77 protein-coding genes and 4 riboswitches (2 of these 81 running past the window's edge) are annotated in these 115,343 nt (G+C 45.3%); of the genes, 20 read left to right on the top strand and 57 right to left on the bottom strand.

Going from position 1 to position 115,343, the window contains the following annotated elements; translation table 11 throughout:
• Together secA2 and FZD51_RS07030 are read left to right on the top strand one after the other, a co-directional pair.
• On the top strand, positions 1 to 2,339 hold the 3' portion of the coding sequence (gene secA2 / locus FZD51_RS07025; RefSeq protein ID WP_148974092.1) for an accessory Sec system translocase SecA2. The gene continues 16 nt to the left of window position 1, outside the view; the window shows 2,339 of its 2,355 coding nt (coding positions 17-2,355); its start codon lies off the left edge, out of view; its stop codon occupies positions 2,337 to 2,339.
• Positions 2,340 to 2,354: 15 nt separating this feature from the next.
• On the top strand, positions 2,355 to 3,272 hold the full coding sequence (locus FZD51_RS07030) for an accessory Sec system S-layer assembly protein (protein WP_148974093.1): 918 nt from the start codon (positions 2,355 to 2,357) through the stop codon (positions 3,270 to 3,272).
• A 479-nt stretch (positions 3,273 to 3,751) separates the two neighbouring features.
• Here FZD51_RS07030 and FZD51_RS07035 read toward each other — a convergent pair whose 3' ends face one another.
• The 3 genes from FZD51_RS07035 to FZD51_RS07045 form a co-directional block, all read right to left on the bottom strand.
• Complete coding sequence (locus FZD51_RS07035; RefSeq protein WP_148974094.1) at positions 3,752 to 7,264, bottom strand: S8 family serine peptidase; 3,513 nt, start codon at positions 7,262 to 7,264, stop codon at positions 3,752 to 3,754.
• 291 nt (positions 7,265 to 7,555) lie between these two features.
• Complete coding sequence (locus FZD51_RS07040) at positions 7,556 to 8,638, bottom strand: hypothetical protein (RefSeq protein ID WP_148974095.1); 1,083 nt, start codon at positions 8,636 to 8,638, stop codon at positions 7,556 to 7,558.
• 12 nt (positions 8,639 to 8,650) lie between these two features.
• A complete protein-coding gene (locus tag FZD51_RS07045) occupies positions 8,651 to 10,096 on the bottom strand; it encodes an MBOAT family O-acyltransferase (protein ID WP_148974096.1) in 1,446 nt (481 codons plus the stop codon).
• 165 nt (positions 10,097 to 10,261) lie between these two features.
• On the opposite strand from FZD51_RS07045, the gene FZD51_RS26850 reads away from it, so the two are divergent.
• Positions 10,262 to 11,965, top strand: a complete 1,704-nt coding sequence (locus FZD51_RS26850) for an S-layer homology domain-containing protein (protein WP_148974097.1) — start codon at positions 10,262 to 10,264, stop codon at positions 11,963 to 11,965.
• A gap of 108 nt (positions 11,966 to 12,073) precedes the next feature.
• Here FZD51_RS26850 and FZD51_RS07055 read toward each other — a convergent pair whose 3' ends face one another.
• From FZD51_RS07055 to FZD51_RS07065, 4 genes are all read right to left on the bottom strand, one after another.
• Positions 12,074 to 14,080, bottom strand: coding sequence for a phosphodiester glycosidase family protein (locus FZD51_RS07055; RefSeq protein WP_148974098.1), 2,007 nt, complete (start codon positions 14,078 to 14,080; stop codon positions 12,074 to 12,076).
• Between the two features lie 176 nt (positions 14,081 to 14,256).
• Positions 14,257 to 15,525 (bottom strand): S-layer homology domain-containing protein, encoded by a 1,269-nt coding sequence (locus FZD51_RS07060; RefSeq protein ID WP_148974099.1) that lies wholly within the window; start codon positions 15,523 to 15,525, stop codon positions 14,257 to 14,259.
• Positions 15,526 to 15,733: 208 nt separating this feature from the next.
• Entirely contained in the window at positions 15,734 to 15,898 is a 165-nt protein-coding gene (locus tag FZD51_RS26070; protein WP_156917022.1) for a YwzD family small protein, read from the bottom strand.
• A 149-nt stretch (positions 15,899 to 16,047) separates the two neighbouring features.
• On the bottom strand, positions 16,048 to 18,141 hold the full coding sequence (locus FZD51_RS07065; protein ID WP_148974100.1) for an S-layer homology domain-containing protein: 2,094 nt from the start codon (positions 18,139 to 18,141) through the stop codon (positions 16,048 to 16,050).
• Between the two features lie 233 nt (positions 18,142 to 18,374).
• Between FZD51_RS07065 and FZD51_RS07070 the strand changes: the two genes are divergently transcribed.
• Both FZD51_RS07070 and tagU read left to right on the top strand, forming a co-directional pair.
• Positions 18,375 to 19,172, top strand: a complete 798-nt coding sequence (locus FZD51_RS07070; protein WP_148974101.1) for a hypothetical protein — start codon at positions 18,375 to 18,377, stop codon at positions 19,170 to 19,172.
• A gap of 253 nt (positions 19,173 to 19,425) precedes the next feature.
• The gene (gene tagU, locus FZD51_RS07075) at positions 19,426 to 20,352 is read left to right on the top strand and encodes a polyisoprenyl-teichoic acid--peptidoglycan teichoic acid transferase TagU (RefSeq protein WP_148974102.1); all 927 of its coding nucleotides are present in this window, start codon (positions 19,426 to 19,428) and stop codon (positions 20,350 to 20,352) included.
• Positions 20,353 to 20,398: 46 nt separating this feature from the next.
• On the opposite strand, the gene FZD51_RS26545 is transcribed toward tagU, so the two are convergent.
• Positions 20,399 to 20,533, bottom strand: a complete 135-nt coding sequence (locus FZD51_RS26545) for a hypothetical protein (RefSeq protein WP_262380764.1) — start codon at positions 20,531 to 20,533, stop codon at positions 20,399 to 20,401.
• 23 nt (positions 20,534 to 20,556) lie between these two features.
• Positions 20,557 to 20,642: riboswitch (cyclic di-GMP riboswitch) on the bottom strand.
• Between the two features lie 184 nt (positions 20,643 to 20,826).
• Here FZD51_RS26545 and FZD51_RS07080 point away from each other — a divergent pair.
• Positions 20,827 to 20,982, top strand: a complete 156-nt coding sequence (locus tag FZD51_RS07080; RefSeq protein WP_148974103.1) for a LytR family transcriptional regulator — start codon at positions 20,827 to 20,829, stop codon at positions 20,980 to 20,982.
• A 110-nt stretch (positions 20,983 to 21,092) separates the two neighbouring features.
• Here the strand turns inward: FZD51_RS07080 and FZD51_RS07085 are convergent, their stop codons facing one another.
• Positions 21,093 to 22,226 carry a M20 family metallopeptidase gene (locus FZD51_RS07085; RefSeq protein WP_101549256.1) on the bottom strand — a complete coding sequence of 378 codons (1,134 nt, stop codon included), beginning with the start codon at positions 22,224 to 22,226 and terminating at the stop codon, positions 21,093 to 21,095.
• 178 nt (positions 22,227 to 22,404) lie between these two features.
• Here FZD51_RS07085 and FZD51_RS07090 point away from each other — a divergent pair, with 178 nt between their 5' ends.
• Positions 22,405 to 22,869, top strand: coding sequence for a hypothetical protein (locus FZD51_RS07090; protein WP_148974104.1), 465 nt, complete (start codon positions 22,405 to 22,407; stop codon positions 22,867 to 22,869).
• Positions 22,870 to 23,117: 248 nt separating this feature from the next.
• A complete protein-coding gene (locus FZD51_RS07095) occupies positions 23,118 to 23,606 on the top strand; it encodes a sigma-70 family RNA polymerase sigma factor (protein WP_148974105.1) in 489 nt (162 codons plus the stop codon).
• 214 nt (positions 23,607 to 23,820) lie between these two features.
• On the opposite strand, the gene FZD51_RS07100 is transcribed toward FZD51_RS07095, so the two are convergent.
• Positions 23,821 to 24,552, bottom strand: coding sequence for a glycerophosphodiester phosphodiesterase (locus tag FZD51_RS07100; RefSeq protein WP_148974106.1), 732 nt, complete (start codon positions 24,550 to 24,552; stop codon positions 23,821 to 23,823).
• Positions 24,553 to 24,696: 144 nt separating this feature from the next.
• Between FZD51_RS07100 and FZD51_RS07105 the strand changes: the two genes are divergently transcribed.
• The gene (locus FZD51_RS07105; RefSeq protein ID WP_148974107.1) at positions 24,697 to 25,557 is read left to right on the top strand and encodes a glycerophosphodiester phosphodiesterase; all 861 of its coding nucleotides are present in this window, start codon (positions 24,697 to 24,699) and stop codon (positions 25,555 to 25,557) included.
• 517 nt (positions 25,558 to 26,074) lie between these two features.
• Here the strand turns inward: FZD51_RS07105 and mmsB are convergent.
• The 15 genes from mmsB to FZD51_RS07180 form a co-directional block, all read right to left on the bottom strand.
• On the bottom strand, positions 26,075 to 27,196 hold the full coding sequence (mmsB, locus tag FZD51_RS07110; RefSeq protein ID WP_148974266.1) for a multiple monosaccharide ABC transporter permease: 1,122 nt from the start codon (positions 27,194 to 27,196) through the stop codon (positions 26,075 to 26,077).
• Between the two features lie 61 nt (positions 27,197 to 27,257).
• Entirely contained in the window at positions 27,258 to 28,817 is a 1,560-nt protein-coding gene (mmsA, locus tag FZD51_RS07115; RefSeq protein ID WP_148974108.1) for a multiple monosaccharide ABC transporter ATP-binding protein, read from the bottom strand.
• A 66-nt stretch (positions 28,818 to 28,883) separates the two neighbouring features.
• The gene (gene chvE, locus FZD51_RS07120; RefSeq protein WP_148974109.1) at positions 28,884 to 29,957 is read right to left on the bottom strand and encodes a multiple monosaccharide ABC transporter substrate-binding protein; all 1,074 of its coding nucleotides are present in this window, start codon (positions 29,955 to 29,957) and stop codon (positions 28,884 to 28,886) included.
• 427 nt (positions 29,958 to 30,384) lie between these two features.
• Positions 30,385 to 30,588, bottom strand: coding sequence for a hypothetical protein (locus FZD51_RS07125; protein ID WP_148974110.1), 204 nt, complete (start codon positions 30,586 to 30,588; stop codon positions 30,385 to 30,387).
• 281 nt (positions 30,589 to 30,869) lie between these two features.
• A complete protein-coding gene (locus tag FZD51_RS07130; protein ID WP_148974111.1) occupies positions 30,870 to 31,958 on the bottom strand; it encodes a GntR family transcriptional regulator in 1,089 nt (362 codons plus the stop codon).
• Positions 31,959 to 32,117: 159 nt separating this feature from the next.
• On the bottom strand, positions 32,118 to 32,543 hold the full coding sequence (locus FZD51_RS07135) for a hypothetical protein (protein WP_148974112.1): 426 nt from the start codon (positions 32,541 to 32,543) through the stop codon (positions 32,118 to 32,120).
• A 613-nt stretch (positions 32,544 to 33,156) separates the two neighbouring features.
• Complete coding sequence (locus tag FZD51_RS07140) at positions 33,157 to 34,422, bottom strand: exo-beta-N-acetylmuramidase NamZ family protein (protein ID WP_148974113.1); 1,266 nt, start codon at positions 34,420 to 34,422, stop codon at positions 33,157 to 33,159.
• 109 nt (positions 34,423 to 34,531) lie between these two features.
• A complete protein-coding gene (locus FZD51_RS07145; protein WP_148974114.1) occupies positions 34,532 to 36,616 on the bottom strand; it encodes a glycoside hydrolase family 3 protein in 2,085 nt (694 codons plus the stop codon).
• A gap of 13 nt (positions 36,617 to 36,629) precedes the next feature.
• Positions 36,630 to 38,327 carry a serine hydrolase domain-containing protein gene (locus FZD51_RS07150; RefSeq protein WP_148974115.1) on the bottom strand — a complete coding sequence of 566 codons (1,698 nt, stop codon included), beginning with the start codon at positions 38,325 to 38,327 and terminating at the stop codon, positions 36,630 to 36,632.
• A 546-nt stretch (positions 38,328 to 38,873) separates the two neighbouring features.
• A riboswitch (cyclic di-GMP riboswitch) is annotated at positions 38,874 to 38,959 on the bottom strand.
• Between the two features lie 221 nt (positions 38,960 to 39,180).
• On the bottom strand, positions 39,181 to 40,350 hold the full coding sequence (locus tag FZD51_RS07155) for a toxic anion resistance protein (protein ID WP_148974116.1): 1,170 nt from the start codon (positions 40,348 to 40,350) through the stop codon (positions 39,181 to 39,183).
• Complete coding sequence (locus tag FZD51_RS07160; protein WP_148974117.1) at positions 40,347 to 41,003, bottom strand: 5-bromo-4-chloroindolyl phosphate hydrolysis family protein; 657 nt, start codon at positions 41,001 to 41,003, stop codon at positions 40,347 to 40,349. Before FZD51_RS07160 ends, FZD51_RS07155 begins: the two co-directional genes overlap by 4 nt.
• Positions 41,004 to 41,279: 276 nt before the next feature.
• Positions 41,280 to 52,763 carry an S-layer homology domain-containing protein gene (locus tag FZD51_RS07165; RefSeq protein WP_148974118.1) on the bottom strand — a complete coding sequence of 3,828 codons (11,484 nt, stop codon included), beginning with the start codon at positions 52,761 to 52,763 and terminating at the stop codon, positions 41,280 to 41,282.
• 295 nt (positions 52,764 to 53,058) lie between these two features.
• Positions 53,059 to 59,619 carry an S-layer homology domain-containing protein gene (locus FZD51_RS07170; RefSeq protein ID WP_148974119.1) on the bottom strand — a complete coding sequence of 2,187 codons (6,561 nt, stop codon included), beginning with the start codon at positions 59,617 to 59,619 and terminating at the stop codon, positions 53,059 to 53,061.
• Between the two features lie 216 nt (positions 59,620 to 59,835).
• Positions 59,836 to 59,985: a DNA-binding anti-repressor SinI gene (gene sinI, locus FZD51_RS07175; protein ID WP_224949511.1), complete on the bottom strand. Its 150-nt coding sequence runs from the start codon at positions 59,983 to 59,985 to the stop codon at positions 59,836 to 59,838.
• 15 nt (positions 59,986 to 60,000) lie between these two features.
• A riboswitch (cyclic di-GMP riboswitch) is annotated at positions 60,001 to 60,087 on the bottom strand.
• 198 nt (positions 60,088 to 60,285) lie between these two features.
• Positions 60,286 to 60,513 carry a hypothetical protein gene (locus FZD51_RS07180; protein WP_148974120.1) on the bottom strand — a complete coding sequence of 76 codons (228 nt, stop codon included), beginning with the start codon at positions 60,511 to 60,513 and terminating at the stop codon, positions 60,286 to 60,288.
• A gap of 98 nt (positions 60,514 to 60,611) precedes the next feature.
• Positions 60,612 to 60,694, bottom strand: a riboswitch (cyclic di-GMP riboswitch).
• Positions 60,695 to 60,858: 164 nt separating this feature from the next.
• On the opposite strand from FZD51_RS07180, the gene FZD51_RS07185 reads away from it, so the two are divergent.
• Positions 60,859 to 62,367 carry an alpha/beta hydrolase gene (locus tag FZD51_RS07185; RefSeq protein ID WP_148974121.1) on the top strand — a complete coding sequence of 503 codons (1,509 nt, stop codon included), beginning with the start codon at positions 60,859 to 60,861 and terminating at the stop codon, positions 62,365 to 62,367.
• A 77-nt stretch (positions 62,368 to 62,444) separates the two neighbouring features.
• Here FZD51_RS07185 and FZD51_RS07190 read toward each other — a convergent pair whose 3' ends face one another.
• Positions 62,445 to 63,725, bottom strand: a complete 1,281-nt coding sequence (locus FZD51_RS07190) for a methyl-accepting chemotaxis protein (RefSeq protein WP_148974122.1) — start codon at positions 63,723 to 63,725, stop codon at positions 62,445 to 62,447.
• A 369-nt stretch (positions 63,726 to 64,094) separates the two neighbouring features.
• Between FZD51_RS07190 and FZD51_RS07195 the strand changes: the two genes are divergently transcribed.
• Positions 64,095 to 65,330 carry a helix-turn-helix domain-containing protein gene (locus FZD51_RS07195; protein WP_148974123.1) on the top strand — a complete coding sequence of 412 codons (1,236 nt, stop codon included), beginning with the start codon at positions 64,095 to 64,097 and terminating at the stop codon, positions 65,328 to 65,330.
• A gap of 1 nt (position 65,331) precedes the next feature.
• Positions 65,332 to 65,484, top strand: coding sequence for a hypothetical protein (locus FZD51_RS26075; RefSeq protein ID WP_187445656.1), 153 nt, complete (start codon positions 65,332 to 65,334; stop codon positions 65,482 to 65,484).
• 110 nt (positions 65,485 to 65,594) lie between these two features.
• On the opposite strand, the gene FZD51_RS07200 is transcribed toward FZD51_RS26075, so the two are convergent.
• Positions 65,595 to 67,244, bottom strand: a complete 1,650-nt coding sequence (locus FZD51_RS07200) for a M4 family metallopeptidase (RefSeq protein WP_148974124.1) — start codon at positions 67,242 to 67,244, stop codon at positions 65,595 to 65,597.
• 463 nt (positions 67,245 to 67,707) lie between these two features.
• Here FZD51_RS07200 and FZD51_RS07205 point away from each other — a divergent pair, with 463 nt between their 5' ends.
• A complete protein-coding gene (locus FZD51_RS07205; protein ID WP_148974125.1) occupies positions 67,708 to 68,370 on the top strand; it encodes a hypothetical protein in 663 nt (220 codons plus the stop codon).
• Between the two features lie 72 nt (positions 68,371 to 68,442).
• On the opposite strand, the gene FZD51_RS07210 is transcribed toward FZD51_RS07205, so the two are convergent.
• The 11 genes from FZD51_RS07210 to FZD51_RS07260 form a co-directional block, all read right to left on the bottom strand.
• Complete coding sequence (locus FZD51_RS07210) at positions 68,443 to 68,994, bottom strand: 3D domain-containing protein (RefSeq protein ID WP_148974126.1); 552 nt, start codon at positions 68,992 to 68,994, stop codon at positions 68,443 to 68,445.
• Between the two features lie 186 nt (positions 68,995 to 69,180).
• Positions 69,181 to 69,420 (bottom strand): hypothetical protein, encoded by a 240-nt coding sequence (locus tag FZD51_RS07215; RefSeq protein WP_148974127.1) that lies wholly within the window; start codon positions 69,418 to 69,420, stop codon positions 69,181 to 69,183.
• 305 nt (positions 69,421 to 69,725) lie between these two features.
• A complete protein-coding gene (locus FZD51_RS07220; RefSeq protein ID WP_187445657.1) occupies positions 69,726 to 71,402 on the bottom strand; it encodes a DUF4855 domain-containing protein in 1,677 nt (558 codons plus the stop codon).
• 368 nt (positions 71,403 to 71,770) lie between these two features.
• Positions 71,771 to 72,625: an MraY family glycosyltransferase gene (locus tag FZD51_RS07225; protein ID WP_148974129.1), complete on the bottom strand. Its 855-nt coding sequence runs from the start codon at positions 72,623 to 72,625 to the stop codon at positions 71,771 to 71,773.
• 243 nt (positions 72,626 to 72,868) lie between these two features.
• Complete coding sequence (gtfA, locus tag FZD51_RS07230) at positions 72,869 to 74,338, bottom strand: sucrose phosphorylase (protein WP_148974130.1); 1,470 nt, start codon at positions 74,336 to 74,338, stop codon at positions 72,869 to 72,871.
• Positions 74,339 to 74,350: 12 nt separating this feature from the next.
• Positions 74,351 to 75,307, bottom strand: a complete 957-nt coding sequence (locus tag FZD51_RS07235) for a carbohydrate kinase family protein (RefSeq protein WP_148974131.1) — start codon at positions 75,305 to 75,307, stop codon at positions 74,351 to 74,353.
• 196 nt (positions 75,308 to 75,503) lie between these two features.
• The gene (locus FZD51_RS07240) at positions 75,504 to 77,174 is read right to left on the bottom strand and encodes a glycoside hydrolase family 13 protein (protein ID WP_148974132.1); all 1,671 of its coding nucleotides are present in this window, start codon (positions 77,172 to 77,174) and stop codon (positions 75,504 to 75,506) included.
• Positions 77,175 to 77,441: 267 nt separating this feature from the next.
• Complete coding sequence (locus tag FZD51_RS07245; RefSeq protein ID WP_148974133.1) at positions 77,442 to 78,278, bottom strand: carbohydrate ABC transporter permease; 837 nt, start codon at positions 78,276 to 78,278, stop codon at positions 77,442 to 77,444.
• The gene (locus tag FZD51_RS07250) at positions 78,278 to 79,138 is read right to left on the bottom strand and encodes a carbohydrate ABC transporter permease (protein WP_148974134.1); all 861 of its coding nucleotides are present in this window, start codon (positions 79,136 to 79,138) and stop codon (positions 78,278 to 78,280) included. Before FZD51_RS07250 ends, FZD51_RS07245 begins: the two co-directional genes overlap by 1 nt.
• A gap of 84 nt (positions 79,139 to 79,222) precedes the next feature.
• On the bottom strand, positions 79,223 to 80,539 hold the full coding sequence (locus FZD51_RS07255; protein ID WP_148974135.1) for an ABC transporter substrate-binding protein: 1,317 nt from the start codon (positions 80,537 to 80,539) through the stop codon (positions 79,223 to 79,225).
• Positions 80,540 to 80,731: 192 nt separating this feature from the next.
• On the bottom strand, positions 80,732 to 81,736 hold the full coding sequence (locus FZD51_RS07260; protein ID WP_187445658.1) for a LacI family DNA-binding transcriptional regulator: 1,005 nt from the start codon (positions 81,734 to 81,736) through the stop codon (positions 80,732 to 80,734).
• A gap of 306 nt (positions 81,737 to 82,042) precedes the next feature.
• Here FZD51_RS07260 and FZD51_RS07265 point away from each other — a divergent pair, with 306 nt between their 5' ends.
• The 5 genes from FZD51_RS07265 (at position 82,043) to FZD51_RS07285 (ending at position 89,178) form a co-directional block, all read left to right on the top strand.
• Positions 82,043 to 83,359 carry a hypothetical protein gene (locus FZD51_RS07265; protein WP_148974137.1) on the top strand — a complete coding sequence of 439 codons (1,317 nt, stop codon included), beginning with the start codon at positions 82,043 to 82,045 and terminating at the stop codon, positions 83,357 to 83,359.
• Between the two features lie 269 nt (positions 83,360 to 83,628).
• Positions 83,629 to 84,927, top strand: coding sequence for an amidohydrolase (locus FZD51_RS07270; RefSeq protein WP_148974138.1), 1,299 nt, complete (start codon positions 83,629 to 83,631; stop codon positions 84,925 to 84,927).
• The gene (locus FZD51_RS07275; RefSeq protein ID WP_148974139.1) at positions 84,920 to 86,167 is read left to right on the top strand and encodes a M20 family metallo-hydrolase; all 1,248 of its coding nucleotides are present in this window, start codon (positions 84,920 to 84,922) and stop codon (positions 86,165 to 86,167) included. The genes FZD51_RS07270 and FZD51_RS07275 overlap by 8 nt, the downstream gene beginning before the upstream one ends.
• A 36-nt stretch (positions 86,168 to 86,203) precedes the next feature.
• The gene (locus FZD51_RS07280) at positions 86,204 to 87,640 is read left to right on the top strand and encodes a M20 family metallopeptidase (protein WP_148974140.1); all 1,437 of its coding nucleotides are present in this window, start codon (positions 86,204 to 86,206) and stop codon (positions 87,638 to 87,640) included.
• On the top strand, positions 87,637 to 89,178 hold the full coding sequence (locus FZD51_RS07285) for an AbgT family transporter (RefSeq protein ID WP_148974141.1): 1,542 nt from the start codon (positions 87,637 to 87,639) through the stop codon (positions 89,176 to 89,178). The genes FZD51_RS07280 and FZD51_RS07285 overlap by 4 nt, the downstream gene beginning before the upstream one ends.
• Positions 89,179 to 89,397: 219 nt before the next feature.
• On the opposite strand, the gene FZD51_RS07290 is transcribed toward FZD51_RS07285, so the two are convergent.
• The 16 genes from FZD51_RS07290 to FZD51_RS07370 form a co-directional block, all read right to left on the bottom strand.
• The gene (locus FZD51_RS07290; RefSeq protein WP_148974142.1) at positions 89,398 to 91,437 is read right to left on the bottom strand and encodes a trypsin-like peptidase domain-containing protein; all 2,040 of its coding nucleotides are present in this window, start codon (positions 91,435 to 91,437) and stop codon (positions 89,398 to 89,400) included.
• A 569-nt stretch (positions 91,438 to 92,006) separates the two neighbouring features.
• Positions 92,007 to 92,642: a 3-hexulose-6-phosphate synthase gene (gene hxlA / locus FZD51_RS07300; RefSeq protein ID WP_338120374.1), complete on the bottom strand. Its 636-nt coding sequence runs from the start codon at positions 92,640 to 92,642 to the stop codon at positions 92,007 to 92,009.
• Between the two features lie 52 nt (positions 92,643 to 92,694).
• The gene (locus FZD51_RS07305) at positions 92,695 to 93,531 is read right to left on the bottom strand and encodes an SDR family oxidoreductase (RefSeq protein ID WP_148974143.1); all 837 of its coding nucleotides are present in this window, start codon (positions 93,529 to 93,531) and stop codon (positions 92,695 to 92,697) included.
• Positions 93,515 to 94,603, bottom strand: coding sequence for a mannonate dehydratase (gene uxuA / locus FZD51_RS07310; protein WP_148974144.1), 1,089 nt, complete (start codon positions 94,601 to 94,603; stop codon positions 93,515 to 93,517). The genes FZD51_RS07305 and uxuA overlap by 17 nt, the downstream gene beginning before the upstream one ends.
• Entirely contained in the window at positions 94,600 to 95,235 is a 636-nt protein-coding gene (locus FZD51_RS07315; RefSeq protein WP_148974145.1) for a bifunctional 2-keto-4-hydroxyglutarate aldolase/2-keto-3-deoxy-6-phosphogluconate aldolase, read from the bottom strand. Before FZD51_RS07315 ends, uxuA begins: the two co-directional genes overlap by 4 nt.
• 11 nt (positions 95,236 to 95,246) lie before the next feature.
• Positions 95,247 to 96,269 carry a zinc-binding alcohol dehydrogenase family protein gene (locus tag FZD51_RS07320; protein ID WP_148974146.1) on the bottom strand — a complete coding sequence of 341 codons (1,023 nt, stop codon included), beginning with the start codon at positions 96,267 to 96,269 and terminating at the stop codon, positions 95,247 to 95,249.
• A gap of 11 nt (positions 96,270 to 96,280) precedes the next feature.
• Positions 96,281 to 97,555: a TRAP transporter large permease gene (locus FZD51_RS07325; RefSeq protein ID WP_148974147.1), complete on the bottom strand. Its 1,275-nt coding sequence runs from the start codon at positions 97,553 to 97,555 to the stop codon at positions 96,281 to 96,283.
• Positions 97,552 to 98,046 (bottom strand): TRAP transporter small permease, encoded by a 495-nt coding sequence (locus tag FZD51_RS07330; protein ID WP_148974148.1) that lies wholly within the window; start codon positions 98,044 to 98,046, stop codon positions 97,552 to 97,554. The genes FZD51_RS07325 and FZD51_RS07330 overlap by 4 nt, the downstream gene beginning before the upstream one ends.
• A gap of 92 nt (positions 98,047 to 98,138) precedes the next feature.
• Positions 98,139 to 99,140, bottom strand: a complete 1,002-nt coding sequence (locus tag FZD51_RS07335) for a TRAP transporter substrate-binding protein (protein ID WP_148974149.1) — start codon at positions 99,138 to 99,140, stop codon at positions 98,139 to 98,141.
• A gap of 24 nt (positions 99,141 to 99,164) precedes the next feature.
• Complete coding sequence (gene allD / locus FZD51_RS07340; RefSeq protein WP_148974150.1) at positions 99,165 to 100,175, bottom strand: ureidoglycolate dehydrogenase; 1,011 nt, start codon at positions 100,173 to 100,175, stop codon at positions 99,165 to 99,167.
• 10 nt (positions 100,176 to 100,185) lie between these two features.
• A complete protein-coding gene (gene hxlB / locus FZD51_RS07345) occupies positions 100,186 to 100,731 on the bottom strand; it encodes a 6-phospho-3-hexuloisomerase (RefSeq protein WP_148974151.1) in 546 nt (181 codons plus the stop codon).
• 10 nt (positions 100,732 to 100,741) lie between these two features.
• Entirely contained in the window at positions 100,742 to 101,698 is a 957-nt protein-coding gene (locus FZD51_RS07350) for a sugar kinase (protein ID WP_148974152.1), read from the bottom strand.
• Positions 101,699 to 101,710: 12 nt separating this feature from the next.
• On the bottom strand, positions 101,711 to 102,721 hold the full coding sequence (locus FZD51_RS07355; RefSeq protein ID WP_148974153.1) for a LacI family DNA-binding transcriptional regulator: 1,011 nt from the start codon (positions 102,719 to 102,721) through the stop codon (positions 101,711 to 101,713).
• Positions 102,722 to 102,983: 262 nt separating this feature from the next.
• The gene (locus FZD51_RS07360; RefSeq protein WP_262380776.1) at positions 102,984 to 103,916 is read right to left on the bottom strand and encodes a polysaccharide deacetylase family protein; all 933 of its coding nucleotides are present in this window, start codon (positions 103,914 to 103,916) and stop codon (positions 102,984 to 102,986) included.
• A 2-nt stretch (positions 103,917 to 103,918) separates the two neighbouring features.
• Entirely contained in the window at positions 103,919 to 105,268 is a 1,350-nt protein-coding gene (locus FZD51_RS07365; protein WP_148974155.1) for a glycosyltransferase family 2 protein, read from the bottom strand.
• Positions 105,265 to 106,089: a glycoside hydrolase family 16 protein gene (locus tag FZD51_RS07370; protein ID WP_148974156.1), complete on the bottom strand. Its 825-nt coding sequence runs from the start codon at positions 106,087 to 106,089 to the stop codon at positions 105,265 to 105,267. The genes FZD51_RS07365 and FZD51_RS07370 overlap by 4 nt, the downstream gene beginning before the upstream one ends.
• A 211-nt stretch (positions 106,090 to 106,300) precedes the next feature.
• Here FZD51_RS07370 and FZD51_RS26080 point away from each other — a divergent pair, with 211 nt between their 5' ends.
• Positions 106,301 to 106,447, top strand: coding sequence for a hypothetical protein (locus FZD51_RS26080; RefSeq protein WP_187445659.1), 147 nt, complete (start codon positions 106,301 to 106,303; stop codon positions 106,445 to 106,447).
• Positions 106,448 to 106,589: 142 nt separating this feature from the next.
• Here the strand turns inward: FZD51_RS26080 and FZD51_RS07375 are convergent, their stop codons facing one another.
• From FZD51_RS07375 to FZD51_RS07385, 3 genes are all read right to left on the bottom strand, one after another.
• On the bottom strand, positions 106,590 to 113,423 hold the full coding sequence (locus FZD51_RS07375) for a pullulanase (protein ID WP_187445660.1): 6,834 nt from the start codon (positions 113,421 to 113,423) through the stop codon (positions 106,590 to 106,592).
• A 358-nt stretch (positions 113,424 to 113,781) separates the two neighbouring features.
• The gene (locus FZD51_RS07380) at positions 113,782 to 114,081 is read right to left on the bottom strand and encodes a hypothetical protein (protein WP_148974157.1); all 300 of its coding nucleotides are present in this window, start codon (positions 114,079 to 114,081) and stop codon (positions 113,782 to 113,784) included.
• A gap of 1 nt (position 114,082) precedes the next feature.
• A complete protein-coding gene (locus tag FZD51_RS07385; RefSeq protein WP_148974158.1) occupies positions 114,083 to 114,283 on the bottom strand; it encodes a helix-turn-helix transcriptional regulator in 201 nt (66 codons plus the stop codon).
• A 323-nt stretch (positions 114,284 to 114,606) separates the two neighbouring features.
• Here FZD51_RS07385 and FZD51_RS07390 point away from each other — a divergent pair, with 323 nt between their 5' ends.
• Positions 114,607 to 115,343: the 5' portion of a M14 family zinc carboxypeptidase gene (locus tag FZD51_RS07390; RefSeq protein ID WP_148974159.1), read on the top strand. The gene runs 472 nt beyond the window's last position; the window shows 737 of its 1,209 coding nt (coding positions 1-737); it begins with the start codon at positions 114,607 to 114,609; its stop codon lies off the right edge, out of view.

Below are 115,343 nucleotides of genomic sequence, written 5' to 3' on the forward strand. Positions count from 1 at the left end.
AGAAATTTGGCGACACAAATGACCGCCGCTTGAAAAAATACAGGAAAATAGTCGAAGAGATAAACAGTTTGGAGCCTGGCTATCAGAAGCTCAGCGACCAGGAACTGCAAAATAAAACAACTGAATTTAAACAACAGCTCTCCAGCGGGGAGAAACTTGAAAATATACGCCCTCATGCCTTTGCTGCAGTCAGGGAAGCTTCAAGAAGGGTGCTTGGGCTCAGGCATTATGATGTGCAGCTTATCGGCGGACTTGTACTGTCTGACGGCAATATTGCCGAAATGCCTACAGGTGAAGGAAAAACCCTGGTAGCATCCCTTCCTTCTTATCTGAGAGCTCTTGAAGGCAAAGGAGTCCATGTCATAACAGTTAATGACTATCTCGCTGCCAGGGACAGAAATCTTGTTGGAAAAATCCATGAATTTCTCGGTCTTACTGTCGGCTTGAATGTACCTATGCTTTCCCCTGAAGAAAAAAAGGCTGCATACCAGGCGGATATCACTTATGGGATTGGCACGGAGTTCGGCTTTGATTACCTGCGGGACAATATGGCAGCGTCGCTTTCCCAGAAAGTTCAGCGTCCGTATCATTATACAATTATAGATGAAGTGGACAGTGTCCTGATAGACGAAGCAAAAACACCGCTTATCGTAGCCGGAAAAATGGAATCGAGCTCAGAGCTTCATTATATTGGTTCAAGACTGGCGAAAAGATTCAAAGATGATGTGGATTATACATTTGATGTGGAGACGAAGGCGACAAGTTTAACTGAAGAGGGAATCGAAAAAGTTGAAAAAGCCTTTGGGATCGACAATCTTTACGAGCTGGAGCATCAGACGCTGTATCATTATATGATCCAGGCTGTCCGTGCCCGTGTGATGTTTGAAAAAGATGTTGACTACATCATTAAAGACGGGGAAATCAAGCTCGTTGATATGTTTACAGGCCGGATCATGGACGGGCGGACATTAAGCGACGGACTCCATCAGGCATTGGAAGCAAAAGAGGGCCTTGAGATTACAGAAGAAAATAAAACTCAGGCATCCATCACCATCCAGAATTATTTCAGGATGTATCCATTGCTTTCCGGTATGACCGGCACAGCTAAAACGGAAGAAAAAGAATTGATGGAAATCTACGGGATGGACGTCATTCAGATTCCGACAAACAAACCGATCATCCGGGAAGATCTTTCAGACAAAGTATATAAAACAGCTGAACAGAAATATAAAGCAATGGTTGAAGAGGTTAAAGGGCGCCACAGCAAGGGGCAGCCTATCCTCATTGGAACAGCCTCAATCCTGCAGTCGGAAAAGGCTGCTGAGTACTTGAAAAAGGCCGGCCTTTCATTCGAACTCCTTAATGCCAAGACAGTGGAGCAGGAGGTCCGCCTTATTGAAATGGCCGGACAAAAAGGAAGAATAACAATTGCAACCAATATGGCCGGCCGCGGAACGGACATCATGCTCGGTGAGGGAGTCCATGATCTTGGCGGACTTTTTGTACTGGGTACTGAAAAACATGAAAGCCGCAGGGTTGATAACCAGCTGAAAGGAAGATCGGGACGCCAGGGCGATCCCGGGAGCAGCCAATTCTTCATTTCGCTTGAAGACGATATGTTCAGGCGCTTTGCCAAAGAAGATGCGGAGAAGCTTCTTGCCTCTATCCAGGCTGACGGAACCGGGTTGATCCAAGGGAAGAAAATCCATGAATTCGTTGACCGGACTCAAAGGATTGTGGAAGGATCCAACTATTCTATGCGGGAGTACAATCTGAAGCTTGATGATGTGATCAACGAGCAGCGCAATGTCATTTATCATCTACGGAATAAGGCATTGAGCGATGATAATATTCTTCCTGTCATCCTGCCTATGGTCCAATCTGCCGCCGGTAAGCTTATTGCCCATTATGAAGAAGAGGGGATCCAGCAGGAGTCCTTGAATATAAAAGGACTGGCAGAAGAACTTAATATGCTGCTAGCGGGTGGATCGATAGACTTGAGTGATGACCAGTATGAGATCCTGGATATCAAAGAAATAGCCGGGCGCAAGATCAAGGACTATCTGGCCTATGCAGGTACACTTGGTGAAGATGAAATGCTGCAGAATGCCCTTAAGCACCTGCTTACTGCCATCATAGACCGCAACTGGATTATTCACCTTGAAAATATGGCCAGGCTTAAAGAAGGAATAGGCATGAGGCATTACCAGCAGGAAGATCCTATGAGACTCTATCAGAAGGAAGGCCTTGAGCTATTTGAAAGCACCTATTTCCTGATAGAAAAAGAAATCAGCCGAAAGCTGGCTGAGATCATCAGATCCATTAGCCAAGACTCATAAACGAGGAGACAAGCCATGTTATCTTTCTTTAAAAAGAATAAACAGGAAAAGCCTGTCAAACAAGGCACTGACAGTACGATATCTTCAAAAGAATTACTGAATGAGACAGGGAATGAAGCGGCTGCAGAAGAGGTGGAAACTGCTCTATCCCTCCACCCGGCCACAAATATTACAGCCGAGCAGCAGTATGTTTTAAGGTTCCTTAATAATGAACTGCCTCCACTTCTGCCGAATCAAATCTCCCTGGCAGGAATTGAGCTGCAGCAGGATGGCGGATCTGTGACAGTTGCCGCATTTGTCCGCAGCAGCCTTTCAAAGGCGGTTGAGTTCAAGAAGACCCACTTATTGCTTGTGGGGCCAGATGAGGAAATTCTAGCACGGAAGGAATTTGATCTTACAGAAATAGGTGAAATACCTGCAAAAAGCAGCCGTCCGTGGAATTTTACTTTTAACAGTTCTGATTTACTGACAGATTCGATCCCTGCAGAAGGCTGGAAGCTTGCTTTTGAAATTCGGAATAATGAGGAGCACAGGCTGGACCTGGATGAGGCCTGGGAGAATAGCTTGAGCAGCAGCGACAAAGAAAAGCTTAAAAAGATGGTTGAGCAAATGGACCCGCCAAAGGTCGGGGAAATCAACTTTATGGGCATTCAGGCAAAAGTTGCTGACAATGAAGATCTGCAAGTCACACTCCTGATCCGGAATGGAAACGACCAGAATGTCATGCTTCAGCAGCTGCCGCTCCAGGTGGAAGACGCCACCTCCGAAGTAATTGCAAAAGGCGGCTTTCAGCTCGACAAGTTTGAACTCAAAGCCAATACAAGCAAACCATGGACATTTATTTTTCCGAAAAGCCTACTATTGAAAGAGAACCCTGATCTAAGCAGCTGGAAGGCTTATCCCCTTCAGCAGCAGGTTCAAACGGAAATTTAAGGTAACCATAAGAAAACCCTCCCTGCCTTCTTTCCCGGCCGGGAGGTTTTTTTCAGCTGACTGAAGAGAATGAGGTGACTATGGCATGTCCATCAGCACATTTATTGCTATATCCTCCACGGGATGATGGTCAGCATTCTGGCCGAAGATGTCAGGCTGCAGCTCTTAACCTTATGGTTTTTTTCACACGCATTTGTATTAAAAAATATTCAAATAAAAGAAAATGAGCACCCATTTAAAATAGGTACTCATCCCCGGCCACAACCATTTATAGTAGTTTACAAAACAGGTTTGTTACATATTTATTTTAACATATAACTTATCATATACAAGTTAAAATATGAAAATATTAGTCCTTATACCATAAAAATGAAATAGGGCCGCAGCTGATGATTACTGGGATTTAACAAGATTTTCAAGTCCGTCTCCTCATGCGGGAAAGAATAAAGCGGCTTTGTTTCAAAGCCGCTTTCCATCACTTATTTCAGATATACTTTCAGCTTATAAGGCTTAATGGTGGCCCCTCGGAAATAATCATTTACTTTGATTTGATAGGTTCCTTTTTTCAGGTTCACGCTTAGTACCTCTGCATCTCCCTCAGGATAAAAATCAGCAGATGATACCAGCTTTCCATTCTGATAAAGAGCAATTTTTCCGTCAGATTCTATTCCGGTTTCCAGCTTGATTTTTCCGCTGCTGTCCTTTTTGAGGGTAAACTCATACCAGTCTTCATCTCCATTTGGCACGCCCGCATTCAAAAATCCGCTGGCCTCCCACATATTGCCCTTTTGCTTCAGTTTAACCGGCTTAGAGGCAATATTGTTCCAGACCTTGTTTCCTGCATCTTCATCCTTCTTATTTGTCGAGGCCAATGTCAGCTTATACGGGACAAGGCTTAACGGAACAGCAGAATCTGTGAAGCTGGAGAGGGCCAGAATATAGTTCTTGCCTTTTTCCGCTTTAAAAGAACCAAACGTGTTTCCATAATCAATGCCTTTTTCGATATATTGGATATAATTATACTCTTCTTCATCCACTTTTCGGTTCTTATTCTTGTCTTCAATGACTGCAACAAATCCATAGAAGCTGCCAAGCAGTTCCTTCGGATATTTCTTCAGGCTTGCCGGCACCTCTTCTTTTTCCAATGTGATTCCATAGATTTGTTCTGATTTGGATTGCAGATAGAATACATCCTGGTCACCCGGCATCGCAAAGTTGCCTTGGACCGTCATGCCAGGCAGATCTTTCACCTTTTCCATCTTATCATTATCCTCATACTTATCCTGAGGATTTTTTACAATCAGCTTCGAAGTGAACTGGAATGGAGAAAAAGAAATCTGATTGCTATAGTAATTTGTATTCACTTTAACCAGATAATTTTCACCTTTTTTCAAGCCGGTATACAGAGATTTATCTGTATCAATGAACATATTATAGCTGATATTTGATCCAATCTGATTCAGATACGTATGCTCTGTTCCTTCTTCATCCTTTTCCTTCACAACCTGATAGATTTCAAGCATCGGTATGTCAGTGCTGTTCAGCATACTAAACTGGTAAATGCCTGTCTCTGACGGTTCGAGCTTAAACCAGTCTTCATCCTCGAACGTCTGCAGGTATCCTGAAGCCGTCCCCCCGATTTTATATGGCAGAGCCATCTCCTGTATTGCTGCCACATAATTTTCGTAAGAATCCTCTTCCGCTGCTGCACGGAAGATATTCCGTTTCTGTTCCAGTGTGCCCAAGCCGATGCTGGCAGATCCGACTTTCTCTTCAGTGCTTCCTTCATCATAGAATGGCAGGCCGTCTTCATCCGGAGGAAGAACTTTTCCTTCAATCTTCACTGAATACGGATAAATGGAAGATTCTATTTCATCATCCTCTTCGAACAGCTCATAGTTCATATAGTAATCATATATTCCATAGTAATTGCTTTTTTTGCTGGAAGTTTTGATTAGATACTCCATGCCAGGATCCGCTGTAAAGGTAAGGACCTCGCCTTCACCGCGCCCTTTCGAATTGACATAATGCATAGGCTCAACAGGTTCCTCGCCTTCAAGGAGTTCATAGATATACTGTTCCTTCTCCTCCTCGCTCATCTCCCCCATATCCCCGGGGAAGATCATGTCAAGAGGATACACGCTGATGGTTGAGTCTATTCCGGCAACACCTGTCGACGTAATTTTAATCACCTGCTGCTCTTCCCCTTCAGCTTTGAAGCTTAAATAGTCATCATCTCCGTTTTCGCCTATGAAGGTCAGGCTTTTCTTGGAGTCATAAGGCAGAGTATCCACTTTTAATGGATTCGCCGCTGTCGACTCGTCCTCCGGAAGGACCGTAAGCTTTTCCACACTCAGCTCGTATTGCGAAAGCTTTTTAGCCGAATCATCATAGCTTCCATTTGCATCTTTTACGCCAATTGCCACAGTTCCTGTGAAAGGCGCTTTTACCAGCTTTCCTTCCGTTTTATTTTCTCTTACTTTATTAACATCTATTATTTCTTTTCCGCCTTTTGGAGAATAGAAATGGATCATCATTTTATAATCATACTGGCTGGAACCGAGCAGGGAAGCCTGGATGTATTCTCCCTCTTTGACATTGAACTTGATCCACTTTTCTTCATTAGGCTTGGTTAAGGCCCCTTTTTTCACAATTTTTTTGCTGCTGTCTACGGTTTCTGCAGCCGTCTGTACTTCTTTTGGCGTTTTTGCTTTATTCACAATGGAAGGAACCTTCTTGATATCAAATTGAAGCGCCTTAACCGGGTTGATTAGACCGCTTCCGAACTTAACATCGTAGCCTGCTGTTCCAAGATCATCGGCCGTGTGCTCCAGGATATATTCGACCTGGGACGGGGTGAGATTTGGATGCTTGGACAAAAGAAGTGACGCAGCTGCAGCTACCATCGGTGAGGCCATTGATGTTCCGCTCAGCGTTCTGAAGGTTGACTTCTTCTCCGGCTCGTAGATGGTGCTGTATACATCAGCCCCAGGTGCAGCTACATCAATCGATGGGCCATAGGAAGAAAAATCTCCTATTTTTTTGTACTTATCTACGGCAGATACGCTGATGACCCCTTCATAAGCCGCAGGGTAGCTGATGGTATCATCACCGGTATTCCCGGCAGCCGCTACAATGGTAATATTTTTTGCGAGAGCTTTTTTCACAGCCTCCTCAATGATTGGCGACTTCATCGGGCCGCCAAGGCTCATGTTGATCACTTTGGCACCACTTTTGACAGCCTGCATAATGCCCTGGGCAATTGCATAGTCGGAAGCACCCCAGCCCCTGTCAAACACATCGATCGGCAGAATCTGGGCATTCGGATTTATCCCATATGCACCTATTCCATTATCTTTTTTGCCGGCAATGATCCCAGCAACATGTGTCCCGTGAAAATCTGGCATTCCCGGATTCATTGGATTGACCGTATTATAGCTTGACAGGAGCTGCCCCTTCAAATCAGGATGGCTGCTGTCAACACCCTGGTCAATGACTGCTACCTTTACTTTATTTTTACCGGCAAGTTTCTGGGCTTTTTCTGCTTGAAGCATTGTTAAATGATAAGACTCCCCAAGCTTAGGATCCTGAAGCCCGAGAGGCTTGTACATAACAGCAGGGCTGACCGACTGGACCTTGCTGTTTTTTTGATATTTGCCAATCACTTCATGAAGCTTCTTTTTATCCTGAACCTTGACCACTGAATAGTTTAAATCAGCTATCTGTTTTATCACAATTGAACCCATCCGCTTGTGCTCTGCCGCTGAGATGGTTCCCTTATATTTAATAATAAGCGTATCTTCACTGACCAGCTGCTTTTCCCCGGCTTCCAGCTTGTCCTTAAGCAGTCGATGATCTTTCAAGCTTGAAGCGATGCTGACCTTTTGGCCCCCGTTAGATTCTGCAAGCACGTTAACCGGAGCAATAACTGCACCCGCCAGCAAACCTGCACTCAGCCCAATCGAGGCAAAGCTTTTCTTCCATTCTCCCATAACTCTTCCCCCTAATAGCTTCTGATTTCTTCTAAACTCTCAACCCTGAATCTGCGCAAAACAGGAATACAAGATTCTTATAAAAAGCTTCATCAGCAGTAAACTGCACAATAGTAAATATATACATACTAAACCAATATATTCCTACTATATAGACGGATGGAAATGAAAAATGTTTCATTTTAAAAATTTTGTTATCAGAGAATGGATAGTGAGCGCCGGGCTGCTTTGTTCCGCTCTGCACTTAATAGTATTTCCTAAAAAAAAGAAGCACCCAAAATGGATGCCTTCTTATTTATTCATAGCCGTTTCACTGCTATTTTCTTTCAGCTGTGCATATTTGAAATTTTTGATCTGCTCTCTCATATTGCTGATTTTCTGGTCGTATACTGCCATAGTTTTAATGCTGTTCCCTTTGCTCATTTCATCAAGCATCCAATCGTTTACATAGGGAAAGTAATGCGATCTGTCCATATAATTGGACACATTGAAGGTTATCTCTGATTCATCCTGGAAATCATAAACTTCCACATTTCCTAAAGAATCAAGTTCTTTAAAGATATCCTTCTTGACCTGAAGCCTGTCTGCTGTAATAACCGGCTTCCCTTCATCTACAACCACATGCCGTGTGATTGGATATGGTGTATAAAAAAAGGTGAATTCTATATCCGGATGCTTCTTAGCCATGTACAGCATGTTGGCGCGGAAGCTTTCCAAATAACTCTCTCTATTATGAGAAGCGGCCGGCGGAGCGGAGATGCCCTCAAGCTGTTCTTTCATCCCGCTGACCGTCAGAGGAGGTTTCTTTTCACCAAATTTGTAATAAGACCGCGGATCTGCATCCATATTTACTGCCTCTTGATTATGGTACTGATAGTCAATTTTCTTTAAGGCATCATAGCTGAGCAGGTACGGCAGATCATTCAAAATATTTCTGTCATAAAGGTATTCAGGAAAAGTAACATCCTTCCTGTCAGGTTCTCCTGCCAGGGAGTCATAATTTATTTCCCAATAGATCCTCTTTATATCCTTTGACTTGACGGCCAGTTCCGCAGCTTTCCTTTGTTCAAGAGCCGATGATCCCGAGATTGAAGCATTGAAGGAGGCAGCATCAAGCTTCCTGTCGATGCTTTCCTCCTTGAAATTATGCGCCATTGAGGTACCGATAAACACAGTATCATAATCGAGATTGCGGATCATCCCTGCCATTTGGTATCTCATATTAAAATTTTTAATGAATGTACGTTTATAGATGCCTTCTTTGTGGTAGTAGACATAAGGATCTGATACATACACCAGTCCCATCAGAATGACAGCCAGGACAATAAATATAAGAGAGAAACCTGTTATAAATCGCTTATACGACATTTCCACTGTCACTGCTCCTTAAAAGTTGAAATATAGGAATTCAGAGATTTTGCCGAGCTGAAGGATCGACACAATTGAAATGATGGCCAGAAAAACCATATTGTACGCTGAAGGCTTGAATCTATGCATCATTTCAAAGGAATTATGTCTTAAAGTCACAATGAATAAGGCCAATATAATCATAATGATGCTCGGTAACGTGTAAAACATAGCCCTGTCAGGCATAAGGTTCAGCCCTGTTAACGGCTCGAGCACTGCTGCTGCTCTTGTCGGCAGCTCAAAATTGATGAACCCAAACATGATTTTCAGCATAAGGACAGCCTGAGCAAAGCTTTCAGCCCGGAAAAATACCCAGGCCATATTGACAAAATTGAAGGTGATAAACCAGGCGATGATTGCCGGCATCTTGAAGCCCTTCCTGCTCCACCACCTGTATACCACAGAGGCAGCCCCGTGAAGGAATCCCCAAAAGATGAACGTCCACCCTGCCCCATGCCAAAAACCGCTCACTAAAAAGATGATCATAATATTGATATAAGTCCGGAACGGCCCTTTTCTATTCCCGCCAAGCGGAAAGTAGATATAGTGCGTCAGGAAACGCCCCAGCGTCATATGCCATCTCCGCCAAAAATCCTGGATATTTAGAGATTTATACGGAGAATTGAAATTGATTGGGAGCCTGATATTGAAAAGCAGGGCAGCACCCGCAGCCATATCGCAATAGCCGCTGAAGTCAAAATAAAGCTGGAACGTATAAGATAAAGAGACGATCCATGACTCCGCAAAATTCAATTCGGCAATCCTGCTGTAGCCATCATTGGCCCATACTGAAAAAGAATCGGCAATCATGACTTTTTTGAATAGTCCAATCCCGAAAATAAAAAGGCCAAGTGCTATATTCTTCGCCTGAAGGCGGCCGCTTCCCTCTTTATGGAACTCTGACATAATTTCACTGTGGTGCACAATCGGACCGGCAATCAGCTGCGGGAAAAAGCTCACAAAAACCATATATTCATGCAGCTTATAGCCCTTCGTTTCATAGCGGTAGCTGTCAACCAGATAGGCGATCTGCTGAAAGGTAAAAAAGCTTATGGCAAGCGGAAGAGCCAGATGAAGCAGCTGGAATGCATTTCCTGCAAATGTATTGAGAGAGGAAAGGAAGAAGTCTGTGTATTTAAAATAGCCGAGCAGGCCGGCATTGAATACAATTCCCAGGGTCAATACAATCTTTCTTTTCTTAATCTCTTCCATTCCCCCAAGACAGGTCCCTATTGCAAAGTTAACCAGCATGGATATCAAAATCAGCGGCAGATAGCTTATGTTCCACCAGGCATAGAAAAACAGGGAAGCTGCGACAATCCACAACTTGGCCGCCGTCCCTTGCTTCATATAGTGAAGAAAAAAATATCCCAAAAAAGCAATTGGCAAAAAATAAAAAATGAATTCATAAGAATTGAAAAGCAATTTGCCTGCACCTCTGTTAAGTTGTAGGTTTTACTGGTCAATTATACTAGATATAAAGGCAGTTGTCATACTTTGCCGAAAAATGCTACGATTGCTCTGCTCGCTGATAAAGCCTGTTTAAAAAGCTTTCTCATCAATGCGCTAAAACATTTTAAGGAGGCTGTAATGCATTTAAGAAAACTGTTTTTTTCGGTATTGATAGGATTCATATTCACTCTTGCCCTCCTGGAGGAAGAGGCTTCAGCCAAGAAGCTGCTGGACGCCCCCCATATAAAACAATTGCCGGAGCTTCCGAGGGGCTGTGAGGTGACAAGCCTTGCCATGATGCTGCTGGACGCCGGGGCTAAAGCGGATAAAATGACATTGGCCAAGCAGATCAAAAAAGTTCCATTTAAACAGAACGGGCTCCACGGAAATCCATACGACGGCTTCGTTGGAAACATGTATACATATTCCCTTCCCGGCTACGGCGTATATAACGGCCCTATAGCAGAGCTTGCAGAAGATTATCTGCCAGGAAGAATCGTTAATTTAACAGGGCTCGCTCCTTCTTACATATATAAAATGATAGATAAGGGTTCTACAGTCTGGGTCATTACCAACTCACGCTTCAGAGCGCTTCCGGCTTCACAATTTCAGACATGGAACACCAGCACAGGGAAGGTCAGCATTACATACAGAGAGCACAGTGTTCTGGTGACAGGCTATGACTCACAGTATGTGTATATCAATGACCCGCTCTATAAAACCAAAAACCGGGCGGTCAGCCGTAAAAACTTTGAAGCTTCCTGGGTGCAGATGGGCAGACAGGCGATCAGCTATTATCCTAAGAACCAACATTTTTTTGCTGATACAATTGGACATTGGGCAGAAAAAGAGATTAATAGATTTTCAGAGCTTGAATACATAAACGGCTATAAGAATGGATTGTTCAAACCAAATGACAGCATTACACGCAGCCAGCAGGCCATCATGACAGCAAGGGTGCTCAATCTTCCTCTCGAGAACAGGAAGAGTCCTTCGTTTAAAGATCTTTCAGTTACGAATACAGAGTACAAAGCTGTTGCAGCACTTGTAGAAGAAGGGATCCTCCAGGACGGGGCAGCCTTTTCCGGCACGAATGCCCTGACCCGGGCAGAGATGAGCAAGATATTAACAATGGCATTTAAGCTCCCGCTGTCTGGAACAAAGCAATTTACTGATGTTTCGGATGCAAGCTGGGCACTGCCATATATACAAACGATTTATGAGTACGGTATCACTTCCGGCTATTCTAATGGCACCTTTAAGCCTAACGACCAGGTGACAAGAGCGCAGTTTTCCGTCTTCCTGACCCGGGCGATGGAAAAACTGTGGTTTACAGATATATATAAGCATTGGGCAAGGGATGATATCAGCATGCTGAAGAGAGAAGGAATAATAAAAGGTGAAAGCAACGGCTCCTTCAGGCCGAATGCCAGCATCTCAAGAGCGGAAGCGGCAGTCATGCTGGACAGGTCAATTGACCTCCCTGAAGCGGTCGGGGTCCAGGCAGCCTTTAAGGACCTCCCTGCGAGTCATTTTTCTCACAGTTCCGTGATGAAGCTTGTCCAGGCTGGCATTCTATCAGACGCTGAAGCTTTCAGGCCAAATGACGAAATGTCCAGGCAAGAATTTGCCAAGCTTATTGCCCTGGGATACAAATTAAACTGCACGCCTGCCGATCCCGTGTTCAGCGATGTTCCGCCCGACCATGGATTTTATGAGGCGATTCAAGCATTGGCACAGAATGATATCACAAAAGGAAATGGCAGCGGCCAATTCTCCCCCGGAAGCGCGATTACAAGAGCGGAATTTGCAAGTCTCCTGGCGCGCGCCTATAGGAAATAAAAAAAGGAACACCTCTATTTAATTTGGGAGGTGTTCCTTTTTTAAGTTATTTTATGCTGCTGCCGTCTATTTCAGCTGGGTCAGCTGCTTAGTGCATCAGCGACCGGCTTATCTGCTTAAAATCCTGTACAGGAATAGTGCATACTGTCCTCTGTTAACCGTGTCGCCAGGCCTGAAGGTATTATCATCAAAACCTTCAGTCACCTTGTTGGAAATCAATGAGCCCACCGCTTCATAAGCAAAGCTTGAAGGAGGCATATCAGAGAATAGAATAGGCGCAGTGCCTGTAAGCTTAAATGCCCGCTGCAGGATTACGGCCATTTCCGCCCTGGTCAGTTTGGCATTCGGATCAAAGCGATTTCCTTCCTTCCCTTTTATGACCCCGGCAGCCGCAACAGCGGAGATTTCCTTGGCATAACGGTATTCCTTCGGTACATCCGCAAACCCTGCGTAAGGGGCATCAGCTGTATTCAGCTTCAGTGCCCTTGCTATCAGCAGCGCTGCATCCAGCCTTGTTAATGATGCTCCCGGCCTGAAAGTTCCATCATTATATCCATTAATGATTCTCCCATCTGTCAGAAAAGCAACAGAATCAAAGTATGGTGAACTGTAGCCGACATCGGAGAACTTGGCCAGCTCTTCCACTACAGTGATCGGGATTTGCTTCACTGCGTTCCCATAAGAAGCTGTTATCACTCCGGTTCCCGCTTTCGTTGCTTTTACTATATTCCCGGAGACCTCCCCGATTGTACTGCTCAGTTTCAATTTGGAAGGATCTTTCGGAAGCGGATTATAAAATTGGTCAAGAACACTGGTTATATTGACAGCTACAGATGATCCTTTCACAATTTCCCCTGAAGCGGATAATGCCGCATTCAAGTATTTTGGCTCTGAAAGAGGAGCAGTGCTGATTGCCTGAAGGGAAGTGGATACAGCCCTTTCCCTGCCATCAGACGGCTTATTCATCAGAGTGGCCAAGTCATTGCCGTTTTTGCGGGCGATGATGGCTGTACTCCCGCCTCCATCCAAATTAAGAGCTTTATAGGCTCCCAGCTTCACAAGATATTGTGCGAACTCAGTAAGGTTCATCCCCTTGCTTTCTGCCAGCCTTCCATCCACAGTCACCAGGAATACTTTACTCATCGTTTTATCTATGGCCACAGCAGTTCGGGGGGCCCTTTCCCTTGCCCTTGTGCTGTTAGGATCCATTCCCAGATCGACCTTGCCATTATTGACAAGAAGCGGGCCGCTCGCCAGCATATATTCAGAGTTCTTCCATTTATCATCAATATTGATGGCAATCTCTACGGTATCCCCGGGCTTCATTTCTTTTAACGCCGGCAGGCTCGTACCGTGGGCAGAAAGAACAAATCCGTCTTCCGGGATTTTGGTGTTCGTGATGTCGCCGTGTGCGCGGATCTGGCTGACTGTGCCTGTAATCACATCACCGAACTCAAGGTCCCTGTTTTTAGAAGCATTGGAGAAGACGACTTCCATCCCATATTGGTTTGTATTCGTATAGCCGTTTGCGTATTCCGGCGTAAACAAAATAAGGTCATCATAATTCCTTATTTTATTCATGCTGGTAATATTCACTGTACGGTTATTATGAACAGCAGACATCGAAAGATTGAAAGACTCAATCTGCGGCTTTCCCTGACTGTTGATGCCAAAAGCCACAGGCTTGTTGACATACTGATCAGAGCCTGTCGCGATGATCCCTGTATTCATTACTTTATTACGGTATGAAATCAGGTACATCGGCAACTTTGTGCTCATGTCAAAAAAAGATCCATTAACTGCACCTACCACACGATTTCCTTCTCTATGATTAAGCTTCGCCTGAGCAGAAACAGTTGAGATTGTATTTAGCGGCAAAGGTATGGAAAGATCAAGCTTTGTATACGGATCTGCCGTATTTACTTCAAGCAATTTAATAGATTGATTATAGGAATTAATAACCTCACGATTTTCCTTATACTTCACTCCAGGTGAAACCTGGAATTGTTCAGCCTCTGCGGCCGAGGCAGCCATGCCCGGAGCCAGGAAGGAACCAGCCTGTACAGCAAGCGCGAATGACAAACAAACAGAAATCAACTTCTTTTTCTTTAACACAATTTGCCCCCTTGATTTATAAAATGTACCAATTTATGTATCTACCATATAGTTTTACCATATTTTCATAGATTTTGTCGATTGAACTCGGAATAAAACATTTGGTATATTATGGTTTGCTGGGTGCGGGTTAATGTCTTTACAACAAAAAAGCCGCAGCAGCGGCTTCTTTCTTGTTACTGAACTTTTACATTTAAAGTAAGAGTTGTTGTGTTGTTAGACTGATCTGTAAAAGGAGCTTCCAGAACATAATTTCCGGCTGGGATGACATCATATTTTGGGTGATCGATCAGCTTCCATTTGCCGTCCGTAAGAGTCAATGTTCCCCAGTTGGCTCCTTCGCCTGCTTTTGCAGCCTCAACATCTGTGCTTTTCAGTGTTACTTCAACCTGTGTTGCAGAAATGCTGTCGACAACTGTCATTTCCATAGCATTGAGATTAGCATTACCATTCGATGCAGGAAGAACAACTGAGGCAGCAGTCCCCCCATTAAAATCAAAAGCTACCGGAGCAGTTACCCCTTCGAGTGTGACCGAACCTTTCCCTGCTGATGGCGGCGCAAAATCAAATGCTGTTTCCACGTCATCAACATACAGCCATCCCTGCTTCCCTGCCAAATCGTTATGTTCTACTGTTAACGTCTTGCGGTCAGCCGATAAAATCAATTTAGAAGGCTTTAGCTCAATGACAAAGTCACCGGCGAGCTCAACATCTACATAGAAAAGGCCATATACATCTTTAGCACTGTAATCCTCAGGAGCTGCTTCATCCAAAGCTATAGTAAATGAAGTTGAATTAATTACGGTGACTTCCTCAGCAAGCGGCATGTACATATTCTCAAATACCGCTTCGTAGGTTTTATATAGCAAGTTAACGAACTCGCCCCTGGTAATCTTCAAGTTGGTTCCGAATGAATCTTTTGTTTTCCCGTTTGTAATTTCAGCGCCGTAAATGGCTTCAATATAAGGGCCGAAGACACCAACAGCATCCGTGAATGGAGTGTCAGCCGCAAAATCCTCCAAGCCAAAACCTAGCACAAGAATCTTCGCCATAGCTCCTCTTGAAAGCGGTTCGTTCGGAGCAAATGTCTTTTTATCTTTTCCAGAAATGATGCCTTCAGCAGCTAAAGCGTTGACAGCGCCTTCAATCCTCGGGATTAGATCCGTAAATCCTGCATCAGGTGCATTTTTTGTATCTAAATCAAGGGCATTAGCCATGATGACCGCAGCATCGCCTCTTGTAAGGTTCAGATTTGTACCAAACTCAGTATCAGACTTTCCCTTAATAATGTCCGCTAAATAGAAAAAGGTAACTGCTTCATCATAATTAGAGCTGACATCCTTAAAATTATGAAATTCTGATGCTGAAGCTGCCGGAGCAACTGCTGCTACGGCTATTGCAGCAGTTGTACCTGCAGCAGCAAATTTTTGAAATGCGTTTGCCATGTTCTTGTTTCCTCCTGTTAGAAACTACTAAGTATGATTGCGCCCTCGTGCTTTATATAAGCATAAAAGGGTTTGCAATGATATCTTAACAAATTTAAAGATTTTGTAATACATGTAAATAATACCTGTTATTTATTCCATTATTCTCTCGGATTAATTAATTATGGCAAAAAAAAGACAGTTCAGTATAATCTTGAACTGTCTAAGCTTAGCTGGAGGTATCACTTCTGTTTCCAGAATCCAGCGGAAAAATTTCAATTAGTTTTTTTTGGAGATCCTTGATAAATTCTTCTGTTGATAGCTGGCTGTCGCTTGTCCCGCTCTTATGCGCCTCTTTCAATATATCAAAGAAGTATTTTTGTTTTTCAGACATTTCCATATACCTTCCAATTCGTAATATCTATTACTATAAAGGAACAGCGCGGCAGTGTAAACAACAAACAGATTACAAGTGTATATAAAATAGATTACTTGTATAAAAAGACGCTGGAAAGTTAAGATTCCTTCCAGCGTCTCCAGTGATTATTTATTGATTGTATCGTTCATCAGATTGGCAGAGATCAGGAAGTTAGCCAGAATCTTAGCCATTTGGTCACGCTGGGTATATCCGTTAGGATCATAGTTTCCATCCAACTTACCTGAAACGATGCCAGCCTGGTAAACGGCTTCTACACCTTTTTGAGCCCAACCGCCGACTTTCTTCGCATCTTTAAAGTCAGACAGCTTTTTCGACTTATCAAGCTGAGATTTATCATAGTTCAAGAATTTGATGTTCATGGCACGCTCAATCATGGCTGCCGCCTGGGCACGTGTGATTTTTTCATTAGGAGCAAAAGTGCCGTCGCCGATGCCTTGAATAACGCCATATTTAACTGCCGCCATCAATTCGCCTTCTTTGTTGAACCACTCTTTTCCGCTTACATCCTTGAAGGTATGATCATATGCTTGTCCCGGAAGACCCAATGCACGGACCAGGAGAACGGCAAATTGCGCTCGTGTCATATGCTCGGCCGGATCATACTTACCTGTTTCTTTCCCTTTAATGATGTATTTCGAAGCAAGGGTTTCAATATACTCCTCTGCCCAGCTCTTATTATTAACATCAGGGAATGTAACATCGTTTTCCACAATTGTATATTTAGAGTTCGTCAATGACTTCACTGTTGCAGTTTTGCCGTCAAACAGTGTTGGGACAGCTGAGAATGTTCCATTGTCATTCAACTTAACTGCAACAGACTTTTCAGCATTAAACGTCTTGCTTCCAACAATGTTTCTTTCTACATAAGAACCGAAGACAGAAATCGTTTCAGTTTTGCTGCCCGATACAGCCTGCACAGTAAACTCGATAACATTTGATGCAAGCTTCAGGCTGTTCTTTGTAACTGTACCGCTTACTTTGCTTGAGTCTACCACGTTGACAGCTACTGTAAGGCTTAAGCTGCTCTCGCTGACACCAAGCTTTTTCGCAAGGGCGCTGATATTGATTTCTGATACCGGCAGATTATATGAAGCTTCCTCTGTACGGACAGAAACAACCGCTTTTGAGTTCTTTTTCAATGCCTCTGCAAAAAGGGAAGCAGGAACCTCTGCTTTAACATCCTCTCCTGCACCAGCGCTTTCAAGCGTGATCGGCACGACGCTCTTTTCAGAAGTAATGGCAGCCACGATTTCCTGCACCTTCTCAGGTACAACCTTTGTCACAACCTCTGCCACACCTGAAGAGTTCGTCACCTTTTCAATGACAGACGAATCAGCTGGGAGGGTTACGTCGTTTTGGCCAGGACTAGCTGGTGGGTTCGGTGTCGGTGGTATTGGACCTGGTCCTGGTCCTGGATTTGGAGTTGGACTACCAGCTTTAAAAGCTGCATTTATAAACGCATCTCTTAAAACAGTTAATTCCGTTGAAGTAATAACCCCATTTGAAACAAGTTTATTGTTGATTCTATCTTTAATTTCGAAGATTCCTTCAAGGCTTGTACCCATCTTGGAAGCAAGATTTGCATTGAGATTTCTGTACGCCGGAACAGCTAGCAGTTCATCTCTAATTTCTGCAGTAATTCCCTCGATTGAACCCTTACTGAGTGCTTCTATTAGTACACTGAGTTCTTTCTCCCATAGCTTTTTCTCGGCGTCAACAAGGAATTCAAGAACAGTATCAATTGAGCCAGGTCCCACAACCGCTTCAAATGCACGACCTTCATTAGAGGCCTTAAACTGATTTAACTGTGTTACAAGATTTGCAGAGTTAGCACCATAGACAAGCAGGGACAACTTTTTTGCAATATCCTCAGCCTTTACACTTTTTAATGCGGGATCGCTTAGGTTTTTCAGCTCTTCATTGATTTTATTGGCAATATCTGCAGTCAAAACGGCTGTCCAGTCTGCAGTACCAAAAGAGTTAAGACCGATAGCCGCCTTATTAAAAACGGCCTTTTCTTCAGTTGAGAACTTGCTGTAAATCAGCGTCATTCTGTTTAATGCTTCATTAGATGTCACTTCGGCAGCCTCAACTTTTTCAGACGCTGTGAAAATACCTGTTGTAACTACAGGTGAAAAAGCGATGGTCGCAGCCAGGATGGCTTTGACAGTCTTATTGCTGAACGGATATTTCTTCATAAAGTACTGCACCTCGTATTCTTTTACTTCCTATGTAAAATATGTATATATTTTGCAGGAGCGGAAAATCTAGTACTATCATACTTTATCATTTTAACTTATTCAATGGTTCTGGTTATTTTTATCTATATATTCGTGTGAAAGACTTATATTTTTACAAAATTCTTCTTTTTTTTCCTTTTTTATATGGTAGAATTTTATTATTTGGATCTGAAAGGGGAAATTTTTCGTTTATGGACGGCAAGAGAAAGCGAAAGAGAAAGAAAAAGAGCAGAAGCAAAGTTTGGAAATATATATTCATTTCTTTTCTAGTCCTGCTGATTGGCGGGGCCGGGACAGCTTATTATTTCCTTAAGATAAAAACGTATGATGTAGCAGATGCAAAAGTGGAAGAGATTGTTGAACAGGAGTACGATATCGTCCTCCCCGGTGAAGATAGCGGAAGTGCCGGGAACGGGTCAACTGCTGATTCGAGTGAAAGCAGTGATGGCGGGACAGCAGGTGATACATCCTCCAATCCTGATGCAGCTGAGAATTCCTCCAATAGCGGAACAGCGGGGAAACAGGCTTCAGCGGTGAGAAATGGATCTAAGCAAACTGCCTCGACATCCCAATCTGCTGCGGCTGCCGGAAATAAAAATGCCGGCACCAAAACGGAAGCTAAAAAAGCGGTTCCGGTAACTGTTGCCAGCATTAAGCAAAAATACCAGCCGACTTTTGAGTCGCTTGAAAGTCAGGCAAATGACCGACTAAATTCATTGGTTTCACAGGCGGTTAATGAGTATCACTCCAAGAGGGAAAAGGACGAATCCATTTCTGTCACTTATTTCTACCGGAAATACAGCGAGGCCGGCCGTGCCTTGGAAAGCAGCACCGATGGAGCCTTCCATTATGTTTATGCGGCATTGGAGCAGGATTTGAAAAAGAACGGATTCAGTTCTTCTCATGCGGAAACCTTTAGAACTAAGTATGAGAATGCTAAAAAAACAAGAGAGAATGCTTTACTTGATAAAGCCAAAAGTGCACTTTAACAACAGGGACAAACCTCATAGGTTTGTCCTTTTTTTATTGGGGAAAGTGGATAGAAAATAACTTTTTACCATTTTTGGCTTTTTCTCTCTTCCATTTGGGTAATTGGGCACATTTACAAATACTCTCCAGCATAACAATATAAGAAAGAGCTGGGAATAAACTGCCATACAGATTAGTCCCTTATAATGGTATGATATCGTTTAATACAGTGTGTTTACACTGCTCAATAGACTCGGCTGAAAGGAAAATGAAATGAAACCAACTCAAAAGCACAAGAAAAGAAAGTGGCTAAAGATTACGGCGGTCTCTGCTGTTATCCTGGCGGCTGCTGTTGGCGTCTATGTATATTCTGTATACCATTCACTGACTTCTGCTGTAGAAACCATGCATCAGCCAATAGAACGGGTTAAATCAGAAAAGCGCCAGGAGACGGTCACTCTCCAAAAGAGGGATCCCTTTTCAGTTCTCATGCTCGGTGTAGATGAACGTGACGGTGATAAGGGCCGGTCAGATACGATGATTGTCCTGACAGTAAATCCAGAAAAAAACTCGGTCAAGATGCTGAGCATTCCCCGGGATACCAGAACTGAAATTGTCGGGCACGGAACAACTGATAAAATTAACCATGCCTATGCATTTGGCGGGGTTCCCATGGCAATGGACAGTGTTGAAAACTTCCTCGACATCCCGATTGATTATTATATACAAATCAATATGGAAGGCTTCCGCGACATTGTAGACTCTGTGGGCGGCATTACCGTTGACAATGACTTGGATTTTAGTTATGGCGGATACCATTTCCCTGAAGGAAAGGTAACAATGGATGGAAAAAAGGCGCTTGCTTTCTCGAGAATGCGCTATGAAGATCCAAGAGGAGACTTTGGCCGCCAGCTGCGCCAAAGGATGATTATCCAGGCAGTGTTAAAAAAGGGAGTAAGTGTTTCTTCGTTAGCTAATTATGATGAAATCTTTTCAGCACTGGGTAAGAATGTAAAAACAAATCTTGCTTTTGGTGAAATGGTCGACATCCAGAAGCATTACAAGGATGCTGCTAGAGATATAGAGCAAATTTCCATTGAAGGTTCCGGCGAAAGAATCAATAATATCTGGTATCTAATTGTTTCAGACGAAGAAAAATCCAGAATCCAATCAGAAATGAAGAATCATTTAAGCTTATAATTGAAAAAGGGCCGCTCTCTAAAAAAGAGCGGCCCTTTTTGTCTAGTTAAATTTGGTTGGCAAGTATCGTTACAGCTGCACTGGCCAGTACGGTTATTACCGGGATTGAGATGTAGAGCAATCGCTTTTTCAGCAGTTTCTTCCTCTTAATTTCTTCCGGTGTGGACCAATTTCTTTTCAATGTTTGACATCTCCTTTACAAGTGATGGCAGCTGGCTGGCCTTATCAACTGAATAGAGGCCCCTTTAGCTTTGCGTCATCATTTTTCAATGATTTTGCCTTTGGTATTTATATCGGAACTTTCTGCCTTATATTAAACAGGACTTTTATATCATAAACAAAATTTCATGGCAATTCCAGTTATCCGAAAGAATTTTGTCAGGTCTTTATACCTATTTTTTTCAGTTATAGTTTGTATTTTGTTTCTTGATAAAATACGTGAATCCTGTATGATTCCTATGAGGTGCTATTTACATGAAAGATTTTGACAGATTACCTAAATCAATAAAAAAGACAATCCGATATATTAATCAGGATGTTAAATCACTTGAGCAGCTTGATCTTATAGAAAAGAAACTTAACCAGCAGCTGGCTGAGAGAAGAAAAAAGCTGCAGACGGATAAATCATGATGCTTGCAGATTCTGCAGGCATTATGAAAAACAGCAAAGACAGCCATAACAGGACTGCTAACATCCGCCAGGCGATACTGGGGAAAGTCTGTTCATGGCTGTCTTCCTTTTTACTCCGACAGCCGCTGGATCGTCTTCGCCAGAAGCAGCGTCCTTTCCGCAAGCGTCGGAATTTCTACATATTCATTTTCGCTGTGGGCATTGCCGCCGACAGGTCCGAGCCCATCCACTGTCGCAACGCCATTGGCAGAGGTGAAGCTGGCGTCCGAGCCGCCGCCTGTCGCTGTATCTGAAACCTCTAGGCCCATTTCCTTGCCGACCTCCTGGATGACATGCAGGAGCGATTCGTTCTGCTCATTCTTCTCCATCGGCGGGCGGCTGATCCTGCCCTTGACCTCCACCCTCGTGCCAGGAACATCGGTGTGGGAGCAGATTTCCTCGATTTTTTCCTGGAGGAATCTTGCCTGCTCCATGTCGGTGATGCGGATGTCCACATGGGCGACCGCGCTTGGTGATACTGTATTGACTGCCGAGCCGCCTTCGATCAGCCCGACATTGACGCTGATGCCTTTTTCATGATCGTTCAGCTCATGAAGCTGGATGATCTTGTGGGCCAGCTCCTCGATCGCGCTGCGCCCCTTTTCCGGCTCAATCCCCGAGTGGGCAGCGCGCCCTTTGACGATCACCTTGTAACGGCCGCCTCCCCTCCGTGAGGAAACGAGCGACCCGTCTTTCCTGGCCGGCTCCATGATCAGGGCATATTCCTTGCCTGCCGCCTGCCCGATGATCAGCTTCTTGGATGCCGGCGAGCCGATTTCTTCATCTGTGTTCAGCACGATCAGGACATTTTCATATCCCTTTGTCCCGCTCGCTATCAATGCCTTCAAAGCATATAAAAGCTCAGCCTGGCTGGATTTCATATCCGCAACCCCTGGTCCCAGCGCCCTGTTCCCCTCGATCCGGAACGGCCTTTTGGCTGCGGTCCCGTCAGGAAATACCGTATCCATATGGGCAACAAGGATGATCTTCGGATCAATGGCATTTTTGTGCCTGATGATCAGATTATTGCCATACTTCTCCTGTTCATCGACTTGTACCAGGAAGCCGAGCCTTTCGTACTCTTCCTTCAGGATAGAGCCTACTCTATCTACCCCCTCTTTATTGTGGGAACCGCTGTCGATATTGACGAGCCTCTCGATCAGCTCCAGCATTTCCCCTTGCCTGCTTCGTATAAAAACCTCCACTTTTTACCCCTCCATAAAAATGAGCCCCAATTAAGCACTATTGTTATGTATCGATTATACCTTACTATTTTGTTTATGTTTCACAATTGGAGAATGTTATCAAGATAAATTTGTCCGGTGATATTTTTCCTTTCTGGCGAATATCTTTTTATAACTTGTCTAAAAGGAGGCGGGCGAAATGAAAAAAAGAAGCAAATTCCCCATTAAGCTCATCGTGATTCTCATTGCCTGTGCGGCCCTCTTTTTCCTTATCCGGCTCGTCCTGCCTTCCGCAGAAAAGCGGGCCATCAGCACGGTGGATGAGTTTTATACATACGAGCAAAAAGGCGATTTTTCGGCTTCCTGGGAGCTTTTCCATCCGGACATGAAAAAGAAGTTTGACAAAGGCCCCTATATCCAGGACCGGGCCCACGTCTTTTTGAACCATTTCGGGGTCAATACCTTTTCCTATGAACTTGGCAAAGCCGAAAAGCTTGAGAACTGGAGGATGGGTGATGGCGGGGAAACCTTTCCGAAGGTTTATAAGGTCACGGTAACCCAGACTTACAAAGGGAAGTACGGAAATTTCAATTTAGTGCAGGATGTGTTTGCGGCTGAAATGGAGGATGGCTGGCGGATCCTTTGGGATTATAAGCAGAAATAAGAATTCTCCTGCTCAACCTTTCTTATTCTAAGGAAGGTTTTCTTCATTTTCTGATAAATTGACATTTTTATTCATTTTTTCTTATTTCCCATGATTTTTATACGAATTTATTATAAAAAATATCATTTTTAAAATAAAAAAGTGCTAAAAACGAAATTTTCCCTAATTCGCACACAATTTATTTCCCAACTATGCTGAACTTACCCGGGAATACCTGGCAGGCGCGCCGCCCGATAGGGAAAGTTCTCATGGAAAACTTTGAAATGCTTGCAGAACAATACCAGCCGATGATCCGGAAGATCATCCGCACATTATCCATCTATAAAAATGAAGATGAATTTCTGCAGATCGGCCTGATTGCCCTTTGGGAAGCACATGAAAATTTCCGGCCGGAAAAAGGTGAATTCACCAATTTTGCCTATACCACCATCAAAGGCAAGTTCCTGACAGAAATGACCCGAACCAATAGAGAGGAAGAACAGAAGGTTTATGCGAAGGAAGAATTCTGGGAAAATATCGAGGATGCTGATTCTAGAGTGCCGTTCGAGAAAAAACTGATCCTCTCATACTGCGGGGAACTGACAGATAATCAGACAAAATGGGTGATGTACACGGTGCTGGAGGACTTGACTGTTCCGGAAATTGCTGCAAGGGAAAAGGTATCTTTGTCTGCAGTCAAGGCATGGCGGAAAGGCGCTAAGGAGAGGCTTAAAGGAAACCGAGAAATTTTTAGTTGAACTGTAACCTTTCTGTAACCATTTTTAACCAGACTATAACTATTTCATAGACGGGGAACTGTATAGTAGAGCTATACCAAGGTTTATCATCGTTTTACCCTATTTTTGAAAGCCCGGCCTGCTGACTGGCACCAGCACGCCCGGCTTTTTTTTGGTGATGGCGACTGGCACCCCAAACAAAAAACAGCCGCCCAACAAACAGCAGCTGTTTAACCTATCTCGCATCCCGAACCTGCATCGCCTTTTCCGGATAATCCGTCATGATGGTGTCCACCCCGAGGTCAAGCAGCTCACGCATCTGTTCTTCTTTATTGATCGTAAACACACGGACCGGGAACTGGTTGCGTTCCGCCTCCCTGCTTGCCTCCGCATAGGCAACCGGCGCATAGACATGCAGTGCCGATGCACCGATTCCAGCAGCATACTTCCACGGCTCATACAGCACCTCCATGAACAGGATGGCCGTCTCAATTTCCGGGTTCAGCTGATGGACTTTCTGGAGGCTGTAGTGATTGAAGGAAGAGATAATCGCATCGGCTGTATAATCATATTTTACAAGCAGCTCAAGCACCTTTTCCTCAATGCCCTCATAAGGAATGACATCACTCTTGATTTCCACATTCAGCTTGATGCCCGTTCCCTGCAGCAGCTCGAGCACCTCGGAAAGCACAGGAATCTTAGCTTCGGCAAACTCTTCCCTGAACCATGAACCTGCATCCAGCTTCTTCAGTTCTTCAAGTGTCATATCCCTGACATTTCCCTTGCCATCTGTCGTCCTGTCGACCTTCTCATCATGGATGACAATCAGCTCTCCGTCCTTTGAAAGATGGACATCCAGTTCAATACCGTCGACTCCGAGCCTCACTGCTTCTTCAAAGGCTGCTATCGTATTTTCCGGATGTGTGCCCTTGCTGCCGCGGTGGGCGTAGATATTAGTTTTTGACACGCTTTTCCCTCCTCTTTCTTCTTATTTCCGTTATACCACAAAAACTCAATCTAAAAGAAAAATCCGCTAAAAATCACAAACAACTTTTACAACCGGACAGAATCAGGCATACTGATACGAACGAAAAGAAAAAGGTGCTATCGTGTGAAAACATTTCTTGTTTCCTTTAGTTTACTACTGATCATATGTGCATGCTCAGCCAGTGAGCATCCATCAGACAGCTTTATTGTCATCGGCCACCGCGGTGCCTCGGCCTATGCCCCGGAGCATACGATTGCTTCATACGAAATGGCCGCCCAGCTTGGCGCAGATTATATTGAAATCGATCTGCAGATGACGAAGGACGGCAAGCTTGCCGCCATGCATGACCAAACAGTTGACCGGACGACGGATAGAACAGGCGCCGTCCAGTCCTTTACATTGGAGGAGCTGCAGCAGCTTGATGCCGGTTCCTGGTTTAACCGCGAGCATCCAGGCTATGCCGACCCAGCATACAGCCGCCTGAAGGTCCCTTCTTTGGAGGAGATCTTTCAGCATTTCGGCAGCAGGGTGAACTATTATATTGAAACCAAGTCTCCTGATTTATATCCCGGAATGGAGAAAGAACTCTTAAGACTATTGCATGATTATGGCCTGATAGGCAGCAAAAAGGATAATGCACGGGTAATCATCCAGTCTTTCAGCAGCAAAAGCCTGAAAAGAATCCACCGGGAAGAACCTGGCATCCCTCTGATCCAGCTGATCTCCTACAAAGAAAAGGCTGTGCTGACAGTCCACGATATCAAAAGGGTGCAGAAGTACGCAGCCGGCATCGGCCCGAATTATAATATGATTGATGAAGAGTATGTAAAGAAGGCGCGTGAAAACGGACTGCTTGTACACCCCTATACGATTAATAAGCAGAATGAAATGGAAGAAGGGGTCGCTTGGGGAATAACTGGAGCATTCACAGATTTCTCCGATACGTTGACAGAGGTTATTAGCAATCATGCTGGCAGAGAATAATCAGCATAAACGTAAAAAACTTCCCGGCCGGGAAGTTTTTTATATTTTCTTTTCGACATCCCTTATTGCTTTTATCCATTAATCCCCTTAATTTTGGATACTCTCCGGCAATAAGACAAATATTTCTCAGGAAATAAGAAAATGTTCCGTGAATAGAGTCGTTTCTTGTCAATATTTCTTTTGTTTCATTTACAATAAATGGCGGTATAAAGATAGTAAGAATACAGGGAAATATTATAGAGAAAAGGTCTTGCTGTTATATTGTTGGTTACTCATCTAGCTGCCGCAGAATATTCGTTTTTTATCAATCAAAAAACACAAGGAGTGGTACTAATGAAAATCAAAGCAGGAAGCTGGGCCATGTTATCCCCACAGGACAAATTCCTTCTATTGAAAATTATCAGCGAACGTTCTAAACATACAGATCATGAATAAAACATAAAAATAGCTTAGAAACCGGGAGCGGCTTCTAAGCTATTTTCATTTCGGGCACCAATGATTTCATTATGCTTAACTTTTATGCCGCCTTATTTTTATTATAGATATCAAATGCGACTGCTGCCAGGAGGACGAGTCCTTTTATCGCCTGCTGCCAGTCAATTCCAAGCCCGAGGATGGACATCCCATTATTCATGACGCCCATGACAAGCCCTCCGACAATCGCACCGCCCACTGTTCCAATTCCTCCATAGGCAGATGCTCCCCCGATGAAACATGCTGCAATGGCGTCAAGCTCAAAAAGGTTTCCTGCTTTTGGTGTCGCTGCATTCAGGCGCGCTGCAAATATTAGGCCTGATAATGCAGAAAGGACGCCCATATTGACAAATACCAGGAAGGTGACCTTTTTCGTTTTGATGCCGGACAATCCTGCGGCTTTTTCGTTGCCCCCGATCGCATACACATGCCGGCCAATCACCGTCTTTTTCATAATAAAAGAATAGAGAAGGACAAGCGCGAATAAGATGACCAGAATAGTCGGTACTCCCTCATATGTAGCCAGGACATATGTAAATACATTGATAAGGATGACAAAACCGGCCAGTTTAGCGAAGAATAGTCCGTTTGACGAGATTTCAAAGCTATACTTCATTTGGTTTTTCCTGTTTCTTAGTTCAAAAAGGACAAATACAATGGACAATACAGCCCCTATTACCAAAGTAAAGATGTGGAGAACGGCATTTTCTCCCCCGATCACATCCGGGATGAAGCCTGAGCTCATGGCCTGGAAGGATTCCGGGAATGGTGCCAGCGATTGGCCTTTCAGTACGAGCATGGTCAGTCCCCTGAAAAGAAGCATGCCTGCCAGCGTTACGATGAAGGCCGGTATTTTCACATAGGCAATCCAAAACCCCTGCCATGCACCGATCAAGGCGCCTAGCACCAAGGAAAGGAAAACAGCCAGATAGGTCGGTACATTCATATCGATGATTAAAATGGCTGAAATAGCCCCGACGAAGGCTGCTATGGAACCTACCGACAAGTCGATATGGCCGGTAATGATAACCAGCACCATGCCGATGGCCAGCACGAGGATATAGCTGTTCTGCAGTATAAGATTGGTAATATTCAGCGGCCTGAGAAGGATCCCGTCCGTCAGAACCTGGAATAGAAGCATGATCAGCACCAATGCAAAGAACATTCCGTACTGCCTCACGTTGCTCTTGATCAATGAGCCGGCTCCTAATACCTTAGGCCCTTCATTATTGAGTGGCGTATTCGTGTTCACCGTTCTTCCCCCTTGCTTTTGTCATATATCTCATGATACTTTCCTGGTTGGCTTCACTTTTATCAAGCTCACCTGTGATTTGACCTTCATTCATTACATAGATGCGGTCACACATGCCAAGCAGCTCCGGCAGCTCCGAGGATATAAGAAGGATGCCTTTTCCGTCAGCTGCCAGCTGATTGATAATCATATATATCTCATATTTTGCTCCAACATCGATTCCCCTTGTAGGTTCATCAAGGATCAGAATATCCGGCTCGGAAAAGATCCATTTGCTGAGGACTACTTTTTGCTGATTTCCTCCGCTTAGATTATTCGTTTTCTGCAGTACGCTTGGTGTCTTGATATTCATTTTCCGGCGGAACCCCTCTGCCTCCTTATATTCCGCATGGTCCTGTATGACCAGGTTCCTGGAGATTTTCTTCAGGCTCGCAAGGGATATATTCGATTTAATATCATCAATCAAAACCAGGCCGTAATTCTTCCGGTCCTCAGTTACATATGCCAAGCCATTCTTGATGGCACTGGAGATATCTTTAAGCTGGATTTCCTTGCCGTCTTTAAATAGGCTGCCGCTGATGTTTTTCCCATATGATTTTCCGAATATGCTCATGGCCAGCTCTGTCCTGCCTGCTCCCATGAGCCCGGCAATCCCGACAATCTCTCCCCGCCTTATATTGAGGCTTGCCTGATCAATAACCTTGCGCTCAGCATGGAGGGGATGGTAGACCTCCCAATCTTTTACTTCAAACATAACTTCCCCTATTTCCGGCTCACGGGCAGGATAGCGGTTCGTTAAATCCCGGCCTACCATGCCTTTGATGATCCGGTCTTCTGAGATGCCGCTTTCTTTCACATCCAGCGTCTCAATCGTCTGTCCATCCCGGAGGATTGTGATAGAGTCGGAGATGCTTGTTACCTCGTTCAGCTTATGGGAAATGATAATAGAGGAAATGCCCTGCTTCTTAAATTCCAGGAGAAGCCTGAGCAGATTCTCGCTGTCCCTTTCATTCAAGGCAGCGGTAGGTTCATCAAGAATAAGCAGCTTTACTTCTTTTGATAGAGCCTTGGCTATCTCGACAAGCTGCTGTTTTCCGACACCGATATCTGAAACCAGTGCATGCGGGGACTCGGACAGTCCAACCTTTCGGAGAAGCTCAAGCGTCTTGACGGTCGTTTCATTCCAATTGATGATTCCTTTTCTGGCCTGTTCATTCCCAAGAAAGATGTTTTCCGCAATGCTAAGCTCCGGAATAAGCGCCAGCTCCTGGTGAATGATGACAATCCCTTTATTTTCACTTTGCTTGATATCTTTAAATTCGCATACATTCCCTTTAAAAAGAATGTCTCCTGTATACGTCCCATGCGGATATACACCGCTCAGCACCTTCATAAGCGTGGACTTGCCGGCTCCATTCTCGCCGCACAGGGCATGGATTTCCCCATCTGCGACCTGAAGGTTTACCTGATCCAATGCTTTAACACCTGGAAATTCCTTTGTGATATTCCTCATTTCCAAAATATACTCCGGCATCCTTTCGTCAGCTCCCTTCAAATGCAATGGATGATTCAGCCCTGCTGAATCATCCATTGCATGTTATTACTTAAGCTCTTCTTCCTTATAGTATCCGCTGTCTACCAGTACTTCTTTATAATTAGACTGATCAACAGAAACTGGATCAAGGAGATAAGCAGGCACAACTTTTTCACCGTTGTCATATGTTTCAGTGTCATTTACTTCTGCTTCTTCGCCCTCAAGGACAGCCTCTGCCATTTCAACGGCTTTTTTTGCAAGCTCGCGTGTATCTTTGAACACTGTCTGTGTCTGCTCTCCCGCAATGATGGATTTGACAGAAGCAAGCTCTGCATCCTGCCCTGTAACAACCGGCAGAGGCTGGCTTCCGTCTCCATAGCCGACGCCCTTCAAGGAAGACAGGATTCCGATGCTGATGCCGTCATATGGCGACAGGACAGCGTCCACTCTGTCACTTGAATAATTGGAGCTTAATAGATTATCCATTCTGGACTGCGCTGTTGCACCGTCCCACCTTAAAGTGGCTGCCTGCTCAAATTCTGTCTGACCGCTTTTGACAACCAGCTTTCCGGAGTCGATATAAGGCTGGAGAACTGACATAGCGCCATCAAAAAAGAAGTAGGCGTTATTATCATCCGGAGACCCGGCAAACAATTCAATGTTAAATGGCCCTTTCCCATCCTTCAAACCAAGCTTTTCTTCAATATAAGAGCCCTGAAGCACACCTACTTTGAAGTTATCAAAAGTTGCATAATAGCTTACATGTTCAGTCTTTTTGATTAATCTGTCATATGAGATTACACTGATATCCTGCTTAGCCGCTTTATCAAGAACGTTTGTCAGTGATTCACCATCAATTGAAGCGATTACAAGAATATCCACGCCCTTTGTAATCATATTCTCGATCTGGGACACCTGGTTTTCCACAACATCTTCCGCATATTGCAGATCAACCTTATAACCAAGCTTCTCAAATTCATCCTTCATATACTTGCCGTCACTGACCCATCTTTCTGAGGATTTTGTAGGCATTGCAATTCCGACAAAACCTTTTTCATCTCCTCCTGCACCGCTGCTGGAGCAGGCAGACATGGAGAAAACAAGAATTAACAGGAACATAGCTGATAATAGTTTTTTCATCTAAAAGACCCCTCTCTTCCTTAACTTAAATATGCTCAAAGCCATTTAAGGCTTTTGAGTCAGCAGTAAAATACAACCAACAGACAGCAACCGCTTTCATTTAAGACAAACATCGTACGTACAAAAAAGAAATCCATAGATAGACGATAGTTTCCCAAGCTTTATTTATGTGCATTATCTTATTTTTCAAGACGCCTAATTGTACGTACAATTATTATAATCAAAACCATATACGCCCGCAATATTAATTTACAAAATAATCAAAATACTAAAAGGTTCTGTTTTATATTAGTTAATCCCCTTAGCTTTAGAGAATTCGGCTGTTCTCAATGAGAACCATTTCAAGTTCCACCAACTGATCTAATGTCACTTTTTTAGACAAGGAAGTATGGTGTGCACCCTGGCAAAGTTCCATGCCTTCGATGATTTAAAAATGGATGAATACAGCTTCAAGATACTCTTGCCACTCGAAGATTTCCTTCTCAGGCCGAACCACTCCTGCCCGTGGATTGATTTCATGAAGCAGCAGCACACAGATTAAGCATTCATTCAGCCCTGGGTATTCTTCAACTAGCTCTTTGACCTCCTGCTCTGCAATATCCTGTATCACCTCCGTAGATTCTGCCAGCAATGCCTTTCCGGACTCAAGTGCTACCGCATAAACGTTACCATTTTCATGAAAAGACAGTCGCGGGTCTGCATTTAGTACTTCCCTTGCATTCTCTCAAGCATCCAATCACTCTCAGACCAACGTTTGTACATCATTATATAATTGTACGTACAAATTTACCAGTGTTTTTAGAAAATTTTTAATATTACTTCTTCAACATATCTCCTAGGCGTTTAAATGCTAGAATAAAAGTATACTTGTACGCACAAAAAAACCTGTTCAAAAGATGAACAGGTTCTTGATTAGAGCACTCCTTTTAACTCAGCCGTTGAACTTCTGATAATCAGTTCCGGCTCATATACAATTGGATCGGATACTGCAAGATCAACGCCTTTTTCAATCGAATCAACAACCATCCTGGCAGCCAGCCGTCCCATCTCTGTTTGCGGATGAGTCAATGTGGTAAATTTCACTTCTGAAACAGATGCCAGATGAGAGTTATCAAACCCGACAAGCGACACATCTTCCGGAACTCTTAATGACTGCTCCCTTGCCACATCGAGGATATTCAAAGCAATCTGATCATTATAGCAAAAGAAAGCGGTCGGCGGCTCCCGATCCTTTAAAAGCTGCCTCGCAGCTTCCTGCGGTTTTGCATTTTTATCTTCTGTGGTGTATGTCACAATGGTACCTGGATGGAGGGGGATATTATAATGCCGGTGTGCACGCATGAATCCCTTCATCCTGTTAACCCCCTGCATATCATCGACCTTAAAGATTCCGCTGATTTTCTTATGTCCAAGCTGGATAAGATGCTCAGCGGCCATGAAACCGCCTCTTTTATCATCAACCGTAATGCTTGCAGGCTGAAGCTCAGAGTAAAAGGCATTGATCATAACATAAGGAATTTTGTTTTTCTCAATATTCAAATACGTGTTGAGGTTAGGGTTATGCAGAGCACTTTTGGTAGGCTCGACAATAAGGCCGTCCAGCTTTTTGCCGAGCATATTTTCGAGGCACTTGCGCTCTCTCTCGATATTATGATTTGTACTTGCGAGAAGCAGATTATATCCTTTTTCACTAAGATATGACTCTATGCCTCTAATGATGGAGGGAAAAATATAATCAGAAATAGATGTGGTTATAATGCCGATGGTCCGGTCAATCTGGACCTTTTTTCCGCTCTGATCCTTACAGAAGGTTCCTCTCCCCTGGTGCCTGTAAAGCCAGCCCTCATGAACCAGTTCACTCATAGCCTGCCTGATCGTATGCCTGCTGACAGCAAATCGCTCGGCCATCTCATGTTCAGATTGGATCCTCTCATCCGGCTTAATTTTGCCTTCCCGTATCCAAGATTGAATTTCTTCTTTAACCTGTTTATATTTAGCCATTCATCCACCAGCCTGCCGAAAGTATTTATAATCTAATCATACAATAGGATAGAGTAAATTTGTACGGACTATGAGAATATTGGAGGTGACAATGGGAGTGACAGGCACCTTCCGGTTTTTGTCGAAAGGTTTCATGCAGCATTGAAGACGGAGGGAGTTTCAACGGGTATTATAATGCTCTGTAATCTTATCCCAGATGGCTTTTGCTGCCTCTCCTTTTAACGGTGTCAATGTTTGGCCGAACATAATCCTTTGCCCGGCAGCACTGCAAATTCTGGCTGCAGGCATAGGAGAAGATAAAATATCGAAGTCATGGAGCCTCATATAATACTCCTCATCCCAGTGGATGCCGTTCTCATCTTCATGATCGGCTGCCTGGACAATTCCTGTCGCCACTCCCCGTGCAATAATCCCCCTCTTGTTGCTATATAAAAATACGAGATCCCCTTCCTGCAGCTTCTTGATCTTTTCCTTCCACGGTGAAAAATAGGCCGCACACTTCGCATTAGCCAGCATATCCCTCTCATCCCTGCCATTCGGGCAGCCTGAACGGTTTGTATTGATCAAATAGGCTTTCTGCGGCATGGTTTCACATCCTTGGTGTTTTGTTTTTAATATTTTTACCCGGTTTCGGAGGTTGTAAAAGGGGGCGTGTTTTTTGGTAAAGGGCTAGGGAGCGGAAAGTGCATATGAGGGAAAGAGTTTGGTATACATGATTTCCTTTCTAAACGCCCTCTCATGTATTCCATCAGCCTCTTCGTATACAAGACTCACTCTCTAAACGCCCTCTCATGTATCCCATCAGGCTCTTCGTATACATGACCCACTCACAAAATGCTCACTCATGTATCCCATCAGGCTCTTCGGATACATGACTCACTCTCTAAATGCCCTCTCATGTATCCCAGCAGGCTCTTCGGATACATGACTCACTCTCTAAACGCCCTCTCATGTATCCCAACAGGCTCTTCGTATACATGACCCACTCACAAAATGCTCACTCATGTACCCCAGCAGGCTATTCATATACATGACTCACTCACAAAACGACCACTCATGTACCCCAGCAGGCTATTCATATACATGACTCACTCACAAAACGACCACTCATGTATCCTATCGCTCCCACGTCAGGCCCCATCGCCCGGCAAAAAACAAAAACACCGCCGCATCTCAAGCGGCGGTGCCTGGCACCAGCTTAGTACATCAAATAATCCTTACGCACTTTATTAAAGTCTTTAAGCTCATCCTTCCACTGCGATTCAATCCACTCAACAGATTTTCCTTCTTCAATGGCATCGCGGACCCAGCCATTTCCGGTAAGAAGGTCGAAGAAGGAGATGCCTTTGCTGTCTTCTGCACGGAATGCAAAGTCCTCAGGATACAGGTCATGGATGCTTTTGACGATATGCAGTCCGGTTACAACCGGCTCGTATTCGTCAGGATCTGTAATGTGTATCTGAATGCCATGGGACAGCTTGCCGGCATGCTTGGAGATGGATGGTGTGAAGGATGCAGCCCGGAAGCTGACTCCCTTCAGGTTCAGGCTGTTGAGCTGCTGTGCCAGGTTATCGGCATTGATGAACGGCGCTCCGATCAGCTCGAATGGCTTGGTCGTCCCCCTGCCTTCCGATACATTGGTGCCTTCGATCAAGGCAGCTCCCGGGTATACAAGAGCGGTATCCAATGTCGGCATATTCGGTGATGGCATGACGAATTGGAGGCCGGTTTCGTCGTAATACATATCACGCTTCCAGCCCTTCATTTTGACGACTGTCAAATCTGCACCGATACCAAATTCCTCATTGAACAGCTTGGCCAGCTCGCCGACAGTCATCCCGTGGCGAAGCGGGATTTCGTAATTGCCGACAAAGGATTTGTACGGTGTTTCCAGTACTGGCCCTTCCACCTCAGTGCCTCCAAGCGGATTCGGGCGGTCAAGGACGATGAATGGGATATCATTTTCTTTTGCGGCTTCCATCGCATAGGCCATTGTGTAGATATAGGTGTAAAAGCGGGTTCCGACATCCTGGATGTCAAACAGCAGGACATCGACGTTTTCCAGCATTTCCGGGGTTGGCTTTTTGGTTGCCCCATAGAGACTGTATACTGGAAGACCCGTTTTTTCATCTGTATAAAACTCGACATATTCCCCGGCCTGCGCGCTTCCCCTTACACCATGCTCAGGTCCGTACAGGGCGGTAAGCTCTACTTCGGGATCATTATGAAGCAAATCTACAATACTATTAAGCTCCTGATCGACGCCGGTTGGATTGGTGATCAGGCCGACTCGCTTTCCTTCTATCAGTTCCTTCTGATCATCGAGCAGCACCTCGATGCCCAGCTCGAATTTCTTCCCTTTCTTATCTCTTCCCTTATGCTTCCCGTTATCCGCAAAAGCAGCGGCTGACAGGGCGGACAGTACGAGAATCAATGACAGCATGATGATCAAGCGTTTTTTCAAAATAATCCCTCCCTGGTTTTTAGAAAAGCCCCAGCCCTGGAATCCAGGCACTGGAACCCTTCATATGAAAAAATAGTCCAGCAGGAAGATTGCCTTCCTGCCAGCTGCTTTAATAGCTCAGACCGTGGCCATATTCATACAAAGTTCCGCCTTCAAGCGACGGGATTGTCACTGGAAGTTTTCCTGCTGGTGCGAACTCTCCGAAAATCGCACCTGCAGTTGCTTCAAAGCTTGCCGGGCGGAAGCCGTACTGCGCAAGATAGGCATCTGTGCCTGGCACGGCCATGATGTCATAAGGATTGCGGATGGCTACCGTGATAACCGGTGCATCTGTCTCGCTGATCAGCTTGTTGATCATTTTCATTTGTGCGCTGTCAGGCGAGCGGCCGGAAACATTATACGTGTAGGAGCCGACGATGACTGCCTTTGCATTTTTGGCCTTTTCCAGCTGTTCTGCCGTGAGGCTGTAGTCAGCTGATGCAATGATTTCTGTATTAGCATGGCGGTTTTTTACTGCTTTCCCCAGGTCATTGATATAGGTGTTGCCGATAACGAGGATAGAATCGCTGTCTGCCGCTGATAGCGGTAGGGCTCCTTCATTTTTTACAAGGGTGATTGATTTCTGTGCCGCTTCCTTTTCTATCGCTTTATGCTCGGCAGAGCCTACGACTTCAAGGGCATGGGCAATCTTTTCGCTCAGATCCTGCGGTGTTTCTTCTTTGATGATTCCCCGTTTGAGTTTCAAAGTAAGAATCCGCTTTACAGAAGCTTCAATCCGTTTTTCCGAAATTTCTCCTGATTTAACGGCAGCCAGCAGCCCTTCAGCGACTGATTCTAATCCAACCGGCATCAGGACAATGTCTGTTCCTGCTTTGACGGAGCGGATGGCTGCGTCAACAGGCCCAAAATGCTCTGCGATAGCATTCATGTTCATCGCATCTGTCGTAATGACTCCCTCATAGCCCATTTCCTCCCTCATCAGTTCTGTGAGAACTTTGTAGGAAAGGGTTGCCGGAATAGCGATTTCTTCACCCGTTTTCTGTGAAATGGCTTTTGTATCATCGATTTTCGGGAAGGTGACATGCGCCGTCATGATGGCATCAATGCCGGCTTCCATTCCCTTTTGGAACGGATACAGCTCCACTTCCTTCAATCGCTCTTTATCGTGCGGCACCTCAGGCAATCCAAGATGGGAATCGACTGCTGTGTCGCCGTGGCCCGGGAAGTGCTTGGCGGTTGCCGCAACGCCTGCAGACTGCAGTCCCTTTGTATAAGCTACACCCATTTCAGCTACAAGCTCAGGGTTTTCCCCAAAGGAGCGGACACCGATGACCGGATTATCCGGATTGTTATTCACATCCATAACAGGCGCGAAGTTGGTGTTGATGCCGAGAGCGGCTAGCTCTTCACCGATGGCTTCCCCCACCTTTTCGGCGGTTTCCGGAGAACGGGCGGCACCAAGGGCCATATTGCCCGGCATATCAGTTCCAGACTGCAGGCGGGTGACAATGCCGCCCTCCTGGTCAATCGTCATCAGGAGACCGTACTTTTCTGATGCCTCTTGGTATTGTGAGACCAGCTTTGCTGTCTGTTCGGTTGTCACGACATTCTCGCGGAAAAGAATGACACCGCCGAGATGGTATTTTTTCACAAGCGCTTCAATTTCCGGCTGGATTTCTGTTACATTCTGGCCTTTCCAGGTCCGGAAATCCGGCATAAGCATTTGCCCGACTTTTTCTTCAAGCTTCATTGCTTTGACAGCCCCATCGACCAGCTGATAGCGCTTTGATTTTTCCTTGCGGATTTCTGCCTGAAATCCGGATTTGCGATTTTTTGCATCAATGGCGATCCGGTCTTTATTTTTTCCATCTGTTACGGTAATGAAGGTGCGGCCATTCTTCCCTGACATAGTCACAGTTCCATCATCAGATACCCTGGCGACTGTTTTATTGGAGGATTTCCAGTCAAGATTCTTGGAGACTCCTAGAAAATGGCCTTCCTTATAGACATGCAGTGCTTTAAGCTGCAATATTTTTCCGCTGAACTGCGCCTCAGATTCCGGCAGGTTCTGCAGGAGGACGAGGTCCTTCACCTTATTCTTGCCTGCTGCCGCTGCAGGCTGAAACCAGGCCGAGAACCCAAGGATCAGAACCAGAAAAGTCATTACAATCGTTTTGAGCTTTTTCAAAGCCATTCCTCCTCAACATTTAATAGCTGCGTTTTTGCCATTCTTCACTCGCAAACTCAGGCTTTATGACTTTGCCTTTTTTAGGCGAGATTTTTAGATCATCCAGGTACCAGCCTCTTCCGTTGACGGTTGCATCGGTTTTATAGCGGAAGCGAATGAGCTTAGTATCTGCAGGAAGCTCGGCTTTAACCGTGCTCCAGCTTCCGCTGTTTCCGGTAAAGGACTTGACTTCTGTCCAATTTGTCCCGTCTGCAGAGATTTCCAGATAGCCATAATCGCTGTTTTCTTCAATCCGGTGCCAGGTTTCAAAAGAGAGAACCGCCTGTGAATGCAGCTCGACTTCAGCTGTCAGGCTTTTTTCTGTGCTATCCCCATAGCCAGAGAACCAAGCCGGCTTTTTACCGGGGATGCTGACCGGAATGCTGTCTGCCACCTGCCTTGCAAATGCCCTTCTTGCTCCATTCGTTGAAACGGTGTTCCTTGTCGGATGGACCCGGTTGGTCAGCAGGATGGCAATGGTGCCATTTTTCTGGGAGATGACAACTGAAGTGCCTGTGTAGCCTGTGTGGCTGAGTGAATCTATATCTGTCAGCGCATCGCCGAGCCAGCCCTGGTTCAGTTCCCAGCCAAGTCCGTGGTCATCGCCGGGAAACTGCGGGATCTGATTTTCCGTCAGCGTCCTGACTGTTTCTTTTTTCAAAATTTGCTTGCCGCCATAGGTGCCTTCGTTTACGTACATATGGGCAAACTTCGCCAGGTCTCCTGCTGTGGAGAATACCCCTGCATGTCCGGCAACGCCATCAAGCGACCAGGCATTTTCATCATGAACCTCTCCCCAGACAAGGCCGCGCCCGAGGGCAGGCTGATATTCAGTCGCTGCAATCCTGTCCTTCAGACTTTCAGGCGGGTTATACATGGTATCCTTCATGCCAAGTGGCTTGGTAATATGGTCTCTCACATATTCATCCAGGCGCTTGCCTGACAGTTTTTCAATAAGGGCTCCGAGGGCGATCATGTTGAGGTCGCTGTATGTATAGGTGCTCCCCGGCTCATTGGCAAGCGGATATTGCAGGGCAATTAAAATCCTGTCTTCGCGGCTGTTTCCCTGTGAATAAAGAGGAATCCAGGCCGTGAATCCGGAGGTATGGGTCATCAGCTGCCTGATGGTCACCTCTTCCTTGCCGCCCGCTGCAAACTCAGGCAGATAATCAGCCACCGGATCATCAAGATTGAAGAGGCCTTTTTCATAAAGCTGCATAGCGGCTGTTGTTGTAAAGATTTTGCTGATGGAAGCAAGGTCAAAGATGGTGTCCTTCGTCATGCTGATAGGCTGATCGGCTTCTGTCATTCCGTCATCACTATACTGATAAGCCATGCCATAGGCTTCATGCTTGACGATATGGCCGCGCCGGGCCACAAGTGCCACTGCACCGGGCATCACCCTGGAATCAATCATATCCTCCATGATTCCATCGATTTCATTGAGCGGGCCCTCAACCATGCCGGCTCCCCTGGCAGATCCCGGGTGAAGCACCGGTGATGACTTCCCTGGATGGTCCCATGGAAATGGAACAGGAGGCATAAACTTGGAAGAACTCATTTCCGGATCCCCCGCTTTTTCTTTTGCTTCAGGACTGTCGCTTGCCATAACTGCAGGAGCCACAGCGCTTAGGCTCAGGATGGCAGCCAATGTCACTTTCACAGACTTATTCTTCATCTTATTCCTCCTTTTATCATCTCTGAACACGAACCGGACTTTCTCCTTCCCTCCCTTTAGTTTAAAAATTCAAATAATTACATCTTTAGATTAGCGAAATAAGTGTATAGATGTCTATACCAAGGAGGACCTAGTCAATGCTGATTCGACGCCATAACAATGACTATCGGCATGGACAGATGGGAGGATTTGTTCGACAATTGTTTTAAATACAATAAAAGGGACAAATCTTCTTTTTTTATTCACTCCGCCTATTACCAACGAAAATCTTTAACACATCAGACGTGCCGAAAGCAATTTTGAAAACGCCCGCAAATCAGGAAGCAGGTACATGGCGGGCTGTATCTAAAAAAGACGGAGTGCCCGCACGGCCTCCGTCTTTCCTGCTATACCTGACTCATTAAAACTGTTGCCAGAACACTTGAAACAATAGTAAACACAAAAATTGATATGTACAGTATAATTTTGTTTCTTTTTTTTCTCCGTTTTATAACTTCAGGCGTGTCCCACTTCTTTTTTGACATCAAATAGTCCCCTTTTCTGTTTGATGGCAGCTGGCTGGCATTGTTTTTTCCACATAAGCCCCTATAGCTTTGCGTCATCACTTTTCAGTGATTTTGCCCTTGATATTCACCCTCTCATCCTGTATTTACCAGATCATGCACTAAAATTTAATACCACACTAAAAATTAAGTAAACATGATTTTTAATAAATTTTTTTTAACAAATAGGTGCTGACCATTCTACTAAAGGAGGTCCGGCAATATCACTTTGTTTAAACCAGTCCATTTTATCCGGAGTATACTCCTTAAAAATAAAAAGATGCCTCCTATCGGGAAGGCATCTCTGTTACTTATCCTTTGATTTCAAGCAGCTTCTGACGCAGTTCATTTTCCATGGAAGCCAGGTCACTTTCTGCCTGGCGCCGCTTATTGCGGCCCTCCTCCTGGATCCTGAGTGTTTCTTCCAGGGTGGAAATGAGGTTTTCCTGGGTTTTCTTGAGGGTTTCAATATCCACAAGACCGCGCTCATTTTCCTTGGCGGTTTCGATGGTATTTGTTTTCAGCATTTCCGCGTTTTTCAAGAGCAGCTCATTTGTTGTCTTCGAGACCTGCTTCTGCGCTTCAACCGCATGGCGCTGGCGGATAAGGGTCAGGGCAATTGCCACCTGGTTTTTCCACAGCGGGATGGCGGTGTTGATGGATGCCTGGATCTTTTCGACAAGGGCCTGATTCGTGTTTTGGATCAGGCGGATCTGCGGAGCGGATTGAATCGTGATTTCCCGGCTCAGCTTCAGATCATACAGCCTTTTATCCAGCCTGTCCGCAAACTGAAGCATATCATTGACTTCCTGGAATTTCATCTGGTCGCCTGATGCTTCCGCTTCCTTCCTCATCTGCGGGATTGTCTGCTCATGAAGCTCCTCGAGCTTGATTTCGCCCGCTGCAATATAGACATTGAGGGCATGGAAATACTCCTTGTTCGTATCATATAACTTCTCAAGCATATGGATATCAGACAAGAGGACATTTTTGCTGCGGTCCAGCTTTACGCTGATCCGGTCAATCTGCGCTCCTGTTTTTTGATATTTGGAGAGGATCTCCTGAACAGAATCGGAGATTTTTCCGAACATGCGGGAAAACAGCGACTGCTTGCCCTGCTTCAGTTCATCCGGGTTCATGTCATTGAGGCGCTTCATCAGGTCATTGATGATATCACCGACCTCTCCGATATCCTTCTTCTGGACATGCTCGAGCATGCTGTGCGAGAAGGTGAGCAGCTTTGTCTGAGCCTGGGTGCCATAGGCAATCATGGCCTGGTGGTTGCGCGGGTCGATCTGCTCGGCGATCTGATAGGCGCGTGCCCTATTTTCTTCCGGGATCACGTCTATGAGCTTCACCGGTTTGTCTTCCTTCGCAAGCTCCAGGGCAGGTCCGCCATTCATGTCGCCGAACGGGTCGGCAAGGATATCATCCATAAGACTGTTCGTCTTTTTTGTTAATGATGGGTTTTGTTCGCTCATTTCAGCCTCCTGCTTTCTTCAGGTAATCGGTTTTCCTTCCATGTTTTGATCGAGTTTTTTGCCACGTCTATTTCAAAGTTAAGGTTATCAATATCATCGGAAATCACTTCATACAAATCTTTCTCCACCGTCTCGGAAAGTTCATTGATGGTCCTTCGGGTCTCCAGCAGCGACTGGTCGATTTCAAGATTCTTCTTTGGCTGGGTGGAGAGGAAAACATATTTCTCCGTCATTTCCACCAGAGAATCAAGATGGGAAAAATAGAACCTTTCAGCCTGGTAAAAACGCTTCGGCTCTTTCTTCGTCAGCCTGTAAATCTTCCTTGTGATCCTCATCAGTTCAATCCGCTGCTTCAAAGAAGGAAGATGGCGGATCGCAAACAATGATTTGTGCAGGCGGGAAATTTTCTTTTTCCCTTCTGCAAGGTTTGTCTTGATGTACTTGTATTCCCTCCGCGAAAGCCCGTGCTTCCTGAGGAAACGGACACGCCCGATCTGGAATGCGGCCAGATACACTAACGCAGCCGCTCCGCCTGCTATCAGTCCGGATAAGAAAAACGTCTGGTCAAATCCGAAATAACTGACCGTCCAGACCGACCCGGCGAACGGGACAGCCAGTACTGTGCCTATAAGAAACGAAACAATCCGGTTCATTCATATCGACTCCTGACATAAAATCCTGCTTTATCTACTCATACGATTTAAGACAGAATAGGTTTCACCCAATCTCTCCCACTGACAGAAAAAGTAAGATTATCTTATTTAATTCAACAATACACGATAAAACTCCTCTTTTCCATAGACCAGGACTGTAAGATTGGGTAGGTCTTGAGGCGTAGTGGATGGTGACAGGTACCTCCCGAAATTTGTCGAATCAATACCAAAAGAACCGCTAAGAGTAAAGCGCTCTCAGCGGTTCAAATGCTTGTATTATTTAGTTTTCCCGAACTGGATGGTGATGGATTGGGCAGCTTCTATTTTTTTGCCTTCTGCATTTGCTTCATCTGTGTAAGTAATGGTGACTGTATCTCCATCTGTTATGGTCAGCATTTCTTCACTTTTTTCAGCAGACAGGTTAAGCATAACCGTTCCAACAAATACATTCGTATCAGCACCAGTCTCAGTCAGAATAACTTCCAGCAGCTCTCCGTTATCATTTACAGCCTGGACAGCTACTGTGTCGGCTGCATTGCTGTTCAAATTAAGATCCTGATCTTCAACCGTAACTTCAATGAAGGTTTCATCCTGCAGCTTAATGCTAACAGTTCCGGATGAAGTTTGCTTTACTTCCTCAACAACGCTATCTTCCGCCGGCTTTTCTTCTTTTGTCTCAGGAAGGCTGTTTACACCTTCCCCTGGGTTTTCTGCCCCCGAATCAAGATGGATCGTATTGGATTTTCCGAAAACCCCTGAACCACCATTATCTACTAAGTAAACGGCATAATCTCCAGCCGGTAGACCCGCAGTGTCAATCAGCGTATTCTCTCCGTTATTAGGCGGACCAGCTGAAACAGCGACACCAGATTCAACCAGATCATATAGCTCCTGCTCGGTAATATCCTCGGAACCATGGCTGACTGGAACAAGGAATACCTGGGACAGCTGGTAATCGCTTGTCGCAACATCCAGGATATCGCCTGATTTGTATGATTCCTTTGCTAAAATATACGACCAAATTGTATTATAGTTCGCATATACATCCTCAGAAATTATCTTGATATCATCCCTGGAGAGAGGAGCACCGCCTGCTGCGAGATGTTCCGTAAACAATATTTGATATAGCTTGAATTGTTCCCAAGAGAAATAAACATTTTCTGAATAGGATTCTTCAAAAATACCTAAATCATATTTTTGAAGCTCTTGAGGATTTTGGGTGATCTTATCGAAAATCTCCTCATAGATTCTTTCATTCGTATCCTCTACTGCTGTTTTCACATCCTCAAGTCGTAAATCCCGCCCCATCTCTGCTTTCATTTCAGCAAACTGATCCTGGTAATAGCTAACATAAGGATCAAATACAAGATGAGCGATCTCATCAGGAAGCAGGGAATAAATCTCATCGCGGGTCACTTCGCCAGGACTTGAATTAATCTTTTCTAAGATTGAATTCGTTTCTGCGGAGTTGACCTGCAGCAGAATATCACGAATCTCCTCATAGGAAAGCGGCTCGCCGTTATTGCTTTGAATGGCCTCATTTAAGGCGCTGCGGTACCACTCCATGTTTTCCCATTGAACAATATCATATCCATACAGTTCCCCAAGAATAGATGACTCAAATTTTTCAGGACTGCCGTTGATCTCGGCAAGCCTCGCTTCGACCGCCAAGGCATCCCCTTCCACTACAGCTTGCTTTATTTCTTCTTTGGTTAAAGGTGCACCCTTCACTGAAAGCATGGCTTTAATAGCTTCACGGTAATACTCAAGGTTAGACCAATTTATATTCCCTGCAACTTCTTCAAGATCTGAGAGTCCAAAGCTGTCAGGATTAAGATTAATTGCATCCAGATTTGCCTTATCTGCCAGTTCATTTCCTAATTTAACTGCCTCCAGGATTTCTTCGGCAGTCAGGTCACGCTCAAGTTCCGCCAGCATTTGGGCAACTGATTGCTGGTAGAAATCAAGGTTTGAATAATTAATAAGTTCATAGCCTATCAGCTTTCCGAGGTCATTTATATCAAAGCCTTCAGGATTTTTGTTAATTGCATCAAGCCTGCTACCATCAATCTCAGCATTTGCTTTTGTGATTGCCTGTTTAACTTCTGAAATTGTGAACAACTCACCCTCATCTTTTTCTGCCTTCAGCTGTACAAGTGTTGAGCGGTACAGCTCCAGATATTCATAATCAGACCGTACCAAATCGTCCTCTTGTAAAAGGAGGCGAAGCTGGTCCACTTCGGCAGACTGGGGATCGGCTGTTATTTGATTCAGGAAATGAGCTGAATTTATTCCAGCAGCTAAGTCATTTAATAAAACAATCGTTAAAGTCTGATTTGTTTCAAGTAAGTCTATAACAGCTTCACGATAAGCATCCATGAACTCCCAGCTATAATATGGAAAAACAACATGCAGGAGGGATTGATCTTTAAATCCTGCACCATCTCTGATAATCTCAGCCAATCCATATTCCCGGCCCACTTGATTGATCAGTTCTACAACCCTTTGGGATGTCAGTTCTCTGCCAGAGTCAACCTCTGCTTTTATGCTTGTCCGGTATCCTTCTAAATACTGTACACTTATTGCCCAATTACCCGCATCCCTAACAAGGTACTCAACATCTATAATGGTCAATGACAACGGCGCTTCTTTAGCTTTCTTGAAAGCTGCAGCTTTATCGGTTTCCATAATCAGACTCTCTAACTGATATAGCCCCATCTGCCCATTATTCTCATCCAGGAAACTGGCCACTGCTTTTCTATACAAATCAATTCTGTCAGCACTTATAGCAAGGTTTCTTGTTGCCTGCTGCAGCACCTTAAATGAAAATCCTGTTGGGTCACTTTTAATTACATTCAGCATTTCTGCAGCAGCATTTTCTCTAACGGCAGAGTCCACTGCCCAGACAATTTGGCGGATTCTATCAACTGTCAGTCTATCCAGCTCTGCTTTCACCTTTTGCCTGTATTCAGCTATCTTATCTTCATATTCGGGATATATATTGAGCTGATTCAGATCATCTATTGTAAAAGTATCTGGATTTTCGATAATCCGTTTAAGCACTAGCTCCTCAATATACTGCCTATAATTAGCATTTACATCCTCAATGACAGCCTCCAGCTCCGTCAGGCTCAAGTCCTTTTCAAGTTCAGCTTTTTTCTTAGCAATCGCTTCACGATACAACTGGAGGCGATCAGGATAAGCATAAACAGTAACTCCGGCTTTTCTCAGCAGCTCGGCTGTGACGGCTTCCGGATTGGCATTAATTTCTGTAAGGGCTCGTTCTGACACTTCGCTGTTTACTGCCAGCACAAGATCCAGCAGGATATCCCTAGTAAGCTGTGTGCCGGAATGAACTGCGTTTGTTATGGCTGTCCGGTAATCAGCAATACTCTCATCGACCACGTTTTCAGAACCTAAGATCATCCTAAGCTCAGAAGCTTGGATACTCTCGGGATTGCTCTGAATTCTTGGGAGAGTTTCCCTTCCATTTACCTCTTCAAGAATCTCGATTATTTCCTCAATGGTTATCGTGCCATCAGCCTCTACTGCTTCTGCCATTTTCAAACGGTATTCTGCCAGGTATTCCTGCTTAAAGGAATAATTTTCATTAAACAGCGCATCGGTCAGCTGCTCAATAGTCATTGAGGCAGGATGATCATTTATTTCTGCAAGAGCCAGTGCCTTATTCTTCTCTGTTATTGCGTTTTCGACATCCCATTCATTTAATTCTCCGACACTGTTTGCTTTTTCAAGCAATGCCGCCCTATACGCTTCGAGTCTGTCTTCCCTTGCATTTGTAAAAAACAGCTTAATATCCCAAATAGAGGCTCCTTCAGGATTCTCATTAATACGTTCAAGTGCAGCAGCTTCTTTCAGATTTTTCGCTTCATTAAGGATCTGATTTACAGTCTGGAAGATTTCTTCAAAGGTCAAGTCCCTGCCTTTAGTCAGCTGTTTTGCCCCTACCGCTGCACGGAATTCCGGTAAAAGATGCTCATATTCAGGCTCGATATAAATGCCTGAGCTTCTGAGATCTATAATTGAAAAAGCAGCAGGATATTCATTAATATAATCAATCGCATCTTGTCTTTCTCTTTCATTTTCCTGCCTGTTTACGTCCTCCAGGATGGAAATCAGCTCAGCAGCTGAAATATGGCCCCCTTTGGAATCCATATACATTTTTATCGCCATGCGGTATGGTGAAAGCCTCTCTTCTTTAACATATGTGTCAGCCGCCCTCAAAAGAGTACTATAGCTGAACCCTTGTGGATTCTCATTTATTTCAGCCAGAGCTTCCTGTTGATCCTGCTGGTTTACATCTTTTATTACCGACAGCAACGTTTCAAAGGTTAATTCTCTTCCAGCATCCAGCTCTGCCCGTGCTCTGCCGATATAGCCCACCAGCAATTCCTGGTCAATAAAGTTCCAGCCATATAAAGCAGCCAAATGATTGATAGTCAAACCTTCAGGATAAGCATTTACCTGTTCTATAATTTTCCTTTTATTCACTTGAAGAATCACTTCTGCCACCCTGCCGGCTGACATTGGACCGGAAGCTTTGATATCGTCCGAGAAAGCCTGCTTATAATCATCAAGGAATTCCTCACTGAATGAATGGATCTCGACAATGTAGCCAAGCTCCCGCATTGAGATAATGAATGGCGTGTTGTTCAATGTCTCTATTGCATACGTTTTGTTGATATTATTGATCACTTCAGCAATATTTTGCTGGGTAAATACCATGCCATCATCAAGCAGGAGAGACAACTCATCTATATACCTGAATATCAGCCGTTCATCTGCACTTGGAGAAATTCTCCATAAATGATCAATATTAATGAGTTTAGGTTCTGTCATTAACAAATTAATAGTATATGCAACTTCTTTTTGGGCCATTTCCTGGTGAACCCTTGAAAGGGCAGAAAGAATTTCACTATATTGAAGGGCTCTGCCGTTTCTTTCTTTTAACGCTTTTAGCTCCTTGCGATATTCTTCTAAATACTCTTCCCATACATTATAGCCTTTTGAAGCACTCACAAGAGCAGCGTACTCAAAGCTGTCAATATTATCGCTGATATACTGGACAGCTGCATCGGAAACCCTGTCATTTACCTGATTGACAATTTCACTGAGTTGTACAGCCGTCAGCTCTGCCTGAAGTTCTTCCAGTCTAAGTGAGACAGACTCTCTGTAATCAAGGATCAACTCTTTATCAAGCCAAGTGCTGGATAAAACTTTCCTGAGATGGTCCATAGTAAAAGTTTCGGGATTGTTATTAATATAAGCTAATGCCAATTGACTGTTAACATCCTCAATCAGCTGCCTGATATCATATTCCGAAAGGTTTCCTGAACTGATATTAACAGCCTCTACCAATGCGGCACGATAGAACTCCAGGGCATTGCTATCGACCAGCCCATAATGATCTACTGCATCCGAAAGCTGGAAGTACGTCGATTCCTCCGGATTCATGTTAATCGCAGCAAGAGCACTGCCTCTTATATCGGAGTTGACAGCCCTGACAATTGCTATAACTTCTTCCTTTGTGAGATCCCCTTTTTCATTTTGCTTTCTTTCAAGAGCTGCTTGATATTCAGATAGCTGTTTAAAGGCAAAGTCTCCGATAGCTACGATGCTCAATGCATAATAGTAGTCCCTATCTGTATTTATTTCATGCAAGTACGCCTGATCATTTATATCTGCGACCAATTTCGAGATAGCTTTGGCTGAAAGCGGCGCTGACTGGGAAGCTTTATAGTCTGCAATAGCTTTCCGGTATGAATCAATCAGCTGGTACTCTAAATTAGTACTAGAAACAGCACTCAATGCTTCGGTTGAGAAATGTTCAGGATTGGAGTTAATCTCCTCTAAGAACACTTCATGGATGTCAGCAGTACTCAAATTCTTTATGATCTCTACAATTTCAGTGGCAGTTAAAGGGCCTTCTTGAGCGATAACCCTCTTTAACTCTGTCCGGATCACTTCAACCGGTACATTAATAATGTGATATCCATACTCTGCTGCCAAAGTATACAAATCCATCATCTCGGCAGATTCCGGATGGCTATTAACAGCATTTAATGCTGCTTCTTTTTCCATACTGAAAATAGTATTGGAGATTTCTTCGCTGCTTAAGTGTCCATACTTACTATAGGCTGCAGTTAAAGCATCGCGGTAATCCTGAATCCTGAAACTGCCAAAAACATACTGTACCTTATTAAGATCCTCAAAGGTAAACCCTGATAGATTAGAATTGATAGCCTCTATCCCTTCTTCTATCAATACACCATTCAGTCTGCTTACAGCTAATCCAACATCACCAAGGGTGAGGTCTCTATTATTTTCCGACAACACCTTCTTTAGTTCTGCTCTATACCGTTCCAGCTCTTTTTCTTTGACTCCGGAGTCGGAAGCTCCCATCAAATCCTCTGCTGTGAAACCGTCTATGTTCTGATTGATTTTAGCCAGGGATTCCAGGGGGTTTTCATAATGTTCCAGATCATACCCTGACTCAAATTGCTTCAGTGCAGCAAGAGCCTGATTGATTTTTTCCTGTCCAGTAAAATCACTGTCTTCTGCCCCCAGAAGCCTTGCCTGTGCTACAAGCATTTGGGCAATTTGGACTTTGGAACGCACTTCGGCTGCATTTTCTTCGGTAATAAATTCCGCATTCGGTATGGCAGCAAGTGCCTCATTGGCGGATTCAATCGCCTGCTCTTTCAGATCTCCAAACTCAGCGATCTTCGTTTCTACTGCCTCGAGCTTTTCAATACCGGTAAAGTCTGAATCCCCCGCTCCCTTCTGCCTGGCTGCTTCAATAGATTCATTGGCAGCCTGCAGCTTTTCTTTGGCGCTCTGCAGTGTTTCACGCGTAATGGACTCTGGTTCCGGCAGCAGTGCAATGGCTTCATTGGCAGCAAGGATCGCTTCATTAAGCTGGTGTTCAAATGCAATTACTTTGGCCAAAACTGCTTGAAGCTTGGACAATCCCGTGAAATCAGCATCAGTTGCACCCTTTTGGCGGGCAGCATTAAGTTTTATATTGGCTGCTTCTGCATCTGCCTTCACTTCTTTGAAATTGGAAACAGTAACCTGGTCCGCTTCAGGCAGGCCGGCAATGGCTGCATTGGCTTCTGAGGTGGATTGTTTTTTCTCAATCTCAAGAGAACTGATTTTCTCTTTCACTTCAGCTAGTTTGTCAAGATTAGCAAAGTCTGCATCCTCTGCCCCTTTTGTCCTTGCTTCAGCGATGGCTGATTCTGCATTTGCAAGCTTTTCTTTTGCTTCCGAAAGTGTGCTGAAAGAAATATCTGCTGGAACAGGAAGATTTGAAATTGCTTGATTTGCTGCTGAAACAGCTTCGGTGTATTGCTGTTCCAGTTCGGCAATTTTCTCTTCAGCGGAAGAGATCTTCTCCAGTCCAGTAAAATCGCTGTCCTCAGCACCTTTTGTTCTTGCAATTGCTACGGCATTCTTGGCAGCAGCTGCAAGGATTTTTACTTCTTTAAAGTTCTGTGCAGTAATGTCTTTCGCTGCAGGTATTTTTCCGAGCGCTTCATTTGCAGTAAGGATCACTTCCTCCAGGGCAGTCTCCATCATTTCAATCGCTCTTTCAGTTTCATCCACCCTGTCAAGCTCAGGGAAGTCAGCATCCACTGCTCCTTTTGCCCTTGCATCAGCGATGGCTTCCACAGCTGCCTGCCATTTTGCCTTTACTTCATCGAGATTTTCTGTCCCTATTTCTTCTGCTGCAGGGAGAGCAGAAATGGCCTGGTTGGCAGCAGTAATAGCTTCCGCGCTGCTATTCTCAAGTTCCAATACTTTTTCATCAGCTTGCAAAAGTTTTTCTATATCTTCAAAATCGGCCTCAGCAGCCCCTTTTTCTTTCGCATCAGCAATGGCTTGCTTCAGTTTGGAAACATCAGCTTTCACCTGTTTGAAGTTGGCAAATGTAATGGCCGATACATCCGGAAGGTTTTGAAGCATTTCATTTACCAGTTCAACTGCTTCAGCTTTTTCACCGAAAAGCTCTGCCATTCTCTTCTCAATCTGATCAATTTTCTCCAGGTTTACAAATCCACTGTTTTCTGCGCCTGCCTGCCGTGCTGCCTCTACTTTGGTCTTAACTGCATTGAGCTCTGACTGCAGTGCTTCAATCATCTCAACCGTAATGCTATCTGGCTCAGGAAGGGAAGCGATAGCTTTATTTGCAGCATCAATCGCAGAAATTCGCGCATCATCCAGCAGGGCAATTTTTGCTTCCACACTAGCCAGTACACTCAATAGTGCAAAATCTGAATCTGCAGCTCCTTTGATTTTTGCCTGTTCAACGGCCGTCCTTGCTATATTTGCAAGCTTACGGACTGACTCTAAGTTTCCTACGGTAATATCATCGGTTTCCGGAAGTGCTGCCAGCTTTTCTACCGCCATACTGATAGCAGCTGCCTTTGCTTGGAGCAGCTCAGAAACAGCAGATTCAACTGCATTCAATTTTGCCAGTAAATCTTCCCCATCACGGATGAAGTCAGAAGGCACGGCTCCTTTTAACTCTGCTTCTGCAGCAGCACGCTTAGCTTCTTCCATTTGCCGTATGATTTCATCAATTGCCCCAATGGTAATGGCATCAGGCTCAGGCAGCTCTGCCAGCTTGGCAAGGACGCCCTTCAGGACTGCTTCCTTCACGCCTTCAAGCTTTTGAATATGCTGCAAAGCGTCGTTCAGACGGCTGTAGTTTTTCACATTTGCATCTTTCTCAGGATTGGTAATCCCGGCTGCCTTGGCCTTATCTGAAGCTGCCTCTGCTGCGGCTGCATCATTTTTCAATTTAGGCAATCCGGCTGAGGTAATATAAGGTAAATATTCCTTCTTAGGCAGTTCAGCCAGCTTTTCGTTCAATTCCTTAATTGCATCCATCTTTGCTGCCAGCTGTGATTTCAGCTTATTCAACTCATCAATCAGGTTCTTATTTCCCTCAATAAAATCCGTTTTAGCTGCTCCAAGCGAGATAGCAGTTACTACATAAGCATCTGCTTTTTGGATGCTTGCGAGGTCCTTTTCCGTCTGCTCAAGCACCTTCTTAATCTCCGCTTTTGCCAGGTTTACACTGGTGTCCCTGACCTTCTTCAGGTCTTCATTCACTTCTTCTGTTGCACCATTGATCTTACCGGCATTCCCGATTGTTTCAAAGTTCTGGATAGCCCCAGCTTTTCCGCCTGATAAATGAACAGCCGACTTTGCTGTGAGCTTTGAGATTTCTGCTTCAACCTTTAAGGAAACTGCTTTCTCTGCTAAGACTTCCGGCTGCCCAAAGCTGCCATTGATCTCAGTCTCTCCTGCTGTCATACCCCCATTAGCGAGGATAATTTTCGGGATGGAGATGCTTCCCGCTCCTGAGCTTAACTTCGCAGGACTCTTAAAAGTAACAGAGGGAAGATCAGCTGCGCTTCCTTCTTCAGCCTGAAGGATAATATGAAGATTTTCCTGCCCTTCAATGGTTATGCCGCCTGCTGAAAAGTCAGGCTTGGCCGTTACAGTTACATCTTTTTCGAGAATGATATTAGTGCTATTGTAATTTCCCGCCAGCTGCACTTCGGACGCGCCGGTTGGATTGGAAGGTGAGATCCTTAAGCTGCCGATTGTGCTGCTGCCATCGCTTTTCAGCCTGATTCCATTATCATCACTGACAAAGACAGAATCTGCTTTAACATGATTGAAAACAATAGTGCCTACTTTCCCTGATAGCACTTTGATGGCTGATGCTTCGATATTATCAAGTGTTACCTCGCCTTCATCCCCAGGATCAAGAACCAGCGTGCCCGAAATCACCAGGTTTTGAAGAGTTGCACTTCCCTTGACCGTTACATTCCCATTGACAGCTGCACTGTTTCCAGTTGTCGGTGCTCCATAAACTGCTCCTGCTGCCGGATTGATTAAGTAGCTCCTGGAGTAGGTGCGATTGTTTTCAAAGATGTTCTCAGAAACAGCCTGTTCCGCAGCTGGAGCCGCTGCTGCAGTAGCTGCAGTACTGTAATTTCCGGAAGAGTCAACTGCATAAACAGCAAATGCATAGTCCACATCATTTGACAGGCTGGCAATATCAAAAGAAACCCGGCCTGAGCCTTTTTCTTTCACAATAGCCTTCTGGGCTCCTGCAGATTCCCTGGAAACACTTTTCCCTGCAAGATAATAAATCTCATAATGGCTGAAATCAGCTTCGCTGCTGGCATTCCAGGATAATGTCACTTTTGTATGATCAGAGACAGCCGAAAGGCCTGTTAAGCCTTGCGGCGGCGTCTGGTCAGAAGGAATCGGACTTCCTGTGTTAACCGGTGCAGCTGCAGCAGCATCAGGATTATCCTTTCCATTTAATTTAGCGATATTGCCTTTAACTTGATTATAGTTTGTGATAACATCTGCAACTTTGCTGGCAGCAGAGTAATGAAGATCGCCAATTTTCAAACCATTCTCCAGCGTTATAGCTGCACCTGATGCCTCCAGCATCTCAATCTCGCCTGCTCCCTTCAAGTGGATCGGCTTTTCATTCGCAAATGATGCCTTTTGTACCTTGCCGTTCAGCTCTAACTTTGCTGCCTGTCCTTTTACCATCAGCTGCGGGATAGTATTTTCTGATGATAAAACTGCATCTGCAAGAACCTCAGCAGAACGAACAGCTGTCGGTCCTTTCAGCTCAATCCGGCTGCCCATTGCGGCTGCTTCAAGGGAATTCAGTTTGGAATCACTAAAAATAGCCATAGCCTTCCCATTGATAACTGTACTCTTTTCTACAGACAGACTTTTGCCGATAAAAGAATTGGCCGTTTTTGAAGTGATCGTTAGACTGCCTTTAATATTGAGTTTCTCAACAGTGATAAAATCTCCGTTAATGACCATGTCTCCATTAACAATCCCGCGTTCTCCTTTAAGAATGACATTGCCGGAGTTATCCTGTTTCTCTTTTCCTGATGCATTAATCTCCAGGTATGTAATCTCTGTAATTTGGCTGTTGTCCTGATTATATTTAATGCCTGCACCTAATAGGGCATTTTCATTTTCCTTGCTGAAGAAAGGTTTTAGCTCTTTAGAATATGTATAGGCCTTACCATCGATATAAACTTTGCTTTCCGCCAGTTTTTCTATAGTGGCTGCTTTTTCCCCGATCACTTGCCTGAAAAGGAATACTGAAAATTCAGCTCTGGACACATTGCCTTTGGGATCAAATAAGAATCCTGCTTTTCCTTTTGTGACCCCTGCCTGGTAGAGAGTCTTCACATTTTCCAAGTGGGCTGGAGAAATCTCTTTTAAATCCTTAAAGGGAACTTGAGCGCCGCTGGATTTTAGCTTAAACGCCCTGACTAAAGCTGTAGCCATTTCTTCCCTTGTCAAGGTGGCGTTAGGATTGAAGTATTCCCCTGTCCCCTTGAAGATTCCTGCCTCCTGCACAGCAAGAACTGATGAATAAAAGGCAGACTCCGGACTCACATCTTTAAACCCTTTGCCGCTTGACGGCGCTTTGAGGTTCAAAGCACGCGTGAAAAGCTTAGCAGCCTGCTGGCGGGTGATAGCTGTTCCCGGTCTGAAAGTGCCATCGCCAAACCCATCGATCACCCCGGCCTTTACAAGATTTGAAATCTCTTCATAACCGAAGCTCCCCTTCTTTAAATCCGGAAAGTCTGCCGCTTCAACTGAATTGGCAGCTGCTGATGCAACAATTGAAGTAGTGACTGCAGCAGCTAAGATCTTTTTCCTATTATTTTTCATATATTAACCTCCAATGGTAAAGTTATACATTTATATTATACTAGTAAATTAGTCTCGATTCCATAAACCTCTAACAAAAGTAGGTCTTTTTTCATTCGTCTTGTTCAGCATAATAAGTTTATATGATTAGAGCTTATAAATTATATATCAACATAGAAAAACTAAATTTCACTTTTTCACAATATAGTAGAACAATACTTTCTAACCTTGTATATCGTTATTCTAAAATAATTATCAGCTACCATTCAGTATAGTAAGAGCACAAAAAGCAGGCTGCTTCAGCAGCCTGCTTTTTTCACTTTGTAATTGTATCATCCATCAAACCGGCGGCTATAAGGAAGTTCGCCAGAATTTTGGCCATATGATCTCGCCTTGTATAGCCATTCGGGTCAAAACGGCCATCCTCACGCCCAGATACTATATCAGCCTGATAAACAGCTTCAATTCCTTCTTTCGCCCATGGTGCAAATTGGGCGGCATCCTTGAAATCTGAAGCTTTCTTACTCTCTTCTAACACATTCTTGTTAAAGCCAATGAACGGAATGTCCATAGCACGGCTGATCATGGCAGCGGCCTGTGCCCTTGTAACCCTCTCATTCGGGGCAAAATTCCCATCCTCTTTGCCCTGAATGATGCCCGTTTGAACAGCTGCCATCAATTCACCTTCGCTGTTGAACCATTCAGTCCCTTTTACATCCTTAAAGCGATTGTCATAATCCACAGCCGGAAGGCCGAGGGCGCGGACAAGCAAAACAGTGAATTGTGCCCTGGTCATCTCTTCTAGCGGTGCGTATGTTCCATCTGCTTTTCCTTTAATGATATGTTTGGATGCGAGGGTCTCTATATAATCAGCCGGCCAGCTTTTCCTGTCTACATCCGGGAAGGATACCTTATCTTCTGAAACTGCAAAGACAGTTCCGGCCAATGATTTAAATTCTGCTGTTCTGCCCTTGAACAGTGCTGGTACTGATGAAATGGCACCAGTGCTGTTAAAACGGATGACAGAAGCGGTTTTAGCATTGAATTCTTTGCTGCCTGCCAGCTCATAGTTTAAATAACTGCTGAAGTTTTCCAGCGCCTGCTTCTTCTCTCCAGCTGCCGCTTCTGCAGTAAATTCCATCACCTTTGATGCCAAAGTCAGCTTATTCTTTTCTGCCATTTCTTTAAAAGCAGGTTCAGCTGCTTCATTAACAGAGATGACGATGGATAGATTCTCGACATTAGTCCCCATTTTTTCCGCCAGCTCTGCTGTCTGAATCTGGCTGACTGGCAGGGTAATGCTTGCTTCACCATTCTTTATGCGGATGAATGCATCTTTCTGCTTAGCTGCGGCATCCCTGAAGAGAACTGCAGGAATGCTTGCTGCTGCTGTTTCACCCTTAGCCGTCTTCTCCAGCATGATAGGAATTACTTTCTTTTCCCCATTCAGCATGCTGACAATTCCCGGAACCTGGCTGCTCTGGACAGCAGTGACAATCTCGTTCTGCTTCCGTTCAATCTGCACTGCACCGGATGGAAGAAGAATTTCTCCCGGCTTTTGCTCTGCAGGAGGTGCTGCAGGCGGCTGCGATGGCTGGGCTGGACCCTGGTTCCCATTGTCTCCCCCGCCAGTTCCATTGCCGGTAGTGAATGACCAGATATCTGACAATGCTTCCCCTGAGAATTCATCATTCACCCGGACATACCATCCGTACAGTTTATTGGCCTCCAGGCCGGCCCATCCTGTTTCCGCCGCTTTCTTTCCTGACAGGGTCTGAGTCTCCCCGATCTGGCTGTCTGTATAAACCTTCACTTCAAGCCTGTCAGTGGAGACGACCTTCTCCTTCGGCTCCAATGGAAGATCGATAACAAACTCATCTTTGCCCGGATAAGAATCTGCATCGTAGAAATTATAATCGTTCAGATACGGAGAGTAAGTTTTTACATATATCTTATTTTCTGAAGGATTGACATGCAGGAGACGCATATATCCCTGTCCGCCTTCAGGCCCTCCCTGGTAGTCAGCCAGCATTTGGTACACTTTCCGGTCAGGTGTGCCATCCCCGTCATCATCAATCTCATCAACGAGCGTTTCGCTGTCATGATAATGGCCGCAAAGGACGGCCAGCACGTTTTTATTTGGCTTTACAATTTCTTCAAAGATTTTGTTTCCAAGCGGACTTCTATTGCCCGACACAAGAAGGTATTCATGGAAGTTCAGGAACGCCATCCGGTCCGGATATTGGGCAAGCACATCCTTCAGCCATTCAAGATCAGCATCCTCAACGCCCCAGCCCATATAGACCATAATATAATCATTGCCATTTACACTAATAAGGTCGTAATGACCGCGATTGTCTTTATAAGATCCTCCATAATACGGCTTGTCTGCAAATCTCTCTTCTCCAAAATACTGGGAGTATTGGGTATAATCATTGGTTTTATGATCTACATCATGATTGCCTGCCAGGACCCCGTAAGGTATATCTGCATCTTCGAGCACGTTCATATACTCATCGGCATATGCCCATTGCTGGGGATCTGTGGAAACATCAACCAAATCTCCTGTATGGAAGACATAAGGGATTTTCAGATTCTCCTTGTTGGCATCCACCCAGTCTACCATTTTTTTATAAATATGCGGGTAGCTCTCTGAATAATATTGCGTATCCGACATCCAAACCATTGTATAATCAAATGGCGTTTCTGCTGAAATTTCATCCTGGACCATCACTTGTATCTTTTGGTCCTTCATATATTGTTTGCCCTGCACGGAAGCAGTCAGAGTGAAATCATCCTGATCTGCCACCTTCCACTGCTGGACCTCCCACTTTTCACTATTAAAATTCCAGACATACATGCTGACTTTTCTTCCCAAAAGGGATTTCCCTTCCCAGTCTATCTGGATGATGTCTGTTTCATCTACTTCCGAATCGACCTTAACTTCGAATCGCTGATAAGGGAATTTTTCTACAGATGACGTTGTTACATACTCGCCATCCTTATCGTTCATTTTATCTTCCTCTGCTGCAGCCAGCAAAGTCTCCCCTGCCGGAATCATTTCTGCCGGAGGCTCCCTGTCAGCTGAGTTGGAGAAGACACTTACTTCTGCATCTGCCGGCTTGTATTCAAAGCCTTTGTAAAATCTCACAGACAGATCATCATTAGTAGGGTCGGAAACCTCTACTGACAGCTTCGCATCTGTTTTTACATCTTTTGCCCCGTCTTCGGGAGAAAGTGCCTTCGGCTTGGCAGGATGTTCATCAGCAGTTTTAAACACTACAGATTCTTTACCTGTATTGCCGACCAGGTCGATTGCAGTGATTTCAAAGGTATGTGAGCCCGGATCCAGCTGGGCAGAGCCAGTATCATATGGCAGGGTAACTTCCTTGCCATCAAGAGCGGCTGATACGGAGGTTACCCCGGACCATTCATCTTCTACATCCGCGTCCAGTGTAAAGCTGCCTTTATATTCCTTGCCATTTTCCACAGAAGCCGTGATAAGCGGTGCCGAATTGTCGACAATTACTTTTGAAGAAGCTGAACTATCCCCTTCAGTTGCTGTTATTGTATGCTCGCCCTCTCCGGCTTCAAGGGTATTCCACTTATAAGCTTTGGCAGCGAATTTTTCTTCCGGCACCTCGAAAGAGAAATCATATACAGGCTTGGCAGAGCCTGCGTCTCCGACAGTCAATTCCTTTTCCTTGTCACTGTATGCCGGGTCATATATGACAGTCCCGTCGCTTAGGACAAGTCTGGCATTTTTAATATAAAAGTCATCACGGTTTTCCTCTGATTCCTGATCAAAAGGAGACACCTTTGTGCCTGAGCGGACGGAAATGACAGCCGGTTCATTCAATGAAAGCTTGTCCGGTTCAATAGGAACAGTCATTGTTACATATGAATTGATCGTATCGTCAAATATCTTTAAAACTTCATCACCCATCGTAACGCCATTTTGGAAAAATAAATTTGTCTTTTTAACATCAAATGCAAAGTAGGCCTGTTTTTCCAGCGCTTTATAGGTTTCTGCTGCAACACTCTCTCCATCGATTTTGAGTTTGATATTTTCATAACTGCCCGAAGCAGAGGCTGCTTTAAGAATTGTCTCTTTTGTAACAATAGAGTCATTCTTAACATTCAGGCGCAGTCCTGTTTCTTCTTCTCCGCCTGTTATTTTAATCTCTGCCGGCTCTGACTCGATTGTATGGGTTCCATCTGAAACGAGCGTATAATACTCGACTTTATCTTTTCCAATCAGCTCCGGAGAGTAGATTTTGAAATGATAGAGGCCATCATCATAGCTTGGCTGCAGATCAGCCGATCTGTATGCCCCATTGCTGTCCGTTCTGTAGAAGAGGCGCATTGTTTTTACATCCTGGTCATCTGCGGCGGCAAACAGGAGCTGCAGATCTTCCTTCTCGTTTACTTCTGTGATACTGGAAAGATCCTCAATGGCCGGTGCTTTTGTGTCTTCCTTAAGCTCTGCCTTTGCTGCCGGGACCTGGGTCTTCATGACCGCACCAGGGGTTGCATTGTCTGCCCCCGCACTGATTTTGACCATATTGGTTGTTTTATCAGTAGGAAATGCATAGAATATGCCCTTATTGGCAGCAGTATCCTTCTTATTCGGCTCATCATTATAGAAGGACGCTGCTATTTCCCGGCCGGTATTAGTCGCAATGATAATGCCCCTGTCCCCTGTATTGGCCATCCCATTGGAAACCATTTTAAAGAGATTCTTATTTTCTTCGAGATTGGAAAAGTAATTGCTGTTAAAGTCTTTTGCTGTTTTATCAGTATTTCCTGTGTTGATAATCCAGAAAACAACAGCTTCACCTGAAGGTATAATAATATCCTCTTTTTCCGGCCCCCAGATCAAGTCTGCTTCGGGCCCTTCCATCGGATAGCGGTAGCGGATTTTATAATCCTTAAAGTTAATAGGTTTATCTGTATTGTTATATACTTCAATAAATTCATAGCCATCAAGAGCATTCACATTGGTAGAATCAGGTACAACCTCAGTAATGAGCAGCGGCGGCACTTCATTCTTTGCGTATTGGGCCGGTGTGATATTTGCTAGAGCCTCACCGGTGCTGCTGGAGTTGATTCCGTCGGTTGCTTCTATTTTGTAGACAATCTGTTTTGACCGCAGATCCGCTTCAGGGATGACTGCTTCATAAACATTTTCAGCTTGCCCGCTTACAAGCATTTTGACCGTTTTCCATTCAGCTGCTTCTGCAGCCCGGTAAGAGAGGGAAACAGCCTGCACTTCTGTGTTATCTGTAACGGTTGCTGAAATCACCGCATCCTGTCCGCCTTCAATTTCAGTCTGTACTTCATGGGTAATGACTGGAGCTTCACTGTCATCTGACAGCTTCACCGGTTCTGAAGGTACCTGTCCAGGCAGAACTGACCCTGGTGCTGCTTTTTCGCTGATTCCAGCCTTCACCATATCTCTGCCGGCTGCTGGAGTTTTATAAGTGATGCCGCTATTCTGGTATACATCAGTACTGCTGTTATTATAGGACGCTTGCGCAATCTCTGTGCCAAGATCATCGGCTATGATCAGCGTGCGTTCCGATCCGTTTGCCATCCCATCATTATGGATTTCAATGACCTGGCTGGCATCCAGGCTGGTGCCGTAATTCTCATTGAAGCTTTCCAGCCCGGTTTCATCATTGGCCCCATTTTTGATCCAGACCACGGCAGAACTCTGCGGCTCTACCATTTTATCTTCAGCAAGATCCCAATTTAGCTGGGTATTATTCGGGTATCGGTAAATGATTTGATAATCTTTCAGGTTTATTGCCTGATCGGCATTATTATAGATTTCAATAAACTCGTACCCATCCTTGCCATTAACATCTGCAGTATCAGGAGTGATTTCCGTGATCATCAGCCTTGGCTTTGACTGGGGTTCCGTTTCTTGAACAGTTTCTATCTTTGTTTGAACAGGCATTGATTTATCTGCCGGAAAGGCAGTTGTATTCATTCCATCTGCTGCCTCAATATAATAGGAAAGTGTACCGCCCAAATAGTCGGCAGCCGGTATTGCCGCTGCATATGTATTGTCACCATTTTTAACAAGAGGGACAGACTTCCACTTCATGCTTGCATGGCTCTGATAATAAACCACGGCCGTCAGCAGCTCCTGGTCATCCTCTATAACTGCTTCAATCTGCAGATCCATGCTGCCTTCCACCGTTTCGGCAGGAGTATGGGTGATGACTGGAGCCGTATTATTTTCTCCCTCTGGCACGGAAATTTGACCAGCACTAATTATTCCCGGTGAAGGTGCTCCTTTAATCTGAAATGGGAGCATTTCTGCTGATTCCGGCTGGCTTTTAAAATGCTTAGAGAGCCCTTCTCCTGTTTCATCCCTAACATAGCTGGCAAAAGAAACCTTGGCATTCTGGCCGTCGACAATTTTTATTCCCCTATTGCCAGTGTTGGCCATCCCTGTGAATCCGCTTCCTGTGAACTCAAGAATTGCTTCATCCGGCAGCTCAGCTTCATAATGGTCCCGGAAATCCTCTTTGGTTTTGGAACTTTTGTTATACCAGAGAACGACGGTTTCATTCGGCTTCAGTACATACTCTCCAAAAGATAAAGGCAAATCTCCGCCCTTCCCGTCTGTATATACATAGTAAAACTGAAAGTCTTTAAGGTTTATCTCCTGAGCTGTTGGATTATGCAGCTCAAAATACTCATAATCCTCTGCCCCCTTAATGTCAGGAGCAATTTCCGTAATCAGCAGCCGATCAAGCTTCAGCGCTTCCTCTGCCTGAACTGCCGACGAAAAAGGCGCCAGCATGCCGCCCGTAAGCATTGAACTCATCAGCAAATGACCAAATTTCGATCTCTTTTTCCCCATCCCTCAACAAACCTCCCCAAATTTCTCTCAATCCAATTGTAAAAATGGAACATGAAGGAATTGTTGGAAAATTGTAAAGATAGAGTAAAGTGGTTAAAGTGGTGACAGGCACCTCCCGATATTTGAAGATTTTTGTCGAAAAAAAAGAAACGCCATACCGGAAGGGTAGACGTTTCTTGGTTCTATGTATGTTCCTGTTGTTCTTAAGTAAAAATTTCAATCAGTTTCTGTTATATTTTCCTGCCTGGTCCAAAAATCATGTTCTCCTCTAAAAAAGCTCTCTACTTCTCCCAAGGTCAAACCAACATTTCTTGCTTCCAGCAATAATTCGATCCACTCTTTTTCTACTTCATTACTCATACCCATAACCGTTTCCCCTATTGCGGCAGCCCAGCCGTCTTAACCATACATGGCCTTAGACCTGAGGCTTTGCGCCCTTATCTTTCAATAAGTTTGCATTTCACAGAAATGTAGTACAGGTATAAAGTACCCCGTAAAATGAAAAAATAACCATTTTTTTTACGACAGAAACCTACATAGATTTGTCGAATTCTTGAAGCTAATCTTCAAGAACTTCTATTATTCTCTTTTGATTTCCCAGTTGTATAAATGAATGAACACAACAGCAAGAAAGCGAAGGAATTTTCCCTTCGCTTTTTTTTAATGCTACACTACAGCAGCATGTTGCCCGCTATATGATGGCTGCTGATGCTCGAGCTTCCTGCCTGCTGCCTTAAGATTGGCCAGGCATTCTCTCCGCAGGCTGTCCGTGCAAATAAAATTATATTTTAGCTCCCGCTCCAATTGAGAAAAGCTGGCTGATAGATTCTTCCCGCTTTCAACAGCTTTTCTTAACTGCTCCTCAAAAAATTCTTCCGTACCAAAAAAATACATGATTATGCACCCTTTCCTTTCAGTTACTATGCCAAAAGGTTCGGCCGATTAGCTCTGAAAGGACTAAGTATTAAATCCAAAGCTATCCACTTTATCACCCTGGCAGCCCGACTATCGTAGCTTACGCCTTAGATTCGCGGCTTTGCGTCCTTATTTTTCAATAAGTTTGCCTTTTTCAATTTTCATACTATTATCATATTACTTTTGTCCCCTTTTATCAATTGCTGCTGCTAAATTTGTAGCTTTTTTATATCAAAAAAATGTTTATTTTTTCCTAATAACAGGGAGTTCCCTGCCGATAATAATGTAAATGGCTTTTGCCAGAATGAATTTTCGGAGGGCAACATGAAAACGACTAAACGAGGAATAAGCTATAAGTCGATTAAATCAGCCAATCCTGATGCAGAGACTCTTGTCCTCACACATGGACTGGGTCTGGACAGCACTGTATGGAACCTTATTCTTCCTCAGTTAGCAGATTATCATATTCTACTATTTGACTTTAGGGGGCACGGATACAGCAGTGCTGCAGATGGATCTTTAACCTGGGATATACTGAATGAGGATTTTGAATCAGTACTGGACGAGGCAGGGTGCTCCTCTTTTCATCTTATCGGTCAGGGCTTGGGGGCTTATTTCGGCTCACAGTGGCAGGACCAGCATCCTGACAGCATCCTGTCGTTCATTGTCTTTTCCACGCCAGCCATCAATTTGGCCGATTGCATAAGAAAATCACCTTCAGAGAAAAACTTGCCGCTAATTGATAAAGAGGGGCTGGCAGATTTTTGGATCACACATCTTCTTTATAAATCGATCGGCCCCAATTCTTTTCTTATAAGAGATGCTTGCTCAAGGCTTGATTTGCCATCTTATTTTTTGGCAAGGGAGTTGATCTCCGGTTCTTCAATTATTCATTTTAAACATATGGATATACCAGCCTTGTTTTTAGCCGGGGAATTTGATCACTTTTATCCGGCCTCCGTTGTCATGCTGAGCAGCGATTATATCAGAAAAAGCAGAAAATACATCATTCCTTCAGCATCCCATTTAATACAGCTGGATCAGCCTGAATTGACACTATCCAAATGCCGGGAGTTTCTGGCCGATCCGGCAGTAATGGCGGAAGTGAAGCCCGATTCGGGAAGCTCTTATACGCAAAAGCTGCTTCTCCAATTGGAGGCAGCTTTTGAGACGCCTCCTCCAAATGAAGATAAGATTGAAGTTTTTATGCTTGATGAGTTTAAAGTGACAGCAGGAAATACGATAATTGAAGGAAAATGGAATCAGCGCAAGGCGAAAGAAATTCTCGCTTACCTGTGCCTGCATGGACCAGTTTCCAGGAATATCATTGCGGAGGTCTTCTGGCCTTCCCTGCCTGTAGCCAATGCCCAGAACCAGCTGCGCGTCAGTTTGACGCACCTGCGTAAAATTTTTCAAAGCGGCGGGATTCCTGACCCCTTTACGATTGAAAACAACATCATCTCCATAAATAGAGCCATAGAAATCGACGCCCTGAAATTTTTCCACCTGTTGAATCAGGCGCTCGAAACAGAAAACTGGGCTGATATAAAGCTATTAAAATCAAAGGTATCAGGCAAAATTCCGCCGAAGCTTATGCCGCAGTTCAAAGCCAAATGGGCAGATGACTACAGGAGGGACTTAGAGCTCTCCATCATCAGACTGCTCAATCTAACTTATAAGAAGCATATGCACATGAGGGAAATTTCTGAAGCATTAAATGATATGCAGCTGCTCCTGAAGCTGGTTTCAGAGGATACAAAGCTATATAAGGAAATCAGCGATCTATACCAGAAAGTCAGTATGGCTCCTATTGAAATCTGGGAACCTGCTTAAAACTCCAGAAGATTAGACTAAGCAATTATAAAAAGAAAGGACAGCGGCAAATTAGATTGCCGCTGTCCTTTCTTTTTTCAGCTTTCAACCTTAAATTTTTGAAGCAGCCCATTAAGGTTTGCCGCAATATCATTAAGGGCTTCCGATTCTTCTTTGACTGTCTCCATATCCGCAGTTTGGCCGTCAACATGGCTGACAACTTCCACCAGCCGTTCATTGACATGCTGGAATTGAGAGGATAATTCTTCAACACTTGCTGCCACCTCTTCACTTCCTGCTGCCATTTGTTCACTGACCGCCGATATTTCCTGGATGCGCCCGTTCACGTTATCTACAGATCCCAATATGTTTTCAAAGGATTGTACAACAGCCTCGATGGATAGCTTGCCGCCTATTACATCCTGATTGGTCTTTTTCATCGCAGCGGATGTGGCATCCGCATCCCCCTGGAGCTGCTGGATGATGGCTGATATGTTGGAGGCAGACTGATTGGTCTGGCTGGCCAGATTCCCTACTTCATGGGCGACAACCGCAAACCCCTTCCCATGCTCCCCGGCCCTGGCCGCTTCTATGCTTGCATTCAGTGCCAGCAGATTTGTCTGCCCGGCAATGTCCGATATTTCCTTCGTTATAACGGCAATTCTTTTTGAACCTTCAAGGAAGCTGCTAATGGCCTCTTCAAGTGAATTGAAGGACTGGTCGATACCATGCATTTTTTCAGCAGCCTCAAGCACCTGATGCTTTCCTGAAATGGCAAGGCTGGCCGTTTCTGCTGAAGCCTGATTGACTAGGCTTGAGGTTTCAGCTGTGTTGCTGACGCCTACCGACATCTCATCCATCGTGACAGCAACTTCATTGGCTGATTGCAGCTGCTGATAGACAGTCTGCTGAAATTCCATGATCTGCTTTTTGATTCCCTGGAGGCTCTCATTCGTCTCTGCGACTCTTTGCTCTAATGAACCTGAGGACCTGGATACAGTACCTCCCGTATCCTTGACACGGGCAATGAGCTCCTGAAGGCCGGCTCTCATATGCTCAAGCGGTGCACTGATGCTTTTCAGCGGTCCCAGCTGCTTAATGTCAGCCGGCTTTGACAGGTCTCCCTTGCTCACCCGCTCCACAAAACGCTGGATTTCATTGAACGGCTTTGCATACGAAGCAAAATTAATAAATCCTGATAGGACAAATGCTATGATGATCAATCCCAGCAAAGCAGCTGATTCTGCCGAGATCACCGGCTTTTTGAAAATCAGTGAATAGATGGCTATGATGATCATGCCTGAGACAGCAGCCTGCATGGCCACATTCAGCATATAAACCATTATTTTTTTAATGACATCGTTCTTTTTATTCCCCATTATACTCCCCTGTTCCCATTTTCATATAGTTCCTTTAATGGATATATCGGTATAACAGCAGAGAAATTTAGCTTCATACAAAAAAAGGCAGCTGACGATATCAATATTTTTCACAAGGCTGCAACTGATAACCATTTTGTTAAGTATTTTAACGTAATGCGTTATTGCCAGGAGCAGATCACTGAAAAATTTTCCCAACTTTATTTAATTGTAACTTTTTACCTATTATTGTATGATGATACCAAAGACCCACTAACCCCTCGTCAACCGCACCCTGCTATTAATCAAACGTTTGATTAATAGAATATTCTTACACTTATTTCCCTTTGCTGGTATACTATTCCTACGGGAAAAGTAGGAGGTAAAAGCATGAGAACCGGAGCGCTTATCAAATATTACCGGACAAAAAAAGGGATGACCCAGAGGGAATTGGCCCAAGGCGTCTGCTCCATCTCCCACCTTAGCAAAATAGAAAACAACTCCAAAGAAGCCCATGATGGCACGATTGATTTATTGCTGAACAAGCTTGGGATCACTTTACAGCAGGCAGAAGATAAGCAGGAACAGATCGGGAGCATGATCGAGGATTTTATCACCAAGCTAATCTACTATCAGAAGGAACAGGCAGAAGCAGCATTCCAAACCCTGTCTAAAGCAGAAGAGCTGATCACCTTTACTCCTTACATAAACTACTATTCTCTCTGGAAATACCGCTACCTTATCTTCATCGGAGATATAAATGGAGCTGCGGCTCAGAGAGAGCATCTAGGCAAAATAAAAAAGAATTTTTCCCAACATGAAACCTATTTATACAGCTACTTCTATGCGTTATCTTTAATACAGACAGGTCAGCTGGAAAAAGCAGACAATATCCTCAGCACCCTGATTGAGGATAAAGTGAAGGAAAGCGCCATCGGAGCCGGGGATTTGTTTTACCATTACGGACTTGTCAAAAGCATGAAGGAAGAGTCGGGGGCAGCCGTCCACTATGGAAAGAAAGCACTGGGACATTTTTCAGACCAGTTCAATTTCAAGCGGATTCTGCACACTCTGATGCTGCTGGGCATCAATTATACCCACGCAGGCATTTATCATGAGGCAGCCGAGTGCTTCAGGCATCTGCTCAGGAATATTGAGGCGCTGAAGATCGAGACAGCCCTGCTGCCGCAGATTTATCATAATATGGGCTATCTGTACAGAAGGACCGATGACCTGAAGAAGGCATCATTGTATTACAAAAAAAGCCTGGCCCTTCATCCGGTTGATTCGTCCAACTATTTAATCAGTCTGTATTCGTATGCCGAGACTCTTCACAAGCTCGGCGACAACAGCAGAAAGCATTTTGAAAAACTGAAACTGCTTGCACAGAAAGCCAGCTCCAGAAAGTATGAGCTGATGTCCCATTATCACCTCACCAGTTTTGCGGATGAAAGCAAGGCTGTAGAGTTTTTGCAGGAAAGGCTCCTGCCTTTTCTTGAAAAGACCGACGAGCACGAGAATGAGCTGGAGGAATTTTATCAGGTGCTTGCAAGGCATCTGATTCATCATGGCGAGTACGAAAAGGCCATCCAATATATCTCAAAGTACAGGGAGGAATTACAGTAAAATGAAGAAAAAATATCTTTTTCTGCTGATTGCCGCTTTTGGTTTCCTGGTCCATTATGGTGATGCAGCTCCCCCGGACGCTAAAAGTTCCTTTGCTGCATCTGAAATTCCTGATGACCGTCCCATTCAGCCTCCTTTGAAGGAAGACAGCTGATACCCCCTCTACTATCTTCCGCACGCATATCCCTCAAGTCACAGGAAAAGAGCTGCTTCTCACTGGAAGCAGCTCTTCTTCTGGTTAAAGAACTAACCCGTATTCGGCTTTTAATAGACCCCTACATTGTCCCAGGCAGTCCTGACTGCATTATAAGCTGAGCTTCCGCTTCCATATAAGTCAGCGGCAGACTGCAGGAGCGCTGCGCGCGCATAGCTGAAATTGCTCGTCGGCGTCAGATAGACAGTCAGGGCACGGTAGTAGATTTTTTCGGCCTGGGCCTTGCCGATGCTGCTGATTGTATAGTAGGCAGCTTTATTCGGGATTCCGCTGTTGATATGGACGCCTCCATTATCGGAGCTTGTGTTCACATACTGGTTCATATGCTCAGGCTGCCCGTACAATGTCGGGTTGGACATGCTGCGGAGGGCATCGCCGGAACGTCCAGGTGTGTAAACATCCTCACCCATCAGGAAGTCGCCCGGATCAAGGAAATATCCAAACACATCGGAGAAGGACTCGTTCAGTGCCCCGGACTGATACTGGTACTGCAGATTGGCCGTCCTTTCAGTGACCGCGTGGGTGATTTCATGGGCCACTACATCAAGGGCTCCAGAGAGAGAGGTAAATTGGGAGCCATCACCGTCTCCATACACCATCTGCGAACCGTTCCAGAACGCATTATTATAGCGTGATCCGTAATGGACCGTTGATCGGATGGTTGCCCCGTTATTGTCGAAGCTGTTGCGGTTATGTGTGTTTTTAAAATAATCATAGACTTTTCCGGCATAATAATGCGCATCCACATCCGCCCTCTGATTGGTCGCAGTCCATGCATTATTGCTGTCGGCAGAACGCGAGCCTGGCAGGGAGGATCCGTTATTGGCAGTGAAGGTCTCAATGACTCCATTCATTGGCTTTGTAACATCATATAAGTAATAAGTTCCGCCTGAAGAATAAGTATTCAATGTTTTGGAGCCGCCGGTCACGCCTGTGCCTGTCCCTGTTGCAGCCGCATCTGCCACAGCATTATAGGCTTCGACAATATGGCCGCTCTTCGCGTCGACGAAGATCTGCCAGTTCGCCCCATACGGCTCGATGAACTGCAGCTGGACCTTGTAAGCGAGCGTATACACCCCGTCCTTTTCATGGATCACAAGGTCATTTTTCACATGCGTATTTTTCACTTCACTCTTTTTGCCGGCTTTCTGCAGGTCAGCGGGCACAGCCTGTTCGCTGCCTTTTGTATCCTCTTCTGTCAGATTGATATTTTTCCAGGCAAGATCAGCTGCTTCTTTTTTGCTGATGGCTGCTTTTGTATCAGTTATTTTTTCTGATGCATCAGCATATAATTGTCCTGTCGCAGCCGTTACATCACTATTTTTATCTGTATGGACCTTGAAAATAGCTCCTTCCACCGGGATCCCATTAATAGACTGGGAGAATTTATAATGCTTCATTCCAAGGTCATCTGTTTCAGCATCCAACAGTATGAGCTCCTTGAAAGGATCTACTTTGAATAAATCTTTATTATCTTTGAGGAATTTTTTTATATCATCATCATTTTTGGCTTTGTTTTTTGATAGCTTGCCGGCCAAAAATTTTGGGGCATGCTTCTCTTTTTGATCAAGCTTTTGCTGCAGCTCCATTTGATTGAGCAATTTTTCTGAAGGAGATAAACCGTAGGCAGTGGCTGCCGGAAATGCGGCACTGAGAGCTAAGGAAGTTCCGAGTACGAGCGTTGCTAACTTTTTTGTCATTTTAATATCCCCTTTGGCTATTTTTAGGACTAGCTAATCCATATCTACACGTGTTAAGGATAAGTGTAGCCAGCGAGCAGGCTAATCACAATAAATCTATATACCCAGCAGGCCCAAAAAGGATAAATGAAGGAGTCTGATAGAGAAATGGGCAAAAACTTTCCCAATCTCCTTGATGTTTAACAGCAGGCATAATAAGGACATTCTTCCCGCGAAGTTGCTATCTTCCTTATAAAAATGATGAAATCATTTCTAGTAACTTTTTATTTTCCCAATAAGATTACTCTGAATATTCAGTTCACACACCGTACCAGAGTGCATATTTGCCTGGGTTAATAGATACTCACTTTTAACAAATTATGCTAACAGACAATTACCTTTGTAATATCTTTGAAATATTTTTACACTTCTGTAAACCTTTAAGCTGTCCCATCCGTCTAAAAAGGAAAAAGGAGGCAAACACATGAAAAAAATCTACTCGGTAATCTTTATGGCTTTATTCCTTGCTACAGCAGGAGCCTTTTATATGGAGGGCGCACCGCAGGATGCCACTGCATCTGATAAAAAAGCGGAAGAAGTACAGAGTGAGAAGCAGGAAGAAACCGTTAATCCCACTCAAGAAGTAAATGAAACTGTAACTGCAAAAGAGGAATCTTCCAAGGACAAAAAAGAGCAGCTGACGGAGCCGGCAGAAAAGGTGGTTGAGCCTTCTCAAGAGCCAGCAATAGAAGAGGAAGCAGCTCCAACTAAATCTAAAGAACAAGACACCATTAAAATCGGGGATAATATTTATGTCAACATAATGGATAGAGAAAAATTTGCTCATATGAGCAGGACTGCTTCAAAATATGGAGCCACATTATATGCCTTGCCAAATTCTGATCTTTTCGTCATTGCCAAAGATGGAGAGCCGATTGTCTATATGAGTACAGGAGTCAAAAGCGCTCCTGTTGCCTATGTAAATCTGCTGGCTGAATTATTTGCTGAAGGCTATGATGAATACAAACGACTTTCTGAAAACATCCTATTTTCTGCTGAAACTGGAGCTAAGGTCTCGGTTGACTTTGGGGATTATATAGCTTATGGAATTGATGTAAAAGACGGCTGGATAAGAGTTTCCTGGTAATTTTGCTGAGATATCCGTTTTTAGGAATCGGCGCAAAAAAACCGGCTCCCAGTCTCGGGCAGCCGGTTAATATTATTTATAGACCTTAACAGTGATCGTTTTATTTCCCCACTGAAGGGCACGCTGTTTATTAGGGATAAAGACATCAATTTTATTTCCTTTAACAGCTGAGCCTTTGTCCGCTGCAATGGCCATGCCATAACCGGGAACATATACTTTGGATCCCAGCGGAATGATTCTTGGATCAACAGAAATAGCCTTGATGTTTGGATTTTTTTTCAGGTTTAATCCGGTATACGTAATTCCGCTGCAGCCTTTGCAGCTTGCTGTATATGCGGTAGCTTTCACTTTTATTTCTTTGTAGGCAGCAGCAGGAGCTTTTGCAGTTTTTGCACTTTTTACTGCTGTACCTGCTGTTTTAAGCGTTTGATTTATCTTTATATGATCTGAAGTCAGTTTGTTCCAGGTTTTTAACTGCTGTACTGTTACATGATGTTTCTTGGAGATTGACCAGAGGGTGTCTCCCTTTTTTACCTGATATGTAGTTCCAGAGGCGAAAGTGGCGTTTGAAAATCCGAAAAGCAATAGCAATGCTGCACTTACATTTAATAATAGTTTCTTCAAAACGTACTCTCCTTTGTCTTCTATCATAGGAACATGTTAACAGTTTAAGATAACAATAATGTTTCAATAGCTTTCTATTTATATTACAAAACAATTCATTTAAACGTTTTTTTGTAATATAACAGAAAAACAGCTTATTTTCCCAAAAGAAAAAGGAGTTTTTCAACTCCTTTTCTGTTTATGTAATTAAAATAATTGCCCCGGCTTGAGCCTGCCCTTTTGCAGTAAGTTTCTTCGCTTCTTCACTCTCCAGGCGTCTATTATGATGATAAGAATAAGGGTTCCTGAAAAGATCGCTCCCTTTCCTTCTACCAGGTTAAATACCAGGGCAACCCATCCTTCACTAATTAAAGTGACTATGGATGTAAACAGCATGATCATCGCGTAAATAATCAGGATTATTTCTGCCAGAGTCAATGCCCTCATTTTTTCAACCTCCCAGGTATATAAAAATACACTAACTCTTACCCTATGACCAGTGGTATAAAACCTGGCCCCTTTTTCTTAGAAAACATACTTTGAGTCAAAAGGAATGATGCAGATTAAAAACGTCATAGCATTACCTCCGTCTTTTGGGTGCAGAGGAGATCCACCGGATGCTTTTGCGGCATCGCGGGGGCGGGGCTCAGCTGCTGTAAACGGATCAGAAATTTATGATTTTTCACAGGCATTTATTTCCCCGACTAAAATAGGACTGCCTATTCAGCAGGCAGCCCCTTCAACTTCATATATCATTGCATGACAGAATATGACAAACTTTTCAACTGTTCGTAGGCTTCCATATAATAAGGAGTTCCATACTGGATCATCCTGTCTACCATGCCAATCCCCTGATAGAAAATAAGACTCTGCCCCGGAAGGCCATAACGATGTGACATCTCAATGTATTTCTTAAAGTTAACGAGACCTGCCTCAATTTGATGCGGGCCATATTGATCGATTTCAATATTAATACCGCTTCCGTAAATTTGGGCATTAAGAAATGCCCGGTGAAGCCGTTGGTCTGCATCTGTCAGTTTAAGGCGGAACGCATTTGGCTGAAGGAAGGCCCCATCAAACCCGTATGTTTCCCATCGTTCAAAATTAGTAGATAAAGCATGCGGCGAATAGATCAGGAACTTATCTTTTTGATGTATCCTGGCAGAAATTTGTTCTACAAGCGGTCCATCCTGAGGATAGCCCATTGTTTCACTCATCCAATAGTATCCTTTAAAAGTAAGATTGGAAAAGCCTCTTTCCTCCCAGACAGCTTCAACAGCTTCCATATACCACGCCGCCATTTTCTCCCGCTCATCTGGGGTGTTCTTCAGCACTTCTCCATCAAGTCCAATAATATCTTCCAGAAGCTTCGGATAAGGAATCGCTAAATAGACATTGGCCTTTTTCTGCAGCTGTGCAGATGAAGCATTCAAAGCCTCAAGGACTCCATTCTCAGAAAAAGTTTGATCAATATACCATTGGAAGTCTGAGTAATTGGCGTAGTTTTTAGAAGATCCCAGCTCGCCCCCAGGATAGCTTCTTCCAAGTATGATAAATGTATCAAACAAAGTTTGGTTTGTACCCCCCGGTGTTAAATAGGGTTTGAAATAATTGGCGGTAAAGTCTGTGTTCTGTTCTGCCCCATTATAAATGAGTACTCCGTTCCTGATTCCAGTTTCACTAAGAAGTCCAGTATGATCTGAAAAGGATTGAAGTGTATTGTCAGCTGGATGAACAGTCCCATCAGGATATTGCATGGCCAGATTGATGGCCTCTTCTGCAGATCTGACAGTATGTTTAACCTCCCCTGACGCTTTCACATTGTATTCAAGCGGCTTGGTATAGATCCTCGAAAGAAACACGGCGAATTGAAGACGGTCAACAGTCAGATCCGGCTTAAAAGTGCCGTCCCCATAACCGGTTGTCACTTTATACTCGGCAATCGCATCTACGAATGGATAGTAGGGATCATGGGGTGGCAGATCTTTAAAACTGGATTTTCCAGAACCTATGTATTCAAATCCCACAGCCAATGCCATGGCCATATCTTTTCTTGTTAATGGTTTTGACGGATCGAATTTATTGTCGGTCAGTGAAAACATGCCTTTATCAAGCACAGCCAAAACCTCATTATAACCCCTTGTAGAAGGGTTCATATCGGCAGGAATCACCTGCGGTTCTGCCGGGGCTTCCAGGTTCATTGCCCGGACAAGCATGATGGCTGCGTCATTCCTCGTAATAGAAGCACTCGGGCTGAACTTCCCTAAATGACCTTTGATTACTTCTTTATCAGACAAAAACTTGATGTCCTGGTAAGCCCAATGGTAGCGTGACACATCACTGAACTCATTGGCCTTAACAAGTGCAGGCGACAAAAATACTAGCAGCAACATTAGAATACTGGACGAATAGATTGATAGTTTTTTCATAGTAATACCTCTGATGACCATTGCCTCCATTTTTCTACATATTTACAGATATATCTTTTATCGTCAGCAACCTGCCCATTTTTACAAAAATAGCAAAATATGCTTAAAAAGTTCTGCACATCCATTTTATACTAGAAATTACCATTCTGGAAGGTTTTTTGGTGACATTTCGGGTGACAGGCACCTATACCAGTACAACGCTCTCTCGGTCCAATCCCTGTAGAACCCACTCCTGACAGTTGCTGATTTAAAGGCATCTTTCAAATAAAAAAACGGAAAATGTTTTATTTTTTCCGTCCAAATGGTGACAGGCACCTATACCACTTTTTTCAAAAATTGAAATTTCGACAAAATTCGAGAGGTACCTGTCACCTGTACAACCACTCCACTCGAATCAATCGGGTTAGGATAAAAAGGAGAGAAGCTAGTATTACGGCTCCCCAAATGACGGCGGGGGATAGAATAAATAAGGGCAGGCTGAACAATAAGGCCACGATTAAACTTATATTGATGGATTGTTTCGGGTCTGCTCCTTTTCGGATAAGCAAGCTGCAGACAAAACTTGGAACTCCTATAAGATATAAGGGAATGTAGATAATTTCTGCACCTTTAAAACAGGATAATATAATTATGGCAATGATGAAACCTGCTAGTGAAGAACTGCCGCTTCCTGCTTCAACGCTCCCTATTAACATAGCAATAATGCAGGCTAAAAGCAGTACACCCATAGCTGCTGAAGGGTTATCCCCCTTAATGGCAGAAAGGCAGGTAAGAACCGCCAGAACCAGCGCTGACAACGGAAGGACTAAAGCATTGGATTGTCCGGGATAGTGAACACTATTAGTCAATGATAGAAGGAACAGCAATGTTAAAGGAATTGATAAAGCATAAAAGTTAACCACACCGCCCAAATATGTATTTATGAAGCTGATTTCCACTCTTCCCCAGTAAATAACAATAAGGGCAGCTATCATCTGTGCCGACAGCATCCACCAAACGGATAACCTTTTCATATCAAATCGCCATCCGGCTATGACTACAATGGCTCCCCCAATCAATATTTGGAAAGTGTTGTAAAATTCTCCTTTGACCAGTAACATGCCTATGGCAAACGGAATAAAAACTGCAATACCTTCAATCTTAGAATTATTACCTTTTCTTCTTATAATCAGGCCTAAAAGAATAGTACAGATAAAACACACTAATGCTGCCAAAGTCAGCATAAATCCCCCACCTTTAATCAGAATCGATCTGGACTGCTTCCAATTAAAATATACCACAATTTTACAAAAGGGGTGACAGGCACCTATACCACTTCTATACCAGCTTTAATTAAAACAATCATAGAGGAGTTGTTTTACATTTAAACACGGCAGGGAGCAAGTTACCTGTCACCCACATAAAAGCACCAATAACAAAAGGCAGTGCCGCAGCTCTGCCTTTTGTTCGTAGTACCAGGTTTAGTATTAAACGATATACTCAGCCATTTCCCCGCTCTCACCCACATACTCAATAGTACTCTTGTTCGTTTCCAGATCAATGAACAATGTGCAGTGTTTGCTGCCATTTCGCCAGGAGAGGCGAATTTCGCTGTCCGGTGAGTCGAGGACTTTGAATTCGCCGCTAAATGCTTCATAATCATTGCGGAAGCGGATGAGCTTGAGGAGCCTCTGGACAACTGGCTTTTCCAGGGATTCTTCAATTTCGCCAAGAGTGAAGTTATGGCGGTTGATTTCGCGCCCTTCGCCGGTGCGTGCTACATTTTCCACATCATTCTCACCGGCAAGCAGCCCGACATAATAGACCTGCGGGACGCCCGGCGTGAAGAATTGAATGGCTCTTGCAGCAAGATAAGCATCATCGTCGCTGTTCAGGACGGAATAGTACGAGCAGCGGATCTGGTGGACATCAAACCCGTCCTCTGCCTTATGTTCGTCAGAAAGGATCAGGCTCAGGTTGGATCCTCTTTCAAGGCAAACATCCACAATGTCTTTCGCTTCCTTTGTATCAATCAGGCCGTCAAGATCCGGCTTGACCGGGATGCCGTCATGGCAGTCGAGCATGGTGAACTGCTTGTGCGGGCGGTTCTTCAGGTAGTCAGCCAGGTTTTTGCTTGATTTGTTGATCAGGGTTTCGAGGACACGGTATGGCAGGATAAAGTCATAGATCCAGAAGCCGTGTTCCGCTAGCTTGTGCTGGATGGAATAATGGGAATGAACCTCCGGCAGAAGCTCGATGCCCAGGGAATTCGCCAGCTCCATGATCCAGTCAAGGAACTCGTAAATTTCCGGTTCGACGAAGAAGGAGCTGGTGCCCAGCTTTTTCACCACATAGCCGACCGCATCAAGGCGGACAATTTTGACGTTCTGCTCTTTGAAATTAGTGAAGAAATCGGTTAATAATTGCCTGACCTGCTCTGATTTGATATCAAGGTCAATCTGCTCAGAAGGGTCTGTTTTGCCAAAAGTGGTCCATACTGTTTCCTGTTCGCCTGTTTCTTCTATTGTGAAGGTTGAATATGGGAGCGGCCTCCGCAGGAACATTTTATCAATATCCTCTTGTACAGGCTGTCCGTCTTCCCAAAGCTTGTCAAGGGTGATGAACAGATCTGCATACTTGGACTGTCGGCCTTTTGCCAAAAAGTCCTGGAAGTACTCGGATTTCTGTGAGATATGGTTGACCATCAGATCGACAAGGACATCGAAGTTTTCGCCGATCTTCCGGATATCTTCCCATCCGCCGAATTCCGGGTCGATTTCAAGATAGGTAAGCGGGGCAAATCCCCTGTCGCCTGAGGATGGAAAAGGAGGGAGGATATGCACGCCGCCTTTGAAGATATCAGCAAATTGTTCTGCCAGGACTTTATTGAGCGTTTTCAGATCTCCGCCGAGGGAGTCTGGATATGTGATAAGCTGTACTTGATTTTTAACTGCCATTTCTAAAACCTCCTACAGTCCGTACAATTCTTTTAGTTGTTCCAGCGGGGGCATGCTGCAGACCGCGCCAGTGAACTTTAATTTATAGGCGCTTGCTGCTGAACCCAGCTCCAGGGCTTCCTTTATTGAAAAGCCTTTTACCAGTGCCGTATAAAAACCTGACCAGAATGCATCCCCTGCACCGGTCGTGTCGATCACATCAGTTGCCAGCGGCTTGATGGGAAAAGTTACCTTGCCATTGGATACAATTGCGCCATCCTTGCCGATCGTCAGGATGACAAGCTTTGCGCCAAGATCAAGGAATTTGCGGATCTGATTTTCATGGGTGTCCTTCCCGAACAGCCGCTCCGCATCGTCCTCGGATGGCTTTACAATATCCACTTTCCCAATGATGGACTTAACGTACTCAATCCCTTCGGCGCCTTTTTTCCAAACCATGTGATGATAATTCGGATCCAGACAGACCAGGATATTCTGGCTCCGCGCCTTCTCAATGACTTTTTCAATCGTATGGCATGCCGGGGCCATGGAAAGCGGCCAGCAGGAAAAATGGACGATGTTTGAATCCAGCACAGCCTTTTCAAGCTCTTCCGTATATTGGAGCTGATAGTCTGCCCCGCGGTAAAAGATGGGATCTGGCGTCCCTTTGCTTTTTGCGACCACAACCATGCTGGTGGATGAATCCACGCGCTGAACCAGTCCCGGGTCGATCCCTGCGTTGCGAAGATGGCTGATCAGGAACGTCCCCAGCCTGTCTTCCCCTACTGCAGACGCGACCAGCGAGCGGATGCCCAGTCTTTTCACATTCATGGCGATATTGGCCGGTGATCCGCCAAAATAGTTATGATACACTGCCGGCTCATCTGCCGGGCTGTATTCTTCCGAAATCATGTCGATCAGGATTTCGCCTATGGTTAAAATATCGTTGCCTTTCGGCTGGAATTCAATTTTCTCATCTAATTTAAGCATCGTAATCCTCCATTGCTGTACTTGCTGCATCTGATATTAAGGGAAAATCTTTCTGCTCCTTTTTCAAGCGGACAGTCCAATGCTATCAGGCAGCCTGTACCGCTCTATACCATCAGGCAGCCTCCGTGACTCTACCTTCTGCAGGAGAAAAACTTTTACAAAAAATGAGTGCAAAAAGAAATCTGCTGCCCTATTCTTACTTTAGTAAATACACCCTTGTTTCATAAGGCTTTAATGTGAATTCCTTTTCCAGCTTCATTTCAGAAACATCATAGTTATTTAAAACCAGTTCACTTGAAGCGCAGCTGATTGCCGCCGGAAGCTCCATTTGTTCAGGCTGGTCATGGAAATTGCAGATTACAAGGGCCTTGTCGCTTCCCATTGTCCTGGTATAGACAAAAAGTTTCCCATGGTCAGGAAGGATAAGCTCGTACTCCCCATATACAAAGACTGGATTTTCTTTGCGGAGGGCGATCAGCTTTTTATAAAAATGGAGAATCGAATCTTCATCCTTCAGCTGGGTTTCAACATTGATGGTACGGTAGTTCGGGTTGAGGCCCAGCCACGTTTTGTTTCCTTCCGTGAAGCCGGCCATATGCGAGGCATCCCACTGCATCGGAGTCCGTGAATTGTCGCGGCCCTGTTTCCAGACGACCTCCATTATTTCATCATGCGGCACGCCTTTTGCGGCTTCCACTTTGTAATAGTTCACCATTCCAACGTCGTTATAATCTTCAATGGCAGGGAACTTCACATTGGTCATCCCGATTTCCTGGCCCTGGTAAATGAACGGCGTGCCCTTCATCAGGAAGTAAAGCGCCCCAAGCATTTTTGCGCTCTCTTTCCAGTACTGCTGGTCATTGCCCCAGGATGAAACGCGGCGCGGCTGGTCATGATTCTCGATGAATAAAGCATTCCAGCCTCTGCCTTCAAGGCCTTCCTGCCATTTGGTCAAAGCTTTTTTGAGGGCCCTGACATCCACGGTATCTTTCGTATCCTTGTCCCACAGGTCAAGGAATTCAAATTGGAAAATCATATTAAAATAGCCATTTTCCTCGCCGACCCACTTGTCAGCATCCGGAATGCCCACTCCATTCGCTTCACCAACGGTCATGACATCATAATTGCGGATCGTCTTATCAGCAAATTCTGTCAGGAAATCATCAATCCCGGGGAAATTCATCATCTTCGGAAAAGATGGGACCACATCCAGATTGTCCGGATTAGGCATATCAGGGAAACCAGGCTCTTTTTTAATATGAGAGATGGCATCGATCCTGAATCCATCAATCCCTTTTTCAAGCCACCAGTTGACCATTTCATAGAGAGCTTCCCTGACCTCCGGATTTTCCCAGTTCAGATCCGGCTGGCGTTCAGAGAATATATGCATGAAATATTGCTCTGTTTCTTCATCATATTTCCACGCCGGCCCGCTGAAGATGGATTCCCAGTTATTCGGCTCCTTGCCATCCTTGCCGTCACGCCAGATATACCAGTCCCTTTTTGGGTGATCTTTTGAAGAGCTGGACTCTAAAAACCATGGATGCTCATCACTCGTATGATTGATCACCAGGTCCAGGATCAATTTCATCCCGCGCTTATGGACTTCTTCAAGCAGAAGATTGAAATCTTCCATCGTACCGAATTCATCCATAATATCCTGGTAATCAGAAATATCGTAGCCATTATCATCATTAGGCGACTTATACATCGGGCAGATCCAGATCACATCAATTCCCAGGTCTTTAAGGTAATCAAGCTTTGTCACGATTCCTTTTAAATCCCCGATGCCATCTCCGTTGCTGTCCATAAAGCTCCGCGGGTAAATTTGATAAGCTACTGCTTCTTTCCACCATGCTTTTTTCATCTCGGTGCAGTCCTTTCGTTGTGCATGCATTTTTTCCGGCTGGTTTCTGCCTGGTTTGGGTGTGAAATCAGTGTGAATGGCGTTTTTTTGAAAAATACTTTCCGGTATTGCCGCCTGGTCACGCTGATTCAGCCCACTTTTGCAGATATTCTGCCTGGTTTTCTATTTTTTCTCCCTAAATTTGCGGGGATTCTCCCCAAAATCCGGGATAATCATTCCATCTTACATTTACTTCCAAATCAGAAACTCACTTAGCCGGACTCCAGCCTATTTAATAGACCCCTGCATCACGCCATTAATAATCGCACGCTGTCCGATCATGTACATGATCAGAATCGGGATGACGGTCAATAGAATCGCCGGGATCAGCAGTTCCCAGTTATTCATATATGTGCCGTTGAAGACTTTCATCTGGACCGGCATGGTATACACTGATTCATTGTTCAGCACAAGTGAAGGCAGCAGGTAATCATTCCAGATCCATAGCACGTTCAAAATCGAAATCGTAACTGCGATAGGCTTCAGCATCGGCAGGACGATCAGGAAGAAGATCTGCAGGGAATTGCAGCCGTCGATTCTTGCTGCTTCCTCCACTTCTATCGGGATCGATTTTATAAAGCCATGGAACATGAATACAGAAAGTGCGCTGCCGAACCCAAGGTAGAAAATGATCAATAACGGAATAGGAATCACGTCGATCAGCTGCAGTTTCGCCCCATAGATATAAATCAGCGGGATCATGAGCGACTGGAACGGGATTACCATTGATGCGACCAGCACAGTGAAAAAGAATTTATTGAATTTGGACGGCCGTCTCACCAGATGGTAAGCTGCCATGGCCGAGAAAAAGACAATGAACAGAGTGCTCAGGGTGGTAACGATGAATGAGTTCCTGAAGGTGACACCAAAGTTCATCATATTGATTACATCAGCAAAATGGGCGAAATTCCAGTTTTCCGGAAGAGCAAATGGACTGGTCAGGATTTCCCCATTGGTTTTGAATGAGTTGATGACAAGAAGCACAAAAGGAAAAATAAAGCTGACTAAAGCAATGATTGCCAGCAGGTAGAGAAGGGTGCTTGAGACAATTTTTCGCCTGGCCATTATGCTTCGACCTCCATTTTCTTGCTGGTATACACTTGAAAACCGGTTACAGCGGCTACAATCACAAACAGGATAATGGCCTCAGCCTGTCCTGTTCCATAGTTTGATTCAATAAAGGCTTTATTGACAACATGCATGGAGACCATTTTCGTGCTGCCAAAAGGGCCGCCATTTGTGAGGGCAAAATTCAAGTCATACACCATGAATGCATTTTTTAAAGAAAGAAACCCGGTCACTACGAATGAAGGAACCATTAAAGGCAACGTAACATTCAGGAGCCTTCTGAACGGGCCCGCCCCATCGATTTTGGCTGCTTCAATCAGTTCTCGCGGAACACTGATCAATCCGGCAATGAAAATGATCATCATATAGCCGGCTGTCTGCCAGATGGTTACGATGACAAGCGACCAGAAAGCCATGGTCGGATCCCCGAGCCAGCCAAGCTTGGTGCCGAGCGCGGGAAGCGACTGGACAAAGATGAACTGCCAGATATAACCGAGCACAAGGCCGCCGATCAGGTTAGGCGTAAAATAAGCGGTCCTTAATGAGTTTTGGATTTTCAGGCCGGATGTAACCAGGTACGCCAGGCCAAAGCCGAACAAGTTGACAAAAAACACGGTTGCCACGACAAACTTAAGTGTCAGCCAAAGCGATTTCCAAAATTCCGTATCTTGTACAGCTTCCAGATAATTCGCCATGCCTGCAAACACCACCGGATCAGCCGGAGTCTGCATCGTATTAAAAGTGAGGAAAAGGCCGTATCCAAATGGGACCAGTACGGTGATACAGAAAAAAAGGAAAACAGGGCCCAGGAATAAAAGCGAATTGCCGATATCACCTATTTTTTTATTTTTCTTCATGCTTCCACATCCTGTCTGTTAGGTAAAAAAAGCAGGCAGGAAAAGGTGCTCTCCGCCTGCTTTTTGTTTTCACTCTAGTCTGGATTACTCTTGGTGAGTCTTATAATAGGTTTCAAATGCTTTTGCAAGGTCTTCTCTCTTGCTTTGATTTGCAATGTATTTCTGAACCTCAGGTCCAAGGATAGTAGTCCAATCCCCTGTGTTGATGTAGTTGGTGCTGAAAGGCATTGTCTTGCCGGCAGCAAGTGCATCACTGATGGCAATGCCTAGCGGGTTGGTTACTTTGTTCGGATTGTTTTTGAATGCTGAGATGATCTGAGATTTATTAACGATGAAGTCTTGACCTGCTTCATCGTATACAAGCCAGTTCAAGAATTCTTTCGCAGCGTCCTGTTCTTCTTTTGAAGCCTTCTTGTTGACTACAAATGCTTGTGTAGGACCGGCTGCAATCTTGTTGTTCAGCGGGTTATCTGCATTGTTGTCAACAGGGACAGGCATGAATCCAAAGTTTGTGCCTTCAAGCGCCTTCAAAGAATCAAATGCCCAGTTTCCGTTGAAAAGCATCGCAGAATCGCCTTTTCCGACAGCTACGTGTGCTGCATCATAGTACTGGCCTGTTGGACGGGCGCCGAACATGTTGTAGTCCTCGGAAATCAGCATGTCCATTGTGTCATAATAGCCGTTCCACGCTTCATTCTTGTTATAATCGAATTTTCCGGCTTGCACTTCTCCCAGTGTTTCAGTTGGATCTTCGGTCTGGTTAAGGAATAATGAGCTGTAATGGTTGGAAACTGACCATGCCTCTGTTTGGTAGGCTACTGGCTGCTTCACACCTGAAGCCTTAATTTTGTCCAAAAGATCTGCCAGCTTGTCGCGTGTGTTGATTGAGAATGGATCAAAACCTTCGCCTGCTGCTTTTTCAACCACTGTCTGGTTGTAAACAAGGCCCATTCCTTCAAGTGCGAATGGGAAACCGATTACATTTCCTTCTTCGTCTTTAATAGCGTCGCTTGTTTCTTCGTTCCATTTTTCTTCTGATAAATCGATTCCTACATCTTTATATTTATGAGTGGCATCATAAGGAGAAAACATCGCCAGTGTAACCGTTTTCCCGGAAGCGGAAAGCTTATCATATACGTTCAATGCGTCTCCGACTGCGACTGATTCAACCTGTACATTGATGTCTTTATGATTGGCCATGAAATCCTTTGCGGCCTGCTTGAACTGGGCATCGATCTCACCTTTGCCGTTTGTCACAATAATGTTTACTTTCCCATCTTTTGAGCCTGTATCTCCTTCAGAAGAATTGCCTGAGCAGGCTGCTAGAGAAAAGGTTAATGCGGCTGCCATGCCCGCTGCTGCCGTCTTTTTGAACATTCCTGACTTCGAGAAATTGAACATATTTTTACTTCCCCTCTGTTTGAGAATAGTTTTAGCAGATAAGAGCTGTTAAGCGCTTCTGCATGAATTTGTGAAAAGGTTTTCCTGACTCTTACATTTACGATTATATTAAGTATTTTTTATTTTGACAAGCTTTTTTTGAAAACGTTTTCCGGCGGATGCATTCTCCGATGAAATAATGGCGTTTTCCGTTCAAATCAATCTCTTCACACTGTCCCGCAGGCTCAGCCGATAATCCACATAATGTTCCAGGTAAGATGTCCCCGGCTGTGAAATACTGTGAAGCAGAGCCTCCATCGCTTTGGACCCCATGGCTTCGAAGTCGACCCGGACCGTTGTCAGCTGCGGGCGCACAAGTGTTGCCAGTTCAATATCATCAAAACCTGCAATTGAGATATCGTCAGGAACCCTGTATCCCTGGTCTTCTGCACAATTTTTGGCACCGATGGCAATCGTGTCAGATGCGCAAAGAAGTGCGGTAGGAAGATCCCTTTTTCTAAGCAGGGCTACCATTGCCTCATATCCATCCGCGGAGGAAAAATTGCTTTCAGCGAGGAAATCCTGATTGACAGGAAGCTCCTGGCGCTCCATTTCATCAAGAAACCCTTTATAGCGTGAATAGCCCGCCGACTGATCATGCAATGGCCCGTGGATCATTCCGATTTTTTCATGGCCGCAGCGTACCAGGTATCTGACCATTTCCGTAATCGGCGTGTAATTGTCCACATCGACCCAGGAAATATTATGACCTGTTATTTTCTGCCCAACCACTATAACCGGAATTTTATTCGCTTTTATCCAATCTATATGCCGCTCGGTTGTATGGATGGCGGACAGGATAATGCCATCCACCTGCTTCTCCTTGAATATTTCGAGCGATTTCAGCTCCATTTCCGGATCCAGCCTGGTGTTGCTCAGGATGATATTATAGCCATTCCTGTTGGCCACCTCTTCAATGCCGTTGATAAGCTCGGCGGATGTATAGTTGATTTGCGGAAAAATGACCCCGATTAAATTCGTAGACTTGCTGATCAGGCCCCTTGCAAGCGCATTGGGGCGAAACTGGGTTTCACGGATTACCTTCTCGACTTTCTCCCTTATTTCATCATTAACCGGCTTACTCTTATTGATCACTCGTGAGACGGTTGCAACAGAGACACCTGCCATCTTGGCAATATCCTTTATCGTTAACTTCATTATTATTTTCATTCCTCCAGGAAAACGTTTTCTTTTCACTTTGAATCTATAATTACACAGCGTGTTTGTCAATATGAATCCATGCCCTATTTAGTGCCAGGTACCATAAAAAGACACTTTGCCATATTTGTCCACGGAGCGTACCTGGCACCACAAAAAGACACTTCCACCCCATTTGTCCACGGATGGTACCTGGCACCACAAAAAGACACTTCACCCCCTTTTGTCCACGGACGGTACCTGGCACGGAATTTTTGGTATATAATAGGCAGAAGATTACAGCTGATGCGGAAATAGGTGAATGGGATGGAGATTACATTAGGGGTGATCGGGCCTGAGGATTCGGTCCGGCATATTATGGATTCGGCGGAGTCTTTTTCGGATTTGCGGCTGGTTCCTTTTTATTATGGCAGCCTTGAGGAGATCGATGGGATCATCGGCGAGAACCAGCAAAGGATCGATCAGTGGTTTTTTTCCGGGCAGGTGCCTTATACATATGCGTTATCAAAGAAGCTGATCTGTGAGGAGAACAGCTTTTATCCTCCCCTTTACGGCGCGAGCCTGCTGGGGAAGGTGCTGGAATCTTATCTTGATAAGGAGCGGGTGATCAGAAGCATTAGTCTGGATACGATCCAGGAGGAGGAGCTGGAAACAACGAAGCGCTATTTTTCCCTGCAGAGCCTGGAGATCCATTCTTTTTCTTATCCGGATTTCCGCCCTGTTGAGGAGCTGGCGGAGTTTCATATAAAGCTTTACCGTGAGGGCAGGACGGAGGCTGCTTTTACCTGCCTGCGGGGAGTCTATGATTATCTCAAAGAAATGGATATTCCCTGCTATCGTGTGTATCCTTCCCATCTATCGATTCAATTTGCGCTTAAAATTCTGAAAGAACGCGGCCACTCATCCTGGTATCAGCGTTCGCAAATGGCGCTTCTCGGAATTGAACTCATCCACCCTGATAATGAGGGAGAATTCTTTCATTCCTATGAACGGAAGCACAAGGAGCTTGCCATGAAGAAGCTGCTCATTGAGCTTGCAGAGCATGTGAACGGGTCATATGTGCAAATTGGCGACGGCCTCTATTTTATCTACACAACGCGCGGCGAGGTTGAGATCAAGCTTGATAAAAAGGATCTTTACGATCTGATAGAAACGGTTTATGCCCAGACACAGTTCCGCCTCCGGATCGGCCTTGGCTACGGCATCACTGCACTGCAGGCGGAGGAAAATGTGCAAAAAGCGCTCAGGAGCGCCAGACAGAAGACCAAGCCGGCAATCGTTCTCGTTGATGAAAATGAGGAGCTGACAGAGTTTCAGCCGTCCGGGGATTCGGTTACCTATCATTCTAAAAAATGGAGTGATAAGGAATGGGCAGATACACTGAAAAAAGCGAATATCTCTCCTGTCGCGCTTTCGAAAATCCAGACATTGTCCAATTTTTATAAAAAAACCGAAGTAAATTCCCGCGAAGTGGCTGGCTGGCTGGAGAGTACAGAGCGGAATGCCCGGCGGATCCTTTCAGAGATGGAGACTATCGGCCTCGCTGAAAGCAAATCAGTCCAGGCGGGCCAGTCAAAGGGCAGGCCGAGAAAGGTTTATAAACTTTTATTGAATGGTAATTAATAGCAAGCCAGCAGGACCCTCTGCCGGCTTGCTTTTGATTTTGCCTTCCAAGCCTGGCCAGCCCATTTTCACACTATCATTACACATACTGTTTGTGAACTATTCTACAAAGTATCAATTTTCTAAATATTGTAGTATACTCCCCTTTAAGGAAAATAAACGGCAATTATCCGAAAACAAAAACCTTGATGATTGCCCCAACTTAATGTCTCTATAACTTTCCTAAATTAGGAAACAACCAAAATTTTACATACAGGGAGTGCTGAAATATGACCAGCGAGTTTGTCAAACATCTTACTCCGCAGCTAGTGGAATGGCGCAGGACGCTTCATAGCCTGCCGGAATTGGGCTTTATGGAATATATCACAACCTACCGGATCGGGAAGGAGCTCGAGAAGATGGGCTTTACCCTCCATATCGGGAAGGATGCCCTGCAGGAAGATGCCCGCCTCGGCGTGCCGAAAAAAGAAGACCTGGATGCACACGAAGAAAAGGCAGCTGCTTGGGGAGTCGAGCAGGAATGGCTGGAAAAATTGTCAGGCGGCAACACCGGCCTTGTGGCAACTTGGGATACAGGAAGAACTGGAGACCATATCGGGTTCCGCTTTGATATTGATGCCCTGCCGATCCTTGAATCTGCCGATGAATCCCACCTCCCATGCAAGCATGAATTCTCATCCGGTGAACCTAACGTGATGCATGCCTGCGGACATGACGGCCATGCGACGATCGGCCTCGGCACAGCAAAATATATTGCAGAACATACCGATGAACTCAAGGGGAAATTCACGCTCCTTTTCCAGCCGGCAGAAGAAGGCGGGCGCGGTGCAAGAGCGATGGTGGCCAAGGGCTGGCTCGATGATGTTGATTATTTCTACTCCGGGCATATCGGGATCCACTCCTACCCGGTCGGAACAATCGCCGCAACAACGACAGGATTCCTGGCATCAACAAAGTATAATGTTTCATTCAAGGGAGTCTCCTCCCATGCCGGCATGCATCCCGAGCTCGGCAAAAATGCTCTGCTCGCCGCAACCACTGCAGCCAATAACTTATATGCAATTCCGCGCCATTTTGACGGCGTCACCCGTGTGAACGTCGGTCGCCTGACAGCGGGAAGCGGACGCAATATCATCCCTGAAGACAGCTATATGGAGATTGAGGTCCGCGGTGAAACGCATGCTATCGGCGACTATATGGCAGACAGCGCCCTTCGGATCATCAAGGCAGCGGCCGATATGCATGATGTTTCCTGCACAATCGAGCCTGTCGGCGTCACCGAAGTGATGACCTGCGATGAAGAGCTGATTCCGAAAATCCAGGGATGGTGCGCTTCAAGCGAGCTTGTTACGGAAGTCATCCCTTCTGTCCCTGTCTCCGGCTCTGAGGATGCGAGCTTTATGATGAACAAGGTCCAGGAGCATGGCGGCAAGGCGACCTATATGCTTTTCGGCACTAAGCTTGACTTCCCGCACCATCACCCTCAGTTCGATTATGAGGAAGAAGTGCTCGCGGCAGCGGTCGATACATTCGCCAGCATCATCAAAGGCGGCTCCTCCAATGGCTGATTTGAACAGCTGGCTTGAAAAAAATCTCGCCATCCTGAATACAGTCTCTAGCATGAATCAGCCGGATGGCTTCACCCGCCTCAGCTTCACGACAGAGGAAAAAGCTGCCCATGACGCATTCAGGAAAGTGGCGGAGGAGCTCGGGCTACATACCCATCAGGATGCGGCCGGCAATCAGTGGGCCATATGGAAAACAGGCAGCAGCACACCAGCCGTTGCCGTGGGCTCTCATCTTGATACAGTTGTGAACGGCGGCGGATATGACGGTCCAGCCGGGGTGCTCAGCGCCCTGGCCGCCGTCAAAACACTGAAGGATTCGGGATTCCAGCCAGCAAGAGATATAGCAGTTGCCTGCTTTGTGTCAGAAGAATCCGCGCGCTTCGGCCTGTCGACTATCGGCAGCAAAGCCGTCTCCGGGAAACTCAACAGCCGGGAAACCGGTGGGATGACTGACCGTAGTGGTACCACTGTCCAGGAGGCTGCCGAGGAATTCGGGCTTGACTGGTCCAGGATCGAAGAAGCTGAACTGCCTGCTGAGAAGCTTGCCTGCTTTTTGGAGCTGCATATCGAGCAGGGAACCCATATTGAGGAGCATGGTGCAGAAATCGGGATTGTAAACGGCGTCGCCTGCCCGGTCCGGCTGAAGGTTCACGTTAAAGGAATGGCCGGCCATACCGGTACGACCCCAATGCATAGCCGAAAAGATGCATTCGTCGCCATCGCCCCGCTCGTCACCTTTGTGCATGAAAGGGCGTCACAGTTAAGTGCTGAAAGCATCCAGCCGCTCGTCGCGACAGTCAGCACCGTTGAATTGAAACCGAACAGCATGAACGTCATCCCCGGAGAAATCGAGATTGGCATCGATATTCGCAGCGTTGATGACAGTCTAAAACGTTCTTTTGCTGAAGAAATAAAGGAATTTTGCCAGAAGGCCGCTGCAGACAGCGGGGTGGAAATCCATGTTGAAACCCTAATCAACAACGATTCCATCATGCTTGATCCCGGCATGCAGCAGAAACTCACCGGCATATGCGGAGAGCTCGGCCTGAAAGCCTACAGCATGAACAGCGGCGCCGGGCATGATGTCATGAATATGGCAGCTAAGTGGCCGGCCGGATTGATTTTTATCCCCTGCAAGGATGGCATTTCACATCATCCAGATGAATTTGCCTCTATTGAAGACATGGCCAAAGGCGTCCGGGTAATCACAAGATTCCTGGAAAAAGAGGCTTCCTTATAACAGCCGATATTTGACTTATTTTAAAGGAGTGACCTGATGACATCCCCCGTAAAAACATATTTATCTGAAAATAGACAAACTTTCGAAAAGATAAGCGAATACATCTACCATCATCCTGAAACACGCTTTGAAGAATATGATTCTGCTGAGTTTCTCGCAGCGGAATGTGAAAAAGCCGGATTCCAGGTTGAACGGAATGCCGGCAATATTGAAACCGCCTTTGTTGCCTCCTCTGGCAGCGGCTCTCCTGTCATCGGCTTCCTCGGAGAATTTGATGCCCTTTCCGGCCTTGGGCAGGAACCTGGCAAATCCTCCCCGGAGCCTACAGGAAAAAATGCCGGCCATGGCTGCGGCCATAATCTGCTAGGCACCGGTGCCTTTGCAGCAGCCTGCGCCGCTAAGAACTATCTTGAGGAAAATAATCTGCCGGGGACGATTAAATTTTTCGGGTGTCCCGGTGAAGAAGGCGGTTCAGGCAAGACCTTCATGGTCAGGGAAGGTGTCTTTGACGGAGTGGACATTGCCCTTACCTGGCACCCGTCGCCGGCCAACAGCATCATGAGCTTATCAAGCCTAGCAAACTATCAGGTATTTTTCCGCTTCAAAGGGCTTTCCTCACACGCAGCCAACTCCCCTCATCTCGGGCGGAGTGCACTGGATGCAGTCGAGCTTATGAACGTCGGAGTCAACTATCTCCGCGAGCATGTCATCCCGGAGGCCCGCATCCATTATGCAGTCACCAATACGGGCGGCATTTCCCCGAATGTGGTACAGGCTGATGCAGAGGTCCTGTATTTGATCCGCTCGCCGATGGTCAAGCAGGTCGATGACATTTACAAGCGTGTGTGCAAAATTGCGGAAGGCGCGGCTTTGATGACCGAAACAGAGCTGACCATCGAGTTTGATAAAGCCTGCTCCAACTATATCCCGAACCGCAGCCTGGAGCGCATCCTCCATGAAAGCCTGCTTGAGGCAGGGATCGAAAAGCCGGACGAGCAGGAGGAAGCATACGCGAAACAGCTGTGGGACACGCTCTCTGAAGGCGAAAAAGAAAGCTATATTGATATTTTAAAAGGCTTCGGCTATATCGGGGATGGCAGCGAATTTGCAGGCAAATACCTGGCAGACACTATCTCGCCGTATGAACCTTCGAATGGCGTCCTTTCCGGATCAACTGATGTTTCGGATGTCAGCTGGGTCATCCCGACTGCACAATTAACAGCTTCCACCTCTGCTCTCGGCACGCCGCTGCATACCTGGCAGATGACCGCCCAGGGAATCAGCAGCTATGCCCATAAAGGGATGCTGCGGGCTGCGGAGGCGATGGCATTGACCGCCATCAGGATGCTGACGGAAAAAGAAGAGCTTGAAAAAGTACAGCAGGAGTTTGCTCTATTCAGGGACGGAAATCCCTATACATGTCCAATTCCGGAAGGTGTAATGCCTTCCAAGTTATCGGAGGGGTCCTCATGAAACTTGAAAACCAGCCTGGTACAAGTCCACAGAAGAAGGAAGGTTTTTTTCAGAAATTCTTGAACGGAATCGAAAAAATAGGCAACAAGCTGCCAGATCCGTTTATTTTATTCGTCGTACTGACGCTTCTGGTTATTGTCGCTTCAGCGATTTTTAAAGCGTTCGGTGCTACGGTTGTCCACCCCGGCACAGGGGAAGAGCTGGCCGTCAAGAGCTTAGCGTCAGGTGAAGGTCTGCAGTATATCCTCAGCTCGATGCTCGATAACTTTACGGGCTTCGCACCGCTCGGCCTCGTACTGGCCATGATGCTTGGTATCGGCTTGGCCGAGAAAGTAGGTTTGCTTGATTATGCCATCCGGAAAACCATTCTGAAGTCACCGCCGGTATTGATCACTTATACTGTCGTATTTGTCGGAATCATGGGGAACCTGGCCTCAGATGCGGCCATGGTACTGATTCCGCCGCTCGCTGCCATGGTTTTTTACAAGGTAGGCCGCAACCCGATCGCAGGTCTCGCAGCCGGGTATGCTGCAGCCGGTGCCGGTTTCACAGCCAACCTTGTCATTACCGGTACAGACACATTGCTTGCCGGGATTTCCACGGAAGCTGCAAGGATCATTGATGACAGTTTCACCGTTTCACCTGTTGATAACTATTATTTCAATATTGTTTCCGTCTTCCTTCTGACCATTGTCGGCAGTCTTGTGACAACTAAATTCATCGAGCCGCGCCTTGGCAAATATAAAGGAGATGTCGTCGAGGAAGCAGTCACAGAGGACCACCCGAAAGCAGGCAAAGGCCTGCGCAATGCCGTCATCGCCGGGGGAGTTTATTTAGCCATCATCCTAGTCACTCTCTTCCTGCCTGACAGCCCATTGCGCGGCGAAGGCGGAACCATTGTCCCGTCTCCATTCATTGACGGCATCGTTCCGATCACCCTTATTTTCTTTATTGTGATCGGGGTTGCCTACGGCCTGACAATCGGAAACATCAAATCAAGCGGAGATGTCGCTAAATACATGGCTGAATCCATGAAGGATATGGCTGGCTATATCGTCCTGATTTTCGCCATTGCCCAGTTCATCGCCTATTTCAGCTGGTCCAATATTGCGACATGGGTAGCTGTAAACGGCGCCGATTTCCTGAAGGATATAGAATTCACCGGAATCGGCCTTATCATCGGCTATATCATCTTTACCGCCATGCTGAACTTCCTGATCACATCAGGATCAGCCAAGTGGGCGCTCGAGGCTCCTGTCTTCATCCCAATGTTCATGCAGCTGGGCTACAACCCTGCATTCACCCAGGTTGCCTACAGGATCGCCGACTCGTCCACAAACATCGTCACACCATTGATGCCATACATGGTCATCACCTTATCATTCATGCAGAAGTACGATAAAAAAGCCGGGATCGGGACCTTCATCGCCCTCATGCTCCCGTACTCCATCTGCTTCCTGCTCACCTGGATCATCCTGATCCTCGTATTCTACTTCTTCGGCATTCCGTTTGGGCCGGGGATTGGGCCGATGCTGTAAAAAAGCTTACTTGGCACCAGTAAACAATTAACAGAAAAAGGCTCGCAGCCAAGCTGCGGGCCTTTTCCTCAATAATTAGAAAACCGTTGGGATTTTTTCATAGTTCTTGTTCTGCTCCCATTCGCTTATATCAAAATTGATGGTTCAGAAAGCTGCGTTTTCCTCCTTAAAAGCTAGCCCCGTGGAGATACCCTGCCACAAGGCTTCATTCTTTTTTCACTATTTCATGTTGCCCGACATAATAAAAGTCTTCCAAATCCCTGTACTCTGAGAAACTTCTTCTCCTAAAACCACCAGTTTGCCTTTGTGGTTAAAGAGGAAATATCCTTCTCCACCCATGCTGTATGTTTTTCGAAGTGTAAAAGTCTCATAGTCATAAACATAGATTCTATCGCCTATTGTTAAATAGAACTCTGTCAATTCAGGATTGAAGGCAACATCACTGAAGCCTGTTCCCAGGTCAGTGAAAAACTTCATATTCGTTTCTCTTAAACTGGTTGATCTGAATACTGTTCCAGCATGGTTAAACAGATAACGGCCATCCGGAGAAATGGTCATATAGGTATCTAAATTATAATCACCATGATAAGGAGAATCATAGCCTCCTGTGAATATACCATTTTCAACAGTGAACACTTCCATATCCCGCGGACTGGTATCTGAGTTTACCGCATATATTCTCTTTTTATCAGAGTGCATAAAGAGCTCGCTTTGCTGGCGGATTGATTTTGAAGACACTTCTATACCGGTTTCTTTATTGTAGCTTTTTAAGTATGTCCACTGGCCGGAACCTGAAGAAACATAAAAATAGTTTTTATCAGCAACAATGTCATATGGATCTACATTGATATCAAAGTATTTTTTTATCTTAAATGCTGCGGGGTCTACGATAGCTACTGCCCCTTCTTGTGCTTCCTCCCACCAATAAGAGCTGTGTTCTCCTTTTAACAGGGTGACATAAAGCTCACCATTCGCATAATAGACACTCTCAGCAGGCAAACTGAACGGCAGCCGCTTAATGGATTTTGTTTCATAATTAACAGCGATCAGCGCACCATCTTCATTTATTCCATAAACAACCGGCAATTCACTGTCATGTACAGCATCCAGGAAGATATCGGACAATGTTTGCTTTGTGCCTTGAAGAGGCTCCATATTGATTGGATCCGGACGCTCTTCTTTCACTTCATCCTCTTCCCAATCATCACCTTCCTCATAGTCTAAAACAGGCATGTCAGTAAATTTTTCGGTTCTGATTTTCTTAAAATCAGCCTTCTTATAATCTTTTAAAAACTCATTCACATAATCTGAAGAAATAGCAAAATTAATATCTTCAAATCCAAAGGAATTCAATCCAAGTACATAGCCCTTCATGTTTAAAAGAGGGCCGCCTGAGCTTCCAAAAGTAATTTGAGCAGTTGTTTGTATGGCTTTTAGGCTGCCCATTTCATCCTCAAAGATTTGCTTTCCAGACACAATTCCTTCTGAAATTGTATTTTTCAAACCAAACGGGCTGCCGATTGCTACTGCTTTTTCACCTTTAACAGCTGAACTAAAGCTCGCCAATGGCAAAGAAGGAAAACCAATTCTCTCTGCTGGCTTCAGAATCGCTAAATCAAGATAATCATCGTATTTAACTACCCCTTCCAGCTCAAATTCCTTGCCGCTTTCTGTAATGGCAACAGCCCTCGTTCCGCCGCTGATCACATGAAAGTTTGTGGCTACAAGCTGGTTGGCCACAATAAATCCGCTTCCTTGTGAAACAAGTTCATCATTTTCATCATATAACTCAATAACAACAACACTCTGCTCATTCTTTGCGATTTCTTCTGTACTTCGAACTGGTGCTTTTGCCATGTCGAACGGTTTAAAGTCCTCATTTAAAAAGCGGGACATGAACGCTGCAAAGTGTGCCCTGACCATGGTCTCATTCGGGCGGAAAGTTCCATCCGGATAGCCTGTGGTGATATTGTGCGCTGCCAAAGACTGTACAAATGGATAAATGCTTGCTGTGGCCGGCACATCTTTAAAGCTTGAATAGGAAATGCCTTTAAGCTTATAGGCGTTAACAAGAATAATCGCCATCTGGCCTCTTGTCAGCGTACCATTGGGATCAAATATCCCAGCGCTTTTACCTGAAATGATGCCCAGCTGTTTTGCTTTGGCAATCGCATCATATCCAGAACTGCCCGGGGGAACATCTTTAAAATTAGGGTTTGGCGCATCTCCCGTTTTGATGCCAAGTTCCCTAATAATCATGTGAACGGCCTGTACCCGTTTAATCGGATCCTGGGGCCCAAATTTACCGTTTGAATATCCGAGATAATTCCTCTTTCTGATAAAAATAAAATTTCATTCCTAAAGGCAGATACGTCCGGATATAAGGTGCTTCCCTCCGCCTTTTTAAGGTCAATCGACACCGGAATAGTCAACAAGAGAAATAGAGTTAAAATAATCTTAAATGCCCGCTGCAAATGCGTTCCTCCTTCATGGTTATCAGATAGATTTTAATGGAAGTGGAGGAAAATAGCTTGTTGTAAAATATGGGATTTATTTCATGGTGACAGGCACCTCCCGAATTTTGTCGAACACCCAACTAGCAGCATTCTCCCTCAACGTGTATTTGTAGACTATTCAATTTCCCCTATCCGTAGATAGCCAGCAATATTAAGCATTTTCTAAGACAGCGCACTGCCGGGGACAGCTTTATTGAGGAATGGAAATACGTACACGCTTAGCAGAGAATACGATAATTTAAGGAATTAAAAAAATAGACCTGTGCTAAAAGCACAAGTCTATTCTAAGAACGAAAATTGGTTAATACCAGCTTACAAATCGGCCCCTATCAGCCTTTTCAGCGAAAGACTGCTTGACCCCGGCTTTTCACTGCCCGTAATGGCACTTCCAACAATGGCAATGTCCACAATACTATTTTTCAATGTACCAATTGTTTTTTCTGAGATTCCTCCTGCTATGGCTATCTCTGAATCCTCAAGTCCTTCTGCCGCCTGAAATAACGCCGGGTCTGCCAGCTGCCCCTCCTTCTGCATGTCTTTCCCAATATGGAGACAGAATAGGCGGGCTCCGAGCTGATGAATTTCCCTCGCTCTGGCAGAGTCGTGTATGCCCAATAGATCAATCATGATTCTTTTTCCATGTACCTCTGCTGCTTCGAGTGTTTCCTTAATAGTTCCATTATGCGAGAAGCCCATTACGGTGACAATATCCGCTCCTGCCCCGAAAGCCTGATTAGCTTCGTGCCTCCCTGCATCACATGTCTTCATATCGGCTACAAGCACTTTTTCAGGAAATTCCTTTTTCATGCTGCGGATGATGTCCATGCCATATTCTTTAATCACGCCTGTCCCTATTTCAATCCAGTCAATATTTTCATAAGCTTCCTTAACGATGCGGAAGCACTCCTCATTTGTCAGGCGGTCAAGAGCCAGCTGTACTTTCATCATTATCCCTCTTTCGTTAAAAATCCACAGGATTTCTCCTGTGGACTGTCATGTATTAAACTCCTGAATAGGCCATGAAACCGCCATCTACAGGTATGGTCACACCTGAGACGAAGCCGGAGTATTCCCCATCGGCGAGCCATAAGAGCGTGCCAAGAAGGTCATTGGGCTTGCCAAATCTTTTCATTGGTGTATGTGCGATGATTTTTTCTGATCTCGCAGTATGGGACCCGTCCTCATTCAGGAGCAGATCACGATTTTGTGAAGTTAAAAAGAAGCCAGGCGCGATAGCATTTACCCTCATTCCCGTCTCAGCAAAATGAACAGCCATCCACATGGTAAAATTGTTTATGGCCGATTTGGCAGCGCTATAAGCAGGCACCTTTGTCATTGGGGAATACGCACTCATTGAAGATATATTGATAATGATAGGCGAATCCTGCTTCAGCAGTTCCTTGCCAAACACTTGGCTGGCCAGGAATGTCCCGGTGAAATTGCTCGCAAAGACCTGTGAGAACCCCTTTTCGTCCATATCAAAGAAGGTTTTGCCGGAAGATTCCGGGTCAAAAGTTTCTGCTGCCGTGATGGCATCCGGATGGTTGCCGCCTGCGCCATTGATTAAGATATCCACACGGCCAAAACTTTTTAATACTTCTTCTTTTGCGCTTTCCAAAGAGGACCTGTCCAGAACATCTGCGGCAGCAGCTATGGCTTTGCCGCCTGACTCATTTATTTCAGAAGCGATGGCCTCTCCTTTTTCTGCAGTCCGGTTCAAAATAGCAACATTGACTCCATGCCTTGAAAGCTCCCGTGCCATTTCTGAGCAAAGCACCCCGCTCCCGCCTGTTATGACGGCGGTTTTCCCATTAAGGTTCTCATGAATTGGAAACATTAGAATTCCCCCGTTTTTCAGATTGATAGGCATCCCACAGCCCGTGAAGGTACATGATGCCAAGCGCCCTGTCATACAGTCCGTATCCCGGCCTGCATTTCTCATCCCAGATATGCCTTCCATGGTCAGGCCTCACATATCCTTCATACTGAATATCGGACAGTTCTTTGACAACCCCTTTAATATTAATGGATCCATCTGATGTCAGATGAGAGGTTTCAATAAAATCGCCATTTTCATATATTTTTACATTGCGTATATGGGCGAAAGGAGATCTTCCGGCAAACTCCGCAGCAAGCTTCACCATATCATTTGCCGGATTTGCCCCAAGTGAACCGGTACAGAATGTAATGCCATTGGAAGGTGAGTCAGAAATTGCAAGAAGCTTTTCAAGGCTCTCTCTTCCTGTCATGATGCGCGGAAGGCCAAATATGGACCATGGCGGATCGTCCGGGTGGATTGCCATCCTGATTCCCGCCTCCTCGGCAACAGGCAGGATTTCTTGAAGGAAATAACCAAGATTCCTCCATAAGTCTGATTCATCCATCCCTTTATAAGCTTCAAACAGTTCCTTGATCCGCGAAAGCTTTTCCGGTTCCCAGCCCGGCAGCGTCAGGTCAGAAGCAGCTGCAACCGTGTCTATTAATTCCTGCGGATCCAGATTATCCACCTTCAGCTTTTCATAAAAAAGGGCTGTGGATCCATCCGGCAGCTCTTTATAAAGCTCTGTCCTGGTCCAGTCGAAAATCGGCATGAAATTATAACAGATGACCTTGACGCCAAATTCACCAAGATTGCGGATGGTCTGTTTATAATTTTCTATATAAAAATCCCGTTCTTCATTTCCGAGCTTTATTGATTCATGAACATTTACACTTTCGACAACTTCTCCATGGAAGCCGAATGATTGAATATACTCGAGCTCGGATTGAATCTCTTCCTTCTCCCAAACATCTCCGGCAGGCTTATGGTGAAGTGCCCAAACTATGCCCTTTACATCCGGGATCTGCTGGATGTTCTCCAGGTTTACCGTATCATTATTTCTGCCATACCAGCGAAATGTCATGTTCATTTCTGCCCACTCTCCTCTGCAGCAGCTATGTATTTTTGGCAGAGCTCCGTGACGGCTCCCTTTCCTCCTGATTGATAGGCTTTATTCAAGTCGCTTCCAATCCCGGCAGCAACAGCTCCTGCCTTCAGCCAGCTGCCAATGTTTTGAAGATTCACTCCTCCTGTCGGCATGATCCTCACCTGTGGAAGCGGGCCATTGACTGCGCCGATGAAGGAGGGATCAAAGCGGTTGGCTGGAAAAAGCTTCACGATATCAGCTCCGCTTTCAAGGGCAGAAACAATTTCCGTAATGGTCATACAGCCAGGCAGATATGGTACGCTGTATCGATTGCATATTACAGCTATGTCGCTATTAAAATTGGGGCTGACTATGAAGCTGGCTCCGTTAAGAATGGCATGCCGGGCTGTCTCCGGATCCAATACTGTCCCGGCGCCTATCAGCCCGCCTTCACTTCGCACAGCTTCAAATACCTTCGCCACATCAGGCGTCGTATACGTCAATTCTATTGCCTGGAAGCCGCCTTCTAACGCTGCGGCTGATATGTCAATAGCCTCTTCGGCAGTCCTGCCCCGCACAACGGCAACAACCTTTGAATCTGCCAATTTATTCAACACTTCTATCTTTCCGTTCATTCTTTCACTCCTCATTCAAAGACAACAATGACTGCTTTGCGCACCTGGTCCGGATTTTTCTCAACAAAGTTGAACGCTTCCTGAACTTCATCAAGTGTAAATTTATGTGTAATAAATCCATTTGCTTCAAGCTTTCCTTCGTTCAGGAGGGAGATGACCTTCCCGAACTGATTTGTCTGCAGCCTGGAACCGACAATGGTAACTTCCTTCTTGGTAATAGGAAGCTGGGAAATGGGCGATGGCTTTTCATCAAAGCCCAGCACAACCACCCGTCCTGCCGGGGAAACCACATTTACCCCCAGCTCAAAAGTAGATGGCAGGCACACTGCGTCAATGACAACATTTGGCCCCTCTCCTCCGGTCAGCTCCATAACCTTTTCTTCAACAGATTCCCTTCCGGCATCAATAATTTCATCTGCCCCATTATCCTTGGCAAACGCAAGGCGTTCTTGTTTTAAATCCGTCATGATAACATGCGCGCCGCTAAGCTTCGCCATCTTCAGGATGCAAATGCCAATTGGTCCGCAGCCCTGGATGAGGACTGAGTCCCCCTCCTGCACGGCACCCCTCCAGACCGCCTGGGCACCGATCGTATACGGTTCAGCCAGGACAATTTCATCCCAGTCAAGGCCTGGGTCTGCCGCATGAAGCTGCTTTTCCGGCAGGACGAAATATTCCCGCATGCCGCCATCCTCATGTACGCCAAACACAGACAGGGTGCTGCAGACATTAGGCCTTCCTGTCCGGCATGCGTAGCATTCTCCGCAATAGCGGATCGGCTCAACCACAACATGGTCGCCAGGCTTTACGCCCGTAACGCCTGACCCTATTTCAACAACTTCTCCCGCGACTTCATGCCCGGGAACTCTTGGATATGTGGCCAGCGGATTGGTTCCATGATAGATATGCATATCCGACCCGCAGATTCCTACCCGCTTAACCTTTACAAGTACTTCTTCAGGATGAACGATGGCCGGTTTTTCCGTATCGATTATTTCCATTTCCATTGCTTTTGGTATTTGTACTGCCTTCATATTTTTTCCCCCTATTCAAATAAGCCCGGAAGGAACAGTGAGATCTGCGGCACGAATGCTACAAGCAGCAGGACCGCCAGGCTGACGCCAAGGAATGGCACCAGCTCCTTCGCTGTTTTTCCAATGGATACCTTGCCGATTTGAGATGCAACGAAGAGACATACACCGACTGGCGGTGTTACAAGTCCAATGACAAGATTCAATACCATCATGACTCCGAACTGGACTGGATCCATGCCGACCGAAGCGGCAACCGGCAATAATACCGGGAACAGGATCACAAGAGCTGCGATTGTTTCCATAAAAGTACCGACAAACAGCAAGAGCAGGTTAATCAGCAGAATGACTACAATTGGATTGCTTGAGATACCAAGAATGGTATCGGCAACCATTTGCGGAATCTGTTCGCTGACCATGATCCACCCAAACAGATTCGCAAAGCCGACCAGCAGCATGATGGAGGCTGTGCTTGTCATGGAGGACAGCATAATTTCCGGAATTTTTCTTACAGGAAGCTCCTTATAGACAAAAATTCCGATGACAAAGGCATACAAAACAGCAATGATGGAGGCTTCTGTTGGTGTGAAATATCCGCCAAGGATTCCATAAAGGATGATAACTGTCATGAACAGCGCCCAAAAGGCACCGGTAAAGCTTTTCCAAATCTCCTTCAGAGATTTTCTTTCCCCCTTTGGATACTTGCGCCTTACAGAAATGATGTAAGTAGGAATCATAAGTCCCACACCGAGCATCAGACCAGGCAGCGCTCCGGCAAGGAAAAGGTCTCCGATTGAAACCGATGCCAGCGTACCGACAATGATCATCGGCAATGATGGAGGAATGATAGGTCCTACTGTAGAGGATGATGCTGTTACTGCAGCAGAAAAGCCGGCTCCGTAGCCTTCTTTCTTCATTGCTGGAATCAGCACTGCCCCAATGCTTGCCGTATCTGCCAGTGCAGTTCCGGAGATTCCCGCAAATCCCATGGAGGACCCGACATTAGCAAGTCCAAGGCCGCCGCGGATATGGCCAAAGCAATTATTGGCAAAATTGATGATCCGATCGGTGATGCCTCCAGCGTTCATAAGGTTCCCTGCAAGAATGAAGCCCGGGATACATAACAGAACAAAGGAATTTAGTCCCCCGAACATTTTTTGAGGAATAATATTCAGCGGAATATCGCCAAGGATCAGGTAAATGAGCGATGACAGGCCAAGGCTGAAGGCAACTGGCACGCCAAGGAAAATCAAGATAATAAAAGAAAAGAACAGCACGGCTGCCATCATAGTTCTCCACCGCCAATCTGTGAATTAAAATCTTCTTTATTGCGGATAAGCCTGATGATTTTTACGATAGAATATAACACCAGGAAGATGCTCATAATCAGGATGGATGCATGAATGGCAGACATCTGGAAAGGCATGGTCGCTGATGTCTGATTTTTCCCAAGCTGATAAAAAAACCACCCTTCCTTCACCAGGATTACCCCAAGGAAGAGAATGAGCAAATATATAAATACCTCATAAAATCTGCGGACATTATGGGACATCTTTGTAAAGATCAAATCCACATTTATAAATTCCCCCCGCAGCAAAGCAAGCGGAGCCCCAAAGCAGATTGCATACAAAAACAGATAGCGGGTAAGCTCTTCAGTCCAGATGGCTGTATAAGGGAGATACCTGGACATAATCTGGATCATAACAACGATGATGACACCTGAAAAACTGGCAACTGTCAGAAAAGATAATGCACGGTCCAGCCAGATCCTTATTTTCATCGTTATACCTTCCTTTCTCTATAGCTGATAAAAGGTTTGAAGAAAGGCACTGCGGGCAAGATTCCCGGTGCCTTTCCCAATCAGCCGATCTATTATTCTACTTCCAGGATTTTCTCATAAAGCTCATACTGTTCAGGCTTCAGGCTGTCTTTGATTGCAGGCTGCATCTTTTCGCGGAAAGCATCCTGATCTACATCGATAAACTCCATGCCCTCATCTTCCAGCTCAGACTCAATTTTGGAAATTTCTTTGTCATAAAGCTCTTCCCCAAAGGCTTGAGCCTCTTCAGCTGCTTCCTTTACAGCTTTTTGCTGATCTTCGTTCAGCGCTTCAAACTGTTTGTTTCCTACAAGGATATAAATCCATGAATATACATGCTCTGTACGGTTAACATACTTTTGAACCTCATACAGACCGCCGCTCTGGATTAAGTCGACCGGGTTTTCCTGCCCTTTGATGACTCCCTGCTGAAGGCCTGTGAAAACTTCGTTAAAGTCCATAACCTGTGGTTTGGCACCCGCTTCCTCCCAAACTTTGAGGAATAAAGGAACGTTCGGCACACGCATTGAGAAGCCCTTCAGATCAGAAGGTGATTCAATCGGCTCTGATGAAGTAAGGTTTCGCGGAGCCCTTGTATGATAGTACAGCGGCGTCAATCCTGCTTTTTCAGTAATTTCTTTTTCAATCTCCTCACCGATTTCGCCTTCTACCACATTTTTCACATGATCAAGATCACGGAACGCATAAGGAACTGCCATCAAAGCTGCTTTAGGTGCCCAGTTTTGCAGGGTTTCGCCAGAGATAACCATATCGGCTGTGCCTGCCTGAATCGCATTAATGGTATCCGTTTCTCCCCCTAAAGAGTTATTTGGGAAAATCTGAATATCAATCTGTCCATCTGTTTTCTCTTCCACGAGGCTTGCAAATTCCTCTGCAGTTTTATGCCAGATATGATTCTCATCTGCCAGGTGGCCGAATTTCCACTTGATTACTTTTCCATCACCATCTCCGCTGGCACCGTCTGAACCTCCGGAACCGCATGCACTAAGAAGCAATGTTGCAGCCAAAACTCCTGATAACCACTTTGCTTTCATTTGTATTTCCTCCCCAAGTTTGTATTAGTTGGTTAAATATTCGTGTACTGTTGATGCAATGGTAATGCCTTCCTGCAGGTTTTTCTCCTCATTCCGCTGCTCAATCTCACCTGGAACAAGCACGCTTGAAAATCCTGGTGCTGGAGGCGACTGCCTGATTTCGTCCATCATGCGGTCCATATTTTCGAGAAACGCTTCTTCATCAGTGAAAAACGCAGGATTAATGGCACAGAAATAATGGCCAAGCTTTCTTTTTTTGTCCAGGTCGCCATACATTTTTGCAACATGCGGACCGAAAGCCGCTCCTGCAAGAAGTCCTGAAAAAATGTCGACAATCATGGAAAGGCCATATCCTTTAGGCCCGCCAAACGGCAGCAGTGAAACTACCTTGCCGGGATCCGTTACGGCTGCCCCATTTTCATCTACACCCCAGCCTTCAGGAATTTCCTTGCCTTCCTCTTTATGCTGAAGCACCTTGCCGAAGGCTACATTGGAAGTCGCCATATCCAGGATGAATGGCTTATTCACCTTTGCAGGGACTCCGTAAGCAATCGGGTTTGTGCCAAGGAAGGCCTCTTTTCCGCCGAAAGGCACCACAATTTTGTCGGTATGAGTCATGGCGATCCCAATCAGATTCTGCTCGGCAGCTTCCTGAACAAAATAACTGAGCGCGCCGCAGTGGCTGCTGTTAATGGCTGTGACCATTCCAATGCCGTTTTCCTTTGCCATGGAGATCGCCTGCTTCATGGCCTTATCACCGATTACATGGCCGAAGCCGTCATCGCCATCCACTACACCGGTCACCGGCCCTGTTTTGTTGAATGTGATATTGGCATCCGGATTGATGCCCCCTGCATCCAGGCGGTTCACATAATGCTCCGTCCTGAGCACACCATGCGAATTTACGTTGCGGAGATCGGCATGGACGAGTATTTCCGCTACTTTTTCTGAATGCTCCTGATTCAAGCCAGCAGCAGTAAGTTTTTGGATAACCAGCTTTTTAGCTTCTTCGTGAGAAATCGTTATTGTAGACATGATGGGCCTCCTACTCAAGATTGGTATGGTTTTTTTTCATTTCATCGTTTGCATCTTTTTCCTCAAGGCTGTCAATGATGGCTGCATCGAGCAGAAGGTGGGCGGCCTGATCGAATTGGTTGCCCAAAGGCTGAATGGTCTTTGGCTCTCCCGGCAGGCGATATTTTGTCGCAGCCGGAATAACTAGGCATCCGGCAAAAACAGGACTCTGGACAGCCTCCTTGCTTGTCGTGACTAGAAATACCTTCGCTCCTGTCTTTGAAGCGTTTTCAGAAACGGACATAGCCTGGCCGGTTTTTCCGGACCCTGATAAAACAATAAGAATGTCTTTTTCCGCAATCGCAGGTGTTGTTGTTTCACCTACAACATATACGGTTTTACCGCTATGCATCAGGCGCATGGCAATTGCTTTGGCAACGAGCCCGGATCTGCCTTCTCCCGCAAAGAAAAATCTTCCGTCTCCTTTTAGGAGTTCAACAAATGACTGATATTGTTCAGCATCAACTGCTGTACAAACCGCTCTCATTTCCTCTAGAATGGCAGCTGTAGTTTTCATAGGCTCCCCCTCAGCGTTCAACGACTTTTTCTTTATTTATAAATGCCTTTACTTCCTCCAGGTATGGCAGTCCTTCATTATCCCCTGAAACGGTTGTAACAAGTGCACCTGAACCATTGGCAAAGCGGAGAAGCTCTTCCGGGCTGTATTCATGCAGCCAGCCGTATGTATAGCCTGCATCAAAGCCGTCTCCGGCTCCCACTGTATCAACTGCTTTTACCGGAAAGCACTCTGCCTTTGTCCAGCTTCCATTTCTCAGAAGCTTTGAACCATTTGCCCCGTCCTTGATGACTAGATCATCAATACTGTAATCGCTTGCAAACGACTCCAAATCTTTTTCAGAATCACTGCCGTTGATCTGTCTGATTTCATCCAGCCCTGTCAGGAGGATATCTGTATATGGAAATATGGCTTCATAAGCTTTTCTCGCCTCTTCGATCGTCCAGAGCTTAAGCCGGATATTCGGATCGAAGGAGACTGGTATTTGTTTTTCCCTGGCCAGCCTGGCAAGCTTTAATGAAATACCCGGATTTTTTTTGTCTATTGCCATGAACACGCCTGTCAGATGAAGGAGGTCTACACCTTCCAGAATCTTTTCATCAATCATGTCTTCCGATAAGGCAAGAATCGGCGAGTTGTAGCGGTAATAAAAGGTCTTTCCTGACCCATCCTCGTTTATCTGCTTAAAATTCAGCGAGGTAGGGCTGCCTTCTACAAAATCCACTGCTGATGTATCTATTCCTTCACCGCGGGCAAAGTTGTAGATGACACGGCCAAATTCATCGTTGCCAAGCCGGCTGACCCACTTGCTGCTGAGGCCAAGCCTTGCGCATCCTATCGCAAAGTTCAGCTCAGCGCCTCCTATCTTGCGTTCAAAGCTTGTCACAAACCTAAGCGGGCCTTTCGCCGATGGATTAAGGGTAATCATGGCATCCCCTATGGTTAAGACTTTTTTCGGTGATGTCATTTGCTTTCTCTCCTAACTCTTTATCGACTCCCGCTCAACCAGGAGCGGAGCGTATCTTTTTACTTCATATGATTCTGCCATTCCCTGCTCGCCTATAAGCCTCAGAAGCTCTACGGCTGCATCCTTGCCAATCTCAAAGGTTGGCTGTTTAATAGCTGTGATTGGTGTGGCAGCGATCTCAAGGAAATCAGAATCGTCTATTGCTACTACACTGACATCCTCCGGTATACGAAGCTTCTTTTTTCTTAGAAACTTCAGAAGTTCGATAAGGGAAAGATCATTTGTAGCAAAGAAACAATCGGGCCTTTCGTCTGCAATCCAGATATCTTCAAGCTTGTTTAAAATTTCATGACGTTCCGCTGCTATGATCCAATCTTCATTTGGAGTGATGCCGTTTTCCAAAAGCTTTTTTCGGTATCCTTCAATTCGCTCCAATCGGGGAGTTACTTTGTAAGCGGTCGACATGGACACCACCCCGATTTTCCTTTGTTGATGCCTTAGCAGCTCTTCAACGGCAATCTCTGCAGCTTTCACATTATCAAGGAGGAAAGTGGGATAAATGGGCTTTACCGGCTTTCTGTCGACGAAAACAATGGGAAAAGTCGAGCGCTTGAGCTGCTCATAGAGCAGGGCATTCCCTTTTGTAGGAAAGATGATCAAGCCATCCACCTGCTTTGCCAGGAGCATATCAATATAAGCGCGCTCCTTTTCAGGATTCTCGTCTGAATTGCAGACAAACAAGTGAAAATGGTTTGTTTCGCAGACATCCTCTATCGCCCGGATGATCTCTGTCGAAAATGTATGCAGAATATTGGCGACAATCACCCCTATTGTGGACGACTTTTTCTGCTTGAGGCTTTTAGCCACAAAGTTAGGTATATAGCCAAGCTCACTGATCGCTTCCTGAATCCGGATCTTCGTAGCCTCGGCCATATATTCATAGCGATTATTGATATATTGCGAGACTGTGCTCTTGGAAACGCCTGCCTTCACCGCAACATCTTGCATTGTTATTTTATTCATTTTATGGTCCCTCTCTATAAACCGATTTAGTAAATCGGTTTAGTAAACCGGTTTAGGAAAAGTATAAATGAAACCCCTTTCAAAATCAAGGTTAATTCTGAAAATTTTAATAGCGGTGACAGGTACCTCCCGAATTTTGTCGAATCTCAAACTTGATAATCGGGCTGAGCAAAACAGCGCAACCCATGGGAACATATTAAAATACGGGTAACTGCACGAAAATAGGAGGCGCTTTTCAGCACCTCCTTTCCCAATAAGTATCCTATGGCTTTACATACTCTACAAACTCCTCCATAGTCGTTTCCGCCACCACCGGCAGCCTCGGGATCTCATAAATGCGGTCGCCCCTCTCTGCCGCTTTTTTCTCTACAGTAAATGCCATTCGAAACCCTAGATTGATTAGGGAGTTTATCGTATTCGGAGAGTATTCACCGTAAGGATAGGCAAACGCCTTTTTTCTGCCTTCCAATTGCCTGATGCTGGTTCTTAGGTCTTTTTCAATCTGATCTGACTCTTTTGTCAGCAGAAAGGAAGCATCCTGATTAAACCGGTTTTTTTCCCTCTGGTGAAGATTGTAGGTATGGCTCTGATAGTCGAATACATCACAGCCTCTTTCTATTTCATGAAGGCTGAGATACTGGATTTCCTCAGGCACATAAGGATGGAGCTTGCTTGTCACATACCCGGTTATGATAAAGCTGACAGCTGTGAAATTGTATTTTTTTAAGATAGGATAGGCCTCCACATAGTTATCCTTATAGCCATCATCAAAGGTGATAACAACGCTCTTAGCAGGAACATCCTTTTTTCTTGCTAAAAAATCGTATAGCTCAGATAACGTCAATGATGTATAGCCTTCCTCTTTTAAATAGGCCATTTGCTTTTCAAAGTCTTCCTTTAATACAACCATTGGATTCAGTTTACCTTTGATATAGTGGCTTTCAGACAGGTCCTCTCTGCTTACAATATGATGGTATGACAAGACAGGAACTTTAGCTGCCGCCTCTTCTGGAGGCTTTTTTATCGTAGATTCTTTGGTGCAGGCATCCAAGTCAAAGGATTGGTCTGCGGGATATAATCCCTGATGCTCAACAGCGAGAATATCATATTCGTCAACAACAAAACTGAAGCCTGATATCATCAGGGTCAGCAGCACCAGAAAACCAAAAGCAACCGCTCCCTTTGCAGCCTTCATGCTCACGCCTTTTCCGCCCCTTTCCATGCCAGATTTCCAGACCTCTCAAGCTTATTCCAGCTTTTGGATTTATGAAAAAAGGACAGCGTCCCGTAAGCGACAAACAATAGATTCATAATGCGATAGAATAATATATCCGCCGGCAGAAAGACAAGGATCCTGAGTATATCCCTCTTCCGAAAGGTAACCCCATGCAGATGGCTGATAAATAATGTTGTAAAAAATTGATAAATATACAGGAAGACGGCCCCTGAACCGAGCATGAGCACAAGCAGAAGCTGGCCCTGATTCAATAGCAGCATGGCCGGTATCGCCAGCATTGGAAAGGCATTCAATGTGCCGACAAGGAATTGGTCGAACAAAAAGACAGTAGAAAAGCCAAAAGGCAGTTTGCGGAAAAAGGATTTCCGGTATTGTATCAGGCAGTCAATAAAGCCTTTCTGCCAGCGGACCCTCTGCTTGAACATGTCCCTCAGCGTACTGGGGCATTCAGTATAACAGACAGCGGCTGGGACGTAGGAAATTCTGTGGACACAGCCATGTTCTTTGATCAGCTTCTGGATCTTAAGGGTAATATCCATATCCTCGCCAATCGTTTCCCGAAAACCGCCAATATTAAATAGGACCTCCCGGCGGAATGCTCCAAATGCTCCTGCTATGACCGTCATGGCTCCGAGCGATGCCTGGGCCCGTTTATGAAGATAAAACGCGGTTAAATATTGGAGGAACTGAAATTTAATGATCCCCTTTAGCTTAAAAGTAGGTTTAAGATGATGGACGTGCCCGCTGAAAGCCTGTGCGATAAGGACGTTTCCACCGCAGGCAATGATGCTTGAATCCTGGAATTCAGCATTCATTTCTGAAAGGCTGTTCCTCTCCAATATGCTGTCCGCATCAAGCGTAACAACAATGTCATTTTGGCTGAAGTTGATTCCGGCATTCAAGGCATCCGATTTTCCGCCATTTCGCTTGTCAATGACAAAGATATTGGAGTACCGCTCTGATTGAAATACAGCTGTTATCTCTTTATGCTCTAATTTTCTTGAAAAAGCCCTTCTGCATGGAACCAGGGACAATAGCTCTGTAAGCATGCCAATTGTATGGTCAGTTGATCCGTCATTTACAATGATCAGCTCTGATTCCTGATGCCTCTGGCCACTGTAGCCAATGATACAGGACTCAAGCACTTTTTCTTCGTTAAAAGCAGGCACAATGACGGAAAAGCTGTACATTTGCCTGACTTCCTTGCGCTTTTTTTTCTCTTCCTTGAACAATGGAATTAAAATATACAGGGACTGCATAATCACAAAGGCAAAAAAGATGGCAAAAGATACATACAGCAGTACTATCACTGGCCTATCCCTCCTTGTTGGTATACCCTGACATAGTCAATCAGCAATTCTTTTGGAAAATCATCCTGCGGATCCGGCGGTCCCGGCCAGTTTCCGCCAATGGCCGTATTTATGTACAGAAAGAGAGGCGAATCCGGCGAAAAGTCATCAGTTTCAAAGACGTTTCTGCCGTCCAGTGTCCATATGATTCTTCCCGGTTCCCATATTAGACCGTACAGATGGAAATCCTCAGAGAAATCAATATCCTCCGTTATCTTTGTGTAATCCCTTTTTTGTTTGCCGGCTTCGTCCTTCCAATGAACAACATAATAAAGCTCGTTCGGAGCCTGGCCGATATTCTCCATGATATCTATTTCAGGCAGCCAGTCTTCGTCGGAATTCACAAGCCAGAAAGCGGGAAATATGCCTCTGCCCTTCGGCAGCTTCGCTCTGATTTCAATTTTTCCATAAGTGAATTCAAACTTGCTTTCAGTCGTAACAGCACCAGAGGTATAGCTTCGCCCCTTATAAGACTCTTTTCTGCTTGAAATAACCAGGAGATCATCCCTGACATCAATATTTTCCGGAAGGTAGTACTGCCATTCTCCATTTTTTTCTGATGGCCAATTTTGCGGATTCCACTTTATGAATGACTTTTCATCGTGAAATTCATCATTCCAGACAAGATGCCACCCATCTTTCTTCGTCATATCCACTGAAGGGGCAGCCATTTCTTCTTTACCGAATACTCTTTCTGGCATCTTCGCAGCCGTTTGCTTTTCATGTATAAATTCACTGCCTGGCAAAGCCAAAATAAGAAGAAACAAGAAAAAAATCTTCATGGACGCACACCTTCTTTTTAAGAGATTAAATATTCTTTATTAAGAACATAAAGACAGCACTTTTTTGTTCTCTTTAAAGAACGATATAGTTTATATTAACAAACAGCTTTTTATTCGTCTAGTAATAACTAAAGTTATTAAAAAACCTTGCAGGAAAATATCAAAATATACAGAATATTGACAATAAAATACAATTAAAGGAGATGATCATATGGAGCAGGCTGTCAAAGAAAAATGGATTTGCTCTCAATGCCAATCCGAGATTATGGACCACACGGAGTTTGTCGATAATGATGGAGTTTGTGATGATTGCTACAGCATCCCTTTGAAGAAAAGGCGGGGGCTGGTTATTCGGTGACAGGCACCTCCCGAATTTTGTCGAAGTATGAAAAGAAAATTGCATTCAAAAAGCCGGCTGAATTTTCTTCAGCCGGCTTTTCTTTGGTGACAGGCACCTCCCGGATTTTGTCGAAACAACTGGAAGATTCCTTCTCACTTTTTTAGTTCATCATTTCTGCTTTTCGCAGGAATTCTGCGAGGATTTTTGCCATTTGGTCACGTTTGGTGTAACCGTTTGGATTGAATGTGGTTTTCGTCATTCCTGACATGATGCCTGATTGATAAACAGCCTCTGCACCTTCTTTTGCCCATGCTCCAAATTGGCTGGCATCTTTGAAGTCTGTCAGCTTTTTATTCTCATTCAGCTGCGACTTGTCAAACTCCAGGAGGTCCAGATCCATTGCTCTGGCGATCATGACCGCTGCCTGGGCACGTGTCAGTTTTTCGTTTGGCGCAAATGTGCCATCCGGTTTGCCGCTGATAATGCCGTAGTGGACAGCTGCTGTCAGCTCTCCGTTTGCATTGAACCACTCATTCCCCTTAACATCAGAGAATTTCTTATCATACGCTTTTGCCGGGAGCCCTAAAGCCCTTACAAGCAATACGGTGAATTCTGCACGGGTGATTTCCTCCCCTGGTGCATACTTCCCATCTGCTTTTCCTTTAATGATGTATTTGGAAGCAAGGGTTTCAATATACTCTTCTGCCCAGCTTAACCGGTCAACATCCGGGAATGACTTATCATTCTCAACTATGGCATATACGGAATTTGTCAGTGATTTGATTTTCGCCGTTTTGCCGTCAAATACAGTTGGAACAGCTGTAAAGCTGCCATCCTGATTAAATCTCACTGCAGTGGACTTGCGAGGATCAAATTCCTTGCTGCCCGTAATCTCTTTTTCTGCAAACTTTCCAAATGCTGAAATGCTCTCTTTTTTATCTCCAGCATGTGCCTCAAGCTCAAATGCAAACGCATCTGACACAACCTGAGCATTTTTAGACGGTGCTGCAGTTCGATTAACCGATACTGTAATATAAACATCATCTTCAGAAACACCCAATTTTTTGGCCAGGGCCGCAGTATCAATCTCTGATACAGGAATCCTGTAGATTGCACCATCTGCCTGGATTTCAATGATGACATTTTTATTTTTTCGAACAGCTTCACTGAACAGCTTTGCCGGCAGCTGTGCCAGGACAGTTTCCCCTGAAGCCGGCTTTTCCAGTTTCACTGCTATCATATTTCTATCCGCTGAGATGGTATTAATGATCTCCGCTATCTTCTCGGAACGGATTTTTGTAATAACCTCCATCTTGCCGGATGGGTTCTTTTCTCTTACTATATCCGCCGCCCCTGCCGGAAGCTGAATGGTTCCAGGCTTCCCAGGTGCAGGCGGATTGGCAGGCTCATGATTGCCGCCCCCATTGCCGCCAGAATTACCCTCTCCCTTTGTGCCCTCCTTGATGATTACGACTGTTAATGGATCAAGGGTCAGCTTGCCATCTGCCAATGTAAAGCCGGACGGATTCTTAACGGCCTTGGTTCCAGCTTCATCGTTATCGACAAGAACAGTCCCTTTCGAGAGATCCAGTTCCCCAAGTGTCAGGCTGCGGGCTTTGCTGTCAGCATTCATGAACACATAATAGCTGCCAGTTTTGTCTGTTGATACATTTTTATAAGCAATCAGCAGATCCTGATCCTTCATTTCAGGGAAATTAAGCAGGGAAACGTTTTTGTCTACAAGCTCTTTCTCCCCGAGGCGGAAGGCGTTTGTTGATCTTCTCAGTTCAATTAGGCCTTCAGTGTATTCGCGTGTCATTGTATTTACTTTATAAGCTGATGCATTTGTGGCTTTCTGCCAGTCGAATTTGTTGATTGCATCGGATGAATCATAGGAATCATGGATAAAGTAGCCAAACGGATCCCCTTTTTCATCTGTCAGCTCATGGTACTTCTGTTCCGGCACTCCTTCAGCAAGCCATTGCTTTGTCCGCCCGTATTCCTGGCCGGCATGCAGGAAGGCAGTTCCCTGCGAGGTCAGGATCAGCGAGTTGCCGAGGCGGATGCGCTTATGGATTTCCAGATTATTTTCCGGGATGGCCGGGTCTTTTTTAATAGACTGGGCGATGACATCGTACAGCGGCAGATTATCGTGCGCGGCGATGTACTGGACCATATCGCCCGGATCATCATCTGCAGTGTTGGACGGCTGGCCTTTGATATTATTGAAAATAACACCCAGATCACGAGCACCGCCTGTGATGAATCTCGGCTCCCCTTCCGAACCGAATCCGGATTTCAGCTCATTGCGGATTTCATCAGAGAACACACCAACATCATCGGTTTTATCCATCCAATCCTGATCTGCTCCCATTCCTTCAAGTGCCGGGTCAGCAAGATGACCTGCAAATGTCCGCCAGCCTTCACCGATGAACAGAGCATCCGGATTGATTGCGGCAGCTGCATCATAGGCATTCTGGATAGACGGATAGGTTGCATCCCCCATCATGTCGAAACGCATGCCATCAATCTTGTATTCGTCAAACCAGTATTTCACTGAATCTACCATCAGCTTTTCAGCCATTGTATGGCTTGTTGCCAGGTTATTGCCGAACCCTCCAAGGAAATTGCCTTTGGCATCCTGGAAAGCATAGTAGTTCGGCACAATATCATTGAGCGTGCTTGCTTTGGCCATATGAGTGTACACAACGTCAAGGACCACACCCATGCCGGCATCGTGGATTGCGTCAATCAATTCCTTCAGTTCCTTCACCCGCAGCTCAGCGTCTTCAGGATTTTCCGAGTAAGCCCCGTCAGGAGAGAAATAGCTGTGCGGGTCATAGCCCCAGTTATACTCGTTTCCTCCTGCAGAATATTCCATTTCCCTCTCGCCCATCTGGGTTTCATCGCCAAAATACCAGGCCATCACAGGCAGAAGCTGGACGTGTGTCACACCAGTCGACTTAATATAATCTAGCTTGTCGATGAATGCTTTATAAGAGCCCCATCTTGAGTTCAAGTCGCCTTCAATCGAAGGATCGGAAGTGAAATCGCGGACATGGACTTCATAGATGATGGCATCCTCGCGCTTTTCATATCCTTTGATGCTGGCATGGTCAAAGCCGTTCGGATCTGTTCCCTTCAGATCGATGATTGCCGCTTTTCCGACATCATCTCCGTCCGGACCTGCTTCCCCTTTCGTGTTGACGGTAAAAGCAGCCATCGACTTAGCATAAGGATCGAGCACCTTTTTCGTTACTCCGTTATTGGTTACTTCATACTGATAGTAATAGCCTTCAAGGTCTTCTATATCAAGCTCGGAAGGCTGAATGTCTATTGACCAGACACCCTTATCGCCAAGTTCCAGGTCTACACTGCCGATCGGCTTGGCAGCGTCTTTTTTATCATAGAAATTGGCCGTAACCTTGCTTGCTGTCGGCGCCCACAGTTTCAGCACCGCTCCGCCGTTTTTGTAGGTGGCTCCAAGGTCATCGCCATCATAGCTGTACAGCTTATCAAGCATCCGCCAGCCGGATGATGCAGAAACTGTGCGGCCGGAATAGGTTACGGACAGCGGCAGTTTCTCAAGATCGAATACTGCTTTAACTTCAGCCGTTTTATCACCAGTAATCTTTGCACTTGTAATGGATATTTCTTTACCGTCCTTATCAGTGATAGATAAGCCAGCTTTCAATCCGTCTGCAGTCAATCCTTCTGTCATTGTAAAGTTCAATAGAATTGTATCTTCTGAGATGACTTCTGCAGAGGTCATCCCTGATGCCACATCTCCATATGGGGAAATATAGACAACATCGTCTCCCTGCTTGATCCATAACTGATTATATTTATCCAGCAGGTTGAAGGTCTTATCACCGGCATCCTTTTCCCCAGTGCTTTCGTTCACGATAAGGAAGCCCAGTTCCTTGCCATCTTCATTCAGTTCGATGTCAGCATACGCCCCGTACCGGTCTGTTCCGGTAAAATCAGCCGCGCCAGCTGGCCAATTATCAGAAGGAGCTGCTGAATCGCCCCAGTGCCATAGTCCGAAATCATCATAGTCCCCGTTGTCACGGGTATAATGGATGCGGACGGTGTTGTCCGGAAGATCGACAGGTTCATAGGTATACACCTCATCAGATCCCTGCTTTATCCAGATTTCATTCATCTCCGGCGAGGAAATGGTCAAGCTCTTATCGCCGCCGTCCTTGCCTGCATCCCCTTTGGACACATCCATGATAAGGAAGCCGATATTTTTGGCTCCTTCAGCAAGGGGTACATCAATATAGGCACCATAGCTGTCTTTCTTTTCAAACATGGTTGCGCCGACCGGCCAATTGGCTGACGGAGATTTCACGTCATTCCAGAGCCAAGCCCCGTAGTTTTCATAGCTGCCGTCGGCACGGTTATAGTGGATGCGGACAGAGTTCTCAGGAATCGGCTCGATTTCAGGTTCCTCGCCCTCTTCCCCGCTTTGAAGCGATGCCCCTGTGATGCTGCCGTTTTCCACGGTCAGCAGGACAGTGCCGCCATCTGAATTGGCCGGGATTGTCAGCATAACTTCTCCCGATTCAGTAGTTTGATAGCTTTGATCAGCATAATGGTCTGTTACTGTGGCTGCTTTTGAATCAACAGCCAGTTTGATGGTTTTTGCCTTATCCGCTGTGTTCAGGCCGGCATAAACGGTCTGTTCCCCATAGCTGCGGGCAAACAGCAGGAATTGCTCCTTGTCAGAGCCGCCGATCACCGTACGGTCACCTTTGGCAAAAACCTTGGAATGGTCTTTCCTGAAGTTAAGGATCTTTTTATAATGCTCGAGCATGTCATTGCCTTCCACTTGATCCCATGCAAAATCATAGCGGTTATCATATTGCGGGTAATTATTGGCGCCTGTCTGGCCAAGCTCTTCTCCGTAATAGATGACAGGCTGGCCTTTTGCCGTTGCCTGCAGGGAGGCTGCTACCTTCATTTTGCCCTTATCACCGCCGAGTGAATGCAGGAAACCATCCTCGTCATGGCTACTTAAAAACTGGCCCAGTGTTGCGGTGTTATCCACTTTTGCATTCCGGGCAGCAAGGGCATCATTGGCGGCCTTCAGCTTGCCGTTTACAAAATTGCGGGCTGTTTCTTTGAAGCCGAAGTCCAGCAGGGAATCCATCATTCCGGACTCGAGGTAGCCAAGATTATTATCTGCACTTGCTCCCCATGCTTCACCGATCATTTTGAATGCCGGCATTTTTTCGGTGAGTGCATTTTTGAAGCTCATCCAAGTGGCATCTTCCACGTGCTTGACAGTATCCACACGGAAGTAGTCAATTGTATTGCCGTCTGCCGTTGTTGCTTTTTCAATCCAGTCTGCCTGCCAGTCGATGATCTGCTTGCGGACAGCAGGATCCTCTGTTTTAATATCCGGCAGGCTGGACAGCTCGCCAACCACTTCATCGCTGCCCACATTACCCTGGCGGACGATATCCTTGAAGCGGCTCCGGTCTTCATCATCCGGGTAGCCTGGCGGAGGGTTTTCTTTGCCGGCATCCAGCTCTTTGAGGCCGTATCCGGTATGGTTCAATACAACATCCACCATGATTTTAATGCCGCGCTCATGGGCTTCGTCGATGAGGGTATGGAAGTCCTCCATTGTGCCGAAATGAGGATTCAGCTTGCTGAAATTTTCCGCCCAGTAGCCATGGTAGGCATAGTATGGCTCGCCATCGGCCTCACTATCACGGACATCATATTGAATATTTTCCACGACCGGAGAGATCCAGATCGTATTGACGCCAAGCTCATCAAGGTAGTCCAGCTTTTCTGTTACCCCTTTGAAATCCCCGCCCTGGTAGGCGCCGCGGGACTCGTCATAATTCAGTCCGTATGGATCATTATTGGAGGAATTGCCGTCAAAGAAACGGTCTGTCAGCATAAAGTAGATGACTGACTCATCCCAGTCGAAATCAGCTTCGCCGGCAGATTGCCGTGTTTTAATTTCGATTTCAGCGTTTCCGCTATATTCATTGCCATAAGAATCCACTGCCGTAACAGGAATCCTTTTCACTCCCGCGGTAGTGCTGTCATCTGCAGCAATGGTGATTTTGCCGAGTGAAGGGTCGATTTCCAGCTGATCAGGACCTCCCAATGAGGAAGTATCAGCGAGAATTTTAGTAATCTTCACCTCGTCAGTCTGTCCTGCTATATCCACACTCAGAACAGCATTTTGGCTATAATCGATGGCTGCTGGCATGGTTGAGGCAGATACAGTCAAGTCAGCCTGCTGAAAGTCGATGGCAGAGACACCGTCCTTAGTGTTATAAGGATCTGTGACCTCTGTTGTCTTGCCGTCTTTGGTAACAAGATAAGAGTACTCATGCTTCCCGTTCGGGATATTTTCGTATGTAAGCATGAATCGCTCGTTTTCCGGCTCATACACCATCTCTTGTGTTTCACCGTTGAACTTGAGTTCAACTTTTTCAATAGAATTCATGCTGTCATTGGCAAAAAGCTCTTTATCGCGGTAATAGAAAGTGGCATTGCCTTTATTGATAACAGGCGCTGATCCGCCCGGGACAATCCGGATCTTTTCCACACCGCTCGTGATGTATGCTTTTGTCAAACTGTCATTTTTGTTCACAGGAATGAAGCGGTCGCCAAATTCCTTTTCCGCAGTATCCCAGTCCTCTGTGCTGCGGAGCACAAAGCCGAACTGCTTTGTTTCAGGGGCAACAGCAATATTGACGGTCGCAACCCCGTTTTCATAGGATTCAAAATTAATCTGGTCATCCTTCACGCCTGTGTTCCAGGCCCAGATATTCCAGCCCTCATAGGCTTTGTCATCGCGGGTATAAGTAAAACGGACCTGCCGTTCAGAGGTTTGTGCCGCTTCAGGGGTGTCGGATGCTTCTGTTTCAGCTGCTGCCGCAAGTGCCGGCATAAATGGCAGCCACAGGCTTAATAGCATAATGGCCGACAGGAAGATGGACAGTTGGCGTCGGTTTTTTTGCATGAATTGCTTTCCTCCTTTTGGTTGGTTGGATAGGATAAACTTTGTTCGGGGGTGCCTCCTTTCTGTCTGTTTAATCCTGCAAGCTGACGGGCTGAGTCGCGAAAGCGTTTGCACAAAGTTGCACAGAAAAACAGAAACAATATTGCTTTGAATGGATATTGAAGAATGAAAAATGATGGTACCAGCGAAGGAACACCTGTGCAAGCGTTTGCAGGATTATTAAGAAAATTTTACAATAACCGGCAATCCCTTACAACGGAACAAAGTCCTATAATGTGCCAGGGTGGGCCGGGGGGTCAGACCCCTTGGCCCATTAAACGTAAATAAAAAGGAACAAGGGGCTGTCCCCTCATCCCTTCTACTGCCTTCTCAATTGAAATAAGTATGCTGCAGATACAACGCTTTGCAGCAGGAAGATCAGCAGTATATAGAAGATAAAATAATCCTGGTGCATGATTTTTGTGATGGCGGAGAGAAAGAATCCCAGCATGACACCCGCAGTCAGGAGCTTGTAGGAAAGGGACATGACCTTCAGCTGGATCACCTGTCCCCTCTCATCCTTGGATTCACTGTCTTTCTCAAACCTGGCCTTATAGGCCTCCGACAAAATGACACAGACAACAAGTACGACAATCGAAGCATTGAGCATTGAAAACATCTTACTCCTCCTTGTAATCAAAAACATCCATGATTGGTTTGTCTACTACCTTTGCAATCTTAATGGCCAAAATCAGAGAGGGATTGTATCTGTTTTTTTCAATGGAAAGGATTGTCTGCCGGCTTACCCCGACTGCATCTGCCAGCTCCTGCTGCGTCATTTTCTTTTCCGCTCTGTACACAGAGATTTTATTATCAAGCATTTTCATCCGCCCTTCAGGTAAGCCATTGAGTGAATTGTAATATATTCCTTACATAGTGTAAAGTATTTTTTACAAAAAGTAAGAAATTAATTACATATATAGATTCATAGTCATGCTTAATTTGAGAACGGGTGACAATGGGCATGATCTTTCTATACACCTGATAGTACGAACTATTCAATTATTTCGAAATGCGAAATATTCGACACTCTTCATTTCATTCCTACAAAACTAGACCTGTGCGTGGTTCATATTTCGACAAGGTGACGGCGGCTTGTCGATTTACAATAGTCTTTGTAAGAAAAGCGAAGGAGAGTGACAGGATGAGGGTAAACAAATGGATTGCAGGATTAAGTACAGCAGTTGTTTTATGTGCGGGGGCGGGAGGCACAGCTATTGCGGCCCCATCTCCTGACAGCGGCAAAGCAGGACAGTATGAGGCCAGCTCTGTGGCTGGATTTACTGACTATGCCGAGATGGTAAACAAGCTCCAGCAGATTGAGAAGAGCAGCCAGGGCAAAGTGTCGTTATCGGTTGTCGGCCAATCCAATCAGGGACGGGACATTTACCAGGCACGAGTCGGTACGGGGGAAAAAGTGATATTGATTGAAAGCGAAATTCACGGCAATGAAAAGACTGGCACAGATGCATTATTAAAAATTCTTCAGCATCTCGGATCCAGCAATTCACCGGAGGCAAGGCAGATTCGTGAAAATATCACTTTGGTGATGCTGCCAAAAATCAACCCGGATGCTTCTGAGCTTGACCGCCGCGGAAATGATATGTCCTGGGAGGAAGCTGTGCAAAACTTCCCTCAGCTTGCAGCCGTAAAGCCAGCATGGAATTATTATGCTTCAGGCACGATCCAGGAGCGGAATTACACCGGACAGCCCGGGTTTGATGTGAACCGCGACTTCAACCCTGACCTTGATTACGTACCGCAGGCCGGAGATTTCCCTGGCAGATCAAGCGAACCCGGCTGGTACATAACACCGGAATCCCAAACCGTAAGAGATGTGTATAAAGCATTAACGGCCGAGTTCGGGAAGGTTGATGTCTT

It is taken from the genome of Bacillus infantis (assembly GCF_008180445.1).
Lineage (GTDB): Bacteria > Bacillota > Bacilli > Bacillales > Cytobacillaceae > Bacillus_AB > Bacillus_AB infantis_B.

What these genes read in the sequence shown, in the direction of transcription:
- FZD51_RS07030 (WP_148974093.1), top strand. Translation starts at nt 2,355, where the DNA reads ATGTTATCTTTCTTTAAAAAGAATAAACAGGAAAAGCCTGTCAAACAA.
- FZD51_RS07035 (WP_148974094.1), bottom strand. Translation starts at nt 7,264, where the DNA reads ATGGGAGAATGGAAGAAAAGCTTTGCCTCGATTGGGCTGAGTGCAGGT.
- FZD51_RS26850 (WP_148974097.1), top strand. Translation starts at nt 10,262, where the DNA reads ATGCATTTAAGAAAACTGTTTTTTTCGGTATTGATAGGATTCATATTC.
- FZD51_RS07060 (WP_148974099.1), bottom strand. Translation starts at nt 15,525, where the DNA reads ATGGCAAACGCATTTCAAAAATTTGCTGCTGCAGGTACAACTGCTGCA.
- FZD51_RS26070 (WP_156917022.1), bottom strand. Translation starts at nt 15,898, where the DNA reads ATGTCTGAAAAACAAAAATACTTCTTTGATATATTGAAAGAGGCGCAT.
- FZD51_RS07065 (WP_148974100.1), bottom strand. Translation starts at nt 18,141, where the DNA reads ATGAAGAAATATCCGTTCAGCAATAAGACTGTCAAAGCCATCCTGGCT.
- FZD51_RS07070 (WP_148974101.1), top strand. Translation starts at nt 18,375, where the DNA reads ATGGACGGCAAGAGAAAGCGAAAGAGAAAGAAAAAGAGCAGAAGCAAA.
- tagU (WP_148974102.1), top strand. Translation starts at nt 19,426, where the DNA reads ATGAAACCAACTCAAAAGCACAAGAAAAGAAAGTGGCTAAAGATTACG.
- FZD51_RS07080 (WP_148974103.1), top strand. Translation starts at nt 20,827, where the DNA reads ATGAAAGATTTTGACAGATTACCTAAATCAATAAAAAAGACAATCCGA.
- FZD51_RS07090 (WP_148974104.1), top strand. Translation starts at nt 22,405, where the DNA reads ATGAAAAAAAGAAGCAAATTCCCCATTAAGCTCATCGTGATTCTCATT.
- FZD51_RS07095 (WP_148974105.1), top strand. Translation starts at nt 23,118, where the DNA reads ATGGAAAACTTTGAAATGCTTGCAGAACAATACCAGCCGATGATCCGG.
- mmsB (WP_148974266.1), bottom strand. Translation starts at nt 27,196, where the DNA reads ATGTTCTTTGCATTGGTGCTGATCATGCTTCTATTCCAGGTTCTGACG.
- mmsA (WP_148974108.1), bottom strand. Translation starts at nt 28,817, where the DNA reads ATGCCGGAGTATATTTTGGAAATGAGGAATATCACAAAGGAATTTCCA.
- chvE (WP_148974109.1), bottom strand. Translation starts at nt 29,957, where the DNA reads ATGAAAAAACTATTATCAGCTATGTTCCTGTTAATTCTTGTTTTCTCC.
- FZD51_RS07130 (WP_148974111.1), bottom strand. Translation starts at nt 31,958, where the DNA reads ATGGCTAAATATAAACAGGTTAAAGAAGAAATTCAATCTTGGATACGG.
- FZD51_RS07135 (WP_148974112.1), bottom strand. Translation starts at nt 32,543, where the DNA reads ATGCCGCAGAAAGCCTATTTGATCAATACAAACCGTTCAGGCTGCCCG.
- FZD51_RS07145 (WP_148974114.1), bottom strand. Translation starts at nt 36,616, where the DNA reads ATGGCTTTGAAAAAGCTCAAAACGATTGTAATGACTTTTCTGGTTCTG.
- FZD51_RS07150 (WP_148974115.1), bottom strand. Translation starts at nt 38,327, where the DNA reads ATGAAGAATAAGTCTGTGAAAGTGACATTGGCTGCCATCCTGAGCCTA.
- FZD51_RS07155 (WP_148974116.1), bottom strand. Translation starts at nt 40,350, where the DNA reads ATGAGCGAACAAAACCCATCATTAACAAAAAAGACGAACAGTCTTATG.
- FZD51_RS07160 (WP_148974117.1), bottom strand. Translation starts at nt 41,003, where the DNA reads ATGAACCGGATTGTTTCGTTTCTTATAGGCACAGTACTGGCTGTCCCG.
- FZD51_RS07165 (WP_148974118.1), bottom strand. Translation starts at nt 52,763, where the DNA reads ATGAAAAATAATAGGAAAAAGATCTTAGCTGCTGCAGTCACTACTTCA.
- FZD51_RS07170 (WP_148974119.1), bottom strand. Translation starts at nt 59,619, where the DNA reads ATGGGGAAAAAGAGATCGAAATTTGGTCATTTGCTGATGAGTTCAATG.
- sinI (WP_224949511.1), bottom strand. Translation starts at nt 59,985, where the DNA reads ATGGGTATGAGTAATGAAGTAGAAAAAGAGTGGATCGAATTATTGCTG.
- FZD51_RS07180 (WP_148974120.1), bottom strand. Translation starts at nt 60,513, where the DNA reads ATGTATTTTTTTGGTACGGAAGAATTTTTTGAGGAGCAGTTAAGAAAA.
- FZD51_RS07185 (WP_148974121.1), top strand. Translation starts at nt 60,859, where the DNA reads ATGAAAACGACTAAACGAGGAATAAGCTATAAGTCGATTAAATCAGCC.
- FZD51_RS07190 (WP_148974122.1), bottom strand. Translation starts at nt 63,725, where the DNA reads ATGGGGAATAAAAAGAACGATGTCATTAAAAAAATAATGGTTTATATG.
- FZD51_RS07195 (WP_148974123.1), top strand. Translation starts at nt 64,095, where the DNA reads ATGAGAACCGGAGCGCTTATCAAATATTACCGGACAAAAAAAGGGATG.
- FZD51_RS26075 (WP_187445656.1), top strand. Translation starts at nt 65,332, where the DNA reads ATGAAGAAAAAATATCTTTTTCTGCTGATTGCCGCTTTTGGTTTCCTG.
- FZD51_RS07200 (WP_148974124.1), bottom strand. Translation starts at nt 67,244, where the DNA reads ATGACAAAAAAGTTAGCAACGCTCGTACTCGGAACTTCCTTAGCTCTC.
- FZD51_RS07205 (WP_148974125.1), top strand. Translation starts at nt 67,708, where the DNA reads ATGAAAAAAATCTACTCGGTAATCTTTATGGCTTTATTCCTTGCTACA.
- FZD51_RS07215 (WP_148974127.1), bottom strand. Translation starts at nt 69,420, where the DNA reads ATGAGGGCATTGACTCTGGCAGAAATAATCCTGATTATTTACGCGATG.
- FZD51_RS07220 (WP_187445657.1), bottom strand. Translation starts at nt 71,402, where the DNA reads ATGAAAAAACTATCAATCTATTCGTCCAGTATTCTAATGTTGCTGCTA.
- FZD51_RS07225 (WP_148974129.1), bottom strand. Translation starts at nt 72,625, where the DNA reads ATGCTGACTTTGGCAGCATTAGTGTGTTTTATCTGTACTATTCTTTTA.
- gtfA (WP_148974130.1), bottom strand. Translation starts at nt 74,338, where the DNA reads ATGGCAGTTAAAAATCAAGTACAGCTTATCACATATCCAGACTCCCTC.
- FZD51_RS07235 (WP_148974131.1), bottom strand. Translation starts at nt 75,307, where the DNA reads ATGCTTAAATTAGATGAGAAAATTGAATTCCAGCCGAAAGGCAACGAT.
- FZD51_RS07240 (WP_148974132.1), bottom strand. Translation starts at nt 77,174, where the DNA reads ATGAAAAAAGCATGGTGGAAAGAAGCAGTAGCTTATCAAATTTACCCG.
- FZD51_RS07245 (WP_148974133.1), bottom strand. Translation starts at nt 78,278, where the DNA reads ATGGCCAGGCGAAAAATTGTCTCAAGCACCCTTCTCTACCTGCTGGCA.
- FZD51_RS07250 (WP_148974134.1), bottom strand. Translation starts at nt 79,138, where the DNA reads ATGAAGAAAAATAAAAAAATAGGTGATATCGGCAATTCGCTTTTATTC.
- FZD51_RS07255 (WP_148974135.1), bottom strand. Translation starts at nt 80,539, where the DNA reads ATGTTCAATTTCTCGAAGTCAGGAATGTTCAAAAAGACGGCAGCAGCG.
- FZD51_RS07260 (WP_187445658.1), bottom strand. Translation starts at nt 81,736, where the DNA reads ATGAAGTTAACGATAAAGGATATTGCCAAGATGGCAGGTGTCTCTGTT.
- FZD51_RS07265 (WP_148974137.1), top strand. Translation starts at nt 82,043, where the DNA reads ATGGAGATTACATTAGGGGTGATCGGGCCTGAGGATTCGGTCCGGCAT.
- FZD51_RS07270 (WP_148974138.1), top strand. Translation starts at nt 83,629, where the DNA reads ATGACCAGCGAGTTTGTCAAACATCTTACTCCGCAGCTAGTGGAATGG.
- FZD51_RS07275 (WP_148974139.1), top strand. Translation starts at nt 84,920, where the DNA reads ATGGCTGATTTGAACAGCTGGCTTGAAAAAAATCTCGCCATCCTGAAT.
- FZD51_RS07280 (WP_148974140.1), top strand. Translation starts at nt 86,204, where the DNA reads ATGACATCCCCCGTAAAAACATATTTATCTGAAAATAGACAAACTTTC.
- FZD51_RS07285 (WP_148974141.1), top strand. Translation starts at nt 87,637, where the DNA reads ATGAAACTTGAAAACCAGCCTGGTACAAGTCCACAGAAGAAGGAAGGT.
- FZD51_RS07290 (WP_148974142.1), bottom strand. Translation starts at nt 91,437, where the DNA reads ATGATTATTAGGGAACTTGGCATCAAAACGGGAGATGCGCCAAACCCT.
- hxlA (WP_338120374.1), bottom strand. Translation starts at nt 92,642, where the DNA reads ATGATGAAAGTACAGCTGGCTCTTGACCGCCTGACAAATGAGGAGTGC.
- FZD51_RS07305 (WP_148974143.1), bottom strand. Translation starts at nt 93,531, where the DNA reads ATGTTTCCAATTCATGAGAACCTTAATGGGAAAACCGCCGTCATAACA.
- uxuA (WP_148974144.1), bottom strand. Translation starts at nt 94,603, where the DNA reads ATGAACATGACATTTCGCTGGTATGGCAGAAATAATGATACGGTAAAC.
- FZD51_RS07315 (WP_148974145.1), bottom strand. Translation starts at nt 95,235, where the DNA reads ATGAACGGAAAGATAGAAGTGTTGAATAAATTGGCAGATTCAAAGGTT.
- FZD51_RS07320 (WP_148974146.1), bottom strand. Translation starts at nt 96,269, where the DNA reads ATGAAGGCAGTACAAATACCAAAAGCAATGGAAATGGAAATAATCGAT.
- FZD51_RS07325 (WP_148974147.1), bottom strand. Translation starts at nt 97,555, where the DNA reads ATGATGGCAGCCGTGCTGTTCTTTTCTTTTATTATCTTGATTTTCCTT.
- FZD51_RS07330 (WP_148974148.1), bottom strand. Translation starts at nt 98,046, where the DNA reads ATGAAAATAAGGATCTGGCTGGACCGTGCATTATCTTTTCTGACAGTT.
- FZD51_RS07335 (WP_148974149.1), bottom strand. Translation starts at nt 99,140, where the DNA reads ATGAAAGCAAAGTGGTTATCAGGAGTTTTGGCTGCAACATTGCTTCTT.
- allD (WP_148974150.1), bottom strand. Translation starts at nt 100,175, where the DNA reads ATGTCTACAATAACGATTTCTCACGAAGAAGCTAAAAAGCTGGTTATC.
- hxlB (WP_148974151.1), bottom strand. Translation starts at nt 100,731, where the DNA reads ATGAAAACTACAGCTGCCATTCTAGAGGAAATGAGAGCGGTTTGTACA.
- FZD51_RS07350 (WP_148974152.1), bottom strand. Translation starts at nt 101,698, where the DNA reads ATGACATCACCGAAAAAAGTCTTAACCATAGGGGATGCCATGATTACC.
- FZD51_RS07355 (WP_148974153.1), bottom strand. Translation starts at nt 102,721, where the DNA reads ATGAATAAAATAACAATGCAAGATGTTGCGGTGAAGGCAGGCGTTTCC.
- FZD51_RS07360 (WP_262380776.1), bottom strand. Translation starts at nt 103,916, where the DNA reads ATGAAGGCTGCAAAGGGAGCGGTTGCTTTTGGTTTTCTGGTGCTGCTG.
- FZD51_RS07370 (WP_148974156.1), bottom strand. Translation starts at nt 106,089, where the DNA reads ATGAAGATTTTTTTCTTGTTTCTTCTTATTTTGGCTTTGCCAGGCAGT.
- FZD51_RS26080 (WP_187445659.1), top strand. Translation starts at nt 106,301, where the DNA reads ATGGAGCAGGCTGTCAAAGAAAAATGGATTTGCTCTCAATGCCAATCC.
- FZD51_RS07375 (WP_187445660.1), bottom strand. Translation starts at nt 113,423, where the DNA reads ATGCAAAAAAACCGACGCCAACTGTCCATCTTCCTGTCGGCCATTATG.
- FZD51_RS07380 (WP_148974157.1), bottom strand. Translation starts at nt 114,081, where the DNA reads ATGTTTTCAATGCTCAATGCTTCGATTGTCGTACTTGTTGTCTGTGTC.
- FZD51_RS07385 (WP_148974158.1), bottom strand. Translation starts at nt 114,283, where the DNA reads ATGCTTGATAATAAAATCTCTGTGTACAGAGCGGAAAAGAAAATGACG.